Origin of the sequence: Mediterraneibacter sp. NSJ-151, from assembly GCF_022487435.1 — a bacterium.
Taxonomy (GTDB): Bacteria; Bacillota; Clostridia; order Lachnospirales; family Lachnospiraceae; genus Schaedlerella; species Schaedlerella hominis.
In genome coordinates this window covers 1-115,343 of the sequence record NZ_JAKVPP010000004.1, presented here as the reverse complement: position 1 = coordinate 115,343, position 115,343 = coordinate 1, and the positions used below count along the sequence as shown (strand labels likewise).

115 protein-coding genes and 4 pseudogenes (1 of these 119 running past the window's edge) are annotated in these 115,343 nt (G+C 42.3%); 23 read left to right on the top strand and 96 right to left on the bottom strand.

All coding sequences use genetic code 11. The annotated features are described in order from the left end of the window. From LQE94_RS05335 to LQE94_RS05300, 8 genes are all read left to right on the top strand, one after another. Nucleotides 1-1,198: the 3' portion of a vWA domain-containing protein gene (locus LQE94_RS05335; protein ID WP_005333469.1), read on the top strand. The gene continues 920 nt to the left of window position 1, outside the view; only the last 1,198 of its 2,118 coding nucleotides appear in the window; its start codon lies beyond the left edge, outside the window; its stop codon occupies nt 1,196-1,198. A 16-nt stretch (nt 1,199-1,214) separates the two neighbouring features. After that, nucleotides 1,215-1,901 carry a hypothetical protein gene (locus LQE94_RS05330; RefSeq protein WP_005333468.1) on the top strand — a complete coding sequence of 229 codons (687 nt, stop codon included), beginning with the start codon at nt 1,215-1,217 and terminating at the stop codon, nt 1,899-1,901. Nucleotides 1,902-1,963: 62 nt separating this feature from the next. Then, nucleotides 1,964-2,482 carry an AbrB/MazE/SpoVT family DNA-binding domain-containing protein gene (locus LQE94_RS05325; RefSeq protein ID WP_005333466.1) on the top strand — a complete coding sequence of 173 codons (519 nt, stop codon included), beginning with the start codon at nt 1,964-1,966 and terminating at the stop codon, nt 2,480-2,482. Nucleotides 2,483-2,501: 19 nt separating this feature from the next. After that, entirely contained in the window at nt 2,502-2,750 is a 249-nt protein-coding gene (locus LQE94_RS05320) for a hypothetical protein (RefSeq protein WP_005333464.1), read from the top strand. Between the two features lie 5 nt (nt 2,751-2,755). Continuing rightward, on the top strand, nt 2,756-3,334 hold the full coding sequence (locus tag LQE94_RS05315) for a hypothetical protein (protein ID WP_005333462.1): 579 nt from the start codon (nt 2,756-2,758) through the stop codon (nt 3,332-3,334). After that, entirely contained in the window at nt 3,315-3,692 is a 378-nt protein-coding gene (locus LQE94_RS05310; RefSeq protein WP_005333460.1) for a hypothetical protein, read from the top strand. Before LQE94_RS05315 ends, LQE94_RS05310 begins: the two co-directional genes overlap by 20 nt. After that, nucleotides 3,692-4,300, top strand: coding sequence for a hypothetical protein (locus tag LQE94_RS05305; RefSeq protein ID WP_005333458.1), 609 nt, complete (start codon nt 3,692-3,694; stop codon nt 4,298-4,300). Before LQE94_RS05310 ends, LQE94_RS05305 begins: the two co-directional genes overlap by 1 nt. 55 nt (nt 4,301-4,355) lie before the next feature. Then, complete coding sequence (locus tag LQE94_RS05300) at nt 4,356-4,640, top strand: hypothetical protein (protein WP_005333456.1); 285 nt, start codon at nt 4,356-4,358, stop codon at nt 4,638-4,640. Nucleotides 4,641-4,672: 32 nt separating this feature from the next. Here the strand turns inward: LQE94_RS05300 and LQE94_RS05295 are convergent, their stop codons facing one another. The 8 genes from LQE94_RS05295 to LQE94_RS05260 form a co-directional block, all read right to left on the bottom strand. Further along, complete coding sequence (locus tag LQE94_RS05295; protein ID WP_005333454.1) at nt 4,673-5,074, bottom strand: winged helix-turn-helix domain-containing protein; 402 nt, start codon at nt 5,072-5,074, stop codon at nt 4,673-4,675. Between the two features lie 62 nt (nt 5,075-5,136). Next, complete coding sequence (locus tag LQE94_RS05290) at nt 5,137-6,009, bottom strand: ABC transporter ATP-binding protein (RefSeq protein WP_005333452.1); 873 nt, start codon at nt 6,007-6,009, stop codon at nt 5,137-5,139. A 4-nt stretch (nt 6,010-6,013) separates the two neighbouring features. After that, the gene (locus tag LQE94_RS05285) at nt 6,014-6,670 is read right to left on the bottom strand and encodes a hypothetical protein (RefSeq protein WP_022415113.1); all 657 of its coding nucleotides are present in this window, start codon (nt 6,668-6,670) and stop codon (nt 6,014-6,016) included. Next, a complete protein-coding gene (locus tag LQE94_RS05280; protein WP_005333443.1) occupies nt 6,667-7,731 on the bottom strand; it encodes an ABC transporter permease in 1,065 nt (354 codons plus the stop codon). Before LQE94_RS05280 ends, LQE94_RS05285 begins: the two co-directional genes overlap by 4 nt. Before the next feature lie 70 nt (nt 7,732-7,801). Further along, entirely contained in the window at nt 7,802-9,004 is a 1,203-nt protein-coding gene (locus tag LQE94_RS05275) for a HAMP domain-containing sensor histidine kinase (RefSeq protein ID WP_055155762.1), read from the bottom strand. Then, entirely contained in the window at nt 8,992-9,666 is a 675-nt protein-coding gene (locus LQE94_RS05270) for a response regulator transcription factor (protein WP_023921570.1), read from the bottom strand. The genes LQE94_RS05275 and LQE94_RS05270 overlap by 13 nt, the downstream gene beginning before the upstream one ends. Before the next feature lie 94 nt (nt 9,667-9,760). Next, nucleotides 9,761-10,009, bottom strand: a complete 249-nt coding sequence (locus LQE94_RS05265) for a winged helix-turn-helix domain-containing protein (RefSeq protein WP_005333437.1) — start codon at nt 10,007-10,009, stop codon at nt 9,761-9,763. A gap of 73 nt (nt 10,010-10,082) precedes the next feature. Next, nucleotides 10,083-10,337, bottom strand: a complete 255-nt coding sequence (locus LQE94_RS05260; RefSeq protein WP_005333435.1) for a hypothetical protein — start codon at nt 10,335-10,337, stop codon at nt 10,083-10,085. Nucleotides 10,338-10,614: 277 nt separating this feature from the next. Here LQE94_RS05260 and ligA point away from each other — a divergent pair, with 277 nt between their 5' ends. The 4 genes from ligA (at nt 10,615) to LQE94_RS05240 (ending at nt 15,139) form a co-directional block, all read left to right on the top strand. Then, nucleotides 10,615-12,609 carry an NAD-dependent DNA ligase LigA gene (gene ligA, locus LQE94_RS05255; RefSeq protein WP_040015507.1) on the top strand — a complete coding sequence of 665 codons (1,995 nt, stop codon included), beginning with the start codon at nt 10,615-10,617 and terminating at the stop codon, nt 12,607-12,609. Between the two features lie 77 nt (nt 12,610-12,686). After that, nucleotides 12,687-13,190, top strand: a complete 504-nt coding sequence (locus LQE94_RS05250; protein ID WP_023921566.1) for an NADAR family protein — start codon at nt 12,687-12,689, stop codon at nt 13,188-13,190. Nucleotides 13,191-13,211: 21 nt separating this feature from the next. After that, nucleotides 13,212-13,685: an LPD11 domain-containing protein gene (locus LQE94_RS05245; protein ID WP_005333427.1), complete on the top strand. Its 474-nt coding sequence runs from the start codon at nt 13,212-13,214 to the stop codon at nt 13,683-13,685. 89 nt (nt 13,686-13,774) lie between these two features. After that, on the top strand, nt 13,775-15,139 hold the full coding sequence (locus tag LQE94_RS05240) for an ATP-binding protein (RefSeq protein WP_005333425.1): 1,365 nt from the start codon (nt 13,775-13,777) through the stop codon (nt 15,137-15,139). Nucleotides 15,140-15,202: 63 nt separating this feature from the next. Here LQE94_RS05240 and LQE94_RS05235 read toward each other — a convergent pair whose 3' ends face one another. The 6 genes from LQE94_RS05235 to LQE94_RS05210 all read right to left on the bottom strand — a co-directional run bounded on the left by LQE94_RS05235 (nt 15,203) and on the right by LQE94_RS05210 (nt 17,619). Further along, nucleotides 15,203-15,565, bottom strand: a complete 363-nt coding sequence (locus LQE94_RS05235; RefSeq protein WP_005333424.1) for a type II toxin-antitoxin system HicB family antitoxin — start codon at nt 15,563-15,565, stop codon at nt 15,203-15,205. Further along, complete coding sequence (locus LQE94_RS05230) at nt 15,549-15,806, bottom strand: type II toxin-antitoxin system HicA family toxin (protein WP_005333422.1); 258 nt, start codon at nt 15,804-15,806, stop codon at nt 15,549-15,551. Before LQE94_RS05230 ends, LQE94_RS05235 begins: the two co-directional genes overlap by 17 nt. A 2-nt stretch (nt 15,807-15,808) precedes the next feature. Then, nucleotides 15,809-16,165 carry a hypothetical protein gene (locus LQE94_RS05225; RefSeq protein WP_005333420.1) on the bottom strand — a complete coding sequence of 119 codons (357 nt, stop codon included), beginning with the start codon at nt 16,163-16,165 and terminating at the stop codon, nt 15,809-15,811. A gap of 9 nt (nt 16,166-16,174) precedes the next feature. After that, complete coding sequence (locus tag LQE94_RS05220; protein ID WP_005333419.1) at nt 16,175-16,396, bottom strand: DUF5348 domain-containing protein; 222 nt, start codon at nt 16,394-16,396, stop codon at nt 16,175-16,177. 46 nt (nt 16,397-16,442) lie between these two features. Continuing rightward, nucleotides 16,443-17,102: a recombinase family protein gene (locus tag LQE94_RS05215; protein WP_040015506.1), complete on the bottom strand. Its 660-nt coding sequence runs from the start codon at nt 17,100-17,102 to the stop codon at nt 16,443-16,445. Nucleotides 17,103-17,307: 205 nt separating this feature from the next. After that, complete coding sequence (locus LQE94_RS05210; RefSeq protein WP_023921561.1) at nt 17,308-17,619, bottom strand: winged helix-turn-helix domain-containing protein; 312 nt, start codon at nt 17,617-17,619, stop codon at nt 17,308-17,310. 253 nt (nt 17,620-17,872) lie between these two features. On the opposite strand from LQE94_RS05210, the gene LQE94_RS16410 reads away from it, so the two are divergent. Next, on the top strand, nt 17,873-18,214 hold the full coding sequence (locus LQE94_RS16410; protein ID WP_005333412.1) for a winged helix-turn-helix domain-containing protein: 342 nt from the start codon (nt 17,873-17,875) through the stop codon (nt 18,212-18,214). Between the two features lie 153 nt (nt 18,215-18,367). On the opposite strand, the gene LQE94_RS05200 is transcribed toward LQE94_RS16410, so the two are convergent. Beyond that, nucleotides 18,368-18,892 (bottom strand): PadR family transcriptional regulator, encoded by a 525-nt coding sequence (locus tag LQE94_RS05200; RefSeq protein ID WP_005333410.1) that lies wholly within the window; start codon nt 18,890-18,892, stop codon nt 18,368-18,370. Between the two features lie 210 nt (nt 18,893-19,102). Between LQE94_RS05200 and LQE94_RS05195 the strand changes: the two genes are divergently transcribed. Further along, nucleotides 19,103-20,458, top strand: a complete 1,356-nt coding sequence (locus tag LQE94_RS05195; RefSeq protein WP_005333407.1) for an MATE family efflux transporter — start codon at nt 19,103-19,105, stop codon at nt 20,456-20,458. 130 nt (nt 20,459-20,588) lie between these two features. On the opposite strand, the gene LQE94_RS05190 is transcribed toward LQE94_RS05195, so the two are convergent. Together LQE94_RS05190 and LQE94_RS05185 are read right to left on the bottom strand one after the other, a co-directional pair. Continuing rightward, nucleotides 20,589-20,777, bottom strand: a complete 189-nt coding sequence (locus LQE94_RS05190) for a helix-turn-helix domain-containing protein (RefSeq protein WP_005333406.1) — start codon at nt 20,775-20,777, stop codon at nt 20,589-20,591. After that, complete coding sequence (locus tag LQE94_RS05185; protein WP_023921559.1) at nt 20,777-21,217, bottom strand: sigma factor-like helix-turn-helix DNA-binding protein; 441 nt, start codon at nt 21,215-21,217, stop codon at nt 20,777-20,779. The genes LQE94_RS05190 and LQE94_RS05185 overlap by 1 nt, the downstream gene beginning before the upstream one ends. A 413-nt stretch (nt 21,218-21,630) precedes the next feature. Here LQE94_RS05185 and LQE94_RS05180 point away from each other — a divergent pair, with 413 nt between their 5' ends. Beyond that, on the top strand, nt 21,631-21,960 hold the full coding sequence (locus LQE94_RS05180; RefSeq protein ID WP_005333402.1) for a helix-turn-helix transcriptional regulator: 330 nt from the start codon (nt 21,631-21,633) through the stop codon (nt 21,958-21,960). Nucleotides 21,961-21,979: 19 nt separating this feature from the next. Here LQE94_RS05180 and LQE94_RS05175 read toward each other — a convergent pair whose 3' ends face one another. From LQE94_RS05175 to LQE94_RS05110, 14 genes and pseudogenes are all read right to left on the bottom strand, one after another. Then, complete coding sequence (locus tag LQE94_RS05175) at nt 21,980-23,836, bottom strand: recombinase family protein (protein ID WP_001820670.1); 1,857 nt, start codon at nt 23,834-23,836, stop codon at nt 21,980-21,982. A 54-nt stretch (nt 23,837-23,890) separates the two neighbouring features. Beyond that, complete coding sequence (locus LQE94_RS05170; protein ID WP_001820669.1) at nt 23,891-24,082, bottom strand: hypothetical protein; 192 nt, start codon at nt 24,080-24,082, stop codon at nt 23,891-23,893. 71 nt (nt 24,083-24,153) lie between these two features. After that, nucleotides 24,154-24,384 carry a YdbC family protein gene (locus tag LQE94_RS05165; RefSeq protein WP_001206986.1) on the bottom strand — a complete coding sequence of 77 codons (231 nt, stop codon included), beginning with the start codon at nt 24,382-24,384 and terminating at the stop codon, nt 24,154-24,156. 45 nt (nt 24,385-24,429) lie between these two features. Then, entirely contained in the window at nt 24,430-25,284 is an 855-nt protein-coding gene (locus tag LQE94_RS05160; RefSeq protein WP_000743700.1) for a ParB/RepB/Spo0J family partition protein, read from the bottom strand. 8 nt (nt 25,285-25,292) lie between these two features. Continuing rightward, complete coding sequence (mobV, locus tag LQE94_RS05155) at nt 25,293-26,258, bottom strand: MobV family relaxase (RefSeq protein WP_001820668.1); 966 nt, start codon at nt 26,256-26,258, stop codon at nt 25,293-25,295. A 517-nt stretch (nt 26,259-26,775) separates the two neighbouring features. Further along, nucleotides 26,776-27,807, bottom strand: a complete 1,032-nt coding sequence (locus LQE94_RS05150) for an AAA family ATPase (protein WP_002596255.1) — start codon at nt 27,805-27,807, stop codon at nt 26,776-26,778. A 155-nt stretch (nt 27,808-27,962) separates the two neighbouring features. Next, nucleotides 27,963-28,436 (bottom strand): RNA polymerase sigma factor, encoded by a 474-nt coding sequence (locus LQE94_RS05145; RefSeq protein ID WP_002596254.1) that lies wholly within the window; start codon nt 28,434-28,436, stop codon nt 27,963-27,965. 76 nt (nt 28,437-28,512) lie between these two features. Then, nucleotides 28,513-28,792, bottom strand: a pseudogene (locus LQE94_RS05140) (hypothetical protein). Between the two features lie 94 nt (nt 28,793-28,886). Next, a complete protein-coding gene (locus LQE94_RS05135; RefSeq protein ID WP_002596252.1) occupies nt 28,887-29,396 on the bottom strand; it encodes a sigma-70 family RNA polymerase sigma factor in 510 nt (169 codons plus the stop codon). Between the two features lie 599 nt (nt 29,397-29,995). Further along, nucleotides 29,996-31,216: a tetracycline efflux MFS transporter Tet(40) gene (tet(40), locus tag LQE94_RS05130; RefSeq protein ID WP_118237227.1), complete on the bottom strand. Its 1,221-nt coding sequence runs from the start codon at nt 31,214-31,216 to the stop codon at nt 29,996-29,998. Nucleotides 31,217-31,285: 69 nt separating this feature from the next. Continuing rightward, nucleotides 31,286-33,205: a tetracycline resistance ribosomal protection protein Tet(O) gene (gene tet(O) / locus LQE94_RS05125; RefSeq protein ID WP_118772847.1), complete on the bottom strand. Its 1,920-nt coding sequence runs from the start codon at nt 33,203-33,205 to the stop codon at nt 31,286-31,288. A gap of 381 nt (nt 33,206-33,586) precedes the next feature. Then, nucleotides 33,587-33,961: a TnpV protein gene (locus LQE94_RS05120; protein ID WP_001129922.1), complete on the bottom strand. Its 375-nt coding sequence runs from the start codon at nt 33,959-33,961 to the stop codon at nt 33,587-33,589. Between the two features lie 187 nt (nt 33,962-34,148). After that, nucleotides 34,149-34,520, bottom strand: coding sequence for a hypothetical protein (locus LQE94_RS05115; protein WP_005333400.1), 372 nt, complete (start codon nt 34,518-34,520; stop codon nt 34,149-34,151). Nucleotides 34,521-34,524: 4 nt separating this feature from the next. Further along, entirely contained in the window at nt 34,525-35,463 is a 939-nt protein-coding gene (locus LQE94_RS05110) for a ParM/StbA family protein (RefSeq protein WP_020436706.1), read from the bottom strand. A 342-nt stretch (nt 35,464-35,805) separates the two neighbouring features. Here LQE94_RS05110 and LQE94_RS05105 point away from each other — a divergent pair, with 342 nt between their 5' ends. From LQE94_RS05105 to LQE94_RS05095, 3 genes are all read left to right on the top strand, one after another. After that, on the top strand, nt 35,806-36,180 hold the full coding sequence (locus LQE94_RS05105) for a hypothetical protein (protein ID WP_118144821.1): 375 nt from the start codon (nt 35,806-35,808) through the stop codon (nt 36,178-36,180). A gap of 149 nt (nt 36,181-36,329) precedes the next feature. After that, nucleotides 36,330-36,923, top strand: coding sequence for an RNA polymerase sigma factor (locus LQE94_RS05100; RefSeq protein ID WP_020436704.1), 594 nt, complete (start codon nt 36,330-36,332; stop codon nt 36,921-36,923). Further along, the gene (locus tag LQE94_RS05095; RefSeq protein WP_109215051.1) at nt 36,895-37,701 is read left to right on the top strand and encodes a hypothetical protein; all 807 of its coding nucleotides are present in this window, start codon (nt 36,895-36,897) and stop codon (nt 37,699-37,701) included. Before LQE94_RS05100 ends, LQE94_RS05095 begins: the two co-directional genes overlap by 29 nt. Before the next feature lie 577 nt (nt 37,702-38,278). Here LQE94_RS05095 and LQE94_RS05090 read toward each other — a convergent pair. The 8 genes from LQE94_RS05090 to LQE94_RS05055 form a co-directional block, all read right to left on the bottom strand. Next, complete coding sequence (locus LQE94_RS05090) at nt 38,279-38,725, bottom strand: hypothetical protein (RefSeq protein WP_005333384.1); 447 nt, start codon at nt 38,723-38,725, stop codon at nt 38,279-38,281. Nucleotides 38,726-38,757: 32 nt separating this feature from the next. Then, entirely contained in the window at nt 38,758-39,540 is a 783-nt protein-coding gene (gene srtB, locus LQE94_RS05085) for a class B sortase (protein WP_005333383.1), read from the bottom strand. Next, nucleotides 39,537-40,757 carry a CHC2 zinc finger domain-containing protein gene (locus tag LQE94_RS05080; protein ID WP_005333381.1) on the bottom strand — a complete coding sequence of 407 codons (1,221 nt, stop codon included), beginning with the start codon at nt 40,755-40,757 and terminating at the stop codon, nt 39,537-39,539. Before LQE94_RS05080 ends, srtB begins: the two co-directional genes overlap by 4 nt. 54 nt (nt 40,758-40,811) lie before the next feature. Next, nucleotides 40,812-41,759, bottom strand: coding sequence for a hypothetical protein (locus LQE94_RS05075; RefSeq protein WP_005333375.1), 948 nt, complete (start codon nt 41,757-41,759; stop codon nt 40,812-40,814). An 83-nt stretch (nt 41,760-41,842) separates the two neighbouring features. Then, complete coding sequence (recD2, locus tag LQE94_RS05070) at nt 41,843-44,080, bottom strand: SF1B family DNA helicase RecD2 (RefSeq protein ID WP_117613308.1); 2,238 nt, start codon at nt 44,078-44,080, stop codon at nt 41,843-41,845. Nucleotides 44,081-44,131: 51 nt separating this feature from the next. Beyond that, nucleotides 44,132-45,190 (bottom strand): YqaJ viral recombinase family nuclease, encoded by a 1,059-nt coding sequence (locus LQE94_RS05065; protein ID WP_005333354.1) that lies wholly within the window; start codon nt 45,188-45,190, stop codon nt 44,132-44,134. Continuing rightward, nucleotides 45,184-46,323 carry a hypothetical protein gene (locus LQE94_RS05060; RefSeq protein WP_005333353.1) on the bottom strand — a complete coding sequence of 380 codons (1,140 nt, stop codon included), beginning with the start codon at nt 46,321-46,323 and terminating at the stop codon, nt 45,184-45,186. Before LQE94_RS05060 ends, LQE94_RS05065 begins: the two co-directional genes overlap by 7 nt. Nucleotides 46,324-46,721: 398 nt before the next feature. Next, entirely contained in the window at nt 46,722-46,910 is a 189-nt protein-coding gene (locus LQE94_RS05055) for a 2-ketoisovalerate ferredoxin oxidoreductase (RefSeq protein ID WP_425458801.1), read from the bottom strand. Between the two features lie 192 nt (nt 46,911-47,102). On the opposite strand from LQE94_RS05055, the gene LQE94_RS05050 reads away from it, so the two are divergent. The 3 genes from LQE94_RS05050 (at nt 47,103) to LQE94_RS05040 (ending at nt 49,056) form a co-directional block, all read left to right on the top strand. Further along, nucleotides 47,103-47,420 carry a helix-turn-helix domain-containing protein gene (locus LQE94_RS05050; protein ID WP_005333350.1) on the top strand — a complete coding sequence of 106 codons (318 nt, stop codon included), beginning with the start codon at nt 47,103-47,105 and terminating at the stop codon, nt 47,418-47,420. 381 nt (nt 47,421-47,801) lie between these two features. Then, nucleotides 47,802-47,996: a DUF3173 domain-containing protein gene (locus LQE94_RS05045; protein WP_005333349.1), complete on the top strand. Its 195-nt coding sequence runs from the start codon at nt 47,802-47,804 to the stop codon at nt 47,994-47,996. Between the two features lie 34 nt (nt 47,997-48,030). Beyond that, the gene (locus LQE94_RS05040) at nt 48,031-49,056 is read left to right on the top strand and encodes an Arm DNA-binding domain-containing protein (protein ID WP_442920069.1); all 1,026 of its coding nucleotides are present in this window, start codon (nt 48,031-48,033) and stop codon (nt 49,054-49,056) included. A gap of 23 nt (nt 49,057-49,079) precedes the next feature. Here the strand turns inward: LQE94_RS05040 and LQE94_RS05035 are convergent, their stop codons facing one another. The 34 genes and pseudogenes from LQE94_RS05035 to LQE94_RS04875 form a co-directional block, all read right to left on the bottom strand. Continuing rightward, complete coding sequence (locus tag LQE94_RS05035; RefSeq protein WP_118306369.1) at nt 49,080-50,621, bottom strand: recombinase family protein; 1,542 nt, start codon at nt 50,619-50,621, stop codon at nt 49,080-49,082. Beyond that, complete coding sequence (locus LQE94_RS05030) at nt 50,606-52,255, bottom strand: recombinase family protein (RefSeq protein WP_118306370.1); 1,650 nt, start codon at nt 52,253-52,255, stop codon at nt 50,606-50,608. Before LQE94_RS05030 ends, LQE94_RS05035 begins: the two co-directional genes overlap by 16 nt. Then, nucleotides 52,256-53,884, bottom strand: a complete 1,629-nt coding sequence (locus LQE94_RS05025; protein ID WP_117995169.1) for a recombinase family protein — start codon at nt 53,882-53,884, stop codon at nt 52,256-52,258. 135 nt (nt 53,885-54,019) lie between these two features. Further along, nucleotides 54,020-54,235, bottom strand: coding sequence for a DUF6870 family protein (locus tag LQE94_RS05020; RefSeq protein WP_118306371.1), 216 nt, complete (start codon nt 54,233-54,235; stop codon nt 54,020-54,022). 603 nt (nt 54,236-54,838) lie between these two features. After that, on the bottom strand, nt 54,839-55,258 hold the full coding sequence (locus LQE94_RS05015; protein ID WP_118306373.1) for an RNA polymerase sigma factor: 420 nt from the start codon (nt 55,256-55,258) through the stop codon (nt 54,839-54,841). 504 nt (nt 55,259-55,762) lie between these two features. Continuing rightward, nucleotides 55,763-56,155, bottom strand: coding sequence for a winged helix-turn-helix domain-containing protein (locus LQE94_RS05010; RefSeq protein ID WP_055221049.1), 393 nt, complete (start codon nt 56,153-56,155; stop codon nt 55,763-55,765). Between the two features lie 99 nt (nt 56,156-56,254). Further along, on the bottom strand, nt 56,255-57,028 hold the full coding sequence (locus tag LQE94_RS05005) for an ABC transporter permease (RefSeq protein WP_117538752.1): 774 nt from the start codon (nt 57,026-57,028) through the stop codon (nt 56,255-56,257). A gap of 5 nt (nt 57,029-57,033) precedes the next feature. Then, complete coding sequence (locus LQE94_RS05000) at nt 57,034-57,843, bottom strand: ABC transporter permease (protein WP_117538751.1); 810 nt, start codon at nt 57,841-57,843, stop codon at nt 57,034-57,036. After that, a complete protein-coding gene (locus LQE94_RS04995) occupies nt 57,836-58,762 on the bottom strand; it encodes an ABC transporter ATP-binding protein (protein ID WP_015524607.1) in 927 nt (308 codons plus the stop codon). The genes LQE94_RS05000 and LQE94_RS04995 overlap by 8 nt, the downstream gene beginning before the upstream one ends. A 135-nt stretch (nt 58,763-58,897) precedes the next feature. Beyond that, nucleotides 58,898-59,815: a sensor histidine kinase gene (locus tag LQE94_RS04990; protein ID WP_002594770.1), complete on the bottom strand. Its 918-nt coding sequence runs from the start codon at nt 59,813-59,815 to the stop codon at nt 58,898-58,900. A gap of 5 nt (nt 59,816-59,820) precedes the next feature. Beyond that, nucleotides 59,821-60,513 (bottom strand): response regulator transcription factor, encoded by a 693-nt coding sequence (locus LQE94_RS04985; RefSeq protein ID WP_240577154.1) that lies wholly within the window; start codon nt 60,511-60,513, stop codon nt 59,821-59,823. Nucleotides 60,514-60,556: 43 nt separating this feature from the next. Beyond that, nucleotides 60,557-60,694: a DNA-binding protein gene (locus LQE94_RS04980; protein WP_080633534.1), complete on the bottom strand. Its 138-nt coding sequence runs from the start codon at nt 60,692-60,694 to the stop codon at nt 60,557-60,559. A gap of 332 nt (nt 60,695-61,026) precedes the next feature. Continuing rightward, nucleotides 61,027-61,365, bottom strand: a complete 339-nt coding sequence (locus tag LQE94_RS04975; RefSeq protein ID WP_080633535.1) for a winged helix-turn-helix domain-containing protein — start codon at nt 61,363-61,365, stop codon at nt 61,027-61,029. Between the two features lie 223 nt (nt 61,366-61,588). Continuing rightward, nucleotides 61,589-62,293 (bottom strand): M15 family metallopeptidase, encoded by a 705-nt coding sequence (locus tag LQE94_RS04970; protein WP_002594772.1) that lies wholly within the window; start codon nt 62,291-62,293, stop codon nt 61,589-61,591. Next, nucleotides 62,294-63,505: an ABC transporter permease gene (locus tag LQE94_RS04965; RefSeq protein WP_118699250.1), complete on the bottom strand. Its 1,212-nt coding sequence runs from the start codon at nt 63,503-63,505 to the stop codon at nt 62,294-62,296. Next, a complete protein-coding gene (locus LQE94_RS04960; RefSeq protein ID WP_002594774.1) occupies nt 63,492-64,379 on the bottom strand; it encodes an ABC transporter ATP-binding protein in 888 nt (295 codons plus the stop codon). The genes LQE94_RS04965 and LQE94_RS04960 overlap by 14 nt, the downstream gene beginning before the upstream one ends. Beyond that, nucleotides 64,363-65,124 carry a hypothetical protein gene (locus tag LQE94_RS04955; protein WP_118699249.1) on the bottom strand — a complete coding sequence of 254 codons (762 nt, stop codon included), beginning with the start codon at nt 65,122-65,124 and terminating at the stop codon, nt 64,363-64,365. The genes LQE94_RS04960 and LQE94_RS04955 overlap by 17 nt, the downstream gene beginning before the upstream one ends. Then, entirely contained in the window at nt 65,093-65,638 is a 546-nt protein-coding gene (locus tag LQE94_RS04950; RefSeq protein ID WP_002594776.1) for an RNA polymerase sigma factor, read from the bottom strand. Before LQE94_RS04950 ends, LQE94_RS04955 begins: the two co-directional genes overlap by 32 nt. Before the next feature lie 283 nt (nt 65,639-65,921). Beyond that, nucleotides 65,922-66,092 (bottom strand): winged helix-turn-helix domain-containing protein, encoded by a 171-nt coding sequence (locus LQE94_RS16295; protein WP_330422673.1) that lies wholly within the window; start codon nt 66,090-66,092, stop codon nt 65,922-65,924. Continuing rightward, nucleotides 66,093-66,335, bottom strand: a complete 243-nt coding sequence (locus tag LQE94_RS16290) for a hypothetical protein (RefSeq protein ID WP_330422669.1) — start codon at nt 66,333-66,335, stop codon at nt 66,093-66,095. Between the two features lie 144 nt (nt 66,336-66,479). Further along, on the bottom strand, nt 66,480-68,894 hold the full coding sequence (locus tag LQE94_RS04940) for an ABC transporter permease (RefSeq protein ID WP_118699248.1): 2,415 nt from the start codon (nt 68,892-68,894) through the stop codon (nt 66,480-66,482). A gap of 13 nt (nt 68,895-68,907) precedes the next feature. Next, nucleotides 68,908-69,573, bottom strand: a complete 666-nt coding sequence (locus tag LQE94_RS04935) for an ABC transporter ATP-binding protein (protein ID WP_118699247.1) — start codon at nt 69,571-69,573, stop codon at nt 68,908-68,910. A 105-nt stretch (nt 69,574-69,678) separates the two neighbouring features. Beyond that, on the bottom strand, nt 69,679-70,710 hold the full coding sequence (locus LQE94_RS04930) for a sensor histidine kinase (RefSeq protein ID WP_118699246.1): 1,032 nt from the start codon (nt 70,708-70,710) through the stop codon (nt 69,679-69,681). After that, a complete protein-coding gene (locus tag LQE94_RS04925) occupies nt 70,707-71,399 on the bottom strand; it encodes a response regulator transcription factor (protein WP_118699245.1) in 693 nt (230 codons plus the stop codon). Before LQE94_RS04925 ends, LQE94_RS04930 begins: the two co-directional genes overlap by 4 nt. A 346-nt stretch (nt 71,400-71,745) precedes the next feature. Next, a pseudogene (locus LQE94_RS04920) lies at nt 71,746-72,167 on the bottom strand (DUF2000 domain-containing protein). Then, the gene (locus LQE94_RS04915) at nt 72,151-73,065 is read right to left on the bottom strand and encodes a DMT family transporter (protein ID WP_118699243.1); all 915 of its coding nucleotides are present in this window, start codon (nt 73,063-73,065) and stop codon (nt 72,151-72,153) included. The pseudogene LQE94_RS04920 and the gene LQE94_RS04915 overlap by 17 nt, the downstream one beginning before the upstream one ends. Then, nucleotides 73,055-73,900 carry a helix-turn-helix domain-containing protein gene (locus LQE94_RS04910; RefSeq protein WP_128867690.1) on the bottom strand — a complete coding sequence of 282 codons (846 nt, stop codon included), beginning with the start codon at nt 73,898-73,900 and terminating at the stop codon, nt 73,055-73,057. Before LQE94_RS04910 ends, LQE94_RS04915 begins: the two co-directional genes overlap by 11 nt. A gap of 110 nt (nt 73,901-74,010) precedes the next feature. Further along, nucleotides 74,011-74,301 (bottom strand): hypothetical protein, encoded by a 291-nt coding sequence (locus LQE94_RS04905; RefSeq protein WP_118699241.1) that lies wholly within the window; start codon nt 74,299-74,301, stop codon nt 74,011-74,013. Between the two features lie 471 nt (nt 74,302-74,772). After that, nucleotides 74,773-75,186 carry a winged helix-turn-helix domain-containing protein gene (locus LQE94_RS04900; protein WP_330427685.1) on the bottom strand — a complete coding sequence of 138 codons (414 nt, stop codon included), beginning with the start codon at nt 75,184-75,186 and terminating at the stop codon, nt 74,773-74,775. 75 nt (nt 75,187-75,261) lie between these two features. Continuing rightward, nucleotides 75,262-76,161 carry a sensor histidine kinase gene (locus LQE94_RS04895; protein WP_118699240.1) on the bottom strand — a complete coding sequence of 300 codons (900 nt, stop codon included), beginning with the start codon at nt 76,159-76,161 and terminating at the stop codon, nt 75,262-75,264. An 11-nt stretch (nt 76,162-76,172) separates the two neighbouring features. After that, nucleotides 76,173-76,910: an ABC transporter permease gene (locus LQE94_RS04890; RefSeq protein WP_240577153.1), complete on the bottom strand. Its 738-nt coding sequence runs from the start codon at nt 76,908-76,910 to the stop codon at nt 76,173-76,175. A gap of 15 nt (nt 76,911-76,925) precedes the next feature. Further along, nucleotides 76,926-77,621 carry an ABC transporter permease gene (locus tag LQE94_RS04885; RefSeq protein WP_240577152.1) on the bottom strand — a complete coding sequence of 232 codons (696 nt, stop codon included), beginning with the start codon at nt 77,619-77,621 and terminating at the stop codon, nt 76,926-76,928. Beyond that, nucleotides 77,599-78,537 carry an ABC transporter ATP-binding protein gene (locus tag LQE94_RS04880; RefSeq protein WP_128867691.1) on the bottom strand — a complete coding sequence of 313 codons (939 nt, stop codon included), beginning with the start codon at nt 78,535-78,537 and terminating at the stop codon, nt 77,599-77,601. The genes LQE94_RS04885 and LQE94_RS04880 overlap by 23 nt, the downstream gene beginning before the upstream one ends. A gap of 101 nt (nt 78,538-78,638) precedes the next feature. Next, nucleotides 78,639-79,325, bottom strand: coding sequence for a response regulator transcription factor (locus tag LQE94_RS04875; RefSeq protein WP_240577151.1), 687 nt, complete (start codon nt 79,323-79,325; stop codon nt 78,639-78,641). Between the two features lie 419 nt (nt 79,326-79,744). On the opposite strand from LQE94_RS04875, the gene LQE94_RS04870 reads away from it, so the two are divergent. Together LQE94_RS04870 and LQE94_RS04865 are read left to right on the top strand one after the other, a co-directional pair. Then, complete coding sequence (locus tag LQE94_RS04870) at nt 79,745-80,122, top strand: plasmid mobilization protein (RefSeq protein WP_117547092.1); 378 nt, start codon at nt 79,745-79,747, stop codon at nt 80,120-80,122. Beyond that, nucleotides 80,109-81,755 (top strand): relaxase/mobilization nuclease domain-containing protein, encoded by a 1,647-nt coding sequence (locus LQE94_RS04865; RefSeq protein ID WP_117547091.1) that lies wholly within the window; start codon nt 80,109-80,111, stop codon nt 81,753-81,755. The genes LQE94_RS04870 and LQE94_RS04865 overlap by 14 nt, the downstream gene beginning before the upstream one ends. A gap of 49 nt (nt 81,756-81,804) precedes the next feature. On the opposite strand, the gene LQE94_RS04860 is transcribed toward LQE94_RS04865, so the two are convergent. The 23 genes and pseudogenes from LQE94_RS04860 to LQE94_RS04745 form a co-directional block, all read right to left on the bottom strand. Further along, entirely contained in the window at nt 81,805-82,722 is a 918-nt protein-coding gene (locus tag LQE94_RS04860; protein WP_117547090.1) for an Abi family protein, read from the bottom strand. Nucleotides 82,723-82,870: 148 nt separating this feature from the next. Further along, the gene (locus tag LQE94_RS04855; protein ID WP_117547089.1) at nt 82,871-83,791 is read right to left on the bottom strand and encodes a YodL domain-containing protein; all 921 of its coding nucleotides are present in this window, start codon (nt 83,789-83,791) and stop codon (nt 82,871-82,873) included. After that, on the bottom strand, nt 83,788-84,039 hold the full coding sequence (locus tag LQE94_RS04850) for a transposon-transfer assisting family protein (RefSeq protein WP_015540966.1): 252 nt from the start codon (nt 84,037-84,039) through the stop codon (nt 83,788-83,790). Before LQE94_RS04850 ends, LQE94_RS04855 begins: the two co-directional genes overlap by 4 nt. Then, entirely contained in the window at nt 84,036-89,393 is a 5,358-nt protein-coding gene (locus LQE94_RS04845; RefSeq protein WP_240577150.1) for an LPD16 domain-containing protein, read from the bottom strand. The genes LQE94_RS04850 and LQE94_RS04845 overlap by 4 nt, the downstream gene beginning before the upstream one ends. Before the next feature lie 56 nt (nt 89,394-89,449). After that, on the bottom strand, nt 89,450-97,651 hold the full coding sequence (locus tag LQE94_RS16510) for a DEAD/DEAH box helicase family protein (protein ID WP_330638876.1): 8,202 nt from the start codon (nt 97,649-97,651) through the stop codon (nt 89,450-89,452). 18 nt (nt 97,652-97,669) lie between these two features. After that, a pseudogene (locus LQE94_RS04830) lies at nt 97,670-98,341 on the bottom strand (DNA topoisomerase); the annotation flags it as partial. A 41-nt stretch (nt 98,342-98,382) separates the two neighbouring features. Beyond that, entirely contained in the window at nt 98,383-98,580 is a 198-nt protein-coding gene (locus LQE94_RS04825; RefSeq protein WP_005335835.1) for a hypothetical protein, read from the bottom strand. 247 nt (nt 98,581-98,827) lie between these two features. Next, the gene (locus LQE94_RS04820) at nt 98,828-100,204 is read right to left on the bottom strand and encodes a virulence-associated E family protein (protein ID WP_044930255.1); all 1,377 of its coding nucleotides are present in this window, start codon (nt 100,202-100,204) and stop codon (nt 98,828-98,830) included. Then, nucleotides 100,116-100,754, bottom strand: coding sequence for a CHC2 zinc finger domain-containing protein (locus LQE94_RS04815; RefSeq protein ID WP_008371567.1), 639 nt, complete (start codon nt 100,752-100,754; stop codon nt 100,116-100,118). The genes LQE94_RS04820 and LQE94_RS04815 overlap by 89 nt, the downstream gene beginning before the upstream one ends. A 62-nt stretch (nt 100,755-100,816) precedes the next feature. After that, nucleotides 100,817-102,352 carry a serine/arginine repetitive matrix protein 2 gene (locus LQE94_RS04810; RefSeq protein ID WP_178105369.1) on the bottom strand — a complete coding sequence of 512 codons (1,536 nt, stop codon included), beginning with the start codon at nt 102,350-102,352 and terminating at the stop codon, nt 100,817-100,819. 84 nt (nt 102,353-102,436) lie between these two features. Then, nucleotides 102,437-103,186: a hypothetical protein gene (locus tag LQE94_RS04805; RefSeq protein ID WP_240577149.1), complete on the bottom strand. Its 750-nt coding sequence runs from the start codon at nt 103,184-103,186 to the stop codon at nt 102,437-102,439. Between the two features lie 283 nt (nt 103,187-103,469). Next, complete coding sequence (locus LQE94_RS04800; RefSeq protein ID WP_235837120.1) at nt 103,470-104,039, bottom strand: DUF6560 family protein; 570 nt, start codon at nt 104,037-104,039, stop codon at nt 103,470-103,472. Between the two features lie 390 nt (nt 104,040-104,429). After that, on the bottom strand, nt 104,430-105,077 hold the full coding sequence (locus LQE94_RS04795; RefSeq protein ID WP_117460720.1) for a hypothetical protein: 648 nt from the start codon (nt 105,075-105,077) through the stop codon (nt 104,430-104,432). Nucleotides 105,078-105,322: 245 nt separating this feature from the next. After that, nucleotides 105,323-105,613 carry a molecular chaperone gene (locus LQE94_RS04790; protein WP_117460719.1) on the bottom strand — a complete coding sequence of 97 codons (291 nt, stop codon included), beginning with the start codon at nt 105,611-105,613 and terminating at the stop codon, nt 105,323-105,325. Further along, nucleotides 105,591-105,839 carry a ferredoxin gene (locus LQE94_RS04785; RefSeq protein WP_117460718.1) on the bottom strand — a complete coding sequence of 83 codons (249 nt, stop codon included), beginning with the start codon at nt 105,837-105,839 and terminating at the stop codon, nt 105,591-105,593. Before LQE94_RS04785 ends, LQE94_RS04790 begins: the two co-directional genes overlap by 23 nt. A gap of 109 nt (nt 105,840-105,948) precedes the next feature. Further along, nucleotides 105,949-106,332 carry a TnpV protein gene (locus LQE94_RS04780; RefSeq protein ID WP_003864567.1) on the bottom strand — a complete coding sequence of 128 codons (384 nt, stop codon included), beginning with the start codon at nt 106,330-106,332 and terminating at the stop codon, nt 105,949-105,951. Beyond that, nucleotides 106,329-108,251, bottom strand: a complete 1,923-nt coding sequence (locus tag LQE94_RS04775) for a recombinase family protein (RefSeq protein WP_117460717.1) — start codon at nt 108,249-108,251, stop codon at nt 106,329-106,331. Before LQE94_RS04775 ends, LQE94_RS04780 begins: the two co-directional genes overlap by 4 nt. Then, nucleotides 108,248-109,735: a DNA topoisomerase gene (locus LQE94_RS04770; protein ID WP_240577148.1), complete on the bottom strand. Its 1,488-nt coding sequence runs from the start codon at nt 109,733-109,735 to the stop codon at nt 108,248-108,250. Before LQE94_RS04770 ends, LQE94_RS04775 begins: the two co-directional genes overlap by 4 nt. An 89-nt stretch (nt 109,736-109,824) precedes the next feature. Then, nucleotides 109,825-110,508, bottom strand: coding sequence for a CD1107 family mobile element protein (locus tag LQE94_RS04765; protein WP_128867650.1), 684 nt, complete (start codon nt 110,506-110,508; stop codon nt 109,825-109,827). Beyond that, nucleotides 110,498-110,836, bottom strand: a complete 339-nt coding sequence (locus LQE94_RS04760; RefSeq protein WP_117640121.1) for a DUF4315 family protein — start codon at nt 110,834-110,836, stop codon at nt 110,498-110,500. The genes LQE94_RS04765 and LQE94_RS04760 overlap by 11 nt, the downstream gene beginning before the upstream one ends. Before the next feature lie 17 nt (nt 110,837-110,853). After that, on the bottom strand, nt 110,854-113,325 hold the full coding sequence (locus tag LQE94_RS04755) for a C40 family peptidase (protein ID WP_173699756.1): 2,472 nt from the start codon (nt 113,323-113,325) through the stop codon (nt 110,854-110,856). A gap of 32 nt (nt 113,326-113,357) precedes the next feature. Continuing rightward, entirely contained in the window at nt 113,358-113,669 is a 312-nt protein-coding gene (locus LQE94_RS04750) for a hypothetical protein (RefSeq protein ID WP_173699758.1), read from the bottom strand. 93 nt (nt 113,670-113,762) lie between these two features. After that, nucleotides 113,763-115,235, bottom strand: a pseudogene (locus LQE94_RS04745) (VirB4-like conjugal transfer ATPase, CD1110 family); the annotation flags it as partial. Between the last annotated feature and the right edge of the window lie 108 nt (nt 115,236-115,343).

Genomic DNA, 115,343 nt, shown 5'->3' with positions numbered 1-115,343 from the left:
GGATGAAGTCAGCAGCGGCGCTCCTCTTCCGACCGGAAAAAGCGGTGCCATTCCAAAGAATATCAAACCAGCTTCCCCAAAAGGAAGCGGGAATGATGAGGGCAATGCTCCTTCCGGTCCACGTACCAAAGAGGATGCTATAGAGGAAGCCAAACAGGTGCTTTCGGAAGAAGGCGGGCGCATCGCTCTTACAAAGACCAATACCATTCTGGATGAAAACAACCCCGGCGTCACTTATGTCAGTCAGTATCAGGGCAGCGGCTATGAGCATGCTGCAGAGGATCTGTTCCGGATCTTGAACGATGTGGCTGCAGAAAAGGTGCAGGAAGACTGTCAGACGGAACTGACCGAGGAACTGCAGAAAACAGCCAATGATATTCATTACGGCAATGCCCATGCAGGCATCCATGTTACCATCCATCGCCTGACCAGTGTTTCCGATTACCTGAAGAATGAATACCAGACAGTTGCTCCCCCGCTCCTGCGGGCTTCCAAAAAGCTGCAAAGCACCATCCTGCCGCTTTTGAAAGAAGAACAGCAAGGCGGAAAGCAGAAGAATCTCCTGTTTGGAAAACGTCTGGACTCCCATGCTCTCTATAAGACAGACGGAACCATCTTTACCAGAACCAGACTTCCAGGAGAGGAAAAACGTCTGGCTGTTGCCCTCCTGATTGACGAGAGTGGTTCGATGGGTTGGGGTGACCGGATGACACATGCAAGAAAGACTGCCATTGTCCTTTATGATTTCTGTAAAAGCCTCGGTATCCCTATCACCATTTACGGGCATTCCACGGATGCAGGCGGCGTTGCTCTTTACTCCTATGCAGAATTTGATTCTGTGGACAATGAGGACTGTTACCGGCTGATGGATATGTGCGACCGCAACGGGAACCGGGACGGCGCAGCTCTCCGCTTCGTAGCAGAGCATTTGTGCACACGCCCGGAGCTTCAGAAGCTGCTGATCCTGATTTCTGACGGTCAGCCAGCCGATTACGGCTACAGCGGAACGGAAGCAGAGGCAGATCTGCGGGGCATCAAGAAAGAATACGAAAAACGGGATGTCATCCTGTTTGCGGCTGCCATTGGTGACGATAAGGAAAATATCCGCAGGATTTACAAGGACGGATTCCTGGATATCACGAAACTGGAAGAGCTTCCAAAGAATATGGCACAGCTTGTCAAACAGCATCTCAAATAAAGGAAGGTGAATACTCATGAATGAAACTTATCAAAACCGGATTACCGACCAGATCTGCAAGATCCAGAATGACCGGGCACTCATTGCCTTTTATGACCGGCTCCGCTACGCACCACTCGGCAACTATGCACAGCTACATGCCAAAGGGGAATATCAGGAAAACGGGCATAAAGTACATTCTTTAATCTGCATCACCATTCAGGATTATTCCAACGGTACCGGAGACCGGAATATCATCACCCGTTTCAACCTGGCACCGGAACAGATCCAGTTCCTCTTAACCCGGATCACTTCCGGTTTTCAGGAATTTGAATGGAGCCAGAGCAAGATCTACGGCAATCCCGATCAGAACGGTTATTCCACAGCCCAGATGTTTTATATCTCCAGACATCCCTATGATTCCAAAGGGCAGCCTATGAAAAGCCCATGGAAAATCCAGATTGTAAATGGGAAAGGCATCAAAGCACAGAATAAGAACGGTGGTTCCTACATGCAGCCACGCAGCTTCCAGTCCGAAAAGACGACAGCCATCCAGCTTACCGACATGGATCTGTTCACGCTTCTGAAGCGGACGGATTCCTATATTTCCAACTGGGAAACGGTGATTGCTGCATCACTGATCAATAACGGAAAACGGATGCTGGCAGACCAGCAGAACAGTCAAATGCAACAGACAGCACAGGCTCCGCCTTACGCTGCCTAAATTTTCAGAAGAGAAGCGGTACTTTACTGCTTCTCCTCTTTTTAAGAAAGGAGACTTTAGTTATGAATATTGCACTCATCCGGACCATGGACTCTCAGGGGCGTATCGTCATCCCTGCAGAAATCCGGAAACAAATGAAGCTCTCAGACGGAGATGCACTGGAACTGGAAAATGTGGGAATGGAGCTGCTTTTACGCAAATGCCCTACCCACTTAAACGGAAAAGAGGAAATGGCTTCCTATCTTTCCGTCCTCTACAGTGTCATCCACTGTGGTATCGCAATTTGCAGTGAGGCTCACATACTCGTATCTGCGGGCATCTATCTTCCGGAAGGCACTCCCGTTACAGAAGAACTCGCCGAATTGGTTGCGGACGGCCAGGAACTGATCTCTGCTGAGAACTGCCCTGTCTACCCGGTATCCAACACCCGTCAACCGGTTTGTGCTTTTTTCCCGATTTTAAGGGAAGACAGAGAGCCGCTGGCACTTCTTCTCTGTTCCAGAACCGGACAGCATTTATCCGAGATGGAATTGGGATGCGCTAAACTGGTCGCTGCCGTAATTGCAAACAAAATTAAGTAAGGAAAGGAGCGTGAAATCAATGAAGAATACAAATATAACCTTACACACCACCCAAAAGAAAGAATATGTCCTCACCGGAATCCTGTCCCTGCCCCTCCATCTGGGAGAACGGGCGTGGATCTATAGTTATAACCAGACCTTTGCTACCAGTCCGGTGCAGAGTATTCTGGAAGTATCCGAAAACGGTGTGGTATTTGAGACCTGCAACAGTATTTACCGTCTCAGCTACACCCGTGTTCCGATGGAGCTGGAGGCGATGTGTGCTTGACAAGAATGGAAGAACTGGAGAGCTGCCTTTCGGGGCTCCTCTCCACCTTAAAGAAGAACCGGGAACATGTGCCTCTGGAAGTGCTGAAGACACAGTATAAGCAGCCGTATGAAGAACTGGTCAGAAACATCAACCTGACCGCTTCTGCCTATGCAAAATCTGTGCTGCTCCACCGGCTGGTCCTGAATCCGGATGCAGATGTGGAGGAACAATGTACCGTCATCAACCAGATGATACAAACTTCCGGGATGCTGAAGAAAATCAGCTCCTGCATGTCCAAAACCTATGATGTAGGACAGATATATCCTCTGATACTGGAACTACGCCATATGGTCGAACAGGCACTCTGGCCCTATGTGAATCAGGCAACTTGTCTGGTCGCAGATCTGGATGATATAGAAAAAGAACCGACAATTTACAATTTTTTGACACATGAAGTTTATGAAAATGATACCTGGATTCACCGAGAAATCGACCTGCGCTGGAAACTACTGGTACATCTTACTCCCGAACAAAGAGAATCCGTACCACCAGCCAATCATAGTATGAATGGAGGAATTTACCATGAAAGAACAACCATCTAATCCTTGCGAGAAAGTCTCATTTATTTTGACCTATGACCAGCTTGAAGCTGCTTATAACATCTACCGGGAACAATTTATTTCCTGCGACTTCATCCGCCGCTCCATGGAACGTCTGGAGGAAAGAATCGGACTCTGCAACCTTCCATATGAAACGCTGCGTGATGATCCAAGCCTTCTTCATGAAGCATACCTGCAGTTTCTCCGACTGGAAGACTGCAATGTGGCTTATAACGACACGCTGGAGCAGGTAATTGATGCAATCGAACAATGGCTTGCCTCTGGCACCTTATCCCCTGTAAACCTTACGGTTTCCAACCAGAATATGGGTGAAACTTTTGGAACGGAGGTGGATGTGTAATGGCAAATATCTGCTGTGATGATGTGATCTTTTATACAGAAGGAAATCCGGAAGGACTATATGACTTGTGGGAGGACCTGGAAACCTACATCATTCTGAACCAGAATCCTGATTTATGCTGGATTGGCAATTTATTTTCCCACAAGAAAATAGATTCCACCGGAATATCTCTTCGTGGAAATGTCAGCTACATGGAATGGAATGATACGTATATTCTACTTTCTTTAGAGACAGCATGGACTCCACTTTATGAAGCATATCAGGCGATAGCCGCTGCATATCATGTTCCCTTTGTGATGCAAAGCATAGAACCTGGAGAACGAATTTATTATAACACGGATGAAGCACACCTATTTTTCCCTGACCGATATTGTGTCCGCTTATATGAAGAAAGCCTATTGACTCCATGTGGCTTAATAATCGGAGAAAAGCTGGAAGACGGTGAACCATTTGAAACGGAAACAGACGTATTAGAACGATTCAGAGATTGCGGATATCCAGCAGCTACACTAAAAGAGTTGGAGCTCATGTTCGATGCGGATGAACTTATTATTTTTGAATTTACAAATCCATATTTGGATCTGGAGCAGAAAAATGCTTGTGCATGAAACTTCTCCCCTCCACACCAAAGACGATTATCATCAGATTTAAAGGAGGAACACCATGACTGATTTGGAACTGGATGTCTGGGATGCATGGCTCAGGGAACGTCAGGAACATCTGGAAGAAACCCTGTCCAATATCTCACCATCGGAAGAACCCTGCAGATATTACCTGCTAACCGGATATATTCAGGGAATGCTAGAAGCTCTTACCATGCTTACGACTGTTGAGGATGGGAAACGCTTCAAGATCAAACTGGAGCAATTTCGCCAGAATCTGCTCCTCTCTGGAGATTACGATGCTACCGGTAACTATAAACAGGCAGTGAAGAAAACTGCTGTTTAAATACTTCGAGCCGCCCAATCGGACGGCTCTTTTTATGCCCGAAAACGGTAGCCTACACCACGTATCGTTTCTATGTAGTGCGGTTCTTCCGGATTTTCTTCTATTTTCTTTCTCAGATTCTTGACTAACCCATAGACACGGTTATCCACTTCTGACTCCACATCCTCATAAATATGCTGGTAAATCTGTTCTTTTGTAAATACCCGATTGGGGGATAAGGCCAGATAAAAAAGCAGGTCATATTCATGTCTGGTAAGTTCCACAACCTTACCATCTTTGATTACGCTCCGCTGAAGCTGGTCTATTTCCAAACCTTGGAATGTCAACTTTTCAGAATTTGTAATCTCCATAACTTCTAACGTACTTTCGCAGGCTAGAACTGATTTAATTTTATTCAGGATTCCCTCTTCGGAATCAGAAATGGTAAGAATCATCACTTTCCCATAACATCACCTGCTTTTCTTAGCATTTAGCTTTCACTCCTCATTAACAATGTTTATCGATTGGTTACATAGATATATGCATCTTCCAAAGTTACGTCACAAGCTATACATCCACTTTCTGACGGCATATTCTCCCCTAACAGTCTTAATCTAATTCCTTCCTCCGTATACTGCTTACTGGAAATATGATATTTTCTTTCTAATTCTCTTGCAAGGCTTTCGTCCTCTGTACAGCATTCCCATACATGCCCTCTTGCCTTATTCAATAATTCCCTCATTGTTCCTGTATAAAGGAATCTACCTTTTTTCATAACCGCAAGCTGATTACAGGTTGCCATCAGATCCTCCACCACATGCGTTGAAAATAATACGGTGCGTTCTTCTGCAAAATCTACCAGTAAATTACGGATACGGATGCGTTCCTCCGGATCGAGCCCTGTTGTTGGTTCATCCACAATTAAAAAATCCGGCTCATGGAGTAATGCCTGCACTAATCCAACTCTTCGCTTCATTCCACCTGAAAGCTGCCGCATTTTCTTTTTCTGATGGTCTGCAAGACTGGTCTTCTCCAGATAGTAATCAATCCTTTTCTTGCTTTCTCTTTTCTCAATTCCAGCCAGATCTCCCATATACTCCAGACATTCTCGAACAGTCAAAGACGGATACAGATCAATTTCCTGTGGCAGATACCCAATCTTTTTCTGTATCTTTTCGTAATTTGCTTCGCAATATAGCGTACCATCTAACAGAACTTTTCCACTTGTGGGTGCAAGCACCGTTGTAAGCACCCGCATCAACGTTGTTTTTCCTGCACCATTTTCACCTAACAGACCAAATATCCCATGTGGGATTTCCAGATCCACATGATCTACCGCTGTCACTCCATTTTTAAATGTTACTGTTAAATCGTCTATTCTTATACTCATAATCTTACCCTCTCTTCTTTAATATCTTAGGAACAAATGCAAGCATCATCCCCGCAAATACCACGCACAGCACCTTCCCGCCAAGCCATCTCCACTCTGTCAGCTTACCGAAATCACAAGTTCCGTAGGAAAATGGTCCCCAGTTTTTCAAAAACTGAGTTGCCTTTCCGGAAATAGAGAAAAACCAGAAAAGCAGCACGACACCCATACCAATCCATCTGTTTCGAACCAGATTGCTGACAGTTACGGAAAGCACACTCCAAAACAAAACAGTTCCGGGAATCGCAATACAATAAATTCCAAACAAGGCACCGCCATCTAATTCTTCTGTCAGATTCACCGGTTTCTGCCAATAAAAGAGTCCATATGCCAACAAACTGATTCCAATCAGATAAGCTACCTGCACAAATAGTCTTTTATAAACTACCCCTGCCTGCTTTTTTAGATTATAAAGGCAGAATACTTCCGAGCGTTTGCTCTGCACTTCCACCAGATAAGTATCTGCACAGAAAACGACTGCCAGAAGCGAAACAGCTCTTTCTACTGCCTGCCCGATTTCATTCGCATATACAACAGGCTGGATTGCACTCAATATCACAACAAAAGCGATTGAATATGCAATTTTATAATATGGCATACATATTTTTACTTCTTTCTTCAATATACTCTCCTCCTTTTCCACATCCACACCGCTATAAACATGAGCAGTATGGATGCTGCCACAAGAAGCAGTTGATTGAGATATACCTGATGTGGCAATTCCGTTTCAAAAAAATTCCCCGGAAATCGAACCATAATAGAGAATGGTCTTGCATGACACTGTCCTTTGCTATCCCATGTCAGCATATTAGAATAAATGATATAAAGAACCAGCGCCGGAACCGCTGGAAGCGGATTCTTAAACAGCAGCGCTGTAACCGCATACACACAGCAGATCATCAGGATGTTCGGCAGGACATACAGGATCGAATTCTGAACAAAATCCAGTATGTTCATAGCAAATCCTGATTTTACTGCCGTGGCGTAACACAAAATGATAAATACGATATTCATAATGACCAGTGCCGCCGTCATAATGAGAAATCCACTGCTTATTTTCCCGGCAATATATTGAAAAGCCGTCATCGGTTTGGTGTGCAGCAATTCATAAGTATTTTTCCTCATATCCTGGAAAAATAAAAACGCCAGCAGAACCGTTGCAAAGAATGCCATATGCAGGCTTGCAAAATCTGTAAATTTTCTTCCGAAATAATAGGAGAATGGATGTTTCTCAAGATTTTCTCTGATATACCGGTTGACTTCCTCCGGGCTTCCCTGATACCATGAAACGTCCTCATACACATAATTGGCACCATTAAAGTGGTATTCCGTTTTCAGATACTGACACGCCTCCGTAATCTTCATCTGTTTCATCTCAGATATCACTGCCTCCGCCTCTACTTCCGACATGCCAAACCCATTCTCTGTGTCCTGAAGTATCTTTACAATCTCTTTCTCCCACAGTTCTCTCTCCTTATCCGGTGTTGCCGGAATACATCCCTCCATAACATCCCCATCGGAGGCCATTTTTACCTTCCTGAAGGTTTCATCCGACTTCACGTAATGAATGGACAGATAGGGTGCAAGTGTCTGGTACATACTGATTAAAACAACAATCAAACCGATCCAGAATATCGGATTTTTAAGATAATTTTTCAGATTCCTTTTTATGATTGCTTTCATAAGTCATCCCGCCTTTCTTTTTTCTACAAACAGCATAGCCTACAAATCACAACAAAAAAACAACAGCCATTTATTTCTGCTGTTGTTCTTCTAATACATAATTTTTAAACACTGCCTCAACTTCCGCACCGCCATCTGCTACATTTTTTATCAGCAGTTTCCCACCATGCCGTTCGCAGTAGATACGGCTGATATACATACCCATTCCAAAATGCTTTAAGTCATCCTGTGGATTCTCATGATAAAACGCCTGTGTCACCCTGTCGATATTTTCCTGAAATCCAATTCCGTCATCCCTGATACTCATTTTCAGATATTGGGGTGTCACTGTCAGCTTCAGCCTAACTTCCTGATTGGCATAGCGGAATGCGTTAGCCAACAGATTATCCGCTACTTCCATGATGATTTCCTCATCCGCAGTCAGTATTTCAGATTCTCTCACTGTCGTCACTGTAAAATTCTTTTCTGATTTTTCCACCACGACTTCTGCCAGAGCTTCTATCTGGTTTATCAACTGCCGGATATCTACCACGGAACAGTTTAATTCCCGTTCTTCCAATTTCGTCATCTTCCTCATACTATCAATAAAATGGTTCATCCGTTCAATCTGAAGCATACCGCCCCTTAACATCTCCATCATTTTCTCTTGATCAAGCATATCTTCCGGAACAAATTCCAAAAGCATTTCCTGATATCCCCGCATGATTGCAAGCGGCGAGCGGATATCATGGGCAATCGCTGCACGCAGTACCCGCTCATCTTCGATCATCTGCCAAAGTCTACGGTTATTTTCTTCCAACTGCCCACGCATCCTTTCAAATTCCCTGCACAGCATCCCCATCTCGTCCTCGTTCTCATAAGCCATATGAAAATCCAGATCTTCCTCCGCAATCATCTGTGATGCCATCTTCAGTTCCTGAATCGGTCTCTTTAATTTATTTTTGTAAAACAGGCTGACCGCAATTCCACATCCGGCAAAAGAAAAAAGCAATACTCCGTACGTCTGAAGGAAATCACAGGTTTCTGAAATATGCCAGTCCATTCTGCTCATTTTACTCTGATTCGGTCTCGGTACCACTACCTCAAAATTTTCATTGCGGTCATTCATTGCCTGATAATACTCGTCCTGATCCACGTACTTCCACCAGACCTCCTCCTGTATCTGCCCGGCAATCTCAATAATTGACACAGAAAGAAAAAAAGTGACAATCAAGCTGAGTATCGTATATAAAACCATTGTCTTTTTCAAGGATAAATTTCTTATCTTTTCCATCGATACCCCATCCCCCATACTGTCTCAATGTATTCTGTCTGCGTATATTCCGCCAGTTTCTTTCTCACTCTCCGGATCAGTTCCGTAACAACACGGCTGTCACCTTCCGCATCATAACCACACACCTTTTCGTATATCCGCTCCCTGTCAAAAACCTGTCCTGGATTCATGGACAAAAACTCAATGATTGCATATTCCAGCTTCGTAAGCTCCAAATCATTTTCACCGATCTGAACCCTCTTTGCTCCATAATCAATACTGAGGTCTCCGTGGAATCTGTATTCAGACTTCCCTTTATGACGCTCCTCACGCTTCAAATGTGCAATAATACGAGCATCCAGTTCTTTCAGACTAAACGGCTTCAGTATATAGTCATCCCCACCGGATAAAAGCCCGTTTACCCTGTCCTGCTCCTCCACTTTTGCCGTCAGGAAGATAATGGGACAAGTTACTTTGCCCCGGATACGTCTGCATACTTCTAATCCGTCTATTTTAGGCATATTGATGTCCAGCAAGATAATATCCGGTTTCTTATGGATTTTTTCCAAAGCATCTGTGCCATCTTCTGCCATCATTACATCATATCGTTTGATTTCAAAATAGTTCTTTAACATCTTTAATAATTCGATGTCATCATCCACGATCAAAATTCTATATGCCACTTTTATCACCTCGTTTTATCAGTATACAACGAAAAAAACAATAAATAAACAACAAGAGAAACACTTCGAGCCGCCCATTGCCGGACGGCTCCTTTTATGCCCGAAAGCGATAACCAACACCACGTATCGTTTCTATGTAGTGCGGTGTTTCCGGATTTTCTTCTATTTTCTTTCTCAAGTTCTTAATCAGACCGTAAATTCGGTTATTCACTTCTGACTCCGCTTCCTCATAGATATGCTGATAGATCTGTTCTTTCGTGAATACCCGATTAGGAGATAAAGCAACCACAGCGATTTGCTTCAAAAGTCTCTTTCGCCTGGTATACCGTTTATAACTTCTCATGTTTATCACCTTCAATCTGCTTTCAAATTTAATAATCTATATTTTATGACAATTCAGCATATAGAAAAGTTAGTTATTCGTGAAAATTATTTTTAAATTTAGAACTTGCATAACCACTACGATGTAAAAACAGTTTAGAGGCATTTATGACAGAGATTGATTTTATCTGGTTTTCGACTTTCTCCACGAAAGTGGCAAAAAATACCTGGCTACGAATTCCTTCGCTTAGGGCAAATCTGAAATCCTGAACGCTTTTATTCCTGTAGCCGACAAATTTGTCATCAACATAAGGCAAAAGCTTCATTGAGGAATCTATTTCATTTGACATATACTACATCTAGTGTTATACTGTTCTTATATCAATTATTTGTGTCAATCCGGAAAGGATTTATCACACGCAGTTTAGGTTTGAAACGTAGTCAGGAGTTTTCCTATGCCCAACAAGCAGCAGGGACTTCTGGCTTTTTTTATTTTGCAGGAAACTGCATCTATTTTGAGAATGAACATAAGCGTCATTCTCTTTTTTTATGCCTGAACGCAGGGAAAGGAGGATTACGGAAACAAATGATTCCGGAACTGGCACGCCACAAAAGAAAGGAGACTCTATGTCAGTCAAAAGAATTAAGAATCTTGTAAAACAACTCAATGAATACCGTCATGCCTACTACAATCAGGATGCCCCTCTGGTATCTGATGCCGAGTATGACCGACTCTTTGACGAACTGAAGGAACTGGAGGAACAGACTGGTTTCATCCTGTCAAATTCTCCGACACAGACGGTTGGATATTATCCGGTCAGTGAACTTGCCAAAGTCACCCATCCGATTCCACTGCTCTCGCTTGAGAAAACAAAACTGATTTCAGAGCTTTTAGATTTCATGAAAGGACAGGAAGTTCTCTTTATGCTGAAACTGGACGGTTTGACTACCAAACTCATTTACGAAGATGGCAGACTGATTCAGGCTTCTACCCGTGGAGATGGTGAAGTGGGGGAAGATATTACACACAATATCCCGGCATTTTTAAATGTACCGCTTACCATTCCACACAAAGAACGTCTGGTCATTACCGGTGAGTCTTTTATACCAACCAATGATTTTGAACGTCTGAAAGATACTCTGCGTGATGGAAATGGAAAACCTTATAAAAACGGACGTAATTTTGCTTCCGGATCAGTACGAAGTCTTGATCCGAAGAACTGTATCGGACGTTGTGTTCGCTTTCTTCCGTTCAATGTATTAGAAGGAATGGAGGATGTTCCCTTCCCGGACAGCAGAGCCTGCAAATTAGAAGGTTTAACACACCTGGGCTTTGGTTACTGCCCGTTTTTCTCAATTTCAGGAACCGGACTTTCAAAAGAATATGCGGAGAAATTCATTCAGGAATTGGTATCCACAGCAGCAAATTTACATCTTCCTATCGATGGCATTGTCATGATTTTTGACAGTCTCAGCTACTCCAAAAGCTGCGGAAAAACCGGACACCACTATAAGGACGGCCTCGCCTATAAGTTTGAGGATGATACCTACGAAACTTTCTTGCGTGAAATTGAATGGACACCGACCAGATTCGGAGAGATTGCTCCGGTCGGCATCTTCGATACCGTGGAGATTGACGGCTGTGATGTTTCCAGAGCTTCCCTTCATAATCTGACCTTTATCAAAAATCTGGAGCTTGTACCCGGATGCCGGATTCTTGTTTCCAAACGAAACATGATCATCCCACATATAGAGGATAATCTGGATCGTGGAAGGTATACCGACATCACGCCTCCGGTCTGCCCTTGCTGTGGTTCCAAAACCAGAACCTACAGCCGTAAGACCAGCGACGGTCGCACCGTAGAAACTCTGCATTGTGATAATCCGCAGTGCGACAGCCAGATCACAAGAAGGTTTGTCCATTTTGCCAGCAAGAAGGCAATGAACATCGAAGGACTGTCAGAAGCCACTTTAGAAAAATTCCTGAATCTGGGCTATCTGCACTCTTTTCAGGACATCTATCATCTGGAGGAACACCGGGAAGATATTGTGGCACTGGACGGATATGGTGAGAAATCTTTCGACCGCTTGTGGGAATCCATCAACGCCAGCCGGAGGACCAGCTTTGTCCGCTATCTGGTTTCCATGGATATTCCTATGATCGGCAGAACCAAAAGCCGGATTCTGGACACCGTATTTTCCGGAAATTTAACTGCATTTGAACAGGCGGCTGTCGGAGATTACGACTTCACTCAGTTAGAGGATTTTGGCGAAATCTTAAATCACAACATCCATTCCTGGTTTGCAGATGAAGCAAATCTTGATTTATGGAAAAACTTACAGAACGAATTCACATTTGAACAAAGAAAGGAAGAGACCATTATGACAAAAGAAAACAAATTTACAGGATGTACCATCGTAGCAACAGGGAAACTGGAGCATTTTACCAGAGACGGTATCAACGATAAGATTCTGGAGCTTGGTGCCAAACCTGGCAGCTCTGTAACAAAGAAAACCGATTACCTAATCTGCGGGGAAAAAGCCGGCAGCAAACTGGCAAAAGCCCAGAGCCTTGGTATTCCAATTCTTACAGAAGCTGAATTTTTGGAGATGATTGCATAACCATCTCTGCAATAGATGAGAATTATTTTGAGGTGTGGCTGAAAGGCCGCACCTCTTTTACAAAGGAGGAATTTATAATGAATCAAACAAATACAAGCAAGCGCATACCTACACAGATCAATGAATTTCGGGGAGATTATGCTTTTCTAAGCAATTTCTATCCGGCACCGGTCTCTTACATGGGACAAACCTATGCAAATAATGAAGCTGCTTTTCAAGCGCAGAAAACACTCTCTGCGAGAGAGCAACGCAAATTCTGTATTTTTCGGATGCATAATCCTTCTGATGCAAAGAAACTCGGCAGAGATCTTACATTACGCCCGGACTGGGAAAAAGTGAAAGTCCGGCTCATGTATGAAATCTGCATGTGCAAATTCATGCAGAACCCGGAACTCCGGGATAAACTTCTTGCAACCGGAGAGTCCACACTTATTGAAGGAAACAACTGGGGTGACTATTTCTGGGGCAAAGTCAATAACTGCGGAGAAAACCAGTTAGGAATCATCCTGATGGATGTACGTGCGAAGCTGCAGTGGAATGCAGAAACAGCGCCCAATAATATACCTCAATGTCTGCAATAAAGGAAAGGATGGTCTAATAGAATGAATGAAAATGCAAAAACAAAATTAGTGCTTGAGTATACTGGCATGGATGATTTTTCCTGTCCGGTATATAAGGACCAATTCGGAAAGTTGTGGAAGGATATTGACCTTGGCAAAGAGCCTGAACCGAATCTTTATTCTTTATCTTTTAACCATATTGATGGAGAACCTTCCCATCCCATACAGCAGGAGTACACATTTCATCCGGCTCCGTATCAAAGAAGTTCCTATGAATTCGAGTACCGGATGTTAAGTAAATTACAGTCTGACTGTGAATACTATCTGGGCTACGGAAATCGCAGTCCGTCTATCCTATGCAATCATAGCGTTCAAAACCATATTGCCCGTATGAAAGAATTATGGAATGGTTTTCCCACAGATCAGAAACCGGAATGGCTGACCTGGGAACAGCTTCTTCAGTACGAAAAAGTAATGACAGAAACCGGAATACCCGTGAAGAACTGCTCAGACTAGACAATTCATCATTTATCAGAAATTACCCTCTATATTATCCATTCATATTTTGATATAATAGGAACAGTTGAAAGAAAGGAGCATTTCCCATGTATCTGAAAAGAAAAGTTTACGATCAGCTTCTGGATTGGAAAAACGATACCGTCCACAGCACCTTGGAAGTGAATGGTGCCAGACAGGTCGGAAAAACATATATTATCAATAAATTTGCGGATGAGAACTTCAGGCACAAGATCTACATTAACCTGTTTGATTTGTCCGGCAAACAATTTATGGAATGTTACAAAAAAGCCACAGACTGGACTCCCGGTACAAAACGACCGGAGCAGCCGCTTCACGATGCTTTTAAACTCTTCGATCCGGATTTTGAAGATACCAACGATACAGTCATCATTATTGATGAAATTCAGGAATCCTCAGAGATATTCAACCGTATCCGAGAATTTACCCGCTATTTTCAAGCGCATTTCATTGTAACTGGAAGTTATCTGGGACGTGTACTGGAACCGGAATTCAAATTCTCCAGTGGAGATATTACCAGTATCCGTATTTATACCCTTTCCTTTAAAGAGTTTTTGGAAGCATTGGATGACCAGCTTTTTCAGAAGTATCTATCACTTCCACTGGATCATGCAGATGACACCGTACCGGAACTATATGACGAATTAAAGAATGTTTACGACATCTATAGACAGATTGGCGGCTATCCAAAGGTTGTGGAAACATACCTTAACACAAAAGACGTGGAAGCAGCTCAAAAAGAGCTTGTTAGAATCATCCGCATTTTCTTAAACGAATCTATGCGGTACTTTGATGACATCACAGATATTAGTGTTTTTACCAACATCTTTTTAAGCATCTGCCGTATTCTGCTTCGTGAAAAGAAAGGATTAGATGAGGACAGTATAAGTGAAGAACTGCAAAAGCTCGTTACAAAGAATTACTCCAGTAATCTTTCTAAAGCAACCTGCTATCGTGCTATCAACTGGCTTTACCATTCTGGAATCATCGGTTTCTGTGGCAAAATCACAGAACTGGACATCTTGAATTTCAAACCGGGAAGCCGCTGCTTCTTCATGGATCTTGGAGTTGCATATTATTATCTCTCCAGAACTGGTGCTACTGTATCAACTATGGATGGCTCATTGAACGAAAACTATGTTTACATTAACTTGTCCAAACGCCAGGAATTCCCGGAAGAAATTATCTTTGAGACACCGGCTTTTGCTACTTATAAAGGTGGTGAAATTGATTTTGTAGCTCAGACATTGAAAACTCACATCCGCTATCTGATTGAAGTTAAAGCCGGTAAGGGAACTGCATCTACTGCCTTGAAGGCATTGGAACAGGGGAAGGCCAATAAACTACTATATCTGAAAGGTGATACCAAAGGCGGAACCGTTGGAAACGTACAAACACTTCCTATCTATCTGCTAGAACAATATCATTTTTAATCAAAGAAAGAATACTTCGAGCCGCCCATCCGGACGGCTCTTTTCATCTATATTCTTGTATATTTATTTTACTAACAGCGCATCATTCTTTGAAAGAAGATATATACAGTATTGATTCATACTGATGCCTTCTTTTTTTGAGTGTTCCGCCAGATCCCGGTGTAAGCTGCGTGGCATCCTTATTTTAAACTGTCCCGAATACTCTTCCAGGCTTCCCGGTTCGTGAATCTCAATCCCTTCTTCCAGTGCAGCTTCTAACCATGCTTTTTTTGCATCCGCTGCATTTTCAACTGCCCTTTCTATCGTCTCTCCACAGGTGATGCATCCCGGCAGTTCCGGATAAGAAACCACAAATCCACCTTCATCCTTATCTTCCACAATTTCCATGCGATAGGACATTGCCAAATAATCATTCAGTGTCTTCATCGTTTTTCGCCTCACTTTCTACAATCTGCTTTACCATTTCAACATAAATTTTCTTGATTGGTTCGTGTTTCGGTATTGTTATCGGCTGGCATCCCGCTTTACGGAATGTATAATGGCTGCTCCCACTTCTCGGAGCATTTATCTCATATCCATAACTTTCTAATACTTTTCTTAGTTCATCAAAACGAAGGTCTTTCGATAATGAGCAAATTCTTGTCAATAGTTTATCCCATTTCGACATCTTTAATGCCTCCTATCTATAGTATATGTGGTGTCATATGTGGTGTCAATCTGTTTTTCATCTTTCTTGGTCAAATAAGGCTGCAGCTCTTTCTTAGCAGCCGTCACAAATTCTTCTTTTCTCGAACTTACCATATAAATCTTCCAGAGCATCAGATTCAGCTTTTCCGCATCCACTGCTTTGCATTTCTTTTTAATCATGCGGATAAACGGATAGATTACCGTATCCGATAACTTGTTCCCAGCAATCAACATCGTTCCATCCGTTCCATATACCTCATACAGACATTCCAAAATACTCCCCAAATCTGTCACCAATCGGAATGCCGGCTTTTCATATTTCTTTTTAGCTTCCATCATATGCTCCTCCTACATTCGAACCGTCAGTCCACTGAGACTCGTCTTAGGAAGCCCTACCAGATACCAGTCTTCATCCATTTCAATCCGAACCGGAATCCATGCATCCTTTACCTTCACATCAAAACATTCTCCGCAATGAAGACCTCCATAATAAGATTCAATCCCAAACCGGATATCAAATCTTCCCATTGATGGATCATAAATTAAAGTACCTATTCTCTTTTCACTCATATTTCTTTCCTCCTGAAATTCTTTGGTCTATATAAGTAATAGGACTTTAATTTGCAGAATTTGAAAGTTCCGGGTATTTTTCATAAAAAGTTTTTCGATAGCGATAAAAAGTTGAGTGCGTCATTCCCAAATTTTTACGAAGCTGTGTAGGTGTCGTTTCTCCAGAAACTACGCTTTGAAAGTTCTCATCAAAAGTTTCCTGCTTCATCACACTTGGTCTTCCATAATCATCCCATTCGCCCCGCAATTTCTTCGCTTCTATCCCTTCCCGCTGTCGCTTCTCCTTTTTCTCCAGCTCTGCCTGCGCCATAGAAGCATAAAGCTCCAGCATCATGTTATTGATTGTTTCCAGCATCATCCTTGCCATCGCATTATCCATCACAGATAAATCCATAAGCGTAGTCGGCAGTTCCAGAACCATAAGCCGCACTCCCATGTTCTTAATCCGCTGGATCTGTTGCATGGTGTCATACTTGTTTCTTCCCAGTCTGTCCAATTCTGTAACAATCAAAATATCTCCCGGCCGCAGGACATCCTCCACTAAAACGGTATATCTCGGACGATTAAAATTCTTCCCTGTCTCCTGATCCGTAAAAATATTCGTAAGTGCCATCTCATGCTCGTTACAGTACCGCTCAATTTCCTGTATGCCACGGTCAAGATGCTGCTCCTTTGTACTGGTACGGTGATATCCATATATCTGCATCCACATTTCTCCTTTCCATGTCCCAAAATATCCACACTTTTATTGGTATATTTCAAAACTGTGTGTGTAACCTTTTTGAAATATAATCCCTCTTTCCGGAACGTACTTCTAAAATGTATACATTTTGGGATATGTTTCTTTTCTATTTCTGTACGTACCAGAGCCGAAAAGTGCAACAAATATGACAAAAAACTCCCAGAGGATGTTACTCCCCTGAGAGTGGTTGAAACTTATAGCCCACACCTCGGACGGTGCGGATGTAATTCCAGTTCCGTGAATCTACTTTTAACTTTTTACGAAGCTGGCTAATGCAGCACATAACCGCATTAGCACAGTCAATCGGTTCTTCCTTCCAGACATTACGATAAATCTCCTCGTGAGAGAATACCCAGCCAGGATGTTCTGTTAGATATTTTAGTACCGTAAATTCTTTCAGACTCAATTCAATCTTTTGATCATTCATAAAAACAGTATGACAGCGAATATCTATCTGTAGGTTTTTGTCTTTGTAATGCAATTTACTTTCCTCCTAATCTGTTTCACCTTATCACAGCTAATCTAAAATGCTATTATTAGGCTGCCAAAACTCAAATTCAAAACCAGAGCAATGCTTTACCTGCAAATAGTCTGGTAATAGACCAGTAGAATCGCAATAGCTGCAAGAGCCAGAAACGGCAAACACATAATTACCGGGGCAGAGTGAAGTGATAAATAAGAACCACTGATTTTTTAGCATTTCAGCCGGATATACAAGCCATCCCCATAGATTGGTGACCGTTACTGTTAAAATTACAGCACTGCCTATATATGTGGCAGCTCCTTTCCGGGTAAAGTTAAAGTCGCAGACCTTTACGACCTACGGCTTAATAGTACGAAAAGACATTAACTTTTCTGTAAAAGAATTTGATGTACTTTATATGCTATATTCTAATCCAGGGATGGCTTTTACTAAACAACAGATTTATGAAGCAGTTTGGCATGAAAAAGCAAATGGTTATTTCCACGCCGTGGAAAACACTATTTTTCAAATACGCAAGAAGATAAAAAAGTATTCCAGCGACAAGAATTACATAAAAACAGTAGTTGGATATGGGTATAAATTTGAAGTTTAATCTGCAGGATATAAGGAGCACCGGGTTTGAGGGAGATTCCCCACTAAGAAAATTTCTATGTTCTGGCTACAAAGCCGGAACATAGGTCGGCATCCATCCCTGTTTCTTCCCAATCCTGCAGACCTAATAAGAAATCAGCTAGTGACTTCTTCATCAAAAGTCTTTTTTTAGAGAAATAATCCATTTTTCAATAGCATCCGCCAAAACTATCTGCTGTTGCAATACTGCCATACCAGTCTTAGGGATTTCCGGATCATTCTCTTTCTCTCGAAGATTTTCCTCCAGATAAGTTTTTAATATTTCAATATTTTCCTCAATACTGGCAATACATGATTGTTGACTTTCAGGCGGTAACTTATCCAAATTTACAATTACTGCATTAAAATCTAAAAAAAAGTGAATGGGTTTAGAGGCTGTTTCCATCATAAGCTTTACAAATTCTTTTTCGCCTTCATCTGTTAATGAATAAACTGCTTTTTCAGGCATCTTACCTTCTTTCACAATTTCTCCTTTAATGAAGCCTTTTTCCTCCAACTGAATTGCTTTTTTGTAAATGGATGGTGTACTGATTTTTACCCATTTTGATATATTACGATATTCCACTAATTTTTGAATATCATAGGCTCCCATCGGTTCCTTTTTCAATATTCCTAACACAATTAAATCTATTGTAGCCATAGTTCACCCACTTTCTATATCCACGAAAGCTATAAAATACTTACGGTTATATATACTGTAATTTATAGTATTTGATTTTATACCTCTTGTCAAGGAAATTGCAGGATACACGCTTGACAACTACTATAAATTATAGTAGTATTCTCTCACGTAGTATACTATAATTTATACTACTATAATTTATATTCTTAATTGAAAGGAGTATTTGAAATGAACAAGAATAACAACAAAATGGATTTATTAGGAAATGCACCTGTTCCCCAAGCACTAATGGCTCTTGGTATACCGATAATGATTGGTATGCTTATTAACGCTCTCTACAATTTGGTGGATGCTTATTTCATAGGAGGACTTGGCGAGAGTCAAATGGGTGCAATTTCCATTGCGTTTCCTTTAGGACAAGTAGTTGTTGGTTTAGGTCTGATGTTTGGCAATGGTGCCGCCTCCTACTTATCAAGACTTTTAGGGCGAGGAGATAGGGAAGCTGCAAGTAAAGTCGCCAGTACTGCATTATACAGCAGTGTTTGTATTGGCGCAGTTATTATTATCGGAACTGCAATTTTTTTGAAACCTATTTTAACCATGTTAGGTGCAACAGACACGATTATGCCATACGCCCTTTCTTATGGAAGAATCTATGTTATTTCATGTATTTTCAATGTATTTAATGTAACGATGAACAATATCGTTGCAAGTGAAGGCGCCGCAAAAACAACTATGTGTGCATTATTATTAGGAGCTGTATTGAATATTGGTTTAGATCCTATTTTCATCTATACTCTCGACATGGGGGTTGCTGGTGCGGCAATCGCTACAGCAATTTCTCAAATGGCTTCTACTCTTGTATATTTAATTTATGCATTACAGAAAAAAAGCGCTTTTACATTTTCCATTAAGGAATTTTGTCCTTCTAAGCAGATCATAACTGAAATTCTGAAAATCGGTATACCCACATTGACTTTCCAGCTTCTTACAAGCCTTTCTATCGCATTCATAAACCGGGAAGCTAATATCTATGGAGATGCTGTTATCGCCGGAATGGGCGCTGTTACAAGAATCACTTCAATGGGAACTCTGGTTGTGTTCGGCTTCTTAAAAGGTTTCCAACCAATTGCCGGCTTTAGCTATGGTGCCAAAAAGTTTGATCGGCTCAGGGAAGCAATTAAAACTTCTATCTTATGGTCAACAATATTTTGTGTAGTTGTGGGATTGACAATAGCCCTATTTTCCACACAGATTATTTCGCAATTTACAGAAGGCAATACAGAGATGATTTCTGTAGGTCAAAAATCGCTAATGGCAAATGGATTTTCCTTCTTCGTATTTGGATTTTACACAGTGTATTCTTCTCTGTTTCTTGCACTTGGAAAAGGCACCGCCGGATTCGTTCTTGGGGCTTGCCGACAAGGTATTTGCTTTGTTCCGATCATTCTGTTGCTCCCATCATTCTGGGGCATAAATGGAATACTATATGCACAACCGATTGCCGATGTAATTTCTGCTATTGTTACTGTGTTTATGGCTCTACATCTTCATAAAGAACTGGCAACAACAAAAGAGCATTAAAGCATCAGGCAACATAATAGATCAACACCGTCTGCCGCTTCGAACTGAGGCAATATCACCCTTCAAAAAACAATCACTCCCAGAGGATGTTACTCCCCTGAGAGTGATTGCAGCCTTTGTTTAAGATAACTTACTCAATTATCTGGAATCTCTGGATACACTGAAGCAATGTACTTACCAGTTCCTGATACAGATCTTCATCAAATCTGCCATTCACAATCGCATTCTTAATTAAAAGCGGCTTATATATCTCTAAAATCTTCAGTACCGCATCTGCATTTCCTTCTTTTGCCTTTAAAAGTAATCGTTCAAAATTCATTAGTTTTCACCTCCCATCACCTTGCGGATCTTCCGGATTGCATAATAATAAATACCCTTGCATCGCTCCTCTGATAACCCGTTTAGCCTGCTCATTTCCTCAAAAGTACGTTCTTCAAACACATGCTGGTAAATCAGCTTCCGTTCTTCATCCCGCAGCGTATGAAGCGCTTTCATCAGTCTTTCATCTGACATCTTATTCCATTCTGGATATTTCCCCTGTGCCTCCTGCAATAAAAGCTGCTCCCTCGTTTGGTTCTCCAGCAATTCTTCGATTACAATTCTTGCCTCCATCTGTCCAATATCCTCCAACAGTTCTTCTGCATCAGCCATCTGGATTTTCTTCTCCAGATAATCATGTCGTTTTCCACGGACAAACTGTATCAGATATGCTGTAAAGTGATTTTGTATCTTTGATCCTGTATATGTTTTTTTGTTCATTTGTTTTATCCTCCGAAATTTTTTATCACGTTCCAAAAAATTCCGAGGATGGCGGTGAGCGGCAACAAAACGTGACACTGCCTTCATTTTTTCGAAAAAAAGAAAGGCTGGACCACTCTATTCGTAGTCCAGCCGATACTTCTCTTTCTATGTAATTGTGTAGGATATGCGATGATAGTATCTCATATACTGCATATTCTAACTTCTCTCCGACACATTGTATGGATAAGATTTTTTTAACAGATTCAGTTCCTCTTTGGCTTTTATCTTATGCTGTCCATTCATGTCTGTCGTACTTACTTCCATGTTTCTCTATTTGTGCATGTGTTATCCTGCTTATCATAACGCACTTTAACGCATTTCGTATAGTGTTAATCTACGATAAAATATATGCATTAAGTGAGGTGATATAGATGGTGAAAAAATTATTGGGAGATGCAGTCAGGGAAGAACGTCTCCGCCGCAATCTTTCGCAAAACAGCCTTGCGGAACAGGCAAAGATTTCTTTACGGACTGTCTCTGATATTGAAAACTATATTGGCAATCCACAGTTGGAAACACTTTATGCCTTGGCAACTTACTTACATATTTCCATAGATGCTATATTTTCTAACCAGAAAACGAACCCGGATTCTACCATGCAGCAAATCATGGCAGAACTAAATTCCTGCCCGGAGGAGCAGAAACAGCTTGCCCTTTCTACACTGCGTGGACTTCTGGATGGATTCAAGAACCTAAGTTAAGGCTCTCCCGTATCCTTCATCAGTCGGTCATTTTTTGCGGACAGTTCATACATGCTATCCTTTTCTGTTCTCTGCTCCTGCGTTTGCTCTCGTTTGATTTCTCCCTCCGTATCTTCTTGGCACAAGCAGGACAATACCTTGATGCACCAGAGCCCGGGACATATTCAACGCCGCACACCGTACAATTTTTAGCGGGCATTGCTGCCCACCGTTTTGTAGGTATGATATGTAATTCATCGACAAAGCCGATGAATTTATAGTAAATCTTGATTTCCTGCTTCACTGTTCCGTCTGCCATCTTCTCACGCTCCGAAACAAGTATCTTGTCTATGAGTGCGTTTATAACTGTTGCATCCAGTTCTTTTAAGCCTTGATAATTTCGGATAAGGGCGAGGAAGTCACGGATTCCCCGTGATTTCTCGTAGCTTTCATTAAGAGTTTCCGTCACCTCTTTCAGCCTTGCTTCAATTTCAAGCTGCTCTTTCTGGTATTTCCCCGACATCATCTCAAAATTCCGCTCGGTAATACGCTCCATGACCTTATCCTCGTAGAGAGAGGAAAACAGCCTGTCCAGTTCCGCAAGGCGTTTGTTCAGCTTCTTACGTTCTTTCTCTAATGCTTTCGCCCTGCTCTGGTCTGTTTCCGTGAGCCGCTTTTCTATGGCCCTGACCGCCTTTTCATCATTCACTGCCATATCCGCAAAACAGTTGATGTCGGCAAGAACGGCATTGAATAAATCCCTTGCTTCTATATTGTGGGCACTACACTCGCTTCTTCCGTTTCTTGCATAATTATTACATGAATACTGTACACAGTCGATAATCTCTGGGCGTTTCCTCCTGTGTACGTTCATTGCCCGCAGAGCACATCCGCAGTCCACACACTTGATAACGCCTGCAAAAATATTTACAAATCCTCCCTTGTTCTGTGGAAGCCTACGACTTGTAATAAGCTGTTGGACAATATCAAATTCCTCCTGCGTGACTATTCCCTCATGGGTATTGGGTATCACTTCCCATTCTTCGGGCAGCTTAGAGGGGCGTTTCTTGCTTTTCATATTGGCGGCAATCCGTTTGTAGCCTACAAGATTTCCCGCATATATCGGGCTTCTTAAAATGCTCCTCACGCTGTTCCCACTCCAAATATAGCGTTTGTCCTCGTTCCCCTCAAAATGACGTTCAAAGCCTGTTTCGCCACGCTCCGCCGCATAAGCGGCAGGGCGTAGGATATGCTGTTTATTAAGATGTCTGCAAATTTTGGCAACTCCATTCCCTTTTAATGCAAGGTCGAATATCTCTTTTACAACATGTGCCACTTTATCATCTATCAGCAGATGGTTGTGGTCGGCAGGGTCTTTGATATAGCCATAAGGGGCGGTAGTTCCCATGAATTTCCCCTGTTGAAACCTCGCCCGATATGCCGATTTTATCTTAACAGATATGTCAGCGGCATACATTTCGTTTAAAATGTTGCGGAAAGGCGTGATGTCCATAGCAGATTTATTCAAGGTATCTACGCCGTCATTGACCGCTATATACCTCACGTTATGCTCTGGGAAGAAAACTTCCAGATATAACCCACAATCAAGATAGTTTCTCCCCAGACGGGATAAATCTTTCGTAATCACGCAGTTTATCAGACCGCTTTCAATGTCTTTTATCATATTCTGGAAACTTGGTCTTTGGAAATTTGTACCAGAATAACCATCGTCCACATACGTTTTTGCTATGTGCCATCCCTGCTTTTTCACATAATCCGTGAGGATGGATTTCTGTGTCGCAATGCTCGCACTCTCGTTATCCGTACCATCGTCTTTAGATAAGCGGCAATAAATGCCGACTAAATAGATTTTCTTTTCTTCTTTGATTCCTGCCATACTGTAAAACCTCCGTATCTGTCCTATCTGTTTTCATGTCCCATTGCGTACATTCTAAGCGGACAGCCCCTCATTGTCGAAGGTGTCGCCCTCGGCAATCTTCTTCCGAATATCCTCGGAGATAATCGGGACAAACGCTTCTGTAACGGTCTGTGTGCCGACATATTCACGGCTGATTATCATCTGCACTGGTGCTTTTGGCACGATACGCTTTCTCTTTTTATCTGCTTTCTTATCCTCGCCCATACTTAAATCTTCCTTTCCAGACAGGGCAGGGAAGAGTTTGGAAATGTCCCCGCCCTGCCAATCAGATACCATTAATCCTCGCTGTTTAATTCTTTCTGTAATGCTTTAAGGAGTGCCGCCGCTTCATCAGCGTTCAGCGTGATTCCCTTGCCGCACTTTTCACGGTTCGGGGAAAAGCTGCGGATGTCATACTTCGGCTCTTTCCCATTCCATGAAATGAGATTGATTTCCTTTGTGTAGCCACTGTCGCCCGTAGACAATACTGCGATTTCCTTTACGATTTCATACTGGATTTCTCTCATTCTCCATACCTCAACTCTCTGTATTTACTTCCCGAAAAAAGAAGATTAGCGGCTGTCACGGTTGCGTTTCCTCTGCAACTCACGCTCCAAAAGTTTGATGATGGTTTCCTCCATCTGCTTCGGCGTTGTGTTCTTCGGAAAGTATTTTTTCAGCTTGCTTGTGTTGATTTTCAAGGTTTCTTTCTGGTTGCCCTTTTCCTCCGTCATAATCGCAAATATCGTATCCATGTCAAGCCGCCCGCTCTGGCTTAACTGTTTCATCCGCTGTGCCTGTGAGAGTGAGGGCGTTGCTTCTTCGCTCTCCATCGTGGCAAAGAGGTTTTCCTGCTCGTCTTTCTTCAAGAAGGACAGTTCCACCGCAGGCGTGAGGGCGATTTTCCCCTCGTCCACCATCTGCAAAATCGGCGGTATCAGTTCCGTCAGGCGGATAAAACGCTGCACGGTCATCCTGCCCACGCCGAAGCCCTGTGCCACCTTGTCGTCCGTCCGCAACTTCGTCACAACTTGTGACGAGGTTAAGTCTGTGCGGAAACCCTGCCGCTTCATGGCTTCGGATTTCATCTTGTAAGCAAACGCCCGCTCCGATGGCAGGATATTCTCACGCTGCAAATTGCTGTCTACAAGGGTGATGATGGCTCGGTCACGGTCTAAGGGCAGGACAAACGCAGGCACGGTATTTATCCCTGCAAGTTCAGAAGCACGGACACGCCGCTGTCCTGCAATCACTTCATAACCGTCCCCGTCCTCTTTCGGGCGTGTGATTATCGGCGTGACAATGCCAAATTCCTTGATGCTTTCCGCTAACTCTGACAGTGTTTCATCTTCTGCCACATGAAACGGATTGTCGGGGAACGGGTACAAGTCTTTGGTCTTTAACACCTTAAAATCCTGTTTCTTCATTCACATATCTACCTTTCTTTCGCTCTGCTTCTATGATTTTTCTGCAATTCTTCCAACACTTCGGGCGGTATTTTTGACAGCAGCCGCCCCATCTGCTCGTTGGTTCTCTGCAATTCAAATATCTTCTGATTCGCTTTCTGCACCTTTAGTTCCTGCTCGTACTTTTCATCACGCATACGCCCCGCATAGTCTGATTCCTGCCCAATTCTCTCTTTCAAACTGTCGATATACGCCTGCTGTTTCCCGATTTCCTTAGAGAATTTCTCCACGTCTGGCAGCCATGCAGAGAGTAAATCTAACGCTTTATCCCTTTTCTTCCCTGCGTTAAAGGCGTTGATGTCGGATAGGGCAGACACGATTTCTTCATACTGTTTATCAAGCCTGCCGCCTAATTTATAGAGCCATGTGGGGACGTGTTTCCGCTTGGTTTCCATTGAGGACTGCCCCCGTTCAAGCTGATTCCACCGTGAGGACATCCGCTCATGGTAGGCGGTCTGCCACTCGGATAATGATTTCTGGTTGCCTAAGATAGCTTTCGCTGACAGCTTATTGTCTGGCGTAATCGGCACAAAGCAGAGGTGCATATGGGGCGTTCTCTCGTCCATATGGACGACAGCGGAGAGGATATTCTGCTTTCCAACACGCTCCGAAATGAAGTCAAGAGCCGTCTGGAAATACGCTTTTTGTTCTTCGGGCGGTAACTGGTTCATAAATTCTGGTGAAGCTGTGATGAGCGTTTCCACCATCATCACGCTGTCTTTCCTTGTCCTGCACCCCGCTTCGGCTACCATGCGGTTAATCTCTTTCTTGTAGGTGTACTTTGGTGGTGCTATGAGATGGTAATTGTTTTTAGAGCGTTCCATATCTATATCTGGGTTGCTTTTGTAGGCTTCTTTCTTCCGCTCGTTGTGGCGTTCACAAGCCGCAACGCCGCCCGCTTTTCGTTTCTGGAAACGCAGGATTGCATAAGGCATAGGCGGATTCCTCCTTTCTTTCGGCGGGTGACCGTCCTTTGGGGTGACAGCGGTGACGGTGGTGACAGCAGTTTTGGGATACCCCCTGCCGACTGCCGCAACTGTCACCCTCACCCCCTGCATGACGGTCATGTCGATGATGACGGTGTTTTTGGGATACCCCCCTCGCAAGAGCCGTCACCGTCATGCCGCCATTCTTTTATCCGAAGCCGTAAGGCGTAGGATAGCAGGGCACAGCCCTGCCTTAAGGGAGTCCAGAGGGAACGTCTGGCACACGACTTTGCAGGGCAAAGTGTAGTGTGTTACACCCTGTAAACGCAGTCGGAAAAATCGGAATGATTTTTCTGACCGCAGGGGTGGTTTTACACGACCGAAAAGGGCGAGTAAATCTCACGCCTGCATTTTGCGTTTACGGGGTGTTCTCCCGTAGGGATGACATCGGCAGGGTATCCTAAAATCACTGTCACCACCGTCACTGCTGTCACCCGCAGGGCAGAGCCGCCAGCTTTACATGGCTTTAAGCGTCAATGACAGTAACAGGGGGTATCCCAATATCGCTGTCACCACCGTCACCGCTGTCACCCGCCCGCTTTGCAAGCGAAATCTGCCTGCCGTGTTTTTTGCGGCTGTACTGATAAACGATATGGTTCTCATTTAAAAATGTGGTGCGGTATTCATTGAGCCATTTCGTAATCACCGTGGGTATGGTTTCCGTTTCCCTCATAGCGGCTAACAGCTCCGTTGCCGTGCCTGCCCATTCTTCCTTATCCCTCATAAAATCCACCAACCGAAAAAGGACGTCTGGTATCGTTTCTTTCGCAAGCTGCTCCTGCGTTTTTCTCTCCACAAGTTCCCAACTGCAATCACGGAAACGCAGCGTGTATTCCTGATAGGGCGTGTCCCTGCCCGTCACATACAGCTTGGCGGTGTCGGATGCCCGTTTCTCCTTTTCCAGAACAAAGGTAGCGTCCGCACTCCCCGTTAAGCCTGTCGTCCCAGACACCTTGTTGAACACATCGCTGTCATTCTGCTTTCGGATGTGGTGTACGACAATGACCGCCAATGAATGCCTGTCGGCAAAGTCTTTGATTAGTGAGATGTCCCCATAGTCGCTTGCGTAGGCATTGTCTTTTGAAGCTGTACGGACTTTCTGCAAAGTGTCAATGACAATAAGCCTGCTGTTTGGGTAATCTTTCAGATAATCTTCAAGCTGCACGATAAGACCGTCTGACAGCTTGCAGCTTGCCACGGCAAAGTGAAGCCGCCTGCTCGCTTCGTTCGTCAATCGGAACAGCCTGTCCTGTATACGGCAGAACGTGTCCTCAAGGCAGAGGTAAAGCACGTCGCCCTCCATTGTCGGCATATCCCACAAGGGAAGTCCCTGCGACACGCATAAACATAGCTTCAGCATGAGCCAGCTCTTTCCTATCTTCTGTGAGCCGCAGAACAGCGACAAGCCTGTCGGGATAAGGCTGTCCACCACAAAGGACGGCTTCTCAAGCGGTTCATAAAGGAGCGTTTCGGCGTTGACTGTCTGTAACTTCTGCATGGCTTTCCTCCTTTCGGGCGGTGTTTTTGTTTTCGTTGCACATAGGCGTTGACCTCCTTAAAAATAGATTTACTCCCACGAAGAAAAAGTGAGAGTATGTAATGCCGCCAATCCCACACAAATAAAAAACAGATTTCTTTTTCGGGCGGTGTCGGTCACGGTTGGAGATACTTCCTCATTTCCGCCTTTACTTTCTCCTTTGCAATCGCAACAGATTTCTGTATTGCCGAAGCGGTGCAATGCTCCATAGCGGCGATTTGGTAAAAATTGAACTCATACTCGTAGTAGAGCAGGAAACGCCGCCTTTGTATCTCTGGCAGTCCGTCAACCGCCTTACAGAGCAGTTCTGCCCGTTCTGCCTCAATCATTTGTTCCTCTATGCTCTTAGGCAGCTTCAACGCCCGCCTGTTCAGCGTTTCGTCCCATACTTCCGAAAACTCCCTGTGCCGCTCGTCCCATTGGAGGAGATTCCTGTTCCTGCGTTCCATCTGCCGAAACTCCATAAAGAACTGTTCCGACACTTCCAACTCGTGGGATTTGCCCTGCCCGTCCTTAAAGCTGATAAAATACCTTGTGCCGCTTTCCGTGGATTCCTCCCGAAGCGTGTACGCCTTAACTCTGTATGCCATCCCGCTTGCCTCCTGCAAAAAATAAGTGAGGGGATTTCCATCCCTCACCCAGTAGCCCGCAGGACGGCAGGCTGTTTTAGACGCTATAAAATTTTCGTAGCTTCTTCCGCAGATGGTCTAACCTCGCATAGATGGCACCAGTCGTCAAATGCACGAGCGGGGCAATCTCCTTTGTGGAATACCCCTGCATTTTCAGCAGGACGATTTTCAAGGTACGCCCGTCCACCGCGACTAATACTTGATAGAGATTTTCGCTCTCAATCTCGTCCAGTAACTCCGCAACCGTACCCACTTCCGCCTGCCGCTTCTTTCCAGATACGCCATTTCCTGTCCTCCCGTCCGTGGTTGTATGCCATTCTTACTTCCTCCAATCAGAATTGATTGAGAGGGCAGAGAAAAACCCCCTCATTTTCCCAAAGGAAAAAACAAGGGGGCTGAACGCCTTAAATTTTAATTTTCTATTATCTTTCTTAGTTTTCTTAGGATTCTGGCTTTGCGTTTGTTCACAACGCTCTGGGTTATGCCGAACCTCGCCCCGACTTCACGCTCAGAAAGTCCGTCAAAAAAGATTGCCTGTATCAATTCCTGTTCACTATCCGACAGCAAAGGCAGGGCGGCTTTCAGCCTGTCCACCATAACCGCATTGACAACGGTTTCCGCAATGTCTGCCGCTTCATCAGCGATAAAGTCTAAAGGCTTCCCCTCGCTGTCCGTAAATCCATCCAGAGAAAGCAGGCTGTTCTTCGTATCTAATTTTTTCAGATAACGCCACCGTTCCTTATCTCGGTAGAAGTCCGTGTATTGCTCCCTCACGACTTCAAGCAGACAGCCTTGAATGGGGATAAACAGCTTGTCCATATAGGTCTGGTCGGATTCCCTGCGGCGGCAGAAATCCGTATAGGACAGTTCCACATATCTGCCGCTTTCCTTGATATATACCTTTCTCGGTGCGTATTTCACTGTAAGTACCTCCCATCTGAATTTTTGAAATGTTCAAAATCCAGATGGAGAGGTGGCGAACGACACCTAACACCACTAATAGCCCTATGGCACTTTCCAACAAAAATCGACAAAAGAAAAACCGCAAAGGCTCTATGACCTTTACGGTTATGGGAAATATTAATTCTGTTGTATGGAGATTGTACTTCTACATTCAAGGCAGGAAGTGCCGTTGCATAGGCAGAAATTTTTTTAACTGGTTTCCTGCCGTTCTCTGATATGCTATGTATTGATAAATTTTGCTTCGTATGAGCAGATAGATAACTGCCCGAAAAAAGGACATAAAAAAATCCCTCCAAATTTAAAAACAAATTCAGAGGGTAATTTAGGGTATAACAAAATAACCCACCCGAATATCGTTTTTTTTATTTGGTGAGTTTGTTCTTTCAAATACGAAACAAATGCTCATGTACGGTAAAGTATCACAAGAAAATTATGTCGAATTGACAGCCGCCTCCGCTATACCGAATAAGGAAATAAAGAGTCCTCAAATTTTGCGCTACTAAATGAAGACGAGCGGAAGTAATCTCCCGCTCGTCAGTAAACTTAACTATGCCATATCAATCCCGCTTCTTTCCCGCCACCGGCACTAAGAACAGCGCGGGCAACAGCAGGAAAGCGGTACAGACCAGCCCCCAGGGTATGGACACCTGCTGGGCTACCAGCCCCACAATAGGCCCGCCGATGATCTGCCCGAAAGAGTCCAGCTGTCCGCTGGTGGAAAAGACTGTGGCGCGCATTTTCTCATCCACATGGTCGTTCATCCAGGCGGCCAGCACAGGCTCCTTGATGGTGCGCATAAGCCCCGCCAGCAGGAACACCAACAACATGAACCAAAAGCTCCGCCCCACCGCGAAGAGAACCAGGAACAGGATATACCCGGCGCTGGTGGACATGACCACACTGGTTCGGCTGACAGTCCCTTTTTTCTCCATGCGGGCGATGAGCAACTGAGAAGCCAGAATACCTAAGCCGTTGCCGATAAGACTGATAACACCGAACCAAGTGACGCTGTTCAGCGGCCCGATAACGGGTATTACCGTGTCATCCAGAAAATGAGCGGTGGAGAGCCGGTCAAAGCCTTCACTGGCAAGTCCCCCGCATAGTGTGATTGCTAAGAGCGCCAGCAACACAGGTGCGCCTTTCACAAAGCCCAGGTTGAGCTTGAACAGGCAGACAAAGTCTTTAAGCAAGCCCTGCCGTTCCTCAATAGCAGGGGAGAAGTTGGTTTCTGGCATGATGCGAACCATCACCAGCCCCAACAACAAGCACAAACTGCCCCCCAAGATGACAGGCATTTGCAGGTTTATGTTTCCCAGCAGTGTGCCCAGCACCACGCCCAGAACGCCGCCGATTTGCCCCATTTGACTGCCCCGCAGGAACACCTTGTCTATGGGTTTGTCCTCTTCCTCCGAGGCAATCCACGCCTCCAGAGCGCCGGTGATGAAGGTATCACCGCAACCCCAGACAACCTGGGCCAGCAGAACCGGCGCGAACCACGGTAGCGCACCCTCCATCAGAAAGCCCAGGCCGTAGAGGAACATTCCAATCAGCACCGAGCGCCGACGGCTATACAAATCCGCCACCACACCGGTGGGCATCTCGAACAGAAAGCAGGAGGTCTCCTGAACCGTCCCTACCAGGACAAGCTGGAAAGCATCCAGCTGCACCACCTCCAGGTGGTACACGATGGAAAGCACTGTGGACATAGAAACCGCCAGGGAACAGACAAATCGGAACAGCAGGTAGACAGAATATGCCTTTGAATTTTTAGCAAACATGAAGTTACATTTCATCATAATTAGTCTCTAATCCTTTCAAATCTCATTTTATATGACTTTTGCAAGCTGTTAAGCTAACTTGTGGAACATATGCCGAACCTTATCTATACGGCTATTCGGGCGGCGGGGTTGGCAAATAAATTTACCAATAGCTGGCTGGTATCCTTTTAACTCTGTCAAGCAGACTCCCTGCCCATTTGTGAAATAAGTTAAATCGTTCCTGTATTCTTGAATACATCTAGCAGGGATTTCTCCTTTCAGAATGACCTCGTCATTCTTTATCTGAGTACTTACAATATCTGCACAATACCTTGGAGCATCATGATACGCCCGTGAGAGATATTCCTGCGGTGCATAAATTTCAAAGTGGAGATATGGCTCTAATAGTTCTGTCCCTGCTTTTTTTAAAGCCTGCTCCAATACGATAGGGGAAAGCAGCCGAAAGTCTGCGGGGGTACTTACAGGACTATAATACAATCCATATTCAAAACAGATTTTACAGTCTGTCACTTTCCATCCATACAGCCCCTGCTCGCAGCCATAAAGAACCCCCTCCATAACCGCATTTTGGAACGATTGATTTAAATATCCAAGTGAAACTCTGCTTTCATACTGCACTCCGCTTCCAATAGGGAGCGGCTCTATGGACAACCCGACAGAAGCCCAGAAAGGATTTGGCGGGACTTCTATGTGGATGGTATATTCTGCTTTTCTAAGCGGTCTTTCCATATATATAACAGTAGGCTCTTTTATTTCTGCCTCCACATGATATTTTTCCTCAAGGATGGCACAAATGACTTCCATCTGCACTTTCCCCAAAAAAGAAAGTATAATCTCATGCGTTGTAGTATCCACATAATATTTTAAAAGAGGGTCGCCATCTGAAATTTCTGTAAGTGCCCCAAGCAATATTTCCCGCTGTTCAGATTTCTTTGCTGCAATCGTTGTTTGGAGCATAGGGAGAGGATTTTCAATAAATGTTCTCTGCGGCAACAGCATTTCGTTCCCCAAAATACTGTTTAGCTGCAAAACATCATTTGGTAAAATTACAATATCACCAGAGCAGGCTATATCGGATGAACATAATTCCCCGTTTATCGGAACACACATCTCTGTGATTTTTATTTTCTCTTTTTCAGATATTCTAATAACATCCCTCAAATGCAATGTTCCGCTATATATACGCACATAAACAAAACGCCGCCTTTTCTCTGAATATTCAATCTTAAAAACCTGCCCGCATAGTTCAGATTGACCTTCAGGCGTTGATGAATAAAACTTACTGGCAATCACTTCTATAAGCTTCCGAATCCCCAGATTGTTTTTAGCGCTTCCGTGATAAACGGGAAATAACGTTCCGTTTTGGAATCTCCTGTTTTCTTCCTGTTCCAGTTCTGACATTTTAAACGGTTTCCCTGACATATATTTCTCTAATAGTTCATCGTTTCCCATAATTACCGCATCCCACTGTTCCATATCGTCATTGTCCGTTACATTTATATGGGGATGCTGCCCAACCTTTTGCTTCACTATAATTTCCGAAGAAAGCTTTGCTTTCATTTCTTGATATACCATTGGCAAATCAATCCCCTCTTGGTCAATTTTATTGATGAAAAAAATTGTCGGAATCTTCATTGTCTGTAGTGCATGAAACAGTATACGGGTCTGTGCCTGTATGCCATCCTTTGCAGAAACTAATAATACTGCTCCGTCTAATACGGATAAAGAACGGTATACTTCCGCCAAAAAATCCATATGGCCTGGCGTATCTATAATGTTGACTTTTACATCCTCCCACTGAAAAGATGTCACTGCTGTCTGGATAGTGATTCCCCTTTGACGCTCCAAATTCATTGTATCTGTCCTTGTTGTGCCTTCATCTACGCTCCCTAGTTCTGCAATTGCACCACTGGTATACAATAAACTTTCCGTTAATGTTGTCTTTCCTGCGTCAACGTGAGCCAGAATGCCTAAGTTAATTATTTTCATGTGATTTTCCTCCTATCAACACCCAAAAAAGGGCATAAAAATACCCAGTGATAAATACTCCTATCACTGGGTAAATAACTCCAATAGCCCCAAAACACTTATATGTTTTCGGGCATATAAAATTACATGATAAAAGTATTCTTAAACTGGGTACAAAAAACTAAGCCCCATATTAAAAGTGAAACGAGACTGCTACTTTTTGTTCCCACTATCAAATTGACAGTTTATTTAAGAATACCTTGCCGCATATTTATTAACTCCTTGTATAATACTGAATCTAATTATATTCCTTAACCCTTTATTTGTCAAGCTTTTATTTGTCAAGCTGACAAACTAAAGCAGAAAAAGCGGCAGGATTTCCCCCTGCCACTAATCATCTGTTTATGCAAAAATAATTTCCTTTTCCACAATCTCCCTCGCACAAGCCCTTATGTTATTGAGGCATCCTGTCCATTCTAAGGCGTTTTCTGCCTTTAGCTGTTCCGTTATGCCCTGTGCCTGTTTCATACCCTCTATGAGCCTTTCAAAGCGTTCCTGTGCCTGTCTGTTGATGTCGGCAAGGTAGGCGTTTAGCCTGCCGCTTGTAAGAAGATTGGTGTATGTAACTTTACGGTACTGTTTTAGATAATCTAAATGCCGTTGCCCCCAGATGCCTATTGCCTGTTCTTCTTCGGCGGGTACAGTTAAGCACGGTATCAAATAATCCCCTTGCCTTTCGTATTTGCCGCCCAGTTCCTCAAATAATGATTTTGCCATTGTCTGTTACCTCCACATTCTTTTTTATTTTGAATGTCCGCAAAATCCGTCCTACATCATCTACACATTATACAAAGACAATCTGTGAGTAATCTGTGAATAGTCTGTGAGTTTTCTGTCTATTCCCATTCTGATACAAAGAACAGGAGAGTACACTGCCATAAGCATGTGTATCTCTCCTGCTTTTTTATGCCCTGCGAAATGCACTGATAGCATCCACTACATTCTGTCTCATAGTCTGATCCATCCGCAGCGGTTCTTCTTCCATCAAATCAACTTCTGTGGGCATTTCTCTATTTATCTTAGAAACGTCCTGCCCTTCCAATACCTTTCTTACTTCTTCCCGGATGATTTGCTGCATCATTGGCCGGAGCATATCCGGTTCCATGCTTATACTGCCATTACCTGTCTCATCCGTTCTTCCCGTATATGCCAGAATTGCCGCAACGATCAGTTTTGCTTTTTTCTCTGTCGTATTCAGAAGTTCTGTCACATACACGTGATCTGGATCCGACTTATCAAAACCAATAGTGAATACAAACGGATTTTTCTTTCCCATAAAATCACACTCCAGCCTGTGTCATGCGATACAAAAGATCATATCCATCGGCATTTGCTTTCATATCCCGGATAAAGGTATGTTTTCCCAACCGGTCTGCCTGCTCCAGAAATCGTTCCAGAAGCACTGCTCCGCCGCCGATAAACACCGTATAAGTAGATTTTGTATCAATGCCCCGCTCTCGGATGCTGTTCAGAAGATCGGTAACAAAATTCTGAACCATGGTTTCTACTGCCTGTACAACAGCTTCCTCATAATACTGCGTTTTTCCCTTGATGATACTGTCGATATCTGCCTCCTCCAGAAGCATGTCATATTCACTGTTAATACTGGAAATGATATCGTTATACATGGTAATCACACCTTTTTCCAGAGAATCACAATAATCCATATCCGGTCTGCCACTTCTCATCAGAAGATAATCAGAAGTAAATCCGCCAATATCAATCCCTACGACTTTCGGAATCTCACGGATTTCCATCATCCTCGTCATCATGGCTGCATAATCCTGCGGAAACGCCATTACATTCTGTATACAGAGGTGATAGACTTTATCGTTGAAGCACAGTTCCTGCACCTTCCCGTCCCCTTTGAAATAGCGTTCATATCTCTCACAAAGCTCTGCAAAATGCTTCGGCGGAAGCCCAATCGGAAGTTCCACCTGAATGACATCCTCCGGCTGGATCTGGCTTTTCTGCTCCAGCTCCATTGCAATGGCAAATAAGGTCAGAATCCAGAATCGGTTCCGGCTGTCCTGCGTCTTGTCCCTCTGGTACGGAATCCGCTTCTCACTAAGGGTATAATACTTTCCCTGATATTTCAGATACTTCTCTCCCCTGGCAGGCTTTTTATCCTGTTCCGTCAGTCCTGTGGTAAAGATAAAATGACAGGTTTTCATGTTCCGGTTCCCGTGATCCACGGCTACTCTTAATTTTTTAATCATAATGATTTCACTCCTTTGTATTTGATACTTATTCTGTACGTAGGAGGTACCTAGAGTGCAACTCTTTATAATCCATTTTCTTATTTTACCAATCAAAAAATTCAAAAAACAAAAATTAAAAATTATCTTTTTTAATTTTTTAAATAAATGCAACCGTTACAATATTTACTGTGTATCTTATTACAAAGGGAACCTTGGAAAGGAGTCGTGTACATATATGAAGGCTTATAAAAAATAATCAGTTTTATCCTAACACTCGTTATGATGCTGTCGCTAAGTGTTAATGTTTTTGCAGCAGAGCCGCTTACAGATGACCCTAATATGATTGAATGGAAGTACACTGTGTTTGCTGACGAAAGCCTGCAGAAAGTTGTTGAAGAAGGTGTTATTCCAAATGCATATGCCCGATATACTTGGCGCGGAATCACATTGAAAAATGGCGAAGTCGCCATATTAACACCATCAAATAACAGTATGGGACTTTATTGTAATAGCGGCAGATACATAACTATAAATTACACTTTGAGCCGTTCTGCTTTTCATCGTTCAAGAGTACGCGCATACGTAGCTGGACCTTCATCAGAATTTGTGCGTGAGATTACAGCAAGTGGTTTGCGTTCAGGATTTACGACACAGGCAACAGATTACTATTACGGCATGGTAACTAATCTGTCCTCTGATGCCTTTACAATCAAATCATTTTCTATTACATTTTAATAGTGGAAAATATTTCAAGTGCTGGTGAGTACTTATCCTGATTTTAATTGAAGCTTTTTAACTTGGTTTCTCGGTTCCCTTTTTTGAAAATACACATTCCCATTATTAAACCACTGCTATAGTATTCACTGAATTTATGAGGTAGAAGCATGTTATTTAACATAGATGAGAAACAACTGATGCTCGAACTAAAAAATAAAGATGAGCGCGCTTTAAAAATATGTATGAACAAATACTACAGATATGTTGTATACATAGTCGAGAATATTATTGGAAGTGCTTTGCCATATGAAGACAAGGAGGAGGTCGTGTCTAATGTTTTTGTAGCTCTATGGAATTACAGTGCAGATTTAGATACAGATAACTACAGCACATTCAAACCCTATTTAGGAACAATCGCAAGAAACATGGCAAAAAACGCATTACGAAAAACCTCTAAGATGCATTTTGAAAATTACGAAGATGCGTTTCAGGTTGGAACGAACGAACATATTGAATACGGGCCGTTAAAAGAAGAAGTAATCAAATGCTTAAAAGAAAGCATATATGAACTATCAGTTGACGAAAGAAAATGTTTTATCTCGTACTACTATTACACTAAGACAATCGCTGTAATAGCAGAAGAAACCGGATTAAAAGAATCTACAGTAAAATCCAAACTGTTACGCGGACGTAAAAAATTAAAACTAAAAATGGAAAAGAAGGGATTTAGATATGAAGACTGTAAAATTTTCTTTGAATGAGTTAATGAGTGAAATTGATGAATCTTTTATTGAGGAAGTGTATTTTCATGATTGCAATAAAATACTGAAAAAATATTCCAAACAAAAGATACGTCAAAATGTATTTTGTAAAACAGCTTCAAAACATAAGCCTTTAAAGTTCACTTATAGAACTGCAATTATTGTAACTGTGGTTTCAGTGTTTTTGTGTATGCCTGTATATGCTGCAATCAGTCATCTGTTAACATCGGCTTTAATTGATGACAGCAATCGACATTTAATCGGGACAGAAACCAATGATAGAAGCTACATCATATTAAAAGACGGTGTATATACCAATGAAAATGGGAAAGTTGTTGATATTGAGGAATTAGCCAAATCTTCATCAGAATTTCCTGAAAGCAGAATTGTTAAAAGCAGTCTGATGCCTAATTTCATACCATCATCAATAGTAGAGATTCCTACTGATAAATCAGATGAAATGTATATCATTCCAGAAATAATTCTAATCAACAATTCACTTTGTGTACTTACACAAGACAATGGAAAGGGATGGGAACTAACTGATAAAGATAATATAGTCATTTCGTTTGATAAATATAAATCAGACATTACAGTATCCCAAGATTTGATTATCGGTTATGTAAAAGACGGGATAATGTATGAAGGAGAAGTGTTCGATGAACTGAGTGGAAAATATAGTTTCTCACCAGATGAAAAAGGGGAATATTTTTTCTATCTGCTTAGCGGAAGTTCCGATTATCTATCTCTTAAAAGCGGTAATCTGGAGGTAAATTAAATGTTGCTTTTGCGGGACTTCAGCATACCAATTAACTTTAGTATAAGGACGGGAAGACCTCTTCCGTACAGGAATAGGTCTTCTTGCTGTCTCCGTGCATGCTTTAAAGTATAAATAGGCTTTAATCTGGATACAATTTCAACTGCATCGTTGATACACGCTGTGTTTATCTCGTTTACTGTATCATTCATAAGAATTTAATTGGTTATGTTTATTGTGATGATAGAGTAGCCTTTGTTTTGAACATCTTCCTTGAAAGATTTGTAAACGATACTGTAGATTATCATATTCATTATGTCGGCGTAGATTCTTTAGATGAAGAATGTATTGAATGCAGAAAATACTCTGATTATTGTGAACATATTTTACCTGCTTTCTGGATAGATGACGATTTTTGTGAATAATGAAACACTGGTGTTTGGTTATTCAAAATTTAAGCTGATAGATACTGGTGTTAAGTATATTAATCCGAAGCATTTTTCCGTAAAAAACTTTGTAAAGTATTGCAGATTCAATAAAGAGTGAAATTACAGTAAAATAAAAGATAGTTTTTTCGTTCCTTTGTTATGCCATTGTTCTACGCCGGAATCTTTTCTGCCATCTCCGGCAGGCACTTCTCAAATAATTCCCGATATCTTCGATACCCTTCATCCCGGAGTGGACCTTGCAGTGATGTCAGAGACCAAAGGAGAAGCTCTTCCTCTTCCACAGCATACGGAGAGGTATAGACAAATTTTTTCCCGTCAAAATGCGGTTTTGATAACTTCAGTATTTCCGTAATCTCTCCTTTTGTTTCCGCCTGCATAATCATTTCCACTTTCTTCCGATGGAACTCGCAGACGATGCTCTCCAGAAATCCCTGCTTCAGATAAAATTCCGCCCTTCTATAAAGTTTTACAAGAGCCTCCACTCTTTCATCAAATAACTTGTCCTTTTCACTGACTATCATCTGTGCCAGTGCGTTTGCATGTTCCATAACCAATGCTGTTCCCATTACATTTCCTCCCATAATAAAAGCTGGCATAAGAAATTTCTTCTCACACCAGCACGATTCTTTTATTCCTCTGTGATGATCTCACTGCTTAATTTTCCATGTACCAGATAGCGATAATTCCGTCTGGAATTGACACAGGTAGACAGCGTAACTATCCGATCCGTTGCCGACAGCTCGGTGCCGGTATCATAATCCCTATAAGAAGACACCGTATCCAGAAACGTCTGAAAATCTTCCGCTTCCGGGAAATGATACCTATATCCCTCACTTCCGGTTCTTCCCGCATAGCAGGAAAAGATACGATACTTGAGGATCTTGTCCGGCAAATAGAGATAAAACTCCGGATGTTGTTCAAATAGCTCTTTGTCTTGGTACTTATCCAGAGTTCCGAACATGCTCCCGTTTTTCATATTATGCCCGTACACGATCGTATTCTGATCCGTAAAGTCCGGCTGATTATGGCAGTCCACAAAGATGCTCCCGTTGATATTGGATTCTCCCGAAAAAAGGTGATGAAGATAATATGCATTATCTTTCCCCTGTACCACCGGATAACTAATATCCAGTGCCGGAATCTGAATCCACGCTATGACATCCGGATTAACCGCTTTTAAACCTGCAAAATCAATTTCTAGATACCTATTCTTAGGTTCCTCCTTTTCTTTCTCAGACTCCGGTGATTCTTCTTCCTCTGGTTCCTGAACATATTCCTGCAGTTTCTCGTAACTTACGTCCCCTTTCTGATACTTCAGATAAGCACCAAAGAGTTTTCCTGCCGCTGCGAGAAAAACAAGCAACAGGCAGATAATGAGTCCTGCAAGAACCGTATTTCCTTTTTTTCTCATGATTGTTCTCCTTTCGGAAGAGCCGAAGTCTGTGCCCCGGTTCCTTCCTTCTGTTTGATGGCGGCTAAATAGTCATCAATCCCCTTGTGTTTCCCGTTCCACTCCCCGCTCTCGTCCATATCCCAGACCATCCGGTTCATCGGCAGGGAAAGCTCCCGGCAGATTTCATAGACCTTATTGCAGCCGTTCTGGATAATCCTCCGTTTCTCCGCCTTATGCTGGCAGATAACAGGGGAACGCTCAAAACAGACCGCACACTTACTGTCATGCTTATTGCAGGCTACTTTCATCTTCTTATCCATGTCATACGCCTCCAAAAGCTGTTTCATCCCATATCCTTTCATCCGCTCCAGCACCGGTTTCAGATTCCGGTACTGGTTCACTCCGGCAACGCACACAAAGGTAGCGCCGGACAGATAATGGGCTATGGTCCCTTTTAAGGCTCCTTCGGTCAGATAGACACGTTCTGCGGCAAGATCACCGATCACATGTACCGGACTTCCGGAGGAAACTCCCTGGTCATAATTGACACTGGACAGCCAGATATATTTTTTCGTGTCAGTCACATGATCTACCCGGATCTGAAAACCCTGGATGAACCCGTCCAAAGAAACTATGGGAATCAGGATTCCTGAGTTTTCTGCTTTGAAGTTAATCGTCCAGTTTCCGTCTGTATCCCGGTAGAATCCCGGCACGCCTTTCACCATATATCCTTCTTCTGCCAGCCTTTTGACCAGCTTCTTCATTCCAAACAGCGGGACACTCCGGTAACGCTGTGCTTCGATCTGTTCCGGTTTTAATCCTCGTCTTTGCAGATCCTCCTGATGCTTCCTGTTAAGCGTGAGCATGGACAGCATTCTCTGATACGTCCGGTGGATTTCCTCTATGGGTGCAAGCTCTGCCGTTGCCTTTTCTTCCTGTACCGGCGTTGCTTTGATATAATCCGTCCGGTATTCTCCTTTTCCTAATGCTTCCCGGATCTGCTGATTTGCTTCGGAGAGTGTAACATTGTGCAAATCCGCATAAAGCTTCAGCATCCCCCCGGACGCATCACAGCGGTTGCACCGGAATACATTCTTTTCCACATTGATATTCAGTTTTCCATGCGTCTCTCCACAAAACGGGCAGTCATAATAGTTTCCCCGCCGCTTTCTGAGATGCAGCACCTGCACCACATCCAGTATTCCATAATCAAACCCAGACATATCATAATACATCCCGGTCTCTTCCTCCTTTCCCCCGCAGAAAAAAGCTCTCTGCGGGGTTCTTCCTTAACCAGCCATCGGCATTGCTTTTTGTAAAATTACCTTTGCTGCCGCCGGAACCAGATTGTTCGGTCCGGAATATTGCTCGGCAAACCACTGGATCGTTGACGGGCTTTCAACTGCCACCTGTCCCATGGTCTTTCCGCCGTATTTTCCCTTTCCCGGAATCACAGTCCCGACTGCCATTTCATAGTTCATGTGTTTCATCAGTTCTTCTACCGGAAGGGACGTATCCAGATTCTGTAATGCTCCCTGCAGCATCTGTCCGGTCTTTGGCGGCGTAGAGGCAGCCGGAGCGGAACCGTAGCCAGGCATTTGTCCACTGCCATGGTAAATGGTGCTTCCCGCCGCCTGTGCCTGCTGATAGAACTGATTCATCATCTGCTGGCCTGCATATTCCGGCTGACCTGGCATCTCTCCATAAGTTGGCATAGGGGCATTTGGCATGACACCCGAATCCGGCATGGCTGCATTTTCCATGGCACCTGAATCCGGCATCTGTGGATTCTGATATGGAATTCCGGCATCTACCTGTGCAGGATCATTTTCCTCTCCCACATCCGCAAACTGCACACCATATCCGGCATCCGATAATGCCCTTCCTACGGCTGCTGTTTCTGCCATTTCCAGAAATTTGTCTCCAAACTTCGGGTCATCGCTCCGGAATTTCTGCGAAAAGGAATTGGCTACATAATTGTCTTCCTGATCACATTTATCCAGATAGATACGTGCTTCCACAACTGCCATGTTCTCTGTGAAAGTGATAATCCGGCTGATGATCTTTCCTGCCGGATTGACCAGACGAAACCATAGCTTCCGGTATTTCACATCCAGATAAAGCTGCTCCTCCTGCCCTTCTTCTCCAATCTTTCTTGCCAGTTCCATCGGATGGAAGCCATCCACACGGTTCAAAGCGGCAACTGCCTCTGATTTCTTATACAATAATTCTTTCATTCTCTGCTCCTTTCATTTAGAAAAGCAGACGTTCCCCTATATAAGAGTAATAGTCCGCTTATTTCAAAAATTGAAAAATATTTTTAAACAACAAGTTTTAACTGCTCCATTTCCGGTTTCTGTTCACTCTGATACTGATCGTAATACTGTACGATCCGCTCACTCAGAATGGTGTTCCTTGTCCCGCTGTCATCCGTATGGATTGCCTGACAGACTGCAGCCCATTCCCCTACCAGATAAACCTTGCTTTTCGCTCTGGTCACTCCGGTATAGAGAATATTGCGCTTCAGCATCATATAAAAGGCTTTTACCCAAGGGATGATGACAACCGGACATTCGGAACCCTGTGCCTTATGGATGGTTGTTGCGTTAGCATGTTCGATCATTTCCATCTGGTCAGCTTCATATTGCACCTGCCGCCCATCCGGGAATCCGATCACTGCCCTGGCATTTCCATCCTCATCCGTGATACAGTCCAGTATCCTGCCCAGATCGCCGTTACTCGCCATCTCGGTATTTTTATTCTGTAAAATCTTATCGCCAACCCGGAACACCTGACTGCCGATATGCAGTTCCTTCTTCCCTGCGATTGGCGGATTTACAAAATCCTCCAGAGATTTGTTCAATTCATCCACTCCGGCAGCACTGCGTTTCCGATACGGAGTCAGGATCTGTACCTGATCCATGCCGTTTTTTGCAATCTCGTCCAGATAAATCCTCCGGACAATCTCTGCCGCTTCATCTGCTCCTTTACAGGCAATGAACTGAAAATCCTCCCCAAAGCTCAGATTAGTCTTATTCTCCTGCATCAGTTTTGCATTATAAGGTATGCTGCTCAAAGCGCCCTGCCGGTAAACCAGATCCAGTACCGTGACCGGAATCAGCCCGCAGGCAATCAGTTGCCGGAACACATCCCCGGCTCCTACGGATGGAAGCTGGTTCTTATCCCCGACTAAAAGGACTCTGGCATGTCTGCTAACCCGCCGGAAAAATTCATAGGCAAGATGCATGTCCACCATGGACACCTCATCTACATTTAGAAATCCGGCAGACAGGTACTCAAAATCCGGTTCAAAATCCGTATCATCTCCCAAAAGCCCCAGGGCCAGATGCATCGTGGATGCATTTTCACAGCCGGTACTCTCCACCATACGTCTTGCCGCACGTCCGGTCGGAGCCATAAGCTGTACCTCTGACCTGCATAACGCCTGATGGATATAGAGAATCACCTTGAGAACCGTTGTCTTTCCGGTTCCGGGACCTCCGGTAATAATACTGATGGGATGTGCAAACACCATCCGCACTGCCTGTTTCTGTGTTTCTGACAGCGTGATCCCCAGTGTCTTCTGTGCCTTTTCCAGCTCCGGTTCAATGGACAGCAAAACCGGCTTCTCCAAAAGCCGTCTGGCTATCATGGAAGCGGTCTGTGTTTCTTCTTCATACTGCCGGATAGAATAGATCCGTTCTTCCTCCACAACAATGCTTTTTTGCAGCACCAGCCGGTAAAGCACCTGACTGACATCCTGCTCCGATACTGCCATGACCTGCAGATCCCGGTTCAGTATTTCCAGTGCTTCCCTGATAACCTCCTGACGCTGCTTAAACAGATGTCCTTCTTTCATTGCCTGATTCATGATATGTCCGATGCACCCGGATATCCGCATGGGATCATTGAGTGCACAGCAGCACTGTCTTCCGATCGCATCCACAGTCAGAAACCCGAAGCCTTTGACTGCACTCAGCATGTAAGGGCGGTGCCGGATAATATCCACCGATTCATTTCCGAATTTCTTCAGAATCATATTCACTTTTTTGGGTGTTACCTTAAAAGGCGCCAGAAACGTCATCAGTTCCCGGAACACCTGGTTTTTTCCATAGGACTCCACAATAGCAGCCAGCTTCTTCTCGGAAATTCCACGGATCTTCAAGAGTTCCTGCGGGTTGTTTTCCATGATTTCCAGTGTCTGAAGCCCAAACTTCCGGAAAATAGTATCTGCCATCTTGGGACCGATACCTTTGATTGCACCGGAAGAAAGGTATCCTAAGATACCCTCCTTTGTCCGTGGTACAACCTCCATGAAATTTTCCACCTGATACTGAGTTCCATGCTCTCCGCTCTCCCATCTGCCTTCCATCTCAAGCTCAATCTCGTCTGTAAGCGGAAGACCGAATCCAATCGCTGAGAAGCCGATGATATTCCGGGATGCCAGATATTTGTCTCTGGCTGACAGGGGGACAGACGTATCCTGTGTGGTGAATATGGCAATCGTATACCCATTCTCCTCATTCTGGAAAATCTTATGTTTAAATCTGCACCTCATTGTTTATATCCCTCCAGCTTTTTATCCGCATCCGTTCATTTGGTTTTCTCATTACGCCGCCTCCTTCTTAATTCGGAAAGTACGGCTCTCCGTTGTTTTTGTATATTCCTCATAGATATCCGGATGCTGGTTTTTCAGCTTCTCCATCTGGTCTTTCCCAACCGAAGTACGTCTGGTCGGATTATAGGTAATACGGTAACGGTTCGTACCGTCCTCCAGCACTGCCTTGCAGCCCTGCCCCAGCTGTTCCACAAAAGGAACACTGATTGCCCGCTGTTCTGCTTCGATTTCCTTTTTCCGTTTTTCCAACTGTGACTTTTCCTCCGAAAGGGTAAGATACTTCTCAAGATTTTTTGATTCCAGACCGGAAAGCACAATTTCCGGAATAGATTTGTCTGCAAAACCACCATAATTACGGATATTTGCCAGAACCAGATCGGAATTCCCGTTATGCGGCGGTACTACATTTTTCAATACATGTTCCTGCCAGAAATACGTTTCCTGATCAATGATGTCTTCTTCCTCAATCAGATCACGCTCAATGGTGCGATACACAAACTCATTCTCGTTATTTCCATACAGGCATGCGATAAAGGCTTTCTGCATATTCATCACAGACAGATAATGCCTTACCTGCAGCACATAATGAGCTGGAATACCCTCATCAGCCCACTTATCTTTCGCATTATAATTGCAGGTTTTACATTCCAGAATCGCAAATGTCCCATCCGGCATACGAACAAAAAAATCCACATCTGCAAGCATGAACGGATATAATGGATGCCGGAACATGACACGTACCGGAAATACTTCCAGTCCGGTCTTTTTGGAAAAGATTTCTGCCACCAGATCTTCCAGCCGGTGTCCGACTTCCTTGGCAACCCAGTTGCTTTCCTCTTCCTCCTGAATGACCGGCTGCACACCTGTTTTGTTGTAAAACAGATCCCGGATAGTGGCAAATGGAGAGATCCCCATGATTGCCGCTACATCACTGCCGCCGATTCCTTTTTTGCGGTATTCCAACCAGTCTTCTCTTGACAGGTTACTGATATCCACAACCTTTTCCGGTGTATACTCTGCTTTGTTATTCATTCCAATTCCTCCTAACATTTGACTGCTCCATAAACGTCATATTTTTTCCAGTCTTTTATAAGCGCCTTCGTAATATCCTCCTCCAGCTTCAGGATGCCCTGTCCGGACATTCCTTCACAGGCTGCAAAAAAGGAGGCTTCATTCATGGCATAATAAAGATCATGTGCCGTACAGGCACCTTCCCCGTTCTGGGATACAAATAGCTCCACCACCTCATTCCGGATCTTCTGTTTAATGCCAAGTTCCTTCATCAGCAGCTTCAGGCAGTTCACCGGATTACGGATCTCAATGTCCATAAGCTGAGTAAGATTCTTCATCGCATCCACATAGCGGGCGCATACCTGCTCCAGATTTTTCCGGAAGTCCAGAATCGTTGCCCCTTTATCGTGAGCCAGCTTGATTGGACTTCCCAGACTGATAACGCCGTTTGGTCCGTCTGTCAAAAGCATCGGATACAGATTTGCACCGCTCGCTGCCACGTCAGATGTGGTAAAACGAAGTGCCGGTGACAGGATCTTCTCATCCATTCCGTGTGCATCCAGTGCTTTTCGGTAAGTATCCAGAAGTTCCTGACTTCCTCCGAGCTTCCACATGGCAGATACAATGGAATGGTCATAGATACCAGAGCCCTCCATGTAAACACTGCCTTTGAAATTCAGATTCAGATATTCGCAGGTTGTCTCAAACATGGCTTTCATATCAAGGATGCAATAATCATGTTTATCCCCGCCATGTACTGCGGAAACCTTTCCGTCCGCAATCTTAATCAGGGCATCCCCTTTTGCAACCCGCAGGCAGTAATTGACTACCTTCGCATATGTTGCCTTATCCAGCTTGCGAAGCCCGTCTCCATTGACACCTGCGCGGCTTAAAATGGTGCGGATGGCACAGTCACGTACCGGATAGGATTCTCCTCTCATTTTCAGTACAAGCTGCGTATTCTTCTCTGTATCCTCCAAAATTTCTTCCATGGATGCATCTGCCGCATCCAGATTTTGAGCCTCCTTTTCCAGTGGTGCCAGCCGTAACGTATTCGTTGGCTTTCTGATCCATTTGGCATTTCTTCCTCTCTCTGCCAGAAACTCCAGCAGATCTTTTACTTCTGCAAAGGATCTCTCAAATCCATCTGCATACACTCTTGCTTCATTCATGTTCTTATTCCACCTTTCTTAAAATAATATTTATCCATCAACAGCCGAAGCTGGTTGTGGCATGCAACTATGCCGAAACCTAAATGTAAGCACAAAAAAAGAATGAAAAGAGAGTCTTTTCTCTGTTCATTCTTAAAAGTCTGGTTTCTTCCTGAAAAAACAAAAGTGCCACGCAGCCAAAAAAGGCATACCGTGACACTCACTACAAACATAAACTACTTATGCCAGGAATCAGCTCCTGCTGTTTCCTGTAAGTTTGGAGATTCTTATGAATCCCGAAACTCCCCAAAAAGGGTGTGCATAAAATAAACTATATCAGTATACTAGCACAAGATATTCCTCATGTCAATTCAGGCTTATACTATATATGGTGTTTATATTTGTTCAAAATACTACATCTATTTTTCTACTACGAATTCAATCTTCTCTTTCAGATACTCCCGGCAGCCAAACCGAACCGTTCCACACTGCTTTGACTCCTCTTTCGCCTTTTCATTACAGCAGTCCAAGTAGGGACAATCGTTACATTGATTCCGCAGTGCTTCCTTCGCCCATTCAATTTCCTGCTCATTTCCTATAATCCGCACAGACATCCACTTCCTTTGCTATCATCATACCCCAAAATCCATTTTCTATCATCCATAATTTCTTTTTTTGTATCATTTTAGTAAATTACGGTTATATTACGGAATAATCACTATATTTCAAATATATCTCTATTTTATTCCGTAATTTGCTGTAAGTAAATAGTTTAAAATGTGGAAGAGAGGTGTAAATGTATGGATAAAAACTTTATTGGAGAACGCATCAGCGAACTGCGTTTAAAGAAAAATGTATCTGAATATCAGATGAGTCTGGATCTTGGCAAAAATAAAAGCTACATCCAGTCCCTCACTTCCGGACGTTCTCTGCCTACCATGCAGAGCTTTCTGGATATCTGTGACTATCTGGAAGTCACTCCTCAACAGTTCTTCGATTCAGAGCTGCACAATCTTCCTCTGATTGACAAAGCAACTGATCTGATGAAACAACTCGATGACGAGGATATGCTTGCGCTCATTTCCATGCTGAATCGTCTGGCTCTAAAACGCAAATAGATTTCCGTGGCTGCCAAATCAAGGCAGCTTTTATTTTTATCATTTTTTCTTAAAATTTTTCAATCTTAAAGAAAAGCCCCCTATTCCTTAATTGAATGGGTAATATATCCATTCGCCGTACCTTGAAAACAAAAGAAATCTTTCGGGAGATTGATATAGGTGACTGCAGATAGTTTGCATCTTCGCACGCCTGCAGCTTAATAGTTACAAAGTAACACCGTTTTACGTGGCCGGAACGGGCATAGGAACTGGCTTCTGAAAGAATAACATAGACTTTTGGGATTTTAGCTTATAGCGCTTTTATTAGAGAACTTTTACTCAAAATTTGATATAATAATAGACAGGTATCAAGTTGATTCCCTGTCTGTGGAAAGGAGATTCATGATAACTGTAACAAAAAGGGATTTGATTGAATTAGGCTACGGTCCTTCCTTTGCTGCTGATATTATCAAAAAAGCAAAGGAACTTATGGTAGAAAAGGGGCATACCTATTATCAATCCAGAAAATTAGACAGGGTTCCAAAAGAAGCCGTTGAAGAATTATTAGGGATTACTTTGCCCGATAAGCAAGAATGATCGTGCTTTTTGCATTTTAGTAAGGAGTGAAATCATGGCAAAAGATCCAATTAAAAAAGCAGAAAACGGCACTTATTATTTTCGAGCCAACCTCGGATATCATCCTGTAACCGGAAAACAGATTCAAAAATACCGCAGCGGATTCTCAACAAAAAAAGAAGCCCGTGCCGAGTATTCCAAATTGATTCTTGCATCAACGGAAGAATTAGCTGATAAGAAGGAAGACATTACCTTCAAAAAGTTTATTGAAGAAATCTATCTTCCGTGGTACAAAACTCAGGTGAAAGAAAGTACCTACAAGAATCGTTACTCGACCATTCAAAAACACTTTGCCTATTTCTACAAGAAGAAAGTGTCCGAAATAGAAGCGATAAATGTACAGACCTGGCAGCTCAAGTTGGCAAAACAATTCAGTCCAAACTATGTACGCATTGTTCAGGGAATGTTATGTTTAGCTTTTGACCGGGCGATTATCCTCGGACTTGCAAAGAAGAATCCTGCCCGCATGATCGGCAATATCAAATCTAAAAAAGTAAAGATCGACTTCTGGACTTTGGAGGAGTTTCAGAAGGTAATATCCCTGCTGTACAAAGGTGACTACTACGAGCACTATCTCTTCATCTCGTTCTGGCTTTTATTTATGACTGGAATGCGTATTGGAGAGGCTGCCGCCTTACAGTGGGATGATATTGATTTTGAAACAGGTATGCTGATTATTAGTAAAACACTGTACTATAAAACAATGAATGACTACAAATTCGTTGAACCTAAGACGCAGGCAAGCAACCGTACCATTTATATTGATGCTGATACCATCAAGGAATTACAAGAATGGAAGGCGGTCCAGGCAAAGGTTTTACCAAATTGTGGATTCGTACTGAGTTATAACAGTACACCCACCAGCAAAACAACGCTTCCAAGAGCATTAGAGAAATTGGCAAATTTAGCTGGTGTCCACAGAATCAAAATTCATGCCCTGAGACACCCGTATGTCAAGCCCACGACAAAAAAATTTATAACTTTTTTGAAGTTTTTCGGGCAGCTTCATAGCTGCCCATAGCTGTTTCAAATGGGTGTTCACGGTTATACCTCCTTTTCGGATTCCTTAGTTTCTAAGAAATCCCGTGTTGTATATTCAATCTCAATCCGATCTCCTGGAAAGACGTAAACTTTGTTGATAAGCCGGTCAATCAGAGCTTTTGTCAGCATGTTGGCGTTTCCGACTTCCTGCACAATTTCCTGTTGTTTCAGCTTAATCTCATAATCACTTTTTATCTGCTTTGTCTGTGCAGTAATGACAGCATGAACATTTTTGGCTTGTACCAGTTCCGTGTCATAAACCCCTTTTCGTGTTCGATAGGTTTCCAAATCAATCTCTCCGAGTGCATACTGCTCATAAAGATGCCGCTTGCTGTCTTGAATAGAACGGAGTTTTTCTTCATGTTCGGCCTGCTGGACTGTCTGCAAATCCAATTTATCCTTATTGCTATCAATTCCCAATGCCGGACACATTTGAGCCCGAATTGTTTCAAATACAACCTGCTCCAGATCTGCCATCTTTATGCGCACACCATGACAAGGAAGCGTTTCAGCCACCTCGGAATGACGGCAATAAAACCACGCACCATTTCGTAGAGACATTGCATGATCGCAGCATCCGCAGAACACCTTACCACGGAGCAGATAATCACGCGGCTTTTTATTTGACAGAGAGAAACGCTTAATTGAAGCATTGGCTTTTTCAAATAGATCCACACTTACAATAGCCGGATGATGGTTCGGTATTTTGAACCACTCACTTTCATCCTTTAACTGTGTATGTCGGCTGCCAATCTCTTTTACCTTTCTCTTGCCAATTACATAGGTACCGATATATCTTTGATCTTCTAAAATACGCAGAACCGTTGATGTACTCCAAACGCCGTTTGTTCGGGAAACATTGTAATAGGCCTTGCCTTTAAGTTTGCGATATTCCCCAGGGGTTGGGATATTCATGGCATACAATTTTCTTGTGATCTCGGCTGCGGTGTTGCCTTCAGACGCCCATTGAAATATCATCTGCACATTCGGGGCAACATCCTCGTCCGGTTCCATACGTCCGTCTGCACTCTTGCGATAGCCGTAAGGACAGATGACACTCTGATATTCCCCACGACGCATCTTTGCGTATTTTGCACTTTTGGTTTTCATGGACATATCCCGGCTATAACACTCGCTGATAAGATACTTGAAAGCAATATCAATCCCTCCGGTATCACCTTTGAAATTAGCTGTGTCAAAATCATCACTGACGGAAATAAAACGGGTGTGATAAAGAGGAAATACCCGCTCAATAAAATAGCCGGTTTCAATGCTGTTACGTCCAAATCGGGAAAGGTCTTTTACAATAATACAGTTGATTTTTTCGGCCTGAACCATTGTTAAAAGTTCCTGCACCGCCGGACGCTCAAAGTTTGTCCCCGTATGACCATTGTCAATAAATTCCAAAATCTCGCTGTCATCCCATTCCGGCAGAGACATAGCTTTTTCACGAAGAATCAGTTTTTGATTTGGTATGCTCAAACTTTCAGTTTTGAAATCTTCCACAGAAAGACGGATATAAAGGGCAATCACATAGTTGCGCACGGTTCCACCGCCTTTCCCTGAAATTCATTTTTGAAACGGAAGGTCACATGAATATTCCGCTCGTGGTCTATCTCAATTCGTTCAATGAGCCGTTCGATCAGTTCTGCAGTCAGTACGTGATCCTGTGCCAGTGTTTTTGCATCCTTTTCCATTGCACGGTATCTGGCAAGCTGGTTGTCCAGAGAGTCCATAGATTTTTCAAATACTTCAATCTCACCAGACAGAGCATTGATAGCATGTTCATAATCCGCTTTCAATTCAAAGTATTCGTCATTTGTCAAAATACCCTGCACAAAATTTTCATATAGGCCACGGATCAGCCGGCGTATTTTTTCAATTTCCTGCCGTTTGGCCGACATCTGAATTTTCAGCTTATCTTTTTCCTGTTTTTGTCTTGCCTCCAACTGAAAGAGTGGCAGCGACATTCCCAGCGCAACTGTCAGCTCTTTTTCAAGAATAGCCGTAACAGTAGAAATCAGTTCTTTCTCTTGTATCATCGCACCTTTGCAGCTATCTTTTTCTACCCGGCTGTTTGTAAGGCAGTGGAACCAGTAAGTGTCGGGTCCTTTCCGGCGCTCGGCGCGTTGCCTGTGAAGGTTTCTGCCACAATCAGCACAGAACACTTTACCTTTGAAAATGTTTGGTGTGTAGGGACGTTTTGGAGTTGCTTTGCTTTCTTCACAGATCTGTTTTCTGTATTCCTGAACTGCATGAAACAATTCATGGCTGATGATCGGTTCATGGGTGCATTTTGCAATAATCAGATTATCTTCTCCAGCCTTGACCTGCTGATGATCTACAATCTTTGTTTTTCCTTGAACCAGATCGCCTGTATAAACTTCGCTTTCTAAGATTTTCATCACTGTACGGGTCTGCCATTTGCCGCTTCCGATCAGGCCCGGACTGGTAATCTCGCCAGTGGTCTTTTTATAATGGCTCGGTGCCGGAATTCCCATCTCATTTAGGTTGCGGACAATCCGGTTCAGTGCCACATGCTCATGTGCCCATTCAAAAATCTGTTTTACCACAGGGGCAGTATTTTCATCAATCAGAAGTTTATGGCAATTATCAGGGTCTTTCCTGTAACCGTAAGGTGCCCGTGCGCCAATATAGTCGCCGTCTTTCATAGCCTGCCGCGCTTGTGCTTTGATTTTTCGTCCAATGTCCAGAGCATAGGCTTCATTGATCATATTTTTCAAAGGCAGCATGATACCGCCATGAAGATTTCCGGAATCCGCTGTGTCAAACTGATCCGTAACAGCAATGAAGCGAACATTATGAGCATGGAAATACTGTTCGATATAATAACCTGTGTCAATAGAATTTCGCCCTAATCGGGAAAGATCCTTAACAATCACACAGTTAATGTGGCCTGCTTCAATATCAGATAGCATTTGCTGAAATCCAGGGCGGTGAAAATTTGTCCCTGTCGCTCCGTTGTCGATATAGGTATCATACACAACGAAGTCCGGTTTATCTGAAAGAAAGTCATTCAGTACCAACTTTTGATTTTCTACTGAGCAGCCCCGCTTTTTGTTATCCTCCACAGAAAGACGGATATACAGAGCCACATGTACATATAAAGATGGTGCCGGCATAGGTGCCGCCGTCTGTTTTCTGCTTTTTCTTGCCATTTAGCCCACCATCCTTTCTTCATTTTTTGTAGCAATCTGTTCCGCCAAAGAGATTGCTTTCTGATATTCATCTTGGTAATTAAATTCAATATGCAGTTCATCTTTACCCATTACCCGTATGCTTCGGATAAGCTGCATGACTGCCCGGCGGTCAATATCCTCCATAGTAGAAAATCTCATAAAATGGTTGATCCAACGATTTCGTTCGCTTCGGTTTTCCAATACATCTGTAAGTTTATCGTTCCATTCAGCGATTGCCTTTTGGAACAGTTCAATATCTGCATTGTATTTTCGCTTATAAGAGAGAAATTCTTCCTTTGTCAGAATTCCACTCACCAGATTTTCATAGAGTTTTGCCTTAAAGCCCTCGGTCTGTGCTACACGCTTTTCATTTACTCTGATCTGTGCGGCATATTCCTGTGCCAATTCCCGGTTGATCCGTTCCTGACTGATACTGGACAGCAGGGCATCCAGAGAAGCAACATTTTCAATATGTCCTTTCAAACTGTCCTGCACACATTCAATCAGATCCGACTCTTTCAGCATGACCGACGATGTGCAGCCATTCTTTTTGCCGGTCGGGCAGTAATAATAGTGATACTCTTTATCTTTATAGCGGTTCGTCTTGCGGGTCATACGGCAGCCACAGCAGCCGCAGATCAAAATACCGGAAAAAAGGTAAACCTTATCCGATTTGGGAGAAGTCCTTGTGTCAATCCTGCGGAGCCGTTGCACCAGATCAAAATCGTGCTTTTGTATGATCGCTTCATGGGTTCCCTCCACACGAATCCATTCCGAAGAAGGTTTGTCCTCACGCTCTTTTAATTTGAAATGGGGCGTTGTCTGTTTGCCTTGGACCAGTGTTCCGGTGTAAGTTTCATCCTGCAAAATACGGATGATTGTAGTTGCAGACCATTTGCAATCCTTTCGGTCTGTATAGCCACCTTTTGCATGAGGCATTCCGTGATTGCGCTTATACGCCAAAGGTGAAAGAATTCCTAATCGGTTCAGTTCATCCGCTATATGGGAAGCGCTGAATCCTTCCAGCCGTTTTCTGAAAATATCCCGCACAACATTGGCAGCATATTCGTCTACTTCCAGGCTCTTGTGTTTATCGCCGACTTTCACATAACCATAGATGGTAAAAGCACCTACAAAATCCCCGCTGCGCCGTTTTACTTCCAGGGCACTCCGTGTCTTAACGGAAATATCTCGACAGTAAGCCTCATTCATAATGTTTTTGACAGAAACCGTGAGATCATCGGCAGCGTCATTTTCCGTGTCCACATTATCGTTAATTGCGATAAAACGCACTCCATAGGCTGGAAATACCCTGCGCATATAACGGCCTGTTTCTATGTACTCACGACCTAAGCGGGAGAGGTCTTTGACAATCACGCAGTTAGCTTCGCCTTGTTCGATCATCCGCATCATTTCCTGAAATGCCGGGCGATCAAATAAAACGCCACTATAACCATCGTCAATTTTTTCTGCCACAACCTCAATTTCCGGGTGTCGGGCTATGTAATCATCAATCAGGCGCCGCTGATTGGCAACGCTGTCACTTTCTACTGTTTTGTCATCCGTATAAGAAAGACGGATGTACTTAATCGCTTTGTAAACCTGCATAAAAAAACACTCCTTTCGTTGCACAGAAAAATCCCCGCAATTCAAGAAGTGTGGTTATGCCATATTCAATTCCTTTTCCGATTCTTATTCTACCATGCTTTTACGGAAAAGTCAGCCCCTTTCTTAAAATTGCGCCTATCGTAAAATACCCTTGATACATTCTTCCAGGGTAGCACCTTCAGCAGAAAAGCTGGCCTGTACAGTAAAACGGCCACACTTAAAATGGTATGGATTTTTTATCTGCTGAACAAATTCTGCAATCCGTTCATCATGGGAAAGTTCTTTGTTGACAGAAACATCCCGAATGTCTACCAGCGTACCCACTTCACTGACAATGGTGTTCATTTCCATAGTATCAACTCCCTTCTGAAAACTGTGTTATCAAAACCACATGAATAGGTCGGATCTACGGTTGTTACACACATAAATCCGGCCCATTATATCTGATTTCGATTTTACTGCCGTATTTGCCACGCACCCCGGCAAGTCCTTCTGTTATAAGGACGGGGCTGTTACAGGCTGCGGGTAGCGTCACCGCATCATAGTCCCACATACGCCGCCGCTTTGCCAGAGCAAGCAAACGCCGCAGGAACTCTCCCCAAGTCTTTAGGAAGCTGTGAAGAAGTACCATTATGATCTGCGTCGTTATCGCGTCCGGCCTGCCACAGCCGGTTTCGTAGGTTGCGTTTATCGCTCGGACAGCCTGGATTCATCACCTCCTTAGGCTGCCTGTCACCGCGCCGCCCCATCTGCCGCTCGGAACACAGAATGAAGTACCTGTAACAGCGTATATTCGGTTGTCAAGGAACAAGCAAGGGGCATGGCAGACAAATTGATATTACAGTTGGGGTGGGAGGATATATATGCTTCCTTACCACACCCGTCCAGCTTGTCCCGCCGAATATGTCCCTCTATTATTCAGTACATTTTTCAGGCAAAACAGGGCGGGGTAAGCTAAATTTTTTCAAAATATTTTTTTAACTGGTGCAGACCACGGTTAATGCTCTTGCGAACAGAAGAAGCATCTGTTCCTTCAGCTCTTGCAATGTCCGCCTTACTCATGCCAAGAAAAAAGTGTGCATAGATCCGTTGGCGCTGCTTTACCGGAAGTTTGGAAAGACCTTTATAAATCAACTCCGTCATTTGACGCTGTTCCCAAATTTCTGCCGGGTTAAGAGGCTTTTGCGATATCTCACGCTCAATACCTTCGTCTCGATCCAGGGAGTAAAATGCTTTATAGCGGTATGTACGAATCCGATAGGCTTCTTCCAACAACATATATTCCCGAAGCAACAAAGCAACTTCATCCGGCACCTCAACGATCATGTCCTGTGTATAATACGGGTAATAATCCCGAAGATTGATTTTCTTCATAGTAATTTCCTCCAATTTCGATGTTTGAGTTGATGGCAAAAATCGAAATCAGAGGGTGGGCTGCGGCAGTGATAGATTTTTCGTTTTTTTCCGCTTAAAAAAAGGGTACAAAAAAGCGCGCCCGTACAAAGAACAGGCGCGCCAAAGCAGCAGTATGAAATTTCTCCGGGAGGTTGACAGCGAAAATGCTCAAATTTTGTCGAAACCAAAAACGCCGCAATCCATACGAGTTGGATTACGACGTATAGGTGACTGAATGTAAAGCAGTTTATCTGCGGATCTGTGTTGCATAGACGCATAGGCATTTCCTCCCATCAAGGAGGAACCTGAATCGGCTGCTTGATACCTCCTTGGGAGAAAATTATATCGTTTATGTATCCTGTATCAGTCCGCAGACATTCGCTTTTTACTCTTTATATTCGCAATTTTCTACATATTCTGCTCTTAGAATATATGCTGCAAAAAGCAAGCCCACAAGGGAAAACAACACCTTGTGGGCTCATGTTATAGATGTTCAAATTTATAGCCGATCCCGGCGACACTCTCAATATAGTTTGGAAGATCCGGTTCAAAGCGCAATTTCTTACGCAACTTACTTATATGATTATGAATCGCTTTTCTCGAATAGAAATCACAATCTTCTTTCCAAACCAAATCGGTAATCAGTTCGTAAGTAAAAACACGTTTGGGGTTGGCAATGAGTAATGCCAGTATATCAAACTCCTTACTTGTCAGGTTGATAATCCGTTCACGAACCCTGACAGTACGGTGTTCCAGGCATAGATAAAGCTCGCCTTCTTGTATTTCTGTCAGAGGATTTTTCTCTGCTGCGGAAGAAGTGTGACAGGAATTGAATACTGTTCCATGACAGACTCCTTGCTCCAAAATATATTGCATTAGAGCATTCTTTTGTTCCTCGTTAAGAAGCAGAAATAACTTTTCGCCAATCTGTTTGCCGGATTCTTCTATATCAAAAACAGCTAATGTCCCATCACGTCACCATCCCTTTTTTCTAACTACTTTTTTCTTCTTAGTGACAGTCAATGTGCTGGGTTCTTTCTTTTTATTTGCAAGAATAATCACAGAAATCAAGAAAGTCAAAACTATTGTGATGAAAGCAGGGAAAATGTGATAAGTATAACCATATTCCGCACCACAAGTAGGGTCTACTAAAATCATGCTTGCTTTAATCGGATAATAATTTAACAGTGTTCCTTCAAAAGTTCCGAAATATCCATACACAAATGCTAACGCAACCCCACCCAAAAAATTGTTTACCGAACAACAGAATAGTAAAATAATCGGCAAAACTGAAATGTAAATTCCTAAATTTGCTCCGGTAACACGAATAAACATATTGAGCAGATTGCCAAAATGCACTCCTGGAAATCCAGCAATAACATTGATTACTAATGCTAGCACGCATCCTATAAAGCTAAAGCAGATTGTCAACAACAATAGGACAAGTAGTTTTCCTGAAAGTAACTGTTTATATGAAATAGGAATTGTTGATATATTCTTCATCGTATCGTCTGTATATTCCCTTGTTATAATATAACCTGCTATCAGTGCAATGATAATCGGAAAAAACAAGGTACAGTTACTAATCATAACTTGCTGCATAAAATAGTCAAATGTCCATGTCTGTCCACCGTTGGCTGTGGAATAAAACAGTGACAGCAGCGGCGAAAGCACTGTCATAATAATTCCGGCTTTTATTACAGAATAGCGTTTTAGTTTTAAAAATTCCGTTTTTATTATCTTTCCCATATCATTTACCTCGTCCATTTTTTATAAAAGCGAATGATCAACCACAACGAAAGTATAACAGTAATTGCCAGAATAAAAATTGTATGGAAGGTGGTTGGTACAATCGCATAGGCTTCCGGCAAAAGATTGTCTTTTTGCAAATGATCCATCATTAAGCCGCTTGTCCAGTTCATAACACATATAACTGGGAAAGAATTTAAGAAAGTAATTTTTGCAGCACTTATAGATGTTCCAATCGTCCCCAGTATGCCCCAGTTAAAAATAGAATAAAAAAACGCAAGCAGGATAGAAAGCAAAAAACTTTTGTTAAAACAAATAATTAAAAATACAATCGGCAAAGAAGCTGCTACGATAAGAACTCCAAAAATAAGGCTCATAAATATCTTATAAGTCATACCATAAACCATTCCTACATGAAACAGTTTACAAAACAACGCAACAGATAATGTGCTTGTCAGACAAAACGCAATGCTAAAAATAAAGAGCATAGAAATTTTTGCCATAATGAGTTGTGTATTTGTAACAGGAATTGTTCTAAGGTTTTTGGAAGTATCGCAATCTCTTTCTATAAAAAACAAAATAGCGGCAATGATACCAATTAGACATGGAAGCAAAAAAACCAATCCATATCCCAACATCATTGTATAAACATAATCAAATCGGGTTTGAAGATAATGTTCCGTTGTATCTGCACCTGTTCCCGCCTTTGCCATATATGCCAAAATCAACGGAAAAAATAACGATAATGACATCAGTGCGTATAATAATCTTTTTCGCTTTAATTTCCAAAATTCGCATTTGATCAGTTTAAGCAATTCCCTCGCCTCCCGTCACACGCTTGAAGTAATCTTCAAGACTTTCTTCACAAGTATGCGCCTCCGATACCTCCAATCCATTTTCAACAAAGGCAGTTACAATTTTCCCCACAGGCAGCTCCATATTGTGTAGACGCAGATTGTGGTCGTCTTGTATGGAAAAATGGGTTTCATGGAAATTGCGTTCCAAAATTCTTGCCGCCTGTGCAGTATCAGAGATCGTAAACCGGATATGTTTACTGCTTTTTTGCTCCAACTCAGCAAGGCTTTCTTCTTCCAGCAGTGCACCGTGGTCAATAATTCCAATATCGTCAGCCAGCAAGGAAATCTCCGAAAGAATGTGACTGGAGATTAAAATGGTTTTTCCTCTTGCGTCACAAAGCTCACGGATAAAAGAGCGTACTTCTGCAATACCGATAGGGTCAAGCCCGTTGATAGGCTCGTCCAAAATTAAAAGTTCCGGATCGTGCATGACTGCAAGGGCAATCGCCAACCGCTGCTTCATACCAAGAGAGTATTGCGAAAACAGCTTTTTATCCTTGTAAGGAAGTCCGACTAAATCCAGAGCGTCTTTGATGGCATGGTTGTTTGGTACTCCACGCAGGGTAGCAAAGATACGCAGATTCTCCGTACCGGTCAGATTGGGATAAAAACCAGGGGACTCAATCAAACTTCCAATGCGGGGCAGCAATTTCTTTTCATTTCCCTGCAAAGACTTTCCCCAGATTTTGACCTCACCGGAAGTCGGCTTCGTTAGCCCCAACAGCATTTTCATGGTTGTGGTTTTTCCGGCTCCGTTTCTACCCAACAGACCATAAATTCTCCCACGCTTGACATGGATATTTAAGTCCGCCACACTCTTTTGTGAGCCGTATTGCTTTGTCAGATTTTTTGTTTCAATAATATAATTTGAATCCATATTCAAAACCTCCTGTTCTGTAAGGTATTCTATCACGCCAACCTTGCATTAACCTTGCCACAACCTTGCATTAACCTTGCAATTTGAAATCCGACAAAATAAACAAAAGTTCCCGTCACAAGGACGGGAACCCGCTTAAATCTCCAAGGGAAAACGCAAAGAAAATTCAGTTCCTTTTCCCGGTATACTTTCAACAGCTATGCTTCCGCCCATTTTTTCTACAAGTTGATGGACAATGGAAAGACCAAGACCGCTACCTTTCTCAGACCGACCTTTATCGCACTTATAAAGCCGTTCAAAAATGTGTTTCAAATCTTCTTTCTCAATTCCAACTCCATTATCTGCCAGCAGCAACTCCATGCTGTTTTCCTTCTTCGATAGGGAGATTTTAATTTTGTCCGCATGGCTATGAGCGATGACATTTTGAATGAGATTATTGATGATTCTCATATAGCTGTCTATATCCAATCTTACCCGGACAGGCTGTTCGGAAATATCAATGTCATAATCAACCTGTTTATCCTCAAAAATCGGTATCCAGTCAATCAGGATATTCCTTGTAAACTCTGCGGCCTCAATGCTCTGGATTTCCAAAGCAAACTCGTTGGAATTTAACTTGAACCAGTCAAAAAGCACATCAATATATTCTTTCAGATCGTGGGCTTTCCGGCGAGCAGTTTCAATATAATCATCCCGGTCTTTTCCCGTGACAATACCTTTGTGTGCAGCATCAAGATACCCGATCAGAGTGGTAAGAGGCGTCCGAACATCGTGAGAAAGGCTCGTCATAAGCTGGCGGTTGGTTTCTTCCGTCTGTCGCACAGCAGAAAGCCTGCTTTCATAAGCCACAACGATCTCATTGATTTCATAGGCAAGAGGGGCTGTTAGTTCATTTGTTGCAGACAAAATACGCCGATTGCCATTTCCATTTTTCACATCAACCAATGCATCGGTCATTTCTGCTATTTGTTTTTTTATACGCCGAACGAGAACGATGGAAGTCAATACAGCCACAACAGCAATCACAATGGACAAGAATACGATGATTTCCATGCTGACTACACCTCCTTGTTAAAGCGATAACCGATCCCTTTGACAGTTTGGATGTACTTTGGATTGGAGGGGTTGACTTCTAATTTTTTACGAAGCCGACTGATAATCGCCATAATGTTACTGTCATCATAGAAATATTCTTCACCCCATACTTCTTCATAAATCTGCTGCTTTGTTAAAATCCTTCCTTGATTTTTTACACAATAGAGCAGCAAATCAAATTCCTTTGGTGGAAGTTCAAAAGTGCCGTTTCCCGTAGTAACGGAACGATTTTCAAGGTCAATTTGTAATCCATCAAAATTCAGCTTTTGCACCATTCCGGCTTGCTGATTAAAGCGAGTGTAACGGCGAATGAGGGACACAATACGGGCAATCAGCTCATCCATATCAAACGGCTTTGTCAGATAATCGTCCGCTCCGGCCCGTAACCCCCGCACCTTAGAAATGCTGTCATTTTTGGATGTGAACATTAAAATTGGCAAACTATGCTCTTTACGGATTTCTTCCAGTGTTTCAAACCCATCCATACCGGGCATCATCACATCCAGTATTACAAGCTGATATTCCTGCTCTTTTAATTTCTGCAAGCCCTCTTTTCCGGTATTACAAAAATCGGCTGCTATATTTTCCGTTTGTACGCTGCGCTTAATTAAGGCACACAGTTCTCTGTCATCATCTATAATCAAAATTCTATTCATGGTACAATTCTCTCCCTTGTTTTGTCCGACCATCCACAGGTTTTTATGCTGATTTTGGTATCAGCCAAACCATTCCCATCTTTACAGGTCCTGGAATACGTCCACCAGAGCAAAAATAATTTATCCAACGAGGTGTTACTCCCCATTTTGCACTAGCTTCTTTTAATATCATATAATCCATATCAATTCCTCCGAATATTATTATAATTCGTTCTTTCGAATAATACAATCATATGCCTTCTACATTGGCACATCCTTCGGGAGTGCATGAAAGGATACTTAGCAAACACTTCCTATGTCATGACACAGACGAAATTTCCCACACTTTCCTAACATCTGTACGATTAAATTTCCATAGGAAAGTCTTCCTGCATTCTTCTGATTTTCTTCAATTTTCCGCTAGAATATCTTGACTTTTCACGCCGTCTGTATCATTAGTTAAATTTTTTCATGTATCTTGTGAATATCTCTTGGGTGTTAAAAAGGAAAAATAAGCAGTGATCTGGAATATTTTCACAGATCACTGCTTAAATTTTTATTAAAGCGATACCCAACTCCCCACACTGTCTGTATGTACATTGGTTTACTTGGATCATCTTCAATCTTTTTTCTAATATTTCTAATGTGGCTCATAACAATATTGTGATCGCCGGAATAAGGCTCTTTCCACACAATGTCATATATCTGTTCCTTACTAAATACTCTGCCCGGATTTCTTGCTAATAAATGCAGAATTTGAAACTCTACACTCGTAACTTTAACTTCTTTTTTTCCTCGATATAGTATTCGTCTTGAAACATCTATTTCCATTCCTTCAAAAACTAATTTTGTGCAAAAATTTTCTTTTATCATCTGCGTTTTATTTTCAAAACCATCTAAAACTGAAATAACTGCATTTAATAGTTCGTCCTCATTTTCCTCAAGAGAAAGTAATAATAACTTAGCTATAATCTGCCCTCCTTCGTCAATTACTTATAATATTCTTCTATGTATATTCCCCCGTCCATCTTTTCGTTTTTTAGTTTGGATTTTATTTTTGGAAACAGGTCAATATACCCATTCCATATAAGAAATTCTATTCCAGCGTTTCTATATATTCTTCCAAACAAATTCCTTGAGAGTATATTGCCGACGCAGCTTCTTTCCCGACGTATCTGTAATGCCAAGGTTCATTTATAACACCTGTTATATCCGTCTTATTTGAAGGATAACGCTTTATAAAACCATATGTATGAGCATTTTCCTCAAGCCAGTTATAAACATCATCTCTTGAACTTTTTGTAGTATCTGCGTTTATATCGACTGCAATACCAAGCTGATGTTCACTTGTTCCAGGAATTGCCACCCATTGCTCTGCAAGTTTTTTCGCTTCGGACTTCGATTTTCCCTCATTTTCATATGCTTCTATTTTTTCGTTCATTAGTTGCTGCTGTTCTTCCTGTGTCCTATATCCCTCTCTAACAAACAAACCATATCCCTGCGCCCTTGCAGCATTAAACATTTCCTGCAACTCCGGGTAAATTCTGGAATCAACCTTTTTTCCATTTGATAATTCTGTAAGCTGTACTTCATAATCAGCAGGAATATAATTCTCACGATTTACAAGAATCAGATTCCAGCCATGATCTTCACTGGCCATATGGTGTGTTATATTTCCAAGAAAAGGCGTTGTTAAAGATGAATGAAGAACCTTTCCTGCCATCACACATAACATTACTGTAAATAACAGGATAAAAAGTTTTTTTACTTTAAATTTTTTTCGTCTTGCATATCGTTTCAATTATTTTATCTCCACCTTTTGGTATACCCTGTACAGTATCGGCTGAAAAATCAAGCATACCACTGCATATACAGGAACAATAACAGTTGCTATTGTGGTTACTTTACTTCCCAATGTTATAAGTCCAGCTTCTTTGATATCCAAATAAATTTCTAATAACTGGTCTGGAAAGAAAGAGCATAATCCAGGCAATGTAATAATTCTGCTTAAAAATGGAAATGCACATAGCACAATGAATGGTACAATAACGGCAGTTGGCGTAGAGTGTGTAAACGCTGATGCCAACATTCCGAGTGTAGCTGCAAATATCGTTCCTATATATCCACCCAGAACAATAAACAGATATGCCTGTAAAAAAGTAATATTATAAACACTTCTCCACAAATCCAACTGGATTGGACAGTTTGCACCGTCTGCACCTAATATAAAAAGTACAATAAACGTATATAGAAATACAAACATCAGATAAAATCCCGTAGCAATACAAAAACCTGCTCCTACCTTTGCGGAAATCCCCTTGCTTCTTCCAAATCGTGCAGAGAAAAAAATGGAATCTGCTTTTGTCTGAAATTCATCTGAAAATATCCCGGATACAAGAAAACCGATCACTAATGCCAGCATCAGAATAAAGGTTGATATATTTTGTAGTAATGCAGCCCAACCGTCCATATATTCATAGTAAAATGGAGTTTTCAGTTCTTTATATTTCTGAATCATAAAATCTTTTTCTGCCTGTGTAAATCTTTCTTCTCCAGATTCAAGCCAATTTTTTAAAGTAGAAATTCTTCTTTCATAGATTGTTCCAACTTCATCATCAGAAATCTGATCCGTTACATAATAATTATAATCTCTGTAATCGCTGAAAGCATAAATAATGACATCCATAATACCTGCTACGCCTTGCTTTTTTGCATATGCCTTATTTTGTTCTGTAATGTCATCCGACAATGCCTCTTTCGAACTGTTAATTGTCCTGTTCTCTTCCAATACCTTGCTTAATGTATCTGCTGTTAAATAACCTGCCCATTGGTTTTTGGCTTCTCTTAAATCTCTTGCAGCCGAAATTCCAACAGAAGAATTTCCATTTTCATCAACATACTCCACTCTGTTAATCGTTAATATACTGGTTATCGCAAGTATTACGAATAACACTATGACAGCAATTCTATTTTTTGATTTAGAAAACACTTTTTTAATTTCATAACGCAGCATTTTCATCACCTGCTTTCTCTCCAAAATAATATAAAAATACATCTTCCAGTGACGCTTCTACACGCATTGCATTCTCAACCGGTTTTTCGTGAGAAATAATTCGCAGCATAACCTGATTTATTTCTGATTTCATATTGGAAATTTTATATTTTTCCATAAAATCAGATACCCTGTTTTTCGGCACAAGACATTCCCATACTGTTTCTGTCATAGAATTTATCAGTTCGTCAATACTTCCTTTATGCAGAATTTCCCCGTCTTTCATCAACCAAATTTCATTCGCAATATACTCGATATCTGAAACGATATGTGTCGATAATAATACCAGTCTGTCTTCTGAAAGTTCGCTAATCAGATTGCGAAATCGGATTCTTTCATTTGGATCAAGTCCTGCTGTTGGTTCATCAAGTATTAAAATCTTAGGATTATTCAACATAGCCTGTGCAATTCCGGCTCTACGCTTCATACCACCAGATAATTTTTTCATTTTTTTATGAGCTACTTTTGAAAGACCAACCTTAGCAATCAACTCTTTCACACGTTTTTTTACGACAACAGGACGGATTCCTTTCAATGCAGCAATATAAAGTAAATAATCCTCTACCGTAAATTCAGGATAAAATCCAAAATCCTGTGGTAAATACCCCAACAGCTTGCGATATTCACTGTCCATGCTGAAAATATCTTTTCCATTACAGCATATCGTTCCGCTTGTTGGCTTTAAAAGGGTACACAACATTCTCATTAGAGTTGTTTTACCTGCTCCATTTACACCTAAAAGACCATATACCCCATTTGTCATAGTAAGATTTATATGATTGACTGCTGTAAAATCTCCAAATTCTTTTGTTAAACCATCAAGCTCTAATTTCATCAAATGACACCTCCAAATATTGATTACAATTCTTTAAAATACGATATATCGCAAAAGCAATAAAAAGTATTGTTACACCCAGCAGTGCTGACCAGATGGGAACAGTAACCATGATATATACATTTTCATTTAAAACAATAAAAAGCCATACTGCACTCCATATCACACACAGAACAATCGCAACTGTTTCACTGAAAGCGTGTTTACTGCATAAAATTCCAAAACAGATACAGGCCGTTACACAAAGCGGAAAAAGAAATTGGACAACTAATTCTGATAATTCATAATGCAAACCTGCTGAAGCGACTTCTAAAAATACAGTTATGAAAAAAATATCTGTAATACCAAATAACAGCATACGTGTAGCATATACCTGTTTTAATGAATAATAGGAAGCAGCTTCTATTTCCATACATTCACATGACCTGTTTTTCCACAGTTCCGGAATAATAAGGATTACAAATAGCGTGGCTACAACACCCATACTTCTTTTTAGATATATTTCATCATGAATAGAACTTAAAGCAATCCATAATGCCACTAAAATCATAAATTGAAGAACCCACCACCTTTTTTGTATCACACGAAGCTGTGTCCACAAAAAGTCATGATAAGAAAGCATTCGTTCTTGCTCTGCCATAAAAAAGGCATTTTTAGATTTACAAATTGTTTCCTGTATTTTTTCTTCGCTAGCTTCCACTTGTATGCTTTCCCTATATTTTTTTATCTTTTCTTTTTGATTCATCGAATTCCTCCTTCCCGAGAAGTTCCCTCAACTGTTTCCTTGCTTTTTGCAAACGATACTTTACCAGTGGAAGTCCAATTTGCAATGTATCAGAAATTTCTGTTAATTTTAGTTCTTGAAAATAATAAAGAGTAAGTACTTCTCTTGATTCATCTGGAAGTTGTTCTAAAACCTGTTCGATCAAAACTCTATTCAAAATTTGTTCTGTTTGATTTTCTTCCACAAGCTCAATTTCTTCCAGAAGCATTTCCTTTGTTTTCTTCAAATAATCTTTGCATAGGTTACCTGCTATCGTATATAAATAATTCAGTGTTTTCCCTTTATAATGATAGTCGGGTAATTTTGAAAAAAAACGTATAAAGGTTTCCTGCGTGAAATCCTCCGCATATGTTTGATCAAAACAATGATGATAACAGTAGCTTAAAATTTCTTGATAATACTTGTGGACAAACAAATCAAAAGCATTATCATCACCTTGCTTCATTTTTCTAATTAGTAGAAAATCATTATACACAAAATCCTCCTTTCTCATTATTAGAAGTTCAAAATATTTATTCCGTTCTATAAGGCATAACGATTGAGATATGCAAAAAGATAGTCCAAATAAAAATTTTATAAATTATGCACTCAACCTCAAGCATATTTTATTATTATAACTGTCTGAGTCACCAGCCTCAACTATACCACTACTTCTCAATACCTTTTTCCTCTGATTTTCTATGAAGTTAAATTTTTCATGTATCTTGAGAATATCTCCTGCGGAAAAAGCAAAAAATAAACAGTAATCTGGATTATTTTCACAGACCACTGCTTAAATTTTTATTAAAGCGATACCCAACTCCCCACACTGTCTGTATGTACATTGGTTTACTTGGATCATCTTCTATTTTCTCACGTAGGTTACGAATATGGCTCATGACAATGTTATGATTGCCAAAATAAGGTTCTTTCCAAACACGATTGTATATCTACTCCTTACTGAATACTATTCCGGCATTTTGTGCTAACAACAATAAGATTTCAAACTCTGTGTAAGTCAACTCAATCTCATTATCTTCCCGAACCACAATCCGCTTATATTCATCAATGCGAAGTCCATCAAATATCAGTTTTCGTTTATTGACAATCTGCTGTCGTAAGACTTCTGTTTCCTCATTCAAACATGATAAAATATTGTTGATAATATGTTCTTCGTTATCTTCAAAGGACAAAATCAGCAACTTCCCAAAAGCACCACCTTCCTTTATGCTTTCCTTTCTATGATTGTAAACACACTACACCACTTAATTCAAAGAAATCGGATAAAGTTGAAAATCAGCGAAGCAGCATTTATTAATTACTCCGCTGATTTACTGCTATTCTTCCCGTATGGCAGGCAAAATTTCCGCTTTCTTTAATTCAACTTTGGCATATGCTACAAAAATCAGATAAATACCTCCCATAACAGCAACAAGCGCTATGAGGAACAGCCACGGCAATTTCAACGAAATACAATGGTTTACTGCATCCAAGCGTTGACATGCTGCGATGCTGATAAGTCCTCCAAATGCAAGAGAAACCAACAGGGAGCCACCAAGGTAACTACCAATCTCTCGGTCTAACATTGATTTTAGCTGCTTCTGCGTTGCTCCAACGGCCTTCAGCAGGCCAAACTCTCGTTTCCTGTTCTGAAAATCAACCATAAGCATATTCATAAGACTGATACTTCCAAAGACAAACAGAATAGCAGAGGCCATATACAGAGCATTTATAGAGGCTCTATATTGATGCTGAATATTTTTTATCGTTTGATCAATCGTATTTACTTCTATTTTTCCATTTTCATCCGCAATCTCCTGAACTGCAGTCAAAACTTCGTCAAAATGTCCGTCTGAATTTTTGACTGCCAGAATACCCGTCTGCTCTGTTATTCCTGTCAGTTTCTCTGCTGTATCATAAGTCATCATGAAGTAGGGACTTCCGGGAACGACCGGGCTATTCTCCATCAAATCAGACCTGTTGTATGTGCCTACAACAACGGCTTCCACATTAAAGATACTGCCATCAAAAGATCTGCCCTCAATCTTCAAAGTATCGCCAACCTGTGCTATACCTTCTTCAACCAATATTCCATTTTTCTCAACCATATCGTCGTAATCTGCCGTTCCAGAGGATAGCACTGCCTGCTTTTCTTCCGTCTGCTCCCGGTTTAAGGTTGGAAAGAAATCTGAAATGCTCGTGATAGAACCACTTCCGCCCGAAAAAGTAACCGTCATATAAACGCTGTCGAATGCAGTGATTTTTTCTACCCCGTCTATCTTTTCTAATTCCTGCATCAGTGTCTGATCCTCAAGCGGATTTTCTTCCAGCTGCAATTTTGCACTTCCGTATGGCTCCGCTTCGTTATCAAAGGAACTACCCACTGTATTTTTTATTTGTATAAGAATGTTACCAGCTGGATAATATTTAAAGCTCGCCTGTTTTTCCGGATCAATAGAACCAGCAACCGTAGAAGTAACCAGTAAAAGAGCACCGCTCACTCCAAGCATTAGCAGTGTCAAAGCTGCCTTTTGCCTATTTCTTTGTATATTTAATTTTGCCAGATGAGACGGCGTAAGTTTCCGATGCAATTTCGGACTGTTTTTTGCCTTTCCGGCATACGTGAGATATTTCGCACCCTCTACCGGGGAAGTGTTCATTGCTACCCGGACAGGCTTAAAAATGGCAATATTCACTGTCATAAAGGCTACTGCGGCGATCAGTACAGCATAAATAACTGTTGTTTTCAGCTGAAATCCGTCAGGACAACCAATAAATCCAATCAGTGCGCCAATGACAAGACCTAGAGGAATACCCGTCAAGGCATATAACCGTCCCTCTTTTCCTGCCATCCGCTTAATCTGCCTTTTTGTCATGCCAAGTGTCCGCAGTTGCCCAAACATCTGAACATTTTTTACAATCTTTGTGTAAAAGACACCATAGACAATCGTTGCCGCCAGAATAGCCGTCAATGCCGCCAGTAATGGCACTGGAATCGGAATACCCGATGTGATCACCCCCGACATAACAGCAATATATTCTGTAAGCATTACCTGTTCCTCGACGATGCCTGTATTTTGTATTGCTTTGCTGGCAAAATCAAGAATCGCCGTGGAGCTTATGGCATCTGTATTCAGCCTTGTATATGCTGTAACCTGAAAAGAATCTTTTGCCAAATCTCGGGCAAGCTCTTTACTGACATAAATAAAATATCCGTTGCTTTCCTTTGTGTCGTCCAGAATACCAGAAAGCGTATATTCCGCTTTCTGCCCTGTGCCGGTCACGTCAAGGGAAATAACATCGCCAGGTTTATACGCTTTTCCTAAAAAGTCAATATAATTCTGCGGAAGCATAATCTCATTTTCTTTCTGCGGCACACTTCCCTGTAAAGTCTTTTCTTCCTGATGCAACAAGTAATCTTCATCTCCATAAGCAACCGTAATTGTTTTATCATCCACATAAAAAAAGCCAATAGCGGAATATTCTCCGATCCATGAAATATCTTTGTTTTGGCGCAGCAAAGCTGTCTGTTCATCCGTAACTCCCAAAATGCCAATCTGTGCTTTATTCCTCTGTGTGTTCTTAAATTCCTCTTGTGTTCCTGTTGATATTAGGATAATCGAAAAAACCATACAGACAGAGAGGGCGATTGTCAAAAGCAAAAAAGTCTTGCTTCTCTTATCCGCTTTCATACTCCTATCTGCCAATTTCTTTACAATGGCGCTTGTATCATTTTCAAAAGGCCAAGTCATAGCCGTCACCTCCTTACTCCATGATTTTTCCGTCCTCAATGCGGACAATTCGATCCGCAAGACGGGCAATGTCATTATTGTGGGTAATCATCACGACGGTTTGCCGGAACTTGGCACTGGTACGCTTGATAAGTCCAAGCACCTCAGCGCTGGTCTTGCTGTCAAGGTTGCCAGTCGGCTCGTCAGCCAGCACAATGGCCGGTTTGGTAATTAGGGCACGGGCAATCGCCACACGCTGTTGCTGACCGCCTGAAAGATTATTTGGCATATTTTTTAATTTATTTTCCAACCCCAGCAGGTGAATAATTTCATCCAAAAACTTCTGATCCACCGTGTCCCCGTCCAGCTCCACCGGCAGGACAATGTTCTCATATACATTCAGAATGGGAACAAGGTTATAATTCTGGAAGATAAAACCGATGTTGCGGCGTCTAAAAATGGTAAGCTGCTCGTCGTTCTTTTTGGCCAGTTCCTCGCCACGGACAACCACGGTTCCGCTGGTGGGAGTGTCCAGTCCTCCCATCATGTGAAGCAGAGTGGATTTTCCGCTGCCGGATGTTCCCACAACGGCCACAAACTCGCCGTCTTCTACGGAGAAGTTTACACCGTCCAATGCGCGGGTAATGTTTGGCTCTGTGCCGTAATACTTTTTCAGGTCAATGGTTTGTAAAACGCTCATATTCAAAACTCCTTTCAAGGCCTTCTGCCTGTTGATAAGGGTATTGTAAAGTCCAAATGTCCGCAAAATGTTACAGCTGTCAAAAAATTTCATTGAAACTGCATTCTATTTTATCGGCAGCATAATGGAAAATTCTGAACCCTTGCCCGGCTCTGAAACCACTTTGATATAGCCGCCCTGCTGCGTTACAATCTCCCGGGTCAGATACAAACCAATGCCCACGCCCTGCTGTTCATGTACTTCTTCTTCACGATAGAAGCGCCGGAAAATAGCCGCCTGATTGCTTTCGGAAATACCCTTTCCCGTGTCGGCTACTTTGATTTCCACATACATTTCCCACAGTACCACCGACACCGTAATTTTCCCACCTGCCAGAGTGTACTTCACCGCATTGTCCAGCAAATTAAAAAGAGCTTCGGACGTCCACTTGCTGTCATGGGAAATCGTCAAATTCTCCGGGCAGTCCACTGACACGGCAATTTTCTTTTTCTCTGCCGCATACACGATTCCACTCATAGCCTGTGCCACGGTGTCAAAAAGTCGGCCCGGTTTCTTGTCCAACTGAATTACACCTGTTTCCAGCCGTGAAGTTTTCACCAAAGCCTGAAAGAGAAAGTCCAGCTTATCCGTCTGGTTGCGAATTCCCCAGATAAAGTCCATACGCTCTGACTCAGGCATGGGCCTCTCCAGCAATGTATCCGTCGCCATTTTCAGATTGCTTACCGGTGTTTTCACCTGATGGGAAATATCTGATACAAGAGCCTGTAACTCCTGCCGTTCCTCGTCCACAAGACGGCGGTTTTTCTGCATAATCTGATAAAGCCTTGCAAGCCGGTGTCCAATCCTTGCAAGCTGGGTTTCGCTGTCCTCTGGGCGTTTTGGTGCTTCATTCCCAGCAATCATGTGGTCTAAGGTCTGGCACAGCTCAGCGGTAAACTGTGATAGCCGCTTTCCAAACGCCTGCGTCAATACGAACATTCCTACAAATGCACACAGCAGCAATGCCCCACCTGTCAGCAGAACTATCGTCTGTTTTGTCACAAGGAACATGGCTATGGTGATTCCGGACATGGAGAGGATAAGCCCCAGTGCCACCCACCCAAACATTTTCTTTACCGAGAGGTTCTTATACTTCATTTTATCTCACCTCCCGTCCATTGATATCCCATACCATACACGGTCTTGATATAGGGTGCTCCGCAATCGGATTCGATTTTGTTGCGAAGTCGGCTAATGGCGGTTGTCAAAGTATGTTCATCCACATATTTCTCATCTATATCCCACAGTTTTTCCAAAAGCTGTCCACGAGTCAGTACCTGCCGGGGATTTTTACGGAACAGGTTCAGCATTTTGTACTCCATTGGAGATAAAATCAGGGGATTTCCATTCAAAGAAGCCGTCTGCTCCGAAAAGTCCAGAAACAGCCGTCCATCGTTGTAAATATCTTTTGCCGGTCTATGGTGTTCCAGCATGGCGAACATGGCTTTAATTTTCCGCTGCAATGCCCCGATCACAAAGGGCTTTGTGATGTAGTCCACTGCGCCCATCTCATAGCCCCGTATCTGGTCGCTCTCCTGATCGTTGGCGGTCAGAAAAATCACAATGGTGTCCGGGTACTGAGGCTTGATTAACTTGCACAGTTCAAACCCGTTACCGTCCGGCAGATTGATGTCCAGCAGCACTAAATCAAATTCCCGCTGGCGGATGGCATCGGCTGCGTTTCTGGTGTTTAGAACAGAAGTCACATCGTAGCCGTCTGCGGTCAGGTTATAGGTCAACATCTTATTTAAAAAACTGTCGTCCTCGACAATTAAAATCTGCTTCATATCCTCACTTCCTTCGCTTTTTTACAAATAGTATAACAGGAAAATGTCCGCAGAATGTTACATCTCCGTAGATTTAATGATTTTTTGCTGCCCTGCACATAATCCCTGCCGTACTCGGTGCTTCATACGCCCCGTCTGCTCTCAGACAGAGAAAGAAATCCTTTAACAGAGACAGCCGATAAAGGAAACACCGCCAGCTCGTAATTACTGACGGTGTTTTGTTTTAATAATTACATTCTTTTTTGATTTCATTCTCTATACGATGAAACGAAATGTATACTTTTATTCTCTGACTTCATCTATAATTCTTGACTGTTGACTGGCTCGGCTGGCTTTGCTATCCAAACTATCGCAGTAGTGGCATACTACCTGTTAATTTGTTTACTTTCTTTTTTGACCGCAAATTGCGATTCCTAAATAGTTCAAATCAATTTCAGATACTTCTTTCATTTTCTCTATAAATTCATCATAGGTCTTACAGCCTTGTGCCAAATCGGAAAAATCAACTACTGTTAAATCGGAAAAATCTGGTTCATAAAGTCTTTCACGGATTGCCTTTATGCTTTCGGCATTACCTTTCAAAATAGGAACAGGAAATTCAATAATGCCTAAATGATCATTTCCTGTTTTGTCGGTAACATCTGCACCAACTACTTCCGGCATTTTCTTTCCTAATGTAATTCCCATAATTGCTGCCGTATTTGCTATAATCCCCAATGGCAAGTGTTCATCAATTACCATAACGCATTTTTCATTCTGTAAATCCATTACTTTCAACCTCTTTTCTTATATGCTTTTTTTCGGAAATAAGCAGCCCTGCTAATGTCAAAATAGTTCCAATCCCTGTTATCCATGTAAAGGGTTCGTGAATAATCAGAACCGAAGCTGCTACGGTTATAACAGGAACTAGATAAATGCAAATGCTCGTCTTAACTGCTCCTAATATTTTTACAGCAAAATTCCATGTGACAAAACAAAGTGCAGACGCTCCTAATCCCAAAAACAGAATGTTCAGCAGATAGGTCATGTTTGCGAACCGGCTCAAATCCAATTCGAAGTCAAACAGAAACAACGCCGGTATCATAAACAGGATGCCATAAAAGAACACTCGCCGGGTTGTCAAAATCGTATTGTAGCCAAAGCTGCTGATCTTCCTTGTGAGAATAGAATAGCACGCCCATAGAAACGCAGCCAGCAACGCTAATAAGTCACCGATAGGATTAAGCTGCAAGGAGGCACCATTAAAGCTGATTAACCCAATCCCCAGCATTGCAACAATAAATCCAATGAAGAAATTTGCCCGCAGCTTTTCGTCTTGCTTCAAAAATAAGTGAGACAGAATAGCTGTAAAAAAGGGGGCAACTGAAATAATCACGCCTACATTTGAAGCTATTGTATATGTAAGGGCGATATTTTCCAGCAAATAGTATAGGCACACTCCACATAACCCCGCTGCAACAAAAACACTCTCTTGCTTAATTGTCGTTCCTTTCAATCGGTGGGGATAGACAATCATCAAAGCCAACAATCCCATCAAAAATCGGAAAAACAGTATTTCTATCGGTTGAAAATCTACTAATAGTACTTTTGTGGAGATAAATGTTGTTCCCCAAATCAGAATAGTAACCAAAGCCGCCAAATGACCTTTCGCTGTACTATTCGCCATGTTGTTCACCTCCCGTCCCATCGCCTTTCAGAAATATTTCCCTGTAAACACCGGGAGCTAAACCAATAAAACGATTAAAGTAATTTGTGAAGTGGCTTTGGTCGGAAAATCCCGTCTGCAAAGCTGCTTCAATAGGAGCCACTCCTTGCTCTAACAATTTTTTTGCTGCTCCAATACGGATATTTTCCAAATAGCAATAAGGAGTGACTCCTTTTGATTTGGTGAAAGCCCGTAACAAGGTAGATTTGCTTAATCCAGCATGGCAACATATCTGGTCTAAATAAATGCGTTCTGTAAAGTGTTCCTCCATAAAAGCGCAGGCTTGTTCGATTTCTTCCCGACATTCGGGAATACACTCTTCAAAAGGCTGTCCGTATCGTTGAATAAGCAACGACAACATGAAAAGCAGACTTTCTTCTTTTCCAAATTCAAGCGAACCGTTCATTACAAGTTCATGGAGTGGTCGCAAATAGCAAGTGATTTCTTCATCACAAATTACATTTTGCGAAAATCCCGGCAGTTCCCGTTTCCCTGTGACTTCTTCTGCCAAATCCAGCATGACTTCTTTTGTGATATTAAATCCCCGGTAATCCAATGTACCGTCATCTGTCTGAATGCACGCATGGCTATCGCCCGGATTGAACAGAATGACATTGCCTTTGCCGATTGTGTATTCTTGGTTTCTGCACGATAAACAGCGTTCTCCTCCTTCTACAAAACCTATCACATAATATTCGTGGAAATGGTTGGGAAACGGCTGCACAACACCTTCAAAACGGTAGGCTTCCAAACGGAGTTCATCATCATAGACTACCGTCTTTATTTCTTTTCTCATGTGCTATTCCTCCTTGCCAACGCTCATTGTATCACTTGGATTTTCATAAGGCTTGTAAAATATCTTCAAAATTCGGAATTGTGGGGCTGCTATCTATCAAATTCTTGTTGTTACTTTATGGCATATGAGCATTCCTGTAAGGGATGTAGCAGTTCTTCCTGTTTGTTTAGCGGAACAGGGATCTCAGTAAACGTGATTTCTGAAGATGAGGCGGCTGGCGGCATCCGCATTTGCCCATACGCTTCTTTGCGGGACTTTTGGAGCCAGTAATAATAAGATTTTTCTTTGATACCATTGTCAGCGAGCCATTGCTTCACCGTCATATTTGCCGGCATTTGCTGACATTCATTTACGATATTCAACCAGTTGCTGCGTCTTACATCATGAATTGATTGATCCATGTTTCAGTCCTCCTCTAAAAAATTAGCTAGTTTTTTCGTGTTTTTTAGAGTACCTCATAAATGCACAATTCAGACTAGGCGAGTGGTTTGACATTTACATTAGTTCTTACAGTTTTGTAAGAACACAGAAAATTTTGTAAGAACACAGAAAAGCAACTGTCTTTTCCATATTCGGAAGCTACTGTGATGGCTGTACGATTTATGCATCAGTTTCCATGAATAATAACAACTGTATCGTCTGCGTTGAAGATAACGGTATAGGCGTTTCTGATGAACAAATAGAAAAACTCAATCTCACACCACATTATATGGTCTGCGATACAAACACTACCGAACAATGACATGGTTTAGGACTGCTGATTGTAAAGCAGATTATGGACGATCACAGTGAATATGATGGTTTCAAATCAGAACTTATCATCCCACGATAAAGTATATTTTGAAAATAATAAACAGCGATCTGGATTATTTTCACAGACCGCTGCTTAAATTTTTATTAAAGCGATACCCAACTCCCCATACTGTTTGTATGTAAATCGGTTTACTTGGGTTATCTTCTATTTTCCCACGCAAATTGCGGATATGACTCATGACAATGTTATGATCACCGAAGTAAGGCTCTTTCCAAACATGATTGTATATCTGCTCCTTACTGAATACTATTCCAGCATTTTGTGCTAATAACAATAAGATTTCAAATTCTGTATAGGTTAATTCAATCTCTTTATCTTCACGAACCACAATCCGCTTCGGTTCATCTATACAAAGTCCATTAAAGCAAATGTTTCCATTATAAGTCGCCCCATACTGTACAATTTTAGTTTCGCCATCTACATATGATAAAATGCGTTCTAACATATCTTCTTCATTATCGTTAACTGTCAAAATTAAAACTCTCCCAAATAACCACCTCTTTTCAGCATCTGTAATTAATATTTATATTGATGCACCTTCACCACTTCATAATTCAAGAATGATACTAAGTCTATTAGATTGAATTTTTGCAGCAATACTTCCTCCAAGAATTTCAACAAGTCCCTTAACTACCGCAAGTCCCAAGCCTGTACTTCCATCATGTCGTGATTTATCGCCAGTATAAAAACGGTCAAACAATCGATTACAATCAATTTCAAAATTATCATGTATTGGATTTTCAATAGTAAATATAATGCCACTATCTTCTTTCTGTAAAAGTGTTATTTTTATTATTCCAGCCGAATACTTAATTGCATTTGTCAATAAATTTTGTAAAATTCGTTCTAACATATTTCTATCAGAATATACGTATATCGAATAATCAGGGAGATTTATTTCTGGTAAAATATTCTTTTTTTCTAATGCCACCGCATTTTCTGTAATCAAATTTATCAGTAAATTTGATATATTAAACGTTTCCTTTTCGGGAACAGTTTGTTGTTCCTCTAAAATTGAAAGGTCATAGAATGTTTCTACTAATTCTTTCATTTTTTCAGCTTTACCTAAAATGGTTTTTATACGCTGTGCTTGACTGGATTCTAAATTTTCTTTTTGTAATAATTGTAAGTGTCCCAGAATGACTGTGAGTGGAGTGCGTAAATCATGTGATATATTGGCAACTGATTCTTTTAAATATTCTTCATTGCGTAATACGCTCGCAATAGCATGTCTCTGTCTAATATTATATTGATTAAGTATACCAGCCAACCTCTCTAAATCTTTATCAATTAGAGAAATGTCTAACATCTGTTCCGAATTTCCACAATTCAATTCTTTCACTTGATCCGCAAGGTTGCGGATTTGTTTTTTTAATTGAATATATCGAAATAGCAGTATTAAGAAAAATCCAGTTATGATAAGTAAAATCCATTCTATGTTAGACATTTTTCCTCCATCTATTTAAAATCACATTTACAAAATTTTATCCAAGAAAGTAATACTAGTATGCCAATCCATATAATTCCTACCAAAATAGCAATCGGCTGAAAAAGCGGTGTCATGCTAACTGCAATTCTGATTTGATAAGTAGGCAAGAAACTAACTGGTAGTTTTAACATCATTCCATATCCAAGATACAGGCTAAGACCAAAAATAATAATTGCTGTAACTGAAGTTGCTTTTATAGAATCCTGTAAATAACAACAAACAAGTATAGCAATTAAGAATATCGCACTGTTTAACAGGCAAGAATAAAGAATTGCTTTTATTATATTGTAAAAAAACATTCCTCCATCTTCAATACCAAAACGTCCAAATTCTTTTATGCACCCTCCGACTGGATATACAAGTGCCATAACATTAAAAGCAATCAAATACGATATTATTTTACTTGTAAAAATCCGTTTTCTGGAATGTCCTGCACTGATCTCTAAATTTATTGTTCTCTTAGAAAATTCCTGTCCTAAAATCAAAGCAAGTATGCCCGATATGATAATAAGAAGAAATGTAGAATCATATACCATTCCATTAAAAATATCTGCTAGAGAAGACGCAATTTCTTCTGTCGGTCCCATGACTTCTGTAACATAAGTATCCGCTGTAAAAAATCCCATAACAAAGATTCCAATCATGCTACACCAGTAGAGAGAATTATGTAATAACTGATATTTTTCCATTTTTAATAATTTATCCATTAAAATCGCCCCCAGCTATTTCAAATCTATATGTAAAAAAACATTACCTGCAACCATGTACAAAATGACATTCCATAAAAAATCCACAAGCAAGAAAAAATCTATCGAATAGAACTTTTGCAATGAAATCAATCGAAGTTGTCCCATTGGCAATATTTTTATAATAGTCTGTGCATATTCACTGTTCATGAAAAAAATCATAACAAAAAATAAAACCATTGAAATCGCCAGTGTTCTTCCCATATCCCGAAAAATGAAAGCAAGAAATATCGGTAATGTACACATTGTTATCATGGCAAGTAGCGTTACTAAAAGTATAGTATATCCGTTATCTCTCCAAATAAATTTTTCTTTCATGCAAAATTGACTAATAACTCCATGCATAAGCAATGGAAATATAAGAATGATAATACAACCTATTTGAGATACAATCACTTTTGCCCACAATATACAACTTCTTTTATGTCCGGCAGTAATATATGTATTTAAAGTTCTTCTACCTAAATCGCTTCCAATAAATAATGCTATAAATACAATAATTAGAAAATAGAGTAATGGAACATTGTATAAGGACGCCATAATTAAATTGGAAGATTTCCCCTTACTATCCAATAGTAATATAGTGCTTAAAAAGAGATTGAATATTCCAATTCCCCAAAAATACCAACTATGAAACAATTTATATAATTCAGTTTTTAGGAGATTTGACATCTTTCATTCCTCCTATTTTACTTAGAAAGTAATCTTCCAAAGTATCGCCTGATACCGAAAGCCCTGTAACAAGAATGTGCGACTCTGCCAGGATAGACGCAACAAGCTCTAAATCATTTAAATAATCATACAATCGAATCGTGCCATCCGGCATGAGTCTAAAGTTATCTGTATGGAGATTATCTTCTAAAACCATCACTGTTTTCTGGACATCTGTAGTTTTTATTGAAATATGACGTTTGCAACGTTCATTTAAATCATGGTCAGAAATTTCCTCTATAATTTTTCCATGGTCAATCAGAATAAATTCTGATGCCGTTTGATACAGTTCTTCCAGAATATGACTGGAAACCAAAATAGTCATTCCATATTCCTTGTTTAAGGATTTTAATAAATTTCTGATTTCTACAATTCCAGCAGGGTCAAGACCATTGATGGGCTCATCTAAAATCAACAACTCTGGCGTGTTTAAAAGCGCAATCGCTATTCCCAATCGCTGACGCATACCTAATGAGAAATTACGAACACTTTTTTTACCTGTATCTTGCAACCCAACCATATCTAACGTTCTTTTAATAATTGATTTGTCTGGTATACCACGTTGGATACGCTGTACTTCCATATTCTGATATGCAGTCATTGCTGGAAATAGTGCAGGGGTTTCAATCATACATCCAATTCGTTTGCGTTGTTTCTGCAATTCTTCTTTACTTGACTTTCCCCATAAAGCAAGTGTGCCGCTTGTAGGAAATGCAAGTCCAGTGACTAATCTTAAAAATGTAGTCTTTCCAGCTCCATTCTGACCAATAAATCCATAAATTTTGCCTTTTTTAATTTGTAAATTTATGTGGTCTAATGCTATTGTCTGTTTATATTCTTTGGTTAAGCCTCGTGCTTCTAAAATAATTGAATTCATACTCCAAACCTCCTTTACTTTAAACATTATAATAAGTAATCATAAAGAATTTCTTAAATATGAAAGATAAGAGCTAAAAAAAGAATAAAGCCAAGGAATTGTTAATCCTTAGCTTTATGTAAACGATAGCCAATACCCCAGACAGTATCTATAAATTCTTTATCAGGGCATATAGCTTTTAATTTGTTTCGCAAATTGCTGATATGAACATTCAGAGTATTATCTTCGGTAAAATATTCTGTATTCCAAATACTTTGAAAAAGATTTGATTTTGAAAACACTTTATCTGGATATTTCATCAATAATTCCAAAATTGCAAATTCTTTGGCAGTCAACGACAATTCTACTCCATTTAAAGTTGCTGTATTTTTTTCTAAGTCCAAAGATAAATTGTCATAATGTAAACATTCTGCCGAACCATTTTGAAACTGTATTCTCCGCAGATTACTTTCAATTCTGGCAAGCACCTCTTCCATATCAAAAGGCTTTGTAATATAATCATCTGCACCCAGTCGAAGCAAGTCAATTTTATTTTGTGTAGTTTCTTTTGCTGAGATAATAATAACAGGCATTGTAAATTGTTTACGTATATCAGCTAAAATAATATCACCGCTTCGATAAGGAAGCATAATATCAAGTATAATCAAATCAATTTTTTCTTTGCGTAAGAAATCTAAAACATGAAGTCCATCATATTGACAATGTACAGCATATCCATTTTCTCTTAAAAAGTCAGCAAGAAGCGTATTTATTTCTATATCATCTTCAATAATCACTATTTTCTTCATTATTGTACCCCGTTTCTATAATGTACTTTCTCATTATATATTTTCATGACGATTTTCTCAATACCATTGTACCTCTCAATTATATATGTGACATCATATGAAATACCACAATATTTATTCAAAAAACATTCTATATTTGAACTACTCTTTTCCTTTTTTTATGTAAATTGGCTTATATATAAAGCAATCATTTTTAGAGCAAGTTTCGCAATGTCAGACAAAAACCCCTACGGGATTTTGTCTGCCTTGCAACTTGATGGGGATTTCGTTTCCCCATACCCTCGACCACAACCAAAGATGTGTGTATTGGTTCCCATTTGCATGGTCACAGCGTGATGCTTTTTCATCACTTGCTTTCACAGCTTACTGTGAACTTTCTATTTTTCCTGCGGAACCTTTATACCAGAAAGGAACATTGAATGACACGACCACAAAAAGAAACGGACATGAAACGAGAACACCGGGTAACCATCCGCTTGACAGATACAGAGTTTTCTATCATAGAAAATGCAGCAACACAGGCAGAAATGAGTATTTCAGAATACATGAGAACTCAAACTATGGAAGGAAAGGTAAATGCACGATTTGAAATTGTTGCTGACGTCAATCAGATTAAAAAACTAATCGGTGAGTTTGGTAAGATTGGCAGCAACCTAAATCAGATTGCCCGATATTTTAATCAGGGTGGAATCCTCTCTTCAGAAATGAGAAATGAAATCCGAAAGTCTCTCCGGGATATTTATGAAATGAAATATGAAGTGATGAAAATGGCAGGTGATTTCCGTGGCAGTAATTAAACATATCGCAAGCAAAAACTCTGACTACGGAGAATCGGAACGGTATCTTATCTTCCAACACAACGAGTATACGCAAAAACCGATTCTGGATAAAGAAGGACATATGATGTTGAGAGAAGAATATTATCTGGACGGTCTGAACTGTGATCCATTCTCTTTTGCATCTGAATGTCAGGAGCTGAACAGCTACTACCACAAGAACAAAAACTTCAATGAGATAAAATCCCATCATTATATCATCAGCTTCGACCCGAAAGACAGGGATGAATGTGGATTGACCGGTGAACGTGCCCAGCAACTTGGATTAACTTTTGCAAAGAAAAATTTCCCCGGTCATCAGGCTTTAGTCTGCACTCATACTGATGGTCATAACGAAAGTGGAAATATCCATGTACACATCGTAATCAACAGTCTCCGTAAATATGACATACCACAAGAACCCTATATGGAATTTGACTGTGAAGCAAAAGCCGGATACAAGCACCATCTAAGCACAGCATACCTTATCCATTTAAAACAGGAAGTTATGGATATGTGTAAAAAAGAAGGACTACATCAGGTTGATCTGCTCACTCCTGCTGAAAGAAAAATCACAGAAAAAGAATATTGGGCACAACGCCGGGGACAGGAAAAACTCGATAAGTTAAATCAGAAAATGAAAGAAGATGGAATCACTCCAAAGGGAACTCGTTACCAGACAGAGAAACAATTTCTTCGTGACGCTATTGATGATGCTGCAAGTACCGCCCGATCACCAGAAGAATTTTCAAAAATCCTTGATGAAAAATATCACATTATCTTCAAGATCAGTCGAAACCGGTACAGCTATCTTCACCCTGGCAGAAAAAAATATATCACTGGAAGAAATCTTGGAACCAGATACACAGAAGATTTTCTCTTGAAAACATTTGAGGAAAACACAAAATCCCATAAAGAACAGAAAGAAGAAATTCTGGAACAGCAGACTCCGAATACTTCCACAGATTCGCCAACTGTTCCTTTCTCCGATACTTCTGCTATCCCTGCACCATTCATTTTCATAAAATCAGATCTCCGGCTTGTCATAGATCTGCAAACCTGTATTAAAGCACAGCAGAGCGAAGCCTATGCTCAAAAAGTAAAGCTCACCAATTTAAAGCAGATGGCTCAGACTGTTGCCTACATACAGGAACATGGCTATGATTCTCTTGATGATTTCCATGCAGCACTCGATCAGGCATCAGACCAGACCAGTGCTTCCAGAAAATCTTTAAAAGATACTGAACAGCAACTTAAAGATGTGAATGAGCAGATTCATTTTACCGGACAATATCTGGCATATAAAAATGTGTACGCAGATTATCGCAAAAGCCGAAACAAGGAGAAATTTTATGAAGAACACCAGGCAGAACTTTCCCTGTATGACGCAGCCCTCCGAACACTCAGAGAAAAATCTGGCGGGAATAAATTGCCTTCCATGAAAGCTCTCTATGCTGAAAAGGACCGGCTTGTTGAATTGAAGGATAGACAGCGTGAAGATTTTTCTAATCACCGGGATTATGAACGGGAACTTCGCACTGTGTCTGCGAATATTGATATGATTCTTAAGAAGAATTACGAGCAACTACATGATAGAAAAGAGCCAAATTTATAGAGACACATTAAAAGGGACAGATTGCTCCTCTGTCCCTAAAAATATATCTCTATTTTTCTAACTGCTTATACCAATCTTCCGGAAACCCTATATGTCTCAATGATATATCATTCTCATATTCTTCTACAATAGCTTTTAATTCTATCAAGACTTTGTTGATCCATTCTTTTTTGTCTGGATATAATAATTTTAATACAAGTATTTGTGAAAACAATTTTCTGTTTGGTGACATTTCTAATTCCCTTGGCATTTTGGGTAATGCGGGAAATGACCAATAATACAGCCTTGAATAATGTGCGCAACGGTTTCTTAAATCAGTGATGCAACGTAACCAGCTTTTTAAACAGGCCACTGATGTACCATATAATTCTTTTGCTAAATATTTCTGGTCACCAGACTGCAAATCTGCATAAAAGTAGGACAACATTCCCATTGAAAAAAATTCAACAATAACCCATATAGGAAAATTTCCGCCATACTTTTCTTTATGGTGCTGAACTACTGATGTACTTTTATTTTCCTCTATACATACATTTAACAGTTTCACAAACTTTTCATGATTGTGCCTGTCATTGTAAATAGCCCCATCCATATATCCTAAAGCCCCATGAACATGTCCACTGTAATAGGCTAATTGCGTTCTTAAATATAATTCAACTTTTTCTATATAATTAAATAATACACCACGCAATCTACTGTCAAATTCATAGATTCTTTGAATTCTGTGAAAGTTTATATTCGAAAAATACGTCCCATCCTTTTTTCTAAACGGAAGGAAATAAGCAGATAATCTATAATAATTCGCCTGTTTTAAAAATCTGATACATTCTGTATCATTATCTATAATAAAACCCTTTTCTTTAATAATTTCAACTTGTTGAGCAAAGGTTTTCGGTTGTTTCATTACCTGTACAGTTGCTTCATTATTTTTCAACTTTTCATTTTTAATTTCACTTGTATTCACCATTATTTCTCCAAAAATAAAAATGTCTCCCCATGGGACACATCACTTGCGTGAGAGGTGCGGGGAGTCCTGTTAATGTTATGATATGATATTCGAGAGAAAAAATCAACCATTTTTTTATATTACCCTCAAAAATTCTGGCAAGACTTTTTTACTTCTTCTTCCTTTCCATTTCTTCTTCCATCGCCTTCTGTTGTTGTGGCTGTCCTTTGCCTTGACTGGCTATCTTCTTCTGATGATTGCGGAGCCGTTTCAGTACCGATCTCCGTGGAGCGTTCTTATCCTTTTTCTTTGGAGTGTTGTTCATCAGTCCGTCAATCATATTGTAATTGGCTTCTTCTGCCATCTCTGCACTGCGAAGATATTCTCCATTATCCATGACCTTCTGCCAGTTTGCCAGCTCTGGTTTCTTCTTTTGTGTTTCTCCGGATTGTAATTGTTCGGTCTGGGATTGTACCTGCATTTCCTGTTGTTTCTTTTGTTCCTGTGCCTGCTCTGCCTGTTGCTGCATGAAGTTCTGGATGTTCCGTCTGGCTTCTTCATCAAAGCCATTGTAACAGTCATTCATAACTACGGCACCTTCTTCACTAAGAATCACATAGGCTGCTCTTGTCCCATACTCCTCATGTTCCATCAGAAACCATTTCTTTTCGTTCATCAGGATATAATCCTGTGCAAGCCATGTCCCTTTCTTTCCTTCGATTTCATATCCGGTCGTATCAATGGAGAGTCTGGTATCGGAAGAACTTTTGATTGTGAGAAATTCCGGAATGATGATAAAACCATCTTTGTTGACATAGTAAGCTGTGGTTTTTCCATCGTCGGTGATGACGATCACATCACTGCAACCAATGGAATGACCTCTGAAGTTCTTCGGTCGCTGTTTCTGTAAACGGAGTTTAATGTCAGCCGGAGTTTCCCCCGGCTGGATTCTTCCAATATACACCTGCTGATAGTTTTCTATCTGGACTGTTCTTCCTTCGCCTTTCAGTTTCTCGTAAGAACGGAAACGGACATCCCGGTACTCTGGGGTATCTTTTACCTGATATACTGCACACTGACTTGTACTCATTCTTCTTCCTCCTCTTCCAGTTCCATTTTATATTCTTCCAGATCCATAAGAAAAACCTCATATCCTTCATCACTCATGCAGAACAGTTTTCTTATGGTATTGCAGACAAGCCCGATCATATCTGCATCGCCTTTCAAAAAAGGAATGATATGGTCGATTGCCTCCATTGTGTCATTTCGGTTTCCTTTATCAAACATTGCGGTTACTAAACATTCATCCGCATCAAAGTTCATCGCCAGATCCATCATAATTCCACCTCTCCCTTCTTATGTGTCTTGGATTTTTCCGTTGTCTTATTCTGCTCCTGTGCTTTTGCCCTTGCCTGAAAATCTTTTAAAGACTGCAGCACAGACTTCTTCACTTCACCTTTTGCTCTGCTTGCAGGTTCCGCTTTTTGTGGCTGGCTCTGACTTACAGATACCGCCTGCTCTGCCCTTCTGTCTGCCGTAATCGCAGAAGGTTTCTCTCCACTTTCTATTACTGTTTCTGCCGCATGTTCCGTTTCCTGCACCCTTCCATGCTTTTCATCCAGATACTTTTCCATATCTGTGATTGCTTTCTGCACCAGAGGGCTTTCTTTATAGTGTGGAATCATATCTATCAGATCACGCCGTATCCGGTCTGCACTCATCAACTCATATTCCCCAGAATAATCTTCATCACCATCTTGCAGATCAAATCCGATTCCTTTAATCCCATGCAGTCTCTCTGCTGGGATACTCTCATATATTTTAATGGCTTCTTCTAAAGTGAGGTTATTATGGTACTCTCCCATGACTGGAAACTCCATGCACTCTGCGACATAAAAACTGATCGTGGCTTCTGGCTGTTCCTGCTCCGGCTGTTTGTCAAAGATAGAAAATCTCTCTGCGTCCTCCAGACGTGAAAGTAAAGAATGGGCAGTTATAATATCGCTGTCTATATCGGATTCTTCAGATACCTCAAGCAGCCAGTCCTTGACAGCCTCTGTTTTCTTATTCAAAATATCCTCCGTGAGTTTCTCCACCTGTTCTTCTCTATTTTCAACCGTATCGTTATACTCATAGGTATCAACGTCATAGCTAAAATTATCCAGATCCACGGCAAGTTTTTTAATCTCCTGCTGGTCAAGATATTTTTCAGATTCTTTTATATACTCTGCCAGAGTGATTCGCTCCTCTGCAATCGGGTTAATGTCCACCTGGATTCCTGCCATCGCTATGCCGGATTCATTTAAGGCATTGAAAAAGCTATCTTCTCGAATATCACCTTTATAGGAAAGAACCACATCAAGGTCAGAATCTTCCCGGTAAAGGTCTTGTCTGCTTCTGGAACCATACACCCTTGCAGCAAGCAGCTCTACCTCTTGTTCCATTCCCATATCTTCTAATACTGCCTGTGCATGATACAGGACACCTCTTTCAACTTCTGCCCTGCTCAGGCTATTTAATGCCCGTTCATTTCTTCCAATCTCCGAAGTCGCACGAAGTTCCCCCTCCTGCAATAAATCCTTAGAGTGCTGGATCGTCATTTCTTCAAATTCTTTATAATCCACTTTGACACATTCCATGTCATCCATTCTTTCACTTTTAAGGATTTCATAAGCTGCTTCCTGAATGGATGCGTCTGGATTATCGTAATCACCACCCTGAATTTCATGCAGGTCAGAGTCATAAAAAATAAACGAATATCCTTCTTCTGTTGCCTGAATAGTCAGATACCCTTTGCTCCTGGTAAACTGCATTGCAATTCCTTCATAGGTTTGCAGTGCTTCTTCCCTGCGAAATCCTTCAAAAATACTTGCCGGGCAGTTCTTTTCTAATTGCACCCGCTGCATCTGTTCTTCCTGAACTTCTTCCACATCTGCCATCAGTTCTTCATAATCCACTACTTTTGCATCTTCCAGCGAGTACCCTTTATCTTCTAAAATATCACTGGCGGCTTCATCCACATAGATTGTCGGATTGTCATAGATTCCTCCATCATCCTCCTGATAATCTTCATTGTAAAACGTATAATCATAGCCATCTTCTACGGTCTGGATTGTAAAGTATTGTTTTCCAATCTGATATGCAATCTGCACCTCATTCCACTCCAGTATATTTTCCATTTTATTTACCGCTTCATATATTTCCGGATTCAGCCACCCTCCGATCTGTTCATATGCATGGGTAAGCTGATCTATTCCGTTTTCACACCGGATAAAATCCATGCTTTCCTGCATTGTTTCCGTATTCTGGATACCAAGCACTTTTTTCTGATGATTTGGCAAACGTAAATATTCCTGCATCGCTTCATCCAGTGATTCATACCGGTTTACTTTTACTACACCCTCTGCATTTACATCTTCCATCACATAAAAATTATCAATGTAATGAATCTCTGGCATTTTTAACTTTATGCCTTCCGGCAGCTGCACCTCACTGACTGCATGAAAATTAAATCGGACATCTGTTCCGGATTCATTTTTTCCTTCCATCGTTTCTTCCCAGGTATCTTTCTGCACTGCCTGTACTTCTTCGATTGTAAGTGTCTGTCCACTCCGCAGGGTTACAGCAGAATCTTTCGGGAATTCCGGCAAGTCATAAAGTGTTGTTCCATTTTCCTGCAAATATTCTAATACAGCTTCCAATGCTCCTGCATCAAACCCATTCCATAAGTCCTCCGCTACAAGCTGTCCATTTTCTGCTACGATAATGCCTGCCACATCGGAACCAAATTCATCATGTTCCATTAAGAAAAACTTCTCCCCGGCATATTCCTTTTCATCAACCGTATGCCATGTCCCGTTATGTCCTTCTGCTTCATATCCTCTTGTCTCTGCCGTGATCGTCACTTCGTTTTCTCCTATCGCCTGTTCTATCCTCTGCATCCGGATCTCAGCTCTTGCCATGTCGATAAACCCATCTAAAACTGCCGGGTGGCTTTCGATCACATAATCCAGATTCAGATTTCTGCCCCGGCTGATATTTTCCGGGACTTCGATATGCTCCGCCCAGTCTTTGTTCTGTCTGGAGAATCTTCCATCATGGGAAAGTTCACGGATGGTGTTTGCCATAACAAAATTCATACGTTCTTCCCCAAAGCGTTCCACGGCTTCTTTTGCCGCATCCTGCTTTAAGTGCAGTCCGTCAAAATTCTCCCGGATGGTTTCTTCGATTGCCTTCTTGCAGTCCAGGTTTAACTTTCTGGAATCCAAATAGGCATCTACATCCCGTTCTCCCATTGCCTGTTCCAATGTTCCTTTATAAACTGGCGGATATGCCCTGACGGAATTATGTTCCAGCATGTTCCTTCTCTGCTGGACAAACTCCGGAAGTTCCTGAAATCCAAAAGAATCTACATAATAGGCTGTGATCTCTGCACCCCTGTTTATCACGATCACATCACTTACCGATAATGAATGTCCACGGAAATCTTCTGGTCGGTCAATGTTAAAGCGTTCAAATATATTTTCTAACGTGATCGTTGGCATCCATGGTGCTGCATAAACCATCCGGTAATCCTTTCCGTCAATGGTATATCCCAGACTCTTTGCGGATTCCATTCCCATAAACTGATAAGTATGCTCATCTCCACTATCCATCTGATAAATGGCAAACCTTCCGCTTTCTCCATGCAGAAGAAGTGTCTCATCAATCTTTTCTGCACTCTGCTGTTCCAGTGCCTCCTGCTTTGTAGCAGAGGCTTCTCTTTCTTTCTGCACTTCCCATTCTGTTTCTGTGATTCCAAAGATACCGTCATATCCAAGAATTGCATTTTCTGTGTCTACAAGTGTGGATTCTGCCAGTTGCGGATTGTCGGAATTTCCATGTAACACATAAATTTCTGCCCCTCCACGGTACAATTCATATGCCCGGTCTTTCGTAAGCGGAAGCATATGGTCTAACCGGATTCCTGCCTCGTGCATTTCGGTAAAACCGATCATGCCATCCGGAAAATTGTCAATCTGTGCCTGTGTTTCATTCATAAGGCTCCTCGTATATTCACTTCCCGGTCTGCGGATTGCCGTCATCATACGGTTCACCAGTCCAAGCACTTCATCTTTGTTATCCATCTTATATGCAAAATTTACAATAAGATTTCTCTGGGAATCTGTGAAATCTCCCGTATTGGCAGCTTCTGCTGTTTCAATCAGACGGTGGGCATACTGCATGGCTGTTTCTTCTGCAATTTCCGGTTCCTTCGCTGGGAAGTTCGCCCTCGCTGCCTGGATCACTTCATACACCAGCTTTGAACCGGCTTCATCATAAGATTCCCTCATATCCCATACCAGGTCATTCAGTCTTTCCACCTGTCCAGGGAAGGTTTCTGCATATTCATTTACAAATGCCTTTTCATTTTCCGAAAAAATATTTCTTGGAAACTCTGCTTTTTGCACCAACATCTCTGCCTGATCTTTCGGAGAAAGGTCAGAAAAATAAGTAATGCCTGTGTCAGCATCATATTCCACATCATAAAAATCAATCGGATAGTTCTCTCCGTGCCCACTGCTGTCATACAGCGGTGTGACGGCAGCACCTTTTTCTTCCAGAAAACTTTCCAGTGGTTTTTCATTTTCCTCTATCTCACCACTTTCCAGAAGGCGGACGTATTCACCCACATTCTGCTCTAATTGTTCCCTGCTCATGTTTTCGATCAGATCATAAGTAAACTCGGAACCCATGCTGCCTGAAAGATGCAGAATTAAATCTTCCTTATGAAAAGTATCCCGGATTGGTCTTTCCATTTCCAGCTCGTGCATCTGTGTCTCGATATTCTCAATGACTTCCGCAGACGTTTTCCGGATGGTATCCATAGATGCCCGGAGTGCTTTCATATCCTTGCTCTCACACCAGCTGGCAATATAGGTAAAAGAGTATTCTGAAGTATCCAGACCAAAGTGGTTGCAGACAATATAGGCAATACTTTCTGCTTCTACTTCTTTGGTTGTCCGGTCTTTTAAAATCCCTTCCGCATCCATTACCTCCCGGTCATGCAGCAATGCGTGGCTTACTTCATGGACTCCGGTTTTCATGGTCTGGAGATTACTCATATTTTCCTGAATTGCGATATATTTTTCTGTCTGATGATAATACCCCTTTGCTTCCCCTTCTATCTCCATCATGCGGATTGGCACAGGGGAAATGTTCTGCAATGCTTCCATGAACGTGTCATAAAACTGTACGCTCCCGGTAAGTTCCGGTACTTCCAGCTCTGCAATCGGTTCTCCCTCTGTCTGGCTGACATCAAATACTGTTGTCACACGGAACCTTGGAATGACCATCTCAACAATCTCTGTTTCCGGCTGACCGTCATCCCCGATCACCGGCTCTTTGGTCACCAGGTCAATCTTTTCAATCTCCTGTTTCTCACGGATGGGTGCCGGTGCGATGATCTGGATTCCTTTTTCCCCTCTCTTTACATGGCGGTTAAACTTCTTCTGCCATGCCTGATACCCTGCCACCAGAGTAGCCTCCGGTTTCTGCATGGTGATCAGAAGGGTGTTATTAAAACTGTAATTATGGAACTTGGACATGGTATTCAGATATTCCGTATACCGTTCCGAAGTAAAAATCTCCTTTACGCCCTGTTCCAGACGTTCCGATATTTCCTTTAACTGTTTCTCTATATTATTTGCCATATAAAAATCCTCCTTTTGGATGTTTCCCGCCAGAGAACCCTCTGACGGGAAAACTTTTATAACTCCTGCTCGTGTTTCTTCTTTGCCGGCTTCTGTACAGTCGGCTGTTGTAGTGCGTTTTGCTGTGCTTTCTCCTGCTTCAGACGGTCTACGATGGAAGGCTTATGTATGTTATCTGCGATTTCCGGCAGTTCCCGTTCTCCCACAGATTCTCTCTTATTGCTTTCCGCACTCGCTTCCCTGCCAATATCTTCATCTGCCATGATGGTTTCATTTCCCTTCTCGTCCATATTTAACAGGGAATTTAACTCCGATAACCGTTCCATCTTTTCATTCAGTTCTGCCTCTTTTGGAAACGGCTTTTTCACTTCTTCCTGTGCAGTCGCAAGCTGCTGTTGTACCGTTTCCAGTTTCTGCTCACTCTCTACCAACTTTTTCTCGATAGAAGAAAAAGCATTGTGAATACGCTGGATATTTCCTGCGGGGTCTTTTCCAATCTCCAGCTTATAGGAACATTTTCCTTTGACCGTCAGTTCAAATGTATGGGTGAATGCATTAAACGTTGCTGACAGACGAAATCCATGATACTCCCCGACTTTGCCGCCGGTACTGACTGTCTTTAATCCTGCACAGGCTGCAAGTAACGCTTCCCCTGCCTCCTTTTTATCTGCATAATTGACATTCCCTACGTTCATAACAAAAGCATCATTGTCCTGTAAATCCACGCTTTTTATGACCTGCAAGTCTGCCTGCATCCCGGCAATCCGTTCCTTCAATGCACTGATCTGTACTGGGAAATTCTTTGCAATATCGGATTCCAAGCGGTAGATCTGACTGGTATGGTTCGCCTTTAAGAGCTTTAATTTACTGACCTGCACATCCAGATCCATCTTTTCCTTGATATACGGATTTCCTGTGGCAAGTGCCTTGATCTCGGCATAGGAAAGTGCCGTATCATCCACATCTTCACAGGCCCTGACCGGGGATTTACTGGTCATGATCTGGCTGATGAACTTCTGCTTGTTCTCCAGAATCTGCCACATGTACGCATCAAATGTATTTTCCGTAACGTACCGGAAGATCTTTACCTTCTCATTCTGGTTTCCCTGTCGTAAGATTCGACCTTCCTGCTGTTCCAGATCGGACGGCTTCCACGGGCAGTCCAGATGGTGCAAGGCAATCAATCGGTCCTGCACATTAGTACCGGCACCAAGTTTCGGTGTGGAACCCATCAGGATTCTCACCTGCCCGGCTCTTACCTTTGCAAAAAGGTCAGCTTTTTTTGCTTCCGTGTTATATTCATGGATAAAAGCAACTTCCTCTTTCGGTACACCTCTGGCAACCAGCTTCTCCCGCACATCATCGTACACATTGAAACTGCCATCCTCTTTCGGTGTGGACAGGTCACAGAAGATTAGCTGTGTTGTACGGTCTGCTTTTCCTTCCTCCCATACCTGATACGCATTTTTTACGCAGGTATTGACCTTGCTTGTTTCATCGTCCGGAAGAAGTTCATTTAATAATCTCTGGTCAAGGGCACATTTTCTTCCATCGTTCGTGATCTTCAGCATGTTATCCTCGGTTGGATTCACTAAGCCTGCCCTTACGCTTTCCGCACGTTCCGAAAATGCCCCGACCATTTCCTGCTGTTCCTCGCTTGGTTTTAAGACTTCGTTGATAAACTCTGCTTCCGGTACAGGAAGGTTCAGCATATCCGATGTCTGGATGTCCGCAGCTTCCTTAAATATGGAGATCAGCTCCGGAAGATTAAAAAAACGGGCAAACCGTGTTTTCGCACGATAGCCCGTTCCTTCCGGTGATAATTCGATTGCGGTCACTGTCTCCCCGAACGTTGCCGCCCAGGAATCAAAATGTCCCATGCCCATACGCATGAGTGTGTCATACTGGAGATAACGCATGATAGTGTAAAGTTCTGTCATACTATTTGACACGGGAGTACCTGTCGCAAAAGTGATCCCCCTGCCGCCGGTCAGTTCATCCATGTATCTGCACTTCATAAACATATCCGAACTTTTCTGTGCATCGGTCTGGGAAATTCCTGCCACGTTCCGCATTTTTGTATATAAAAAAAGGTTCTTGAATGAATGGCTCTCATCCACAAACAGCCTGTCTACTCCCAGCTGTTCAAATGTCACAACATCATCCTTTCTGGTCTGGTCATTGAGTTTTTTCATCTTTGCCTGTAAGCTCTTTTTTGTTTTTTCCAGCTGTTTGACCGTATAATTCTGCCCTGCCTGCCGTCCTGCTTCCTCGATAGAGAACGTAATATCTGCGATCTGCTGTTCCAGCATGGCAATCTGCCGTTCTCTGGAAAGAGGGATTTTCTCAAATTGTGTATGCCCGATAATCACGGCATCGTAATCCCCGGTCGCAATACGGGAACAAAACCGTTTTCGGTTTGCCGGTTCAAAGTCCTTCTTTGTAGCAACCAGGATATTTGCTCCCGGATAAAGGCGTAAGAAGTCACTTCCCCACTGTTCCGTCAGATGGTTCGGCACGACATAAAGGTTTTTTTGTGACAGTCCCAGACGCTTCGCTTCCATACCGGCTGCGATCATCTGGAACGTCTTTCCAGCTCCTACACAGTGGGCCAGCAGAGTATTGTTCCCATACAACACATGAGCCACCGCATTTTTCTGGTGCGGCATCAGGGTGATTTCCGGATTCATACCTACAAACTGGATATGGCTTCCATCGTATTCTCTTGGACGGATACTGTTAAACCGTTCATTATAGATCTGGCATAAATCTTCCCTGCGGTGCATGTCTTTGAATATCCAGGACTTAAATTCCTCCCGAATCAATTCCTGTTTCTGCTGTGCAAGCATCGTTTCTTTCCGGTTCAATTCCCGGTGTTCCCCGTCCGCATCCTGCACCGTATCATAAATCTTGGTATCCCTAAGATTTAAGGCATCTTCCAGCAAACGGTACGCATTTGCCCTCTGTGTTCCATAAGTAGAAGTAACAAGAGCATTTCCATAGCTGTCTATACTTTTTCCTGTGACATTCCACTGCCCGGTCACTTCGGCATACTGGACTTTGATCCGGTCCCCGACATAATATCTTGGTGTATGGAATGTCTCTGCCATGAACTGTGTGATATAGTCCTCCGAAATCCAGGTTGCACCAAGCCTTGCCTCAATCTCTGACGCATCCAGGTCTTTGGGCTGTACCTGCTCTAAATACTGCACGTTTACAATGTATTCCGGATGATTTTCGGCAAACTGTTTCGCAATCCGCAGCTTTTCCCTTACATTCCCGGAAAGGTACTCATCCGATGGCTCCCATTTTTCACCGATTGGATTCTTAAAGATGACTCCTGCAAGTTCCTCCGTCAGTTCCTCTTCCGTTTTCCCGGAAAGCTGTGACATATACGCAAGGTCAACCCCGGCTCTTTCTCCGATAGATACGGCAAGTGCTTCACTGGCTGTATCAACAGAAGTCACGGTTTCTGCCCGGCGGATGGTTCTCTTGGTAAAAATATCTGCCTTCCGTTTCAGTTCTCCCTTATCATCCAGAAATTCCAGAGATGTTAAAAGACAATAGCTGCTGTCCTGGCTAAATGCCCTTTTATTGGCATTACTGCTGAGCAGACCATACTTTGCTGTGAACGTATCGTATTCTTCATTGAGTTTCCCCTGAAGCTGTGTGATCTGCTCATCGCTTCCCTCGGTCATCTGACACTGAATCAGGGCATTCGTCGCATCACGGATCTTTACCATGCCTTTTACACGCTCGGTCGTTGCCGCCGGGAGTTCCATCCGGTTCATCACAGAGTTTTCCCGGTAATACACTTCCTCATTGACCACCGTAAAACTGAAATTCTTTACCTCCAGGTCTGCCGGAATGGACACCACATCTTCTTCCAGTTCCGTATCGGAAAGTTCCAGCTCCGTAATGGTTCCGTGGATATGCTTTACTGCTTCCTTTAACTGTTCCTCTAAGGTGACTCCCTCTTTTGCTCTTACAGTTACTTCCTGTTTTCCATACTGGGTACTCTCCGTTGTAAACTCCCCAAGCACCATTTCCGGATGCTCTGCAAAATACGCATTGACCGAATATCCTTCGGCAGTTTCCTTCAGATGTATCCAGTCCGGTTCCTCGATGGAAGCCCTGTCTCTTTTCTGGAAAAATAAAATATCGGAGACAACACCTGTATTGGCATTTCTCTGGAACGCATTATTTGGAAGGCGGATCGCCCCTAATAACTCTGCCCGGTTTGCAAGGTACTGTCGGACTGCCGGATTTTGTTTATCCATCGTCCCACTGGAAGTCACCACAGCCACCACTCCGCCGGGACGAATCAGGTCAAGGGATTTTGCGATAAAGTAATCATGGATCAGAAAATGGTGGCGGTCATATCTGCGGTCACTGACCTGATATGCCCCAAATGGTACATTCCCGATCACGCAGTCAAAAAAGCTGTCCGGGTAATCTGTTTCCTCAAATCCCTGTATGGCAATCTTATTTTTCTGGTAAAGCTGCCTTGCAATCCTGCCGGAAACCGGGTCAAGCTCCACACCATACATTTTTGCCTTGTTCATGCTCTCCGGGATCAAACCCATAAAGTTACCGACACCACATGATGGCTCCAGAATATTTCCCTGCTTCAGTCCCATGTTCTCCAGTGCTTCATACATACTACTAATCACAGTTGGCGAAGTATAAAACGCATTTAAGGTCGATGCCCTTGCCGCACTGTATTCTTCTGCTGACAGAGTGTTCTTTAACTCCAGATATTCCTCTGCCCAGCTGCTGTTGTTTTCCTCAAATGCCTGTGGGATACCGCCCCATCCGACATAGCGGGATAAGATTTCCTGTTCCTGTGGCGTTGCCAGTCGTTCTTCCTTCTCCAAAGTCTGCAATAAATGGATGGCTTCCATATTTGCCTGATACTTTGCTTTCGGTCCGCCAGCACCAAGGTCATGATCCTGGATGCGGAAGTTATGCGGTTCCGTTACAATCTTCTCCTGTTCCTGTTTTACATACGGCAGAAACTCTCCCTCGTATCCAAACAGTTCATTTTCTCCCGGAATATAGTTGCGTCCGGTTTCCAGACACCGGAATATATCTGCGGTCGGTGCGTTGCAGACTGCATAAAACTCCTCATAAGAATATTTCGGAAAATCTTCGGTATGATAGGTGGATAAATGCAGTTCTGTATTGGAACGGGTCTGAGCTACCAGTTCTTTTCCTTCCAGTCCTTCCGGTAATACTCCAACGGCTTCAAAATGATAACCCTGATACTCGAAAACACCTTCGTCCCAGGAATCCGCAAGCTGTTCTGCAGTCTTTCTATCTGCACTACTTTCTGGTTTCTCTACTTCAATTTGCTCTGATACTTCTACAATGTCTTCGTCTGTCAGAAGTTCCTCCTGTTCCTCAGTCTCAGAAACAGATTCTCCCTCAGTGGTTATCTCCACTTCCTCGGTTTCGTCCACATCCGACATATCTATCTCGGTCGGTTCAGACAATGCCCTTGTATCCAGATAATCAAACATAGACATCTGATGCCCAGATAGCCCTGCTTCTGAAAAAGATGTTTCCACTTCCGGAATTGGAAAGATCGTATAAATTCCTTCTGCATACTGATGAAGTTCTGAAAGAATCCCTGCTTTCTGCTGATAGTCTGTCCCATAGGCTTCAAAGTCTAATGGCAGAGCTGCCAATGCCGCATCCATTTTTTCAAGTAGTTCTTCTGTGCTTTCCGGATTATTCAGCACCTCCATGATCTCCTTTCTGGGTGCTTCCCAGAAAAAATCCTCTTCAAAAGGACGGTCAATATCTTCTGGCAGACGGTTATAAAAGTTCAACACCTTTGTTGCCATCTGCTCCCGTTCATATTCTGGCATATGGACATAATCCTCTGCCTGCAAGAACTTGTCATTCTTTATCAGATACTCTACCCGTCTTGCCACTTTATTCCACGGTAAGGTAATGGAAGTATGCGGATTTCCAAAATTTCCTCTGGCAAGAACCAAACCTTTCCCGTCATAGTCTGCATGGGAATTATCCGCACCGGAAAGTGCGTGGCTGCATCCGCCGATGCCATACTGCTCTTTTATAAAGTCAGCCCTTGCTTTTTCCTCCGTATGTAACAGATAAAAGGAATATGTCCTGAGCCTGCCTTCGGAATACGCCCCACCTCTGGCAAGAAATGCGTCGATCTCGTCCTGTGTAATGAACATCTGCTGTTCTTTCCATGCAAATCCCTCTCTCGCCTGGTATGGAATCACCTCATCTGCAAACTTCTGGAACTGTCTGGAGATATTGACCGGATTATAATGATGGAAACGCATAAGAGAATTGTCCGTCTCGTAGGCTTCTGCCAGTGCTTCCAGTCTTTCATTCAAATCCGAAAGCCACTCTGAATCTTGCAGTTTTTCAGTAAGATAATCCGTGATTTCCGGATAAATACTGCGAAGATGCGGCAGGTCTGCTTCATCAAAGACAATCTCTGCCACACCTTCTGCCATATCCCCTTTCATATAGGCAAGTGCCTGTGCGTGTTCCTTCAGGGCATTGTCCCTTGCCGCATCCAATACCGACTGCGGGGCATATTCTCCCTGATCTAAAAGCTGATGGATACGTCTGCTGACATCTTTCCAAGATAAAAAGGCTTTATCCAGAATCTGGTCTGCCACCGTGTGCCCGACTGCGATCTGCATCCCGGTTTCATCAAACCAGACGGAATATTCCCTTCCATCCATCTGAAAACCTTTGCCGCCTTTTCCATACTCACGCTTTACAAACTCCGTGTATTCTCCCGGTGACTGTTCACTCATAAAGTTATAGATGATACGCAGCTGGCTTCCTGTCCGGTTTCCTCCCGTCCGTAAAATATCATCCACAACACTTTCCGGAATAGGAATCTCCCCGGCATATAAAGCAGCTACCCTTTCACCAATCTGCCTTTTCTGTTCATTTGCTGTGGGATATTCGGGCAAAGATAAAGCAGAGGCGATTTCTTCCTCTGCTTTGCTCAGTCCATCTTCTCTTGTATCTTCAACTAGCTGTATACCAATTCCGTCAAGATGCTCTCTTCCGCTGTTGCCATCAGTGCGTTCATATGTGCTGTCCAGGCCATCGGGTCTGCTTCCTTGTCCGGTGCCGGATGGTTCTTCAGCAGTTTCTCCATCTGGCTGTCCATCCTCTCCTGTGCTGCCTTCTCGATCTCTGCCAGATGGCTGTTCAGCTTTCCTGTCAGGAACAGGCTCTGATACAGGCTGTTCTTGTGTTCCTTCAGGAATGTTCTCCGAAGCATCCCGTATTTCCCGATTGTCACTTCTTCCTCCTCTACGGTCAGGTTCGGAAACAGGTAATCCCCCTTGCGATGATATGTCAGTTCCATAGTCGGTTCCTCCTTCATTCTCGATATTTTCTTCTTTGTTGTTTTCTACATCCTGATTTTTATTTTCACGCATTAACGTGTTAAAGTTATTATAATTCCTTTCATTGGAAATTTCAACCTCTTTTCTGGCTTCTTCCAGAGAAATTTTATGTACCGTCCTTCCAATGTCGATCAGAACACTCTCACTGATCTGGCTTGCTGCATTTCCAAGAAAGGTCAGTACAGACAGCCGGTTATAATCGGTGATGTGCATAAAATCCTCTTCTTCCAGAAGCTCCATCGGTTCCAGACCACACCGTCTGCAAAGCATGTAATATACGCTGTCCGTTGCAAGCTGGCGGAAATCACTGCGGATCGTAACTTCATCCAGATCTTCCAGATACGTTCCTTCCGCTGCATACTCCAAGCCGTCCAGATATTCTTCCAGACTGTCTGCGACCATTTCCCTTGCAACCGCCATCAACGCATCCGATAAACTCCCGGTATCTTTTTCTTCCAGACCATACGCTTCTACCAGATGGGTAAGGATCTCTTCCTGCTGATGTTCCTGCATCTGCCACAGGTAAGGGCTTCTTCCGCCTGCCACCATGTGCGTATCTGAAATATCAAACACATACCGGAGTCTGGCATTGTGACCATTCTCGTCAAGCAGGGCGATTCCTCTTGCTCCCCGGTTTACCCAGCGGAACATCTTCTCATTCCACAGTTCCAGGGACGCACAGGCGGTTGCCTGTGGATGCTGTGCGTGGATCAGTAACTGGTCTGTAAAAGGATACCGGTACAGTCTCGCTGCGGTATCCATGTAACCCATCCAGTCCCTTGGTGAACTGCTCACCGATGTCGCATGTTCCTGTGCCAATTCCCGGATGTCCTGTAATTTCGACATACTGCCTACCTCCTTGCCTTATTTCTTTTTCTTCTTTGGAAATTCCAGATGGAACCTTGGCTTTCCATCCTCCAGTGTCAGCAAAAGGTCTGCGTCAAACTTTATATCTTTTTTTCTGGAATACAGCCCTTTTACATGGGTGCAGGCTTTATCAAGAAGCTCCACTGCCATCTTTTTATCCAAAGTTTTCTCCATGCTCCCTAAGAAACGGTTTTCTTTCCAGAGGGCAAAATCACACTGCCTGTTGGAACAGTAAAAATTCTGTTTCCCTTCAAAAACATCCGAACCGCAGACCGGACACTTACCGATCACTTCCCTTGCCTTCTGGAATCTTCTCCTTTCTTCTTCCGGTATCTCCCTGCATACAGAAAGGATCTTACCAACTAAAGAAGTGATCTCACCCATAAACTGTGTATCTGTGATCTGCCCTTTTTCCATCATTAAAAGCTGATTCTCCCATTCGGCAGTCATTGCGGCAGATTTCAGATAAGCCGGCATAACATTTACCAGTTCCCTGCCCTCTGTGCTTGGCACGATCTGCTTTCCTTTTCTTACCGCATAGCCGGAAGAAACCAGTTTTTCAATGATACCTGCCCTGGTTGCCGGAGTCCCCAGTCCTTTCTTCTCTGTCTCCGAATCGAAGTCTTTATTCCCTGCGGTTTCCATGGCGGCAAGGAGGGTGTCTTCTGAAAGCTTTTGTCAAGGGGGTGCGTGGATATTTTTCATATTACTTACGCAGATTCTCTCTCTGCTTCTGCCTGAATAATGCGTTTCAACCTGTCCTCCGCAGTCAAACCGCTACTATGGTCAAAAAACACTTTGACTTTATAATTTGTTTTGCCTTGCTTAATCACAAAAACTCCATCCGGTTTGTTTTTCTCCGAATGGTTATTTGGGGTGGGTAGTGTACTGTTCACAATATTTGTCATACGATATTCCTCCTTGAATGAAAAAGCCCGACAAGGAAAGGTCTGACAACGAAGTTCCGACAACGGACATCAGAAAACCTTTTTTCTTTATCGGGCGATACTATCTTTTTACTATTTCCTTTTTCTTTATAATATTGGTTGTCATGGTTGTCAGAGAGGGAAAAGTGCCGCAATATCAAGGCTTTCGGGATTTTTGCCCGACAACCAGACCGACAACCGGCTCGACAACCGAAGCGACAACGGGCTTTTATTTTTGCTTCAACCATTCTTCCGGAAGTCCTAACTGTTCCATTTCCTCTGTCGGGATTTCTTGAAAACCATCCATGCTGTTGTCAGGCTCGTTGTCATTCCTGATACGCTCCCAGCCCTTTTGTCGGCGGTAAGGCTCTGGAAAATACCTCGGATTGCTGAACGCCCTCCAGCCTGTGACAGCGTTATTCATAATGTCGTTGATCTCTCGCAGCTCCCATTGTTTCGGTTCGTCATAATCATGCCCCAGTGCTTCCTTGTAAAGCTGCTTAGAGCAGACTATGCTGCCGGAATAGCGTTCCAAATAGTCTAAAATCTGTCCTGCCTTTGTGTCCTCCGGCATAAAGTCCTTTTGGTGGGCTTTCAGATAAGCGTTCATAGCCGGACTGAATCTCAGACGGAAATTGCCACTTCTGTAAATCTCCATAGCTTCTGCCCACATCTGATTGATATACTCTCTGGAAGCCTGTTCATCTGCCAAAATATGAACCTCAGCCCTTTCAGGATAGACCATAACCGGAACGAAGCGGCGGTTGCCTGTTCGGTCAAGGGGAAGAAAGTCAAGGGTATTAGAAGAACCTCCAAACACACATTGTCTTTTTCTGTCTGCCGGATGTGTTTCATAGGGTATCTTATAGGTTTCCTTTTGGCGGCTCAGAAAGGACTTGATTTCTTCAATGCTCTTAGCGTTGGCGGTTGCAATCATTTCCGACATTTCAATAATCCAATGCCCCTGCATTTTGCGGTACACATTTTCATCATCCAGCTTTTTCAAGTCATCAGAGAACCAGTCATCATTGACCGCAAGCAAACGGAAGAAAGAGGACTTTCCGGCTCCCTGACCGCCCACAAGACAGAGCATAACCTCAAATTTGCACCCCGGCTTAAAAGCTCGTGAGATAGCACCCAGCAGAAACAACTTCAATGCTTCATAGGTGTAATCATCTGTATCAGAACCGAGAAAGCGGTGCAGACAGAAGCGTATGCGCTCTGTTCCGTCCCATTGCAAGGCATTGAGAAAATCACAGACAGGGTGGTAACGATTTTCATTGGCAATAACCGCAACTGCGTCTATGATTTTCTTCTCTACGGTCAATCCATAGTTTTCTTCAAAATATAGGAGCAGATATTTCACATCCACATCCGTCAATGTCGGGCTGTCACGATACCAACCGAGGGGCTTCACAATGTCGATTCTTTCGGTCAGAAGATTTTTTCGGATAGCCCCTTTCAAAAGTGGGTCATATTGCAGAACACGCTTATAATTTGCGGCAGTATTATAAACCTTACCTTTCTCGCTCTGCTCTAAGCTGTTTCGGATTTCTTCTACTGTGCATGGTTCTGTCTGCTGACAGTTCTGCAATTCGCTGTTCAAGTTTTAACACCTCCTTTCTCTGTTCTGCCACAAGTGCTTTTCGTTCCTCCAATGAACCATACAGAAGAATATCAAGTAGATATTCGATATAGTTCTTCTTATACAGTGCTTCTGCAAACAGGGGATTCCATTCCTCATCCGGCTGTTTAGGAGCGTATTTCTTTTCCCATTCTCTAAGAAGATGAAAATAATCCGTCAGCACCTTGTAGCAATGATTTTCTTCTTTTTGATACTTCTGTTCCGGTGTCGGCTCACGAATACGAGGGCGAATACTGGGCTTTTGTCGGCTGTCATAGTTAAGACCAAAATCTTCAGCAAGTTTGACAGCAGCTTCCCTCAGCCCGATACCGAATAGCTTCGCTGTCAGATCAACAGCGTCTCCAGTTGCTCCGCAGCCAAAACAGTAATAGCGTTCATCCAGCTTCATACTGGGGGACTTATCCGAGTGAAACGGACAGCACGCCATACCAGTGCGACCCACTTTCAAGCCATAGGCTTCTGCGGCTTGTCGGGCAGTAACATTTTCTTTTACAACTTCAAATACATTCATGTGACTCCTTTCCAGAAACGAAAAAAGCACCTGTCATTTTCAAAACGAAAATAGCAAGTGCCTTAAAGTTCCATATCCTGTTTTTTGCTTTTCGCCGGAATTGTCCGGCTGACTTCACGCTCTGCCATTTCCTTCTTCTTGCGGCTCAACTGCTCTATAATGGAACTTTTGGCTTTCTTCTTGATTTGCTCCGTTCCGGCTTTTTTGACCTCCGGTTTCATCAGCGTAGTTTGGATTTTCTGAATAGTTGATTTCATAGCATTTGTGATTCTGCCAATCACGCCATCCAATCGTTTCACTGCATACTCAACTTCTTTCTTTGAAGCCTTACGCTCAGGGGAGAGAACCCACGCCTTAGACTGCTCCACCAGCTTAATATCCTCCTTGTGCGTTTCCAGTTTTACAGTATCAGCAACGACCTCAACCGCCTTGTCATAGGCAATATCGGCAACCTCGTCCACCAAAGCTTCCACATCTTCAATCTTCATCGTGAGTTCTTCCAACTTTTGCTCCTGTGCTGCCAGTTGCTCCTTTTGCTTGAAAAGAATATAGTCCTGTTTTTCCAGATATGCACGACCACCATATTCCGGTTCTTCTTCCAGTTGTAAGCCATGCTTTTTCGCCACATCAAACAGCAGCACTCGGCAAGCTGAATCGAAAGTCATCTTGCGGTTGTTTTTTCTTCCGACTGGCTTCTCCGGTTCCGGCAGTTCAAACCCCAATGCTTCCAAAGCCTTTTCCTGTTGTGGGGCAATCTCTCCATATTGATTTTCACAGTCGAACACATGACGCTCGTGAATATGAGGGGTGCTTTCATCCAAGTGCAGCGCCCAATTCAGGATATGGACATGAGAGCCGAAACGCTCATTTGCGATTTCCATAAATTCTGTGACGATCTCAATGAGCAATTCCGGCGGAACATGATTGTCAAGCGTTCCAATCTGATAGACCGTTTCCTCTGGACAGGTCTTTTTGCTTTTGAGTAAATCTCCAGTTTCCTTATTTCTTTCAGGGTGTCGGTTCTTCACATTTCTTTCATTCTGTCCTGTTACAAAATCATGATACCGCTGACGATAAAAAAGCTGTTCCACATCTTCAAAAGTGGCAGACAGCTCATTTTCCTTTTCGGGATTTTTGAAATTGCGAAAGCCATTGTAACAGTCCCAATAGAGATTTTGTTTGGCTCGTTCTTCGTCAATGTGTTCGCTGTTGGCAATGTCAAAACTGCGGTCATTGTGCTTCGGGTTATAAACGCCATTCTTTCCGGCTCGTCCATTGTGTCTTGTTAATTTCACATGAGTTCCTCCTTTTCTTTTTGATTTCCCCGACAGGGGAGAAGGGCAGCGAAGCTGATTCCTTGCGGCTTTCTGCGTCAAGTAATACCCAGTATTAAGTGGCGAAACGCCACTTAACTGGGCAAGGCTGCCGCCCTTGACCTGCACAGGGATATTGCATTCCCTGTACCCATGCACAAAGGGTTGCACCCTCCGTACTCCCGCCCGAACAAACTGACTTCGCCCCGTCCCAAGCTCTGTCAGTTCCTTCGGTTTTACAAAACAGTCCACCGGACTATTTTGCAAAAAGAAAAACCGACGCATGATCGCTTTACGCTCAATACATCGGTTTCTTCATCTGACCTTGACGGTCATATTCAGTTGTGGCAGATTAGCCAATTTGAAAAATTACTCTGGCACATCTACTGAGTAGCTCAGACAATCGCCTCTTTTATTGCTTTTCAAATCGTTATAATACCACATATACATCGTTCTACCATATTCTTCATATTCTATAATCCCATCTGGCTTTTGACCTTCTACTTCTAATGAGTAAATTTCTTTATCATGTGCATAGCCAAAAACGAATCTGGTATCCGGATAATTTGGATTTAAGCCTTGTTGAATATCACTTATTGTTAAAGATAAATGGATAAATTTTTTGAAGTCTCCCCCATAAGTGGTATCTGGTGTAGTGGTAGCTGGTGTAGCATTTACAAACGCATATTGTGTACTTTCATTTTCTATCTTTTTTTTGCAGCGTACAATCACAAAACCTTGAACGGGATCGTTATCACTTCCTGCCCGATAGAAAACCGTATCATACTGTTTGCCATTCCATATATGCAATATTTCATCAACATGATTAAGAAAATCTTCTGGAGCTGATAAATTTTCATGTTCTGCTTTTAAGGGGGAATTCAAAATAGCTTCTTCGATAGAGTTATAATATGTAAGTTTAGAATCGTCTTTGCCATTATCTGTCAACTTAAACTCAATATACTCATTTCCTTTGTTTTCTTCTTCCGGAACATAAGTATAACGACCATTTTCAATATGGTCATCATAATCAACAAACAGTCCAATACATATCAGCGCTGCAAAAATTAAAAAAACTATTCCTATAATGATTAGCAATATTTTCAAAAATTTTTTCATACAAAAGTCCACCTTCTTGCTTCATTTCAGTAAATTATATCATACCGACATGAACAATTCAATTCACACTCTATCAAGTAGTTTTTTACTTACCCGTAACGCGCATTTATGCAAAATCCATAGTCACCGATACTTTCCTCACGGGTGATATACAGTCGGAATTCTGTCAGCTCATGTAAGAAAAACCGACGCATGATCGCTTTACGCTCAATACATCGGTTTCTTCATCTGACCTTGACGGTCATATTCAGTTGTTTAACATCGTACTGTTATAAAATCTATGTCATTTACGATTTTTCTTATGCTGATTTGCCCAGTAAGATTTTACAGGGATTCTTCTTCTCTCTATATCCTCCATAAATTCACTATCATCAACACCGCTGTCAATAGTGAATAATTTTTTGCCATTGACATATACACGAATAGAATTTCCCTTCATCTCGCAATATGTAATATCTTCAAAGCGAAAAGTTCTCTTTCTTCCAAAAGTTGAACGCCATGTGATTTCATCTCCGTTCACTTCCAATTTCCACATAATCATGTTCAATGAGCCGATTAAAGAAACAATAAAGAAAATACTAAAACCAATTGGTGGCAATAAATCATCTTGTTGAATAGCACTGGCTACCGTAGCTCCCCCAAAAAGAAACACCGCCAATACAAAAAACATAGTAAGTACTTTTTCGGTTTTTATTATATAATGCGTCCTAATTATTCCCTTTTTCTGTTCTTCCTCTCGTTCTTTAGCTCTCTTTTGTTGAAGATTTACAAGATATTTCAAAAGAAGAAGTACAACTAAATAGGGACCTATTTGTGTAATTATATTAAAACACATTCGTAAAAAATCATTCATTTTGCCCTCCATAGTTCCAGATATATAAAAATGATTGTTTGAAATCGAGCATTAAAAACCTCAATTTTTCATATTTCATTATACTTCATCAACTTAACGAATGGAAGAAAAATTTGTGTGCAGAGTTCCTGTTCAAGCCTTGTAACGCACATTTCCTCAAAACCCATAGTCCTCGATACTTTCCTCACGGGTGATATACAGTCGGAATTCTGTCAGCTCATGAAATAAGAAAAACCGACGCATGATCGCTTTACGCTCAATACATCGGTTTCTTCATCTGACCTTAATGGTCATATTCAGTTGTGGCAGATTACAAATAGTCTGTAAATGGATAAACAAAAACGACCAACTATGCAGCTGATTATCATTTATGTGGAATATAAAGATTATTTATTCATTCGGTTTTAGCTTATATTTTTTTATCAAAAAGTACTTCACGAAAAAAAATATACTCATTAAACATAGTAACGAAAGAACATAAAATCCCAAACCTGCTATCCTAATCATGGATATATATGGTATTTTAGAACTCATTATTTTAGCGACGGATATTCCGAGCATTCCAAAACAAACGAAACTCCAACCTCCCATAACTTTTTTATTAGAATCTGAATTATATATATCCTTTTTTATGAGAAACATAACTAAACATGTATATGCTATCGCACTTATTATATATACAATCAATAAAATAGCCATATAAGAACTATAATCTTCCTTTTCTAATGTTGAAAATATGAGAATAGTTCCAAACCAACCGAACAAAATGCCCATTCCTAAACCTTGAATGCCATGAATCCAAAAAGTTTTTTCGCCAGTCACATCTGATTTTGAAAATGTAGCAATTACGAAAACAACATAGAATAGTATTAAAAAAATTCTGTAAAAAGAGGGCGACGGAGTTGAATCTGCTATAAACATTGCTAAAAAACAGAGAAAAAGTATTGCTCCATCAAATTTATAAATCTCTTTCCTCTCTATTTTATTTTCAACACCATATAGTATGAAATTTTTGGTTTTTTCACTAAGTTTCATCATATAAAAATTACCCTTTCGTCATTATTTATTGCTATTCTAACATATCTCCATACCTTAAATCTACAAATAAGTGTTAATAATTCCGAAGTGGCATTAAATTTTCACAGCTTTTTATCTTGCTACCCGTAACGCACATTTCTGCAAATTTCATAGTCCCCGATACTTTCCTCACAGGCGATAGGCAACGGTCAAAACATCAGGTCTGCACCTGACATTTTAACCGCATATCAGCCCTGATTATCACACTATCCCTGCTGACTGTTCAGCCCATACTTTTTCGCATATTCGCTGGCTTTCTGTCTGCGTTCCTCACTGTAAGGCGGCAGGAAGCGGATAGACAGACGGGACTTTGCCAGCTCATAAGAAACACCGCCTTGAACATTGGATTTTTCCAGTCTGCAAAGGTCAGGGTACTTCTTAGCAAAAGCAGCCAACCTCTTTTTCAATCCGGCGTTGTGGGTGTAGATATTTGCCTTGTCCTCGCCCTCATTAAAGAGAACGATTGTTTCTTTCTCAATCTTCGTCAGTCTCTCCATAGCAGCCCTCCCTATGGTTTTTCAACACACGCAGCTTGCAGTAAAAGCAGCAATACCACCTTTCAACACCCTCAGCACTCAGCTTGACGGAAAGCATATAAAACAGCTTCTTCGCCACTGGATCGGGTGCAAGGGCAGCTACCATACGCAAACGCTTGACAGTTGCTTTCAGGTTCGGACAGCCAAAGGCATAAAGGGCTTCCATTTCATTCCGGTTCATCTTCATTGTGTTTTCCTCCTTAAAGTTTGATAAATGAAAAGCGACAGACACTTCATAAGGAAATACCTGTCGTTTCGTTGACGATATAAATTTGTTGGTTTTGGACTTGATAAAATCAGCAGTAAATCATTTCCTGTCTGATGATTTCTTCGGCTCGGTTACGGATAGAGTTCATGGACTGTACCCACAACATCTGATTGTCTGCTTTCATGGTTTCGGTCACACCCTCGGCTTGTTTCATCTGCTCAATGATAAGGCTGCACCTTTCTGCTGCCTGTTCGTTCAGGTCAGCAAGGTAAGTATGCAGTTCGCCGGATAAACAGAGGGCAGATAACCTTGCAGGGCGGTACTGCTCCAAATATGTCCTGTGCAGTCTGCCCCACATACCGATAGGGCGATGTTCCTCCGGTAGCTTCAAGTCCGGCACATAGTAATCGCCCACAAGAACATAGTCCAGACCGTTACATTCATCATGGATTCGTGGTTTCAATTCTGTCATGCTATTTTTTCTCCTTTCACTTTTTGCCGATTTGATTTGCTTGTGGCGTTCTGTTCAACACACACATTGCTATCAGAGCTTTTTTCTTCTGCTATACGCTCATGCTCCGCAAATTCTTTTGATTTCTCACGAATCTTTTTCATATACTTACGATTGGATTCTCGTTTTCTGCGAAGTCGTTCCGCCTCTTTTTCAGCAGCAATCCTTTCTTCCTCTGTTGGTTCATGCTGCTCCACAGGTACTTGAAATTGCCCGACATAGTTAAGATATATCTCCACCTCTGTGGTGCGGTCTGCACCTTTTCCTTGTGGCTCGTGAACCAGTATTTTGTCGATAAATTCATTTATCATGGCAGGAGTAAGTTCTGTAATGTTCTCATACTTTTTGACCAGCTTCAGAAAACGCTCCACATTATTTTGACCGCCTATAATCCGTTGCATATCAGCGGTGTCAGTCTCAATAATCTTGTTCAGCTCGTTCTGCTCATTTTCATAATCAGTAAGCATACTCTGAAAAAGTCTGTCCGGCAATCTTCCAATCACATTATCTTCATAGATTTTCCTGATAAGCATATCCAGTTCGTGAACTCGCTTCTGATTTCTTTCAATGCGGTTTTTTACAGTTTCAGAAACAGCAATATCTTTCATCGCCGATTCTTCTTGCAGAGAATAGACAAACTCCTGCTCATTCAAAGAAACATAATGGCAAGTCTCTTGTATAGTTTTCAGAATGATGCTTTTAAGTGCTTTTGTTGAAATATGGTGGCAAGTACAGTGACGATCATACTTCTGATAAGCAAGATTATAAGTGGAACATTCATAACAATCTGCCGGATTGGAATAACTTGTCCTTTTTTCGCCTTTGGCAGTATAGTATATTCTTTCTCGCCCTTTCCGCTGCCTGTGATTATACATCGGCGCACCACAATCAGCACAGTAAATCTTTCCGGTCAGAACATTAGGCTCGCCCATAGGATCTGCTTTTCTTACATTCTGTCTTAACTTTTGAGCAAGCAGCCATGTTTCTTCATCGACAATAGGCTCTTGTGTATCATCAAAAACCACCCAATCTTCCTTGTCTGCCCTTTTCGTCTTTTTGTCCTTATAGGAATTTTTGAATGTCCTGAAGTTGACAGTCTTTCCGATATACTCTGGTCGGGCAATCAGAGTAGTAACCTGATTTCCTCGCCACATATACGGATTTTCTTTGTCATAGTTGCTTGCATGATTTCCAAGTCCCTTTTTTCCAAGATAATAAGACGGTCTTTCTATTTTTTCTTCTGAAAGTTCTCTTGCTATCTGATAAGGTCCTTTTCCCTCAATAGTCATGCGATAAATTCTGCGGACTACTTCAGCAGCTTCTTCATCAATAATCCAATGGTCGGGGTTTTCGGGGTCTTTCAAATAGCCGTATGGTGGGATATTACTTGTATGAGCGTTGCCGGAAGAACCTCTGGATTTCAGTACAGCTTTAATTTTCTTACTTGTGTCCCTGACAAACCACTCATTCATGATATTCAGAAAAGGGGCAAACTCACTGGTTTCTTGACGGTCACTGTCAATACCATTATTGATTGCTATAAATCGAACTTCCTTTTCTCTAAACAGAATGTCAGTGAAAAAACCCACTTGCAAATGGTCTCTGCCGATTCTGGACATATCTTTGCAGATACAGGCAGTGATTTCTCCGTTTTTAACACCTTCAACAAGTCTGTTCCATGAAGGTCTGTCAAAGGTCGCTCCACTCCAACCATCATCGGTAAAATGAACAAGATTCGTAAAACCATGTTTTATAGCATAATCTTCAAGCATTTGCTTTTGATGAATGATACTGTTACTCTCTCCAGCATTATCGTCATCACGAGACAGTCTTTCATACAAAGCAGTAATGCCATTGCTTCTATCTTTTTTTCTTCTCATGCTGAACTCCTTTCTTCAATTCCTATCCACTCCTTACGCTCACAAAATATCACATCATTGAATGGTTTGGGCGGGGAAGTAAAATGCACTGTCTTTTCTGCCTTTACCGGAGAAAGCGTCATTCTTTCTTCATACCCATATGGAATGGAAGTCTCTTTTTCCGTTTCTTCTTCCGGCTTGGCTTTCACATACTGGTTCTTAAAGGCATTCCCCGCCTCTTTAAATCCCATCTGCACCGGCACTTTTCCTCTGGCGGTAAAATCATGTTCCTGACATTTGACCGTAATATCCGTCTGCTCATACTGATACTCTTCCCCGGTTGCCTGCACCAGCTGCTGGCAGACCAGCATCATCAGGTTCTTTTTGTCCGCTGGCAGATCAGAGATTCCTTTTTCTACGGCTTCTTTGGTTGGAAGAATCGCATGATGGTCGGATACTTTTGCATTGTTAATTACCCTGGTGATGTTATGCCCCAGCTGTCCATAATCCAGGAACGGAAGTAAGACTGGCATTTTCCCTACCAGTTCCTCTACGGTATCCCTCATATCCTCCGTCACGAACTGGCTGTCCGTTCTTGGATAAGTGACCAGCTTTTCTTCATATAATTCCTGCAGCATATCCAGTGTTTTCTTTGCCGTATAGCCAAAGTAACGGTTTGCTTCCCTTTGCAGGCTGGTCAGATCATAAAGTTTGGGAGGAAATGCTTTCTTTCGTTCCCTCTTTACCTGTGTAATCACTGCTTCCGAACCCATACATAAGGAAGCAAGGAGATCGGCAGCTTCCTCATTTGCAATATTTTCAGAAACTACCGTAAGCCTTCCGTCTGTCAGTGCCACTTTATAAAAGGCTTCTTTCTGAAAATGCTCAATCTTATCCTGACGTTCCGCAAGCATGGCAAGCGTCGGCGTCTGCACCCTGCCCACAACCAGACGTTTAAAATAACAAGTCGTATATGCCCTGGTTCCATTCATGCCGATCAGCCAGTCTGCCTGTGCCCTGCATACCGCAGCCATGCAGAGATTCCGGTATTCCTCTGCTCCTTTCATTGTCTGAAACCCTGTCCGGATTGCCGTATCTTCCATGGAACTGATCCATAAACGCTTCACCGGTTTCCTGCATCCGGCAAGGTCATACACTCTCTGGAAGATCAGTTCCCCTTCCCTTCCTGCATCACATCCATTTACCAGATAGTCCACATCTGTCCGGTTCATCAGGCTTTTTAACACATCAAACTGTTTCTTCTTATCTCTGGAAACTTTCAACTTCCAGACCTGCGGGAGAATCGGAAGATCTTCAAACTGCCACTTCTCATATTTGGAATCGTATTCCTCCGGCTGTGCATACTCTGCCAGATGCCCAAGGCACCAGCTGACAATACAGCTCTCCCCTTCTAAATATCCGTCCTCTTTCTTATAAGCTGACAGGTTTTTGGCATAACTCTGTGCCACACTTGGTTTCTCTGCGATCACTAAAAATTTTGACATACGCTTTTTTGTCCTTTCTGAAAAAAGGGCAGCCAAACTGCTCTGGCTGCCCCTGTCCTTATTTTGGTTGCTTCTTTGGAGATGGAAGTTTATTCTTCTTCCTCATCCTCTTCTTCATTTACATACGGTCCGTCAGAGAACTCCAGCTGTTCGCTTACATAGTCCTCCTCTTTGCCACGTCCATGCTTTTTATAAACGGCAATCCCTGCCACTCCAAGAATCACTGCAAGTACGATTGCTCCAAGTCCTTTTACATTCATTCCTGTCTTTTCTTCTTTCTTCACTTCGGTTTCCTCCTCTGCTGCCGGGGTAGTTTCCGGTGTGGTTTCCGGAATCACTACGGTTGATTCTTCGGTTTCTTTGCTCTTTTCTGTCTCATCCAGAAATTCTGCCAGGTCATTCTCATCGACCAGGGACATCATGTACACGTTTTCTGTATTGCTGGAACGGTCAATGACCATATAAAATGTATTTCCCTTCTTGGTCTGGATGGTAAGGAACTGTTTCGTATCATCATTTTCCTTATCATCCACCAGCTGGGCATTTCCCGGAGTAGAAAAAGCCGAATTATCCCCTTCCCCGGTGACCCTTCCGGTATCCTCTTTCTTCTCCGTATCTTCTGTTGATTCTGTTGCCGTTTCTTCTACTACCTGTGTCGTTGTCTCCTCCGCCGGTGGGTTTGCATTTGCGTAAACCGTAGCAATGGATGTCCCGGAGATCATGGTGACTGCCATGGCAATCATAAGCAGTTTCTTTACCACTTTATTCCTCATCGTCTAAAACCTCTCTTTCTGTCATCTGACCAACAGATGGTCTATGAACTTCTGCGTTGTTTTCCTTTTTCTGCGGAGCTTTTGCATCCTCCACCGTAATACCGCCATCCTCATCCATCTGGATCGTAACGGTTCCTTTCTGAATCCCGTCAAGCAGGACAAGCAGGCTGCGGCTGTCCAGCTTCATGGAACGGAACGACTTAACGATCTCTATATCTTCCATCTGCTGTCTCAATGTATTCTGCCGCTTCAGGTGTTCCTGTAATTCAGCAATCTTATCCTCCGTTTTCTGAATATCATCCAGAAGTTTTTTTAATTTCATGTTCATCTGCCCTGTCACCTCCTCTAATGCAGACGACCAAACGCCATAAAATGTTCCTGCCAGTAGGCACTTGCGATGCTCGTATACTGGACAGGCTTGCCACAGTGGATCATCATGTTATTGCCGACATAGATTCCCACATGGCTTGCTCCCGCTGTGTCATAGGTTCCCTGGAAGAAGATCAGATCTCCCGGTTTTGCCTCCGATGGCGATACCTGCGAACAGTGTGACCGCAGCTCATCGGCAGTACATCTTCCGACATTCCATCCATTTCCACAGTTATTGATAACCCAGCTTACAAAGCCGGAACAGTCAAAACCACTTGGGGAATAACCGCCCCATACATATGGAACACCCAGATATTTTTCTGCTTCCTGTATCATTTTTGCAAACTGTGGATCAGATAAAGCATCTGCCGGTATGTCGTAACCAAATCCACTGCTTCCGGTGGGTATGCTGTTTAGATCAAACAGATAATCACGGTTGCCATAATATTTGTTATACGCATCGTAGCGTTCCTGTTCTTCCTCTGTCATACGGCTCCTTAACACGGCATCCAGGCTGTGGTTTGTCATCGTTACATCCAGGCGGTTCACTTCTTTTGTGGTCGTGACCTGCACTTCCTGGCTTCCATTACTGTCTGCTATGTAGGCTTCCCATGTCTGGTGTCCATGTGCGGATGCCGCCGCATGATTGTCATAGTAAACATCGAACTGTACCCCATATCTTGCAAACGCTCCAGTATCTTCTACTACATATTCCACACCGTTCATGACTACATGTGTTCCGATCGGCACAAATGGGTTCGCTGCATCCACGGCAATCGTATGGTTTGCTGTCGGCATCGCCCCACTGGCTGTCGGTCCGCCACTCCACTGCCCACAGCAGATCGGGCAGTTACAGTATCCACTCGTCACAACCTGTCCCAAGGATTCCCCTACCCGGACCGTCTTGGTTTCCGTAACCGTCTCTCTGGTAGAGTCTGTGGTGATCCCATACTGCTGTCGGAAGATTTCCTTAATCTCCTCTGCCACTTCCTCGTAAGTGAAGCCGCCATATTTTACCGTAAGATAAGAGATCAGCTGATATGGGTTATGACCGATCTCATCAATCTGATACCGGTATTCATCGTAATCCGGATGGGTGGATTCCATCTGGTTGATCTGTGTATTCAGTGCTTCTTCCAAGGCACGGTACGCATTTTCAGCGGCATAAATATCTTCATCCGTACTGGAATAGCTAGTAGAGATGATCGCTGAGGAAGCTCCCTGCAAGGATGCCGTACAGCTGGTAAAACTGGCTGCGATCAGCACAAAGATCAGGGCAAAGACTGCTACCGTGGCAAAAATTCCCCGGTTCTGTGCCATCACCATCTTGACCGCATCTTTCGCTTTTTCCGTAAACTTCTGTGCGGAAGTGATCGCTGCATCCTTTACTTTTTTACTCTGTCTGGCTGCCTGATACTGCTTCTGGTAACGCTTCTTCTGAAAGAGTTTCTGCAGGGCAGATTTCTTTTTCTTCTCTGCTTCTCTTTTCACTGCGTCCTTCGCTTCATTTCCATAGGCAGTCTCAAATACCAGCCTGCTCCTTTCTGCTTCATCCAGGACGCTTTCTTTTAATCTCCGGGATTCTTCCCTCCGCCCTTTCAGCTGTTCCCGCATGTAGATGGATTTCCTTGCAAGGCTTTCCCCGGCAAGTTCTGCCCGGTGTGCCCCTTCCACTGCCGCATTTTCATCCTCTTCTTCATGCGTTTTCCAGTGTGCTACCGTGACTGCCGCATCTTTGACTGCCGATGCCGGATTCCGGATACCGATCCCGGCACCATGTACCATGCCGTTACCTTCATCACCAAAAGACAAACGGGAAACTTTTTTCCGCTGTTCCTTCAGCACCCATTCCCTTTTGGACTTGCCTTTGATCTCCTCCTGGAACTCATCCAGGGAATCTTCCATCACTTCGGAAGTTTCCCGGTAACGGGCAGATTCTCTTTTGGCTGCTTTTTCTTCTCTGGAAGCCTCCTTTTCCTTCCTTCTTTCCTTTGCAGCATAATCCCTGACCATCTTTTTCTTCCGAAGATCCCGGCTGTCCGCAACTGTCTCCAGATATGCCCGTTCCCCTCTTGGCTGTCCACGGATACTCTCTGTGCGAAAGGCAGATTTGGGATTTTCTCCATTTTCAACGGAAACATCTCCCTCTGTTTTCACCTCTTCATCCATATCTGGTTTTATATCCTGGTCGGATACATGTTCCCTGCTATATCTGGGTTTTCTGGAACTCTGCTCCGGCTGTTCCATCCCCCGTTCTTCTTTCCGCCGTTCCTGTCTGCGTTTACTGAAATCCAGTTCCTCTTTCTTCTCACTGCGGGGAATCTCGGTATCCGTATCCCGTCCGGTGATCCTTTTTTCTTCCTTGTTCCGGAGGTTTTCTTCCCGCAGACCATCCCGGCTCATCTTCTGGACGGTTTTATCTCTCGCCTTATACTCATGCTCCTGCAACTTTGACCATCCCCTTTACTGCTTTGTCCCGGTTATTCTGTCTTATCCTGATAGTCCTCCCATTTCTCCAACACTTCATCTGCCATCCCTGCAATGGAATCCGTCAGCTTGTCTGTCATTCGCTCACTTAAAGTTCCCCTTACAGCCAGACAAGCTGTAATTCCCATGAAGTCAATCAGTTCCGCCAGATAGATAAGATCATCCATCATTTCATCAGCCGTTACTTTTTCCTTTGTGTCCTTTTCCATTTTCAAAATCTCCTTTTCATTGTCTGCACAGATTCTTTCTGCAAATATGCAGCAAGGTTCACCGCTGCATCTCTCCATGTTTCTGTAATCTTCCATCTTGTAATCCTCCATTTTCCGGGCAGAAAAATTACCGGAAGTATTCCCCCCGGCTCATCCTCTACTCTGTTTTATTTTGTTTCGTTTATTTCTTTAATCGTCCCGTTCTCCGATACCAAGTTTCTTCCGTTTCTCCACCTCGTCCGGCTTGGAAGTCATCAGGGCATACAACATCAGGGAATTATCAAACTTATCCTTGAACGGGATAATGGTGCTGCCATAAAAGACCAGTCCCTCACCTTCCCCGCTGTTCGTTACATAAGAAAGCTGGTGTGGGGAAATGTTGAGCTGTTTTGCAAGGATCTGTCTGTCACCGGATGCCTGGTTGAGCATCAGGATAAAGTCAGAGTTTTCAAAGATGTTCTCAATCTCCCGGCTGGCTAACAGGTCTTTTACGTTCTGCGTGATACCCGTAGGGATACCACCCCATTTACGGAATCGCTTCCAGATCTCCACGCTGTATGCTGCTGTCTGCTCCTCTTTTAAGAGCAGATGGAACTCATCAATATAATATCTGGTACTCTTATTCGCAGAACGGTTGATCGTTACCCTGTTCCACACCTGGTCCTGCACGATCAGCATACCCAGTTTTTTCAGCTGTTTTCCCAGATCCTTAATGTCAAAACATACGATACGGTTACTCAGTTCCACGTTGGTTCTATGGTTAAACACTTTTAAGGAACCATTGACGTAGATCTCAAGTGCCGTTGCCAGACGCTGTGCTTCCTGCTCTTTCTGATTACGGAGAAGATTATATAAATCCTCTAAGATCGGCATTTTTTCCGGTACCGGGTCAGAAAGGAAATCCTGATAGACCAGCCTTACGCATCGGTCAATGACGGTCTTTTCAACCGGCTCCAGTCCGTTCTTTCCGCCAACTACCAGCTCACAAAGGGACAGGATGAAGTCCGATTTTAAGGAAAGCGGGTCATCATCGTCAGCGTAATCCAGGTTAATATCCATCGGATTGATATAATCGTGGCTGGTCGGGGAAATACGGATCACCTGTCCATGAAATGCCCGGACTAACGGATAATACTCCCCTTCCGGGTCACATACGATAATGTCATCTTTCGTCACGATAAATGCGTTTGCAATCTCTCGTTTTGCCGCAAACGATTTACCGGAACCCGGTGTACCAAGAATCAGTCCGTTCGGGTTCTTCAGCTTCTTCCTGTCTGCCATGATAAGGTTATTGGACAGGGCATTTAATCCATAATAAATGGACTCCCCACTCATAAATAATTCCTGTGTGGTAAACGGGACAAAAATCGCCGTGGATGTCGTTGTCAGTGCCCGCTTGATCGGTACGAAATTCATCGCAAGCGGCAGACAGCTCATCAGTCCCGGCTCCTGCTGGTAATCCAGCCGTTTCAATGCACAGTTATATTTCTGTGCAATACCTGCAGTCTGGAACACCACATTTTCCAGTTCCTGTTTGGTCGGTGCGGTATTTAAGAACAATGCTGTCACAAGGAACATTCGCTCATTTCTGGACTGCAGATCTTCCAGAAGCCTTTTTGCCTCCCCACCGTATGTATTTAAATCCGAAGGGAATAGCGATAGGTAAGCCTTTGAAGTTATCTCCAGCTTTTCCCCCGCTTCACACCGGACATGCGACTTTCACCGCATCCGGCGTTCCATCAATCAAACAGATTTCTTAGTCTCCTTAGT

Coding starts and splice junctions, on each gene's coding strand:
- LQE94_RS04980 (WP_080633534.1), bottom strand. CDS start 60,694: ATGGATTATATGATATTAAAAGAAGCTAGTGCAAAATGGGGAGTAACA.
- LQE94_RS05195 (WP_005333407.1), top strand. CDS start 19,103: ATGAACAAGAATAACAACAAAATGGATTTATTAGGAAATGCACCTGTT.
- LQE94_RS05100 (WP_020436704.1), top strand. CDS start 36,330: ATGTTATTTAACATAGATGAGAAACAACTGATGCTCGAACTAAAAAAT.
- LQE94_RS04925 (WP_118699245.1), bottom strand. CDS start 71,399: ATGAAGCAGATTTTAATTGTCGAGGACGACAGTTTTTTAAATAAGATG.
- LQE94_RS05260 (WP_005333435.1), bottom strand. CDS start 10,337: ATGTCAAATGAAATAGATTCCTCAATGAAGCTTTTGCCTTATGTTGAT.
- recD2 (WP_117613308.1), bottom strand. CDS start 44,080: ATGAGGTGCAGATTTAAACATAAGATTTTCCAGAATGAGGAGAATGGG.
- LQE94_RS05110 (WP_020436706.1), bottom strand. CDS start 35,463: ATGATTAAAAAATTAAGAGTAGCCGTGGATCACGGGAACCGGAACATG.
- LQE94_RS05295 (WP_005333454.1), bottom strand. CDS start 5,074: ATGATTCTTACCATTTCTGATTCCGAAGAGGGAATCCTGAATAAAATT.
- LQE94_RS04915 (WP_118699243.1), bottom strand. CDS start 73,065: ATGGCGAATAGTACAGCGAAAGGTCATTTGGCGGCTTTGGTTACTATT.
- LQE94_RS04800 (WP_235837120.1), bottom strand. CDS start 104,039: ATGAATGATTTTTTACGAATGTGTTTTAATATAATTACACAAATAGGT.
- LQE94_RS05315 (WP_005333462.1), top strand. CDS start 2,756: ATGGAAGAACTGGAGAGCTGCCTTTCGGGGCTCCTCTCCACCTTAAAG.
- LQE94_RS05120 (WP_001129922.1), bottom strand. CDS start 33,961: ATGGCAAAATCATTATTTGAGGAACTGGGCGGCAAATACGAAAGGCAA.
- LQE94_RS05010 (WP_055221049.1), bottom strand. CDS start 56,155: ATGCAATATATTTTGGAGCAAGGAGTCTGTCATGGAACAGTATTCAAT.
- LQE94_RS05145 (WP_002596254.1), bottom strand. CDS start 28,436: ATGGCATACAGAGTTAAGGCGTACACGCTTCGGGAGGAATCCACGGAA.
- LQE94_RS05075 (WP_005333375.1), bottom strand. CDS start 41,759: ATGAAAGAATTATTGTATAAGAAATCAGAGGCAGTTGCCGCTTTGAAC.
- LQE94_RS05245 (WP_005333427.1), top strand. CDS start 13,212: ATGAATGAAAATGCAAAAACAAAATTAGTGCTTGAGTATACTGGCATG.
- LQE94_RS04995 (WP_015524607.1), bottom strand. CDS start 58,762: ATGGATTCAAATTATATTATTGAAACAAAAAATCTGACAAAGCAATAC.
- LQE94_RS05045 (WP_005333349.1), top strand. CDS start 47,802: ATGATAACTGTAACAAAAAGGGATTTGATTGAATTAGGCTACGGTCCT.
- LQE94_RS04935 (WP_118699247.1), bottom strand. CDS start 69,573: ATGAGCGTTTTACAAACCATTGACCTGAAAAAGTATTACGGCACAGAG.
- LQE94_RS04765 (WP_128867650.1), bottom strand. CDS start 110,508: ATGAGGAATAAAGTGGTAAAGAAACTGCTTATGATTGCCATGGCAGTC.
- LQE94_RS05230 (WP_005333422.1), bottom strand. CDS start 15,806: ATGTCGAAATGGGATAAACTATTGACAAGAATTTGCTCATTATCGAAA.
- LQE94_RS05080 (WP_005333381.1), bottom strand. CDS start 40,757: ATGTATTATGATATGTCTGGGTTTGATTATGGAATACTGGATGTGGTG.
- LQE94_RS04775 (WP_117460717.1), bottom strand. CDS start 108,251: ATGAGAAGAAAAAAAGATAGAAGCAATGGCATTACTGCTTTGTATGAA.
- LQE94_RS04890 (WP_240577153.1), bottom strand. CDS start 76,910: ATGGATAAATTATTAAAAATGGAAAAATATCAGTTATTACATAATTCT.
- LQE94_RS05180 (WP_005333402.1), top strand. CDS start 21,631: ATGGTGAAAAAATTATTGGGAGATGCAGTCAGGGAAGAACGTCTCCGC.
- LQE94_RS04770 (WP_240577148.1), bottom strand. CDS start 109,735: ATGTCAAAATTTTTAGTGATCGCAGAGAAACCAAGTGTGGCACAGAGT.
- LQE94_RS04805 (WP_240577149.1), bottom strand. CDS start 103,186: ATGAAAAAATTTTTGAAAATATTGCTAATCATTATAGGAATAGTTTTT.
- LQE94_RS05215 (WP_040015506.1), bottom strand. CDS start 17,102: ATGCAGATATATGGATATCACCGTACCAGTACAAAGGAGCAGCATCTT.
- LQE94_RS04985 (WP_240577154.1), bottom strand. CDS start 60,513: ATGAATAGAATTTTGATTATAGATGATGACAGAGAACTGTGTGCCTTA.
- LQE94_RS04850 (WP_015540966.1), bottom strand. CDS start 84,039: ATGATGGATCTGGCGATGAACTTTGATGCGGATGAATGTTTAGTAACC.
- LQE94_RS05175 (WP_001820670.1), bottom strand. CDS start 23,836: ATGGCAGGAATCAAAGAAGAAAAGAAAATCTATTTAGTCGGCATTTAT.
- LQE94_RS04790 (WP_117460719.1), bottom strand. CDS start 105,613: ATGGAGAGACTGACGAAGATTGAGAAAGAAACAATCGTTCTCTTTAAT.
- LQE94_RS05235 (WP_005333424.1), bottom strand. CDS start 15,565: ATGAAGACACTGAATGATTATTTGGCAATGTCCTATCGCATGGAAATT.
- LQE94_RS04905 (WP_118699241.1), bottom strand. CDS start 74,301: ATGGATCAATCAATTCATGATGTAAGACGCAGCAACTGGTTGAATATC.
- LQE94_RS04795 (WP_117460720.1), bottom strand. CDS start 105,077: ATGATGAAACTTAGTGAAAAAACCAAAAATTTCATACTATATGGTGTT.
- LQE94_RS04990 (WP_002594770.1), bottom strand. CDS start 59,815: ATGGAAATCATCGTATTCTTGTCCATTGTGATTGCTGTTGTGGCTGTA.
- LQE94_RS05240 (WP_005333425.1), top strand. CDS start 13,775: ATGTATCTGAAAAGAAAAGTTTACGATCAGCTTCTGGATTGGAAAAAC.
- LQE94_RS04855 (WP_117547089.1), bottom strand. CDS start 83,791: ATGAGTACAAGTCAGTGTGCAGTATATCAGGTAAAAGATACCCCAGAG.
- LQE94_RS05200 (WP_005333410.1), bottom strand. CDS start 18,892: ATGGCTACAATAGATTTAATTGTGTTAGGAATATTGAAAAAGGAACCG.
- LQE94_RS04960 (WP_002594774.1), bottom strand. CDS start 64,379: ATGAAATTAGAGCTTGATGGTTTAACAAAAGAATTTGGAGATTTTACA.
- LQE94_RS05280 (WP_005333443.1), bottom strand. CDS start 7,731: ATGAAAGCAATCATAAAAAGGAATCTGAAAAATTATCTTAAAAATCCG.
- LQE94_RS05250 (WP_023921566.1), top strand. CDS start 12,687: ATGAATCAAACAAATACAAGCAAGCGCATACCTACACAGATCAATGAA.
- ligA (WP_040015507.1), top strand. CDS start 10,615: ATGTCAGTCAAAAGAATTAAGAATCTTGTAAAACAACTCAATGAATAC.
- LQE94_RS05060 (WP_005333353.1), bottom strand. CDS start 46,323: ATGAATGAAGCAAGAGTGTATGCAGATGGATTTGAGAGATCCTTTGCA.
- LQE94_RS05065 (WP_005333354.1), bottom strand. CDS start 45,190: ATGTTAGGAGGAATTGGAATGAATAACAAAGCAGAGTATACACCGGAA.
- LQE94_RS05310 (WP_005333460.1), top strand. CDS start 3,315: ATGAAAGAACAACCATCTAATCCTTGCGAGAAAGTCTCATTTATTTTG.
- LQE94_RS04860 (WP_117547090.1), bottom strand. CDS start 82,722: ATGGTGAATACAAGTGAAATTAAAAATGAAAAGTTGAAAAATAATGAA.
- LQE94_RS05225 (WP_005333420.1), bottom strand. CDS start 16,165: ATGATGGAAGCTAAAAAGAAATATGAAAAGCCGGCATTCCGATTGGTG.
- LQE94_RS04750 (WP_173699758.1), bottom strand. CDS start 113,669: ATGGAAGATTACAGAAACATGGAGAGATGCAGCGGTGAACCTTGCTGC.
- LQE94_RS04780 (WP_003864567.1), bottom strand. CDS start 106,332: ATGACAGAATTGAAACCACGAATCCATGATGAATGTAACGGTCTGGAC.
- LQE94_RS05090 (WP_005333384.1), bottom strand. CDS start 38,725: ATGCCAGCTTTTATTATGGGAGGAAATGTAATGGGAACAGCATTGGTT.
- LQE94_RS05190 (WP_005333406.1), bottom strand. CDS start 20,777: ATGAATTTTGAACGATTACTTTTAAAGGCAAAAGAAGGAAATGCAGAT.
- LQE94_RS05160 (WP_000743700.1), bottom strand. CDS start 25,284: ATGAAGAAACAGGATTTTAAGGTGTTAAAGACCAAAGACTTGTACCCG.
- LQE94_RS16510 (WP_330638876.1), bottom strand. CDS start 97,651: ATGTCGAAATTACAGGACATCCGGGAATTGGCACAGGAACATGCGACA.
- LQE94_RS05150 (WP_002596255.1), bottom strand. CDS start 27,807: ATGCAGAAGTTACAGACAGTCAACGCCGAAACGCTCCTTTATGAACCG.
- LQE94_RS05305 (WP_005333458.1), top strand. CDS start 3,692: ATGGCAAATATCTGCTGTGATGATGTGATCTTTTATACAGAAGGAAAT.
- LQE94_RS04965 (WP_118699250.1), bottom strand. CDS start 63,505: ATGCTGCGTTATGAAATTAAAAAAGTGTTTTCTAAATCAAAAAATAGA.
- LQE94_RS05115 (WP_005333400.1), bottom strand. CDS start 34,520: ATGGGAAAGAAAAATCCGTTTGTATTCACTATTGGTTTTGATAAGTCG.
- LQE94_RS05095 (WP_109215051.1), top strand. CDS start 36,895: ATGAAGACTGTAAAATTTTCTTTGAATGAGTTAATGAGTGAAATTGAT.
- LQE94_RS04815 (WP_008371567.1), bottom strand. CDS start 100,754: ATGAATGTATTTGAAGTTGTAAAAGAAAATGTTACTGCCCGACAAGCC.
- LQE94_RS05020 (WP_118306371.1), bottom strand. CDS start 54,235: ATGGAAATGAACACCATTGTCAGTGAAGTGGGTACGCTGGTAGACATT.
- LQE94_RS04785 (WP_117460718.1), bottom strand. CDS start 105,839: ATGAAGATGAACCGGAATGAAATGGAAGCCCTTTATGCCTTTGGCTGT.
- LQE94_RS04760 (WP_117640121.1), bottom strand. CDS start 110,836: ATGAACATGAAATTAAAAAAACTTCTGGATGATATTCAGAAAACGGAG.
- LQE94_RS05290 (WP_005333452.1), bottom strand. CDS start 6,009: ATGAGTATAAGAATAGACGATTTAACAGTAACATTTAAAAATGGAGTG.
- LQE94_RS05330 (WP_005333468.1), top strand. CDS start 1,215: ATGAATGAAACTTATCAAAACCGGATTACCGACCAGATCTGCAAGATC.
- LQE94_RS04885 (WP_240577152.1), bottom strand. CDS start 77,621: ATGTCAAATCTCCTAAAAACTGAATTATATAAATTGTTTCATAGTTGG.
- LQE94_RS05005 (WP_117538752.1), bottom strand. CDS start 57,028: ATGGGAAAGATAATAAAAACGGAATTTTTAAAACTAAAACGCTATTCT.
- LQE94_RS04875 (WP_240577151.1), bottom strand. CDS start 79,325: ATGAAGAAAATAGTGATTATTGAAGATGATATAGAAATAAATACGCTT.
- LQE94_RS05015 (WP_118306373.1), bottom strand. CDS start 55,258: ATGAAGAAAATCAATCTTCGGGATTATTACCCGTATTATACACAGGAC.
- LQE94_RS04910 (WP_128867690.1), bottom strand. CDS start 73,900: ATGAGAAAAGAAATAAAGACGGTAGTCTATGATGATGAACTCCGTTTG.
- LQE94_RS05050 (WP_005333350.1), top strand. CDS start 47,103: ATGGATAAAAACTTTATTGGAGAACGCATCAGCGAACTGCGTTTAAAG.
- LQE94_RS04870 (WP_117547092.1), top strand. CDS start 79,745: ATGACACGACCACAAAAAGAAACGGACATGAAACGAGAACACCGGGTA.
- LQE94_RS04810 (WP_178105369.1), bottom strand. CDS start 102,352: ATGCGTCGGTTTTTCTTTTTGCAAAATAGTCCGGTGGACTGTTTTGTA.
- LQE94_RS05220 (WP_005333419.1), bottom strand. CDS start 16,396: ATGAGTGAAAAGAGAATAGGTACTTTAATTTATGATCCATCAATGGGA.
- LQE94_RS05320 (WP_005333464.1), top strand. CDS start 2,502: ATGAAGAATACAAATATAACCTTACACACCACCCAAAAGAAAGAATAT.
- mobV (WP_001820668.1), bottom strand. CDS start 26,258: ATGCCTTATGCAATCCTGCGTTTCCAGAAACGAAAAGCGGGCGGCGTT.
- LQE94_RS05325 (WP_005333466.1), top strand. CDS start 1,964: ATGAATATTGCACTCATCCGGACCATGGACTCTCAGGGGCGTATCGTC.
- LQE94_RS05170 (WP_001820669.1), bottom strand. CDS start 24,082: ATGGGCGAGGATAAGAAAGCAGATAAAAAGAGAAAGCGTATCGTGCCA.
- LQE94_RS04845 (WP_240577150.1), bottom strand. CDS start 89,393: ATGGCAAATAATATAGAGAAACAGTTAAAGGAAATATCGGAACGTCTG.
- LQE94_RS05165 (WP_001206986.1), bottom strand. CDS start 24,384: ATGAGAGAAATCCAGTATGAAATCGTAAAGGAAATCGCAGTATTGTCT.
- LQE94_RS05040 (WP_442920069.1), top strand. CDS start 48,031: ATGGCAAAAGATCCAATTAAAAAAGCAGAAAACGGCACTTATTATTTT.
- srtB (WP_005333383.1), bottom strand. CDS start 39,540: ATGAGAAAAAAAGGAAATACGGTTCTTGCAGGACTCATTATCTGCCTG.
- LQE94_RS04880 (WP_128867691.1), bottom strand. CDS start 78,537: ATGAATTCAATTATTTTAGAAGCACGAGGCTTAACCAAAGAATATAAA.
- LQE94_RS05185 (WP_023921559.1), bottom strand. CDS start 21,217: ATGAACAAAAAAACATATACAGGATCAAAGATACAAAATCACTTTACA.
- LQE94_RS05265 (WP_005333437.1), bottom strand. CDS start 10,009: ATGAGAAGTTATAAACGGTATACCAGGCGAAAGAGACTTTTGAAGCAA.
- LQE94_RS05025 (WP_117995169.1), bottom strand. CDS start 53,884: ATGCAGGTTTACAAAGCGATTAAGTACATCCGTCTTTCTTATACGGAT.
- LQE94_RS04940 (WP_118699248.1), bottom strand. CDS start 68,894: ATGACTTGGCCTTTTGAAAATGATACAAGCGCCATTGTAAAGAAATTG.
- LQE94_RS04825 (WP_005335835.1), bottom strand. CDS start 98,580: ATGACAAATATTGTGAACAGTACACTACCCACCCCAAATAACCATTCG.
- LQE94_RS04930 (WP_118699246.1), bottom strand. CDS start 70,710: ATGAAGTATAAGAACCTCTCGGTAAAGAAAATGTTTGGGTGGGTGGCA.
- LQE94_RS04955 (WP_118699249.1), bottom strand. CDS start 65,124: ATGAATCAAAAAGAAAAGATAAAAAAATATAGGGAAAGCATACAAGTG.
- LQE94_RS05300 (WP_005333456.1), top strand. CDS start 4,356: ATGACTGATTTGGAACTGGATGTCTGGGATGCATGGCTCAGGGAACGT.
- LQE94_RS05275 (WP_055155762.1), bottom strand. CDS start 9,004: ATGGAAAAGATAAGAAATTTATCCTTGAAAAAGACAATGGTTTTATAT.
- LQE94_RS04975 (WP_080633535.1), bottom strand. CDS start 61,365: ATGATAAAAGAAAATTTTTGCACAAAATTAGTTTTTGAAGGAATGGAA.
- LQE94_RS04895 (WP_118699240.1), bottom strand. CDS start 76,161: ATGTCTAACATAGAATGGATTTTACTTATCATAACTGGATTTTTCTTA.
- LQE94_RS05030 (WP_118306370.1), bottom strand. CDS start 52,255: ATGGCAAGAAAAAGCAGAAAACAGACGGCGGCACCTATGCCGGCACCA.